We start from the raw sequence: 114,046 nt of genomic DNA, 5'->3' as shown, positions 1-114,046 counted from the left end.
GACCATGTGCGCCGTTCCGTTCGCCTCTACCTTGTTCTCCGCCCGCGCCATCGCGGTCACCCCCGAACTCAACCGAACTCAACCGAACTCAACTGGTCACCACGACGATTCAACCGTGTTCAACCAGCCACTCAGAGTTATGGACGACGGTAGACCCGACTCCGGAAACTGTCTCCATGAATACGCAATGTGACTGGATTCCTGCCGTCGGAATCCAACTCCGCAAAGCCGGCGTCCAGTTCGACGCGGTCCGTGTGGACGGCGACCGGGGCCGCGCCCTCGCCGACCGCCTGGCCGGCCTGACCGGTGGGGACCCCGGCCCGGTCGTGGAGGAGGCCAACGGGCTGCGGGGCGTCTACTTCCTGGTCCCCGTCGGCAGTACGTCCCACCGGTCGTGGCCAGACGGCGTCACTCGTCTCACCGCAGGTCGGCAGCACATCTCGTACATCCCGGTGCCCGCGCTCCATGGCCCGACCTGGCCGCTCAGCTGGCGCTATCGCCCGACGGCGTACGACCGGCTCGTCCACCCGTTGCTGCTGCGCGCCGCGCTTCACTCCGCCGAGTGAAATGCACGAACTTCCGCCCGGGAAAACCCAGTTCCAGCTTGCGTTCGTCGCTCTGCGTGGCCTTAGAGTCACGCCAACAAGCCAAGCAGGCGGCAAAGGAATGCCCCCGCGGTGCTACCAACACCCGGGGGCTCGGCACCAGGAGCGTCAGCTCCACCAGGAAGGCTGGCGCACCCAATGCGCGTTCATCGTACGGCTCCCATGCGCGCCTTTTCAGCTCTCTCGCACTCTCTTCTCCAGGACCGGAGCATCTCCTGGTGCGCGGTGGGCGTACTGGCGTACCTATTGACCCTCCCGCACGGAACCCACGTCACCGTCCGCGCGCTCGCCAAGCGCGGCAAGGAAGACCGGGGGCGGATCGCTCGCGCCCTGCGTGAGCTGGAGGAATCGCGGTATCTGCGGCGGGTGGTGCGCGGGGGCCGGTGGTGGGGACAACTCCGCGCCGACTACGAGGTGTTCGACACTCCGTACGAAGACGAGCCACCGACGGGTGAACCTGAAAAAGTTCGGAACCCGACCTCCGGTGAGTCCGCTGAGTCCGCTGAGTCCGGCTCGTCGAGTCAGCGCACGCTGATCGCCGCCCGCATGCTCGGCTCGCTCGCCCTCACGCACCCCTGTCTCACCCTTGGCGCCTCCCAGGTGTGGCGGCTCGCGCCGCTGGTCGTGGAGTGGTGGGACGCGGGGGTGAGCAGTGCGCAGCTGCGGGCGGTGCTGACCGACGAGCTGCCGCGGCGCGTGCACTCGCCCGGCGCACTGGTCGAGAGCCGACTGCGCGACCACCACCCGGCCGGGCCGACACCCGCGTAGCCGCCCAGACTCCCGGCCCGCGTCCGCGCGCCGGGCCCTACGAAAGAAACGGAGTGCCGATGACCGTCGCACTCGTACGCCCTGAGGTGGTATACCGCCGGTATACTGTGCTCATGGCTGACACCACGATCAAGGTCGACCCCGCTGTCCGAGACCGCCTCCAGGAGCTGGCCCGGGACCGCGGCATCAGCATGCGGGACCTCGTGGCGGAGCTGGCCGGAGCCACGCCCACCAAGGAAGAGCTGCGCAAGCGGTACGAGGAGACCAAGGCGTACGTGGAGGAGCACTTCCTGGGCAGGCCATACACCGAGGAGGACGAGAAGGCCGGCGAAAAGCTCTGGGCCGACCTTGAGGCCGGGCGCATCGGGGAGGTCCAGTGACCGAGAAGGGCCAGTACCCGTTGCCGCGTGCCGTCATCTTCGACGACTCTGCCGCCCTCGCGCTCGGCGAGGGGAACAGCATGGCCTCCCGGCTCGTCGTCGAGGCCGAGAAGGACCCCGCGCTGCGCGTGTTCATCCCGGCGCTCAGTCTCGCCGCCGCCGAGCGGGAACGGGCGGGCGTGGCCGAGCACCTCGGCGCGCTGCCGTCCGTCAACGTCGAGGGGCTCGACTTCGCCGGTGCGACCGCCGTGGGCAAGCGCCTGCGGACGGCGGCTGCCGGGGACGGCGCCGCGTACGGCAAGGACGAGTCGGACTGGAGCGGCGCCCACGTGCTGCACCTCGCCCTGCCCACCGTCGAGTGGCCGCACGGTCGTCCCGTGCTGACCAGGACGCCGACCCGCTACCGCGGTACAGGCATCCGTACGATCCGCATCGTCGAGCAGAACTGACGGCTGCCCCGGCGGGGAGGGGGCCGGAGCCCCCGGCGCCCTCCTCGCCGGCCGGCCTCAGCTGAAGACGATCATCGACCCCTGCGCCAGACTCCGCGTCGCCGCCGCGTGCAGGCCCAGCCACACGTGGCGTTCGCGGGCGAAGGGGCTCGGGTCGTACGGGGCGGGTACGGCCGGCTCCTCCAACTCCGTGGGCGCCAAGGGAGGTTGAGGGGCCGCCGGAGGGTTGGCCGGGTCGATGCCGATCGACGGGGCCACCAGCTCCAGCTCGCGCAGCAGCGCCTGTGAGGAGCCCAACGGGCCGCCGCCCGCGAGGAGTTCGTCGTCCGACAACGGGTGCGGGAAGTCGACGGGGACGTACGCACCCGCGTGGTCGTAGTGCCAGACCAGGTGCGACTGCTGGGCCGTCGTCTCGAACATCTCCAGGAGCTGCTCGTAGTCGCCGCCCAGTTCGTCGACCGGGGTCACGGGAAGGCCGCACACCTGGAGCAGATACGCGCGGCGCAGGAAGTGCAGCGCGTCGTAGTCGAAGCCCGCGACCGGGGCGACGTCGCCGGACAGGCCCGGCATGTACTGGTACACCGGCACCGGCGGCAGCCCGGCCTCGGCGAGCACCTTGTTGTATTGCGCGAGTTCTTCGGCGAACGGGTTGTCGGGGGTGTGGCACAACACGTCGACGAGCGGTACCAGCCACAGGTCACAGGCCAAAAGAGGGCTCCTCAACAACGCAGGCAGCGCACAGCACAGTGGTCAGAGAAGGGTAATCCGTGTGGTGCGGGGCGGGCCCCCGCGTGCAGATCCCATACCCACTCAGCCGGTGGCCAGCCGCTCGATCAGAGCCAGCGCGTGCGCGTTGTGCGCGGCGACGATGGAGCGCGCGGCATCGGTGTCGCGCTGGGACAGCGCGTCGATCAGTTCGGTGTGGCCGGCCCACAGCTGACCGCGCAGATCGGTGATCCGGCGCAGATGCTGTACCGCGCACACCCAGGACTGCACGCGCAGCCGGTGCAGGAAGTCCACCAGGTAGGGGTTGCCGAACAGGCTGCTCAGCTCACGCCAGAAGCGCAGGTCGTAGCCGATCAGCACGGTGAGGTCACCGGCGCAGGCGGCGCGCTGCGCCTCCTCGCCGCGCCGGCGCACGCCCGCGAGCGCGGCGGCCGTGTACGGGTCGTCGGGGTCCTGGAACCGCGGGGGCCCGCCCCGGCCGCGGTCCAGGGCGTGGAACATGCCGTCGATGACCAGGCTGCGCGCCTCGACCAGCCCGCGGAAGTCGGCGACGGAGTACTCACGCACCCGGAAGCCCCGGTGCTGGAGCGCCTCCAGCAGGCCCTGCGCGGACAGGTCGACCAGCGCCTCACGCACCGGCGTCGCGGAGACCCCGTACTGGTCGGCGATCTCCTTGACCGTGAACTCCTGCCCCGGCTGCAGCCGCCCGGCCAGCACCTCGTCGCGTAGCGCGTCCGCGATCTGCTGCCGCAGGGTGCTGCGGGTCACGGCGCCGTTGCCGCTGGTGCCGGGCATGGTCGGGGGTCTCCTCGTCGCGTCCGGTGGCGTGCTCGTGATCGTGGTTCCCGTCGTGGAGGGCCACGAGCACGCCACCTTACGCGCTCGGATGCCGGGCCGTGATTACTCGGTGTGCTCGTCGGCCACCGACAGGGCCGCGTCCAGCGCCGCCAGCCCCTCCTTCAGCTCGGCCTCGGTCACATTGCACGGCGGCACGATGTGCGTCCGGTTCATGTTCACGAACGGCCACACCCCGCCCGCCTTGGCCGCCGCCGCGAACGCGGCCATCGGGGCGTTGGCCTCGCCCGCCGCGTTGTACGGCACCAGCGGCTCGCGCGTCTCCTTGTTCTTCACCAGGTCCAGCGCCCAGAACATGCCGACGCCGCGCACCTCGCCCACCGACGGGTGCCGCTCGGCCAGCTCCCGCAGCGCCGGCTCGACGACCTCGGCGCCCAGCCGGGCCGCGTTCTCGACGACGCCCTCCTCGGCCATCACGTTGATCGTCGCGACGGCGGCGGCACAGGCGAGGGGATGGCCGGAGTACGTCAGTCCGCCCGGGTACGGCCGCTTGCCGAAGGTCGACGCGATCTCACCGGAGATGGCGACGCCGCCGAGCGGCACATACCCGGAGTTCACGCCCTTGGCGAAGGTCATCAGGTCCGGTACGACGTCGAACAGGTCCGCCGCGAACCACTCACCGGTCCGCCCGAACCCCGCCATCACCTCGTCGAGAATGAAGACGATCCCGTACTTGTCGCAGATCTCACGGACGCCCGCCAGGTATCCCGGCGGCGGCACCATGATCCCGGCCGTTCCGGGGATCGTCTCCAGGATGATCGCGGCTATGGTCGCCGGGCCCTCGAAGGCGATCGTCGTCTCCAGGTGCTCCAGCGCCCGGGCGCACTCCTGCTCCTCGGTCTCGGCGTAGAAGCGCGAGCGGTACAGGAAGGGCGCCCAGAAGCGCACGACCCCGGACGTGCCGCTGTCGTTGGCCCAGCGGCGCGGGTCGCCGGTGATGTTCACGGCCTGCTGGGTGCCGCCGTGGTACGAGCGGTACGCCGAGAGCACCTTCGGGCGGCCCGTGTGCAGCCGGGCCATGCGCACCGCGTGCTCCACGGCGTCGGCGCCGCCGTTGGTGAAGAAGATCTTGTCCAGGTCGCCGGGCGTGCGCTCGGCGATCAGCCGCGCCGCCTCGGAGCGGGCCTCGACGGCGAAGGCGGGCGCGAACGTGGACAGGGTTGCGGCCTGTTCCTGGATCGCGGCGACGATCTTCGGGTGCTGGTAGCCGATGTTGGTGTAGACGAGGCCGCTGGTGAAGTCGAGGTAGCGGTTGCCGTCGTAGTCCCAGAAGTACGACCCCTCCGCACCGGCGACGGCGAGCGGGTCGATGAGTTCCTGCGCGGACCAGGAGTGGAACACGTGCGCACGGTCCGCGGCCTTCACGGCTGCACCGGCGGCGGGATTGGGCTGAGGGGTCATGCGGCCGAGGGTAAATGTCCGGGATGCGGACGCGACATCGGCGTCCTGTATGGGGTCTCGCACATTCCGCGACAGATTGTCGACGAGGGATTGTCGACGAGGCGTGCGAGGAGCGGCATTGACAGGATGCTGTCGATGATGACAGTATCCTGTCATAAGGTCATCGCGGCATGACCCGAGGAGGAGTCATGAACAGCAGCCGTAAGCCCGTCCACCTGGCCGTCTACGACACCCTCGCCGACTGGGAGACCGGCCATGCGACGGCGCACCTCGCCCGCGCCGGCCACCGGATCCGCACCGTCGGCCCCACCACCGACCCGGTCACCAGCATCGGCGGCCTGCGCGTCCAGCCCGACCTGGCCCTGGACGACGTACGACCCCAGGACAGCTCGCTGCTGATCCTCCCGGGCGCCGACCTCTGGGACGCGGGTGACGACCTCGCACCCTTCGCCCGCAAGGCGCGCGAGTTCCTGGCCGCCGGGGTGCCCGTCGCCGCGATCTGCGGGGCCACCGCCGGGCTCGCCCGAGAGGGACTGCTCGACGACCGGGACCACACCAGCGCGGTCTCCTTCTACCTCGCCGCCACCGGCTACCAGGGCGGCGCGCGGTACGTCGACGCCGACGCCGTCACCGACGGCAACCTGATCACCGCCGGGCCCACCGAGCCGGTCGCCTTCGCACGGGAGATCCTCCGGCTGCTCGGGGTGTACGAGGGGGCGGTGCTGGACGCCTGGTACCGGCTCTTCCACGACTCCGACGCCGAGGCGTACGCCGTCCTGGAACAGGCGGGTGCGCGGTGAGCCGACGGCGGCAGGATCTGCTGAGCCGCGGCGCGCTCGGCGTCTTCCGGTTGAACGGCCAGTTCCTCGCGGTGGCGGAGGAACTCGCCCGCCCGGCCGGGCTCACGGCTGCCTGGTGGCAGGTCCTCGGCGCGGTGCTGCCGGAGCCGCTGCCCGTCGCCGGGATCGCCCGGGCGATGGGCATCACCCGGCAGAGCGTCCAGCGCGTCGCCGACCTGCTCGTCGAACGGGGCCTGGCCGAATACCGCCCCAACCCCGCCCACCGTCGCGCCAAGCTCCTCGCCCCCACCGAGGCGGGCCTGGCGGCGGTACGCCGCATCGACCCCGGGCACGCCCGGTTCGCCGACCGGCTGGCGGAGGCGCTGGGGGAGGAGGACTTCGAGGAGACGGTACGGGTGCTGGAGCGGCTGTCGCGGGTGCTCGACGAGGTCGGGATGCCGACGGGTGCGGGGGGAACCGTGGAAGCGTCCGTTGCGGAGCCGTCCGTTGCGGAGCCGTCCGTTACGGAACCGTCCGTTACGGAACCGTAGAAAGCGGCCCGGCCGTCTCCCTGTGTCGCCGCATTATTCTTCGGTCAACGCACAGGGGCGGATGGGGGAGGCGGGTTCGCCGTGGACAGACTGGGGCCTGGGGATCCACCGCGGATCGGCGCCTACCGGCTGCTGGCGCGGCTCGGCGCCGGTGGGATGGGGCGTGTGTATCTGGCGCGGTCGGACCGGGGGCGGACCGTCGCGGTCAAGCTGGTGCGCAGGGAACTGGCCGCGCAGGAGGAGTTCCGCGCGCGGTTCCGGCAGGAGGTGCGGGCCGCCCGGCAGGTCGGCGGTCACTGGACCGCGCCCGTGCTCGACGCCGACACCGAGGCCGCCGTGCCGTGGGTGGCCACCGGGTATGTCGCCGGACCGAGCCTCCAGCAGGTCGTCGGGCGGGACCACGGGGCGCTGCCCGAGCGTTCGGTACGGATCCTGGCGGCCGGGCTCGCGCACGCGCTGAAGGACATCCACGCCGCCGGGATCGTGCACCGCGACCTCAAGCCGTCCAACGTGCTCGTCACCATCGACGGGCCCCGCGTCATCGACTTCGGGATCGCGCGAGCGATGGAGACGGTGACCGACGGGGGCCTGACCCGGACCGGCGCGCTCGTCGGCTCGCCCGGTTTCATGGCGCCCGAGCAGGTGCGCGGCGACCGCGTCACGCCCGCCTGCGACGTCTTCTGCCTCGGCTCCGTCCTCGCCTACGCCGCCACCGGCAACCTCCCCTTCGGCGGCGCCGACAGCGGGGTGCACGCCCTGATGTTCCGTATCGCCCAGGAGGAACCCGACCTGGACGGCGTACCCGAGGGCATCGCCGACGTGGTACGCCACTGCCTGCGCAAGGACCCGGCCGCCCGGCCGACGCTGGACGACATCCTTCAGCGCACGGGCGCGGAGGACACCGTCACCGGCGGACGGTCCCGGGACCCCTGGCTGCCGGGCGGCCTGGTGGCCCAACTCGGGCGGCACGCCGTGCAGTTGCTGGAGACGGAGGACCCGGAGGGCGCGGACGCCGACCGGGGGGTCTCGCCCGAGCACGCGTCCGCCGCCGACGAGTCGGCACCGGCCGCCACGGGGCAGCGGCAGCCGGGATCGCAGCCGCCGGACCGGATGCCCACGGTGGCCGCGTCCCAGAGCCCCGCACCACCGGCCCCGCCGCACCCGGCGTACGGCGATCCGCAACCGGGGCAGGGTCATCGCCAGCAGTCCCAGGCCCAGGGCGCCGCGCAGGCTTCGGCGCTGCCACTGGCGTACGGCGATCCGCGACCGGGGCAGGGTCATCCCCAGCAGTCCCAGGGTCAGGGCGCCGCGCAGGCTTCGGCGCTGCCACTGGCGTACGGCGATCCGCGACCGGGGCAGGGTCATCCCCAGCAGTCCCAGGGTCAGGGTGCCGCGCAGGCTTCGGCGCCGGCACCGGCGTACGGCGATCCGCAGCAGGGGCAGGGTCATCGCCAGCAGGCCCAGGCCCAGGGCGCCGCGCAGGGTTCGGCGCTGCCACTGGCGTACGGCGATCCGCGACCGGGGCAGGGTCATCCCCAGCAGTCCCAGGGGCAAGGCGCCGCGCAGGCCCCGGCGCCGGCACCGGCGTACGGCGATCCGCGACCGGGGCAGGGTCATCCCCAGCAGTCCCAGGGGCAAGGCGCCGCGCAGGCCCCGGCGCCGCCGCCGCCGTACGTCCCGGCGTACGGGCCCCCCAATGGTGGCGCGCCGGCCGGTGGCGCGTACCCCAACGGGCCGTATGCCGCCGCCCCGCAGGCCCCCGGCCCCTACGCCAACGGCCCCTACGGCGGTCTCGGCCCCACCCCGCCCTACGGCCCGCCCGCCGTCGTCGCCTCCGAGGAGCCGCCCCGCCGGAGCGGCCGCGCCACCGCCGCGCTCGTCGCCATGGCGGTGGTCGTCGCGCTCGCCGCCGGTGGGACGGTGTACGCGCTGATGGACGGCAACGAGAGCCCGCAGGCCGGCCCGACCGCCTCCGCGCCCGGCGGCTCGACCGCCCCGGCGACCACTCCCGAGGCGTCCACCACGGCGCCGGAACCCTCCCCGTCGGCCTCGTCGACGCCCGCCGAAGGGGTGATACCCGACGGCTACCTCGGCACCTGGACGACCACGATCGACAACGCGAGCGGGCAGCACACCCGGCGGCTGACCCTCCAGCAGGGCGAGGTCGGCGACACCGTCCTGTCCCTCGTCGCGGACGGTCCGGCGGAGGGCGGCGGCAGCTATCACTGCGTGTTCCAGGCGCAGTTGGCCGAGGAGCCGGGTGCGGACGGCCCGGTGCGGGTCGGCCCGTCCACGGTGACGGTCGGCGAACCGGCCACCGCCTGCACACCGGGCGCGGCCACCGAGGTCACCCTGCTGCCGGACGGCGGCCTGCAGCGCGTGAACGGGACGACTGGGGAGAAACTGACGTACCGGCGCCCGTGACGTGTACCGGGCTACGGTTGAAGTCCCGTTCGCTGTGAGCAAGTTGAACGCGCAGCGAACATTCGTGGCAGGCTCCTGACGGGCTGTTCGGACAGACGTACGGTGACCCCACCATCTGAGCTCTGGAGTGGCGGGGGACCACCAGTGTTGGAGTGGCTGAACAACGAGAATTTCATCGCCGTCGGCACGTCCGTCCTCGGCGTCATCGCGGCCCTCGTGATGTTCCTGTACGACCGCTGGGTGCCGCGTCGCAAACTGATCGGCTACCGCGTACAGCTGGACACCCCCATCGGCGACGGGGCGTCGTCCAACCCACGCCTCGGGGACTTCGACGTACCGAACATGGCCCGCGCCTCGCTCGTCCTGCTGCGCATCGAGAACGACGGGGCGCGGAGCGTCTACCAGGGCGACTACACCGCCTCCGAACTCCCCGGCCTGACCGCCGAGTTCACGGGACGCACGGTCCAGGCCGTCGCGGTCACCCAGCCGTCCGGCATCGATCACCTCAACAGCCACTTCACGCGCGAGAACGGGTTCGACCACCGCGACAACAAGGTGACCATCCCCCGTGTCCCGCTCGAACCCGGCGACCACTTCAAGCTGCTCGTGCTGCTCTCCGGCGGTCAGGTGGAGGGCGAGGTCAAGCTGATCGGCGGCCTCCACGAGGGCAGGGTCCACCAGAACAGCTCCCCCACGCCGGACGAGAAGCAGCGCCGGTTCAGCCTCGCGGCCCGGCTGGTCAGCGGCGGGCTCATCCTCGCCATACTGGGCCTCGCCGGCATCATCCTGCTGCGCGACGGCAACCCGATCGAGTGCGAGCGTGGCGAGCTGACCGTGACCGGCTCGACCGCCTTCGAGCCCGTCGTCCGCACGCTCGCCAAGCAGTACGAGAACAAGTGCGAGGGCGCCGACATCTCGGTCGAGGCGCGGGGCAGCGAGGAGGGCGTCGCCGAACTCGCCGAACTCGCCAGGGAGTCGAAGGACGAGGCCAAGTCGGTGATCGCCTTCTCGGACGGGCCGATGGGCGAGCGCTGGAACCTGACGGAGAAGAAGGTCGCGCTCTCCGTCTTCACCCTCGTCGTCCACAAGGACATCGACCTCGGCACGCACGGACTGTCCCTGCGGGAGGTACAGGACATCTACGCGGGCAAGTACCAGCGCTGGGGTCAGGTCGTGCCCGGCGTGGCCAAGATCGCCAATCTGCCGATCGTGCTGGTCAGCCGGGGTGACGAGTCGGGCACGCGGCAGATCTTCCAGGACCGGGTGCTGAAGGGGTGGGAGCAGGCGCCGAGCACGTCACTGGACTGCAAGCCGCCCGCGCGGGCCGGTGACACCGTCACCCGCTGCGAACTCGGCTCGACCAGAGCCGTGCTGAACAAGATCGAGGAACAGCCCGGCGCCATCGGCTACAGCGAACTCACCCTCGCCAAGGAGCGGGGTGACAAGGTGAACAGGGTGCCCCTGGCCGGCGACCAGCCCGACGAGCGGCAGATCGAGCTGGGCGGCACCCGCTACCCGTACAAGGACATCGAGTACGCCTACACCTACGAGCCGCCCCGCCCCGGCTCCCTCGCCGCCGGCTTCCTCGCCTACCTCGACGAGTCCACCAGCCAGAACGTGATCCGCAACAGGGGGCATCTGCCGTGCCTGCGTGATGCGGACCTGTGCGCGTGAGGTGCGCGGGTCCCCTTGTGGGGTGCTTGATGTGTCCACGACGATAGTGGTCGCCATGGACCCAGATGCGGCGTGTCGGCCCAGGAGGACACATGCGTCCCAGCCCCAGCAGGCGAACGGTACTCACCGCGACCGGCGCGACGGCGCTGGGAGCCGCCGCAGCGGGTGAGGCCGCGGCCGCGACGCCGTCGGGCACCCGCCCACCGGCGACCGCCCAGCCCCCCACCCGCGAACTGCGCGCGCTGCTCCGGGAGATCGACCCCGACCGCATCGAGGCGACGGTCCGCAGGCTCGTCTCCTTCGGCACCCGGCACACCCTCTCCAGCCAGGACGACCCCCGGCGCGGCATCGGCGCCGCCCGCGACTGGCTGCTCGCCGAGCTGAGCTCCTGTGCCGCCGCGTCCGGAGGCCGGATGACGGCGGAACTCCAGTCGTACGTCCAGGAACCGGCCCCGCGCATCCCGACCCCGACACGGATCACCAACGTGGTGGCGACGCTGCGGGGCGCGGTGACACCGGAGCGCGTGTACGTCGTCTCCGGCCACTACGACTCCCGCGTCACCGACGTCATGGACGCCACCTCGGACTCGCCGGGCGCGGACGACGACGCGTCCGGGGTGGCGGTGGTGCTGGAACTGGCGCGGGTGATGGCGACGCGGCGCCCGGCGTCGACGATCGTGTTCGCGGCGGTGGCGGGGGAGGAGCAGGGCCTGTACGGCGCCGCGCACATGGCGCAGCAGTTGAAGGCGGCGGGCGCGGACGTGCAGGGCATGTTCACCAACGACATCGTCGGCAGCCCGACGGCGGACGACGGCACGCGTGACCCTTACACGGTCCGCCTCTTCGCCGAGGGCGTGCCCTCCTCGGAGACCCCGGAACAGGCCGCGGTCCGCCGCTCGGTCGGCGGCGAGAACGACTCGACGACACGCCAACTGGCCCGTTTCGTAAGGGACGTGGCGGACAACGACGTGACCGGCATGCACGTGCGCGTGATCTACCGCCGCGACCGCTATCGCCGGGGCGGCGACCACATCCCGTTCCTGGAGCGCGGCTACCCGGCCGCCCGCTTCACCGAGCCTGCCGAGGACTTCGCCCACCAGCACCAGGACGTACGCGTCGACGAGCACGGCACGCAGTACGGCGATCTGCCGGAGTTCTGCGACTTCCGGTACATCGCCCGGGTGGCCCGCGTGAACGCCGCGACCCTGTGGACCCTCGCGCAGGCCCCCGGCACCCCGCGCGAGGCCCGCCTCCTCACCGCCACCCTCACCAACTCCACGCAGCTGGTGTGGAGCCGGGGCACGGAACCCGACCTGGCGGGCTACGAGGTGGTCTGGCGCGAGACGACGTCCCCGGAGTGGACCCACGTCATCCCGGTGGGCGATGTGACGACCCACGAGGTGGACCTGTCCAAGGACAACGTGTTCTTCGGGGTCCGGGCCGTGAACAAGGCGGGGCAGAAGAGCCCGGTGGCGTTCCCGCAACCTGCGTGACGGTCACCGCGGCTCCGGCGGCCGCTGCCGAGGCATGTTCGGCCGGGCGGAGCCCCCCGGCGGCAACGGAAACCTCCCCTGCCCACCCGCACCCTCCGGCCGCCCCCCGGAGACCAGCGCCGACTGGATCCCGAGCGGCGCGGACCCGGTCCGGAACTCCACCATCCAGTCCGCCGTCTCCGTCCGCACCAGCTCCGTCACATCCTCCGAGAACCTCCGCAGCACCCCCAGGCACCGCTCGGCCGCCTCCCCGGCGGTCCCCTCGGTGGGCCCCAGAACCTCCCGCACACTCTCCGACGCCCAGTCGAACTGCAACGCCTGCAACCTGCGCTGCACGGCCTGCGCGGTCGCCACGTCCCTCATCCACCCGGACGTCACCCCGAAATACCGGTCCACGGCCACGCACGACACCCCGAGCAGCAGGGCCAGATACCCCCAGGGCGCCACCCCGCCCACCACACCGGTCAGGTCGAGGAACGGCAGCGCGGCCCCGGTCACCGCCCCCACCGCCGCCCCGCACCGCAGCACCCGGGCCCCGCGCCGCTTCCACACCCGGTCGGCGAGATACCAGGCCGCCGTGTCCAGCGCGCCCCGCTCCACCCACCGGTACAGCTCGTCCAGCCGTACCGCGGGCTCCGCCCAGTCCCCGAGCGGAAACGCCCGCCCGGCCAGATCGCCCGGCCGCAGCTCGGCCGCGCCCTCGCCCCGCCCGTCCTGAGGCGGCCCCTCGGGCTGCATCTCCGGCTGACCCACCCGGCACTCCCTATCGACCACAACTGATCACGGTGCGTGACACGTCGTACCGCGCACGCGTCGTCACGACGTCCCGCCTGATGGTGACGCCGATGCGCCGGACCCTTCCTACCGCCCAATGGGTGGCGAAGGCCCTGCTTTCCCCTGTTTTCCGCCCGGAAGAGGGCCTTGGTCAGGTATAGGACACGGAGTCCTCTCACTCGAAAGAGTGCTGGGGCGACGGCCGCGTGGACCACGTAGGCTCGTGCTGAGCGGGAAAACCCCGTGCCTCATGAGCCCCGGAAGAGGAGCTGATCGTGATCCCCGGTGGTGGCCAGCCCAACATGCAGCAGCTGCTGCAGCAGGCCCAGAAGATGCAGCAGGACCTGGCGAAGGCACAGGAGGAACTGGCGCAGACCGAGGTCGACGGCCAGGCGGGCGGCGGCCTGGTGCAGGCCACGGTCACCGGCGCCGGTGAGCTCCGCGCGCTGCGGATCGACCCGGAGGCGGTGGACCCGGAGGACACCGAGACGCTCGCGGACCTGATCGTGGCGGCCGTGCACGCCGCCAACGAGAACGCCCAGGCCCTCCAGCAGCAGAAGCTGGGCCCTCTCGCCCAGGGCCTCGGCGGCGGCGGTATCCCCGGACTGCCCTTCTAAGTCGGGCCGCGGGAAACTACCGTACGTACTGAACGACACCCAGGAAGGGCGGCAGTCCGTTGTACGAAGGCGTGGTCCAGGACCTCATCGACGAGCTGGGGCGGCTGCCCGGCGTCGGTCCCAAGAGCGCCCAGCGGATCGCCTTCCACGTGCTGCAGGCGGAGCCGACGGACGTCCGCCGGCTCGCGCACGCCCTGATGGAGGTCAAGGCGAAGGTCCGCTTCTGCGCCACCTGCGGCAATGTCGCCCAGGAGGAGCTGTGCGGGATCTGCCGCGACAGCCGCCGCGACCCGGCGGTGATCTGTGTGGTCGAGGAACCCAAGGACGTCGTCGCCATCGAGCGCACGCGTGAGTTCCGCGGCCGCTACCACGTGCTGGGCGGCGCGATCAGCCCGATCGAGGGTGTGGGCCCGGACGACCTGCGTATACGAGAGCTTCTCGCCAGGTTGGCCGACGGGACGGTCACGGAGCTCATCCTGGCCACGGACCCGAATCTGGAGGGCGAGGCCACCGCGACGTACCTCGCCCGCATGATCAAGCCCATGGGCCTGAAGGTCACCCGCCTGGCCAGCGGCCTCCCGGTGGGTGGCGACCTGGAATACGCGGACGAGGTGACCCTCGGCCGCGCCTTCGAGGGGAGACGACTCCTAGATGTCTGACGCCACGCTGCACTCCACGACCCAGGACCCGGACGACTTCGCGGTCCAGATCGCGGACCAGGTAGAGAGCTTCCTGGTGGCCGTCACCGAGGTGGCCAGGGGCGACGAGCCGGAGTCAACGGTGCCCTTCCTCCTGCTGGAGGTCTCCCAACTCCTCCTGGCCGGCGGCCGCCTGGGCGCCCACGAGGACATCGTCCCCGACGAGCGCTACGAACCCGACTCGGGCCCCGAGCCCGACGTCGACGAACTCCGGGAGAACTTCGCCCGGCTGCTGGAGCCGGTCGACGTCTACTCCGAGGTCTTCGACCCCTACGAGCCCCGCAAGGCCCCCGTCCCGGCCCGTATCTCCGACGACCTCGCCGACATCATCACCGACCTCCGCCACGGCATGGCCCACTACCGGGCCGGCCGCACCACGGAGGCGCTGTGGTGGTGGCAGTTCTCCTACTTCTCCAACTGGGGCTCCACGGCGTCCGCCGTCCTGCGCGCCCTGCAGTCGGTGCTCATCCACGTCCGCCTGAACCAGCCCCTGGAGGAACTGGACGGCCTGGACACCGACCAGGGCATGGGCGACGACACCCTCGAAATCGAGGCCGGCAAGGTCATGCAGCAGGAGATCGGGGGGCCGTTGGGGATGCGGGTGAAGTAGCCGCGCCGGCCTCCGGCCCGGGGCTTGAGCCTCGGGCTTCAAGCTCTTCCATTGGTTTCTGGAATTGGGTGAAACCTTCCCAACCAACCAATCCCGTACGTGAGTTGAGACGTCGTACCCCGAAAGGGTGACGTTGCGTGATCGGCTTGCGTCGGAACGTAAAGCCACTCTAGGTTCGCGGCAATAGAACGGCCCCGGTCGGTGCGCCAACACCGGCTCCGGGGCCTCGACCTACGCATCGAATGGACCCTTCGATGGTGGCTTGCGCCTACCCTAGTCCCGCCCTGCCGTCCCCGTCCCACCCGATGGCCAAAACGGGTTACGGCAAACGCCTCGCCGGTGACGAAGACCCGCACGCGGACGCGGACTTCGCACATCTGAGCCCCCGTGACCGCGAGATCGCCGTCTTCGTCGACCACCTCGAAGAGGGCCACGCGATGGGCTACAAGGCGATCGCGGCGGAGCATCCCCGCTACGGCCAGCAGGCCGTGCGCACCTCGTTGGGCCGGATCACGCTCGCCGGCCACCTGCGCTGGATCAAGGAGCACATCACCGTCGAGGACAACTCGATGCGGTGGGTTACGCGGACGTACTGGTCGCGTACCCGCAGGTCGGTGCAGTGGTGGGAGGACTTCGCGCGGGAGCGCCACGGCAGGGACGTGACCGAGCACTACATGCCGGGTCTGGCCCGTACCGAGGAGGCGGAGCAGGCCGAGGTCGAGGAGCCCGAGCAGACGGATGAGCAGCCCAGCGCCGCGTACCAGACCCTCGCCGAAGTCCGCTCGGCCGACGCCCGTATGCCGCTGTCGGACGGCGACTGCCGCTCTCTCGAACCCCTCGCCGCCGAGTGGCTGTCGCGTGGCGCGACGCCCGGTGACATCACCAGGGCCCTGACGGACGGACTGCCGTCGGCCGTCACGAACCCGGGCGGACTCGCCCGCAACCGATTGGAGAACAAAATGCCCCCGAAGAAGGCGAAGGTGCGCCAGAAGGCCGCCCGCCGTGCCCAGGTGACCCGCGTGATCATGGCCTGCGGCCTGTGCGACGCGGACGAGCGGACGACGGAGATCGTGAGCGGGCTGTGCCGTGAGTGCCTGGCGGAGATCGAGGCGGAAGGCCCGGTGTACGGCTACGTACCGGAGACGTTCCTGCCCGGCCCGCGCGACGGCGGTGGCCCGCCCGGCGCGGACGAGGTCATCGACGTCACCGACCGCGTCAACGCCCTGCGCCGCGCTGCGCGGCTGCTGTGAGCGTGCGGGAGGTGCCGGTCGGGGCACCATGGTGTCGAGGAGGCAACGCCATGACCCCCAGGACCGAGTACCGGCCGCAGATGACCGTCGAGGAGTTCGAAGCGCTGGAGCGCCATGCCCCGGAAACCGTGCGGCTGGAGTTCATCAATGGAAAGGTCCAGGTCAAGGCCGTGACCGACGGCAACCACGACCACATCATCGCTTGGTTGCAGAGGCTGTGCATGCAGCATCGTCCCGAGCTCTGGCTCTACGCGGACCGTGGGATGAAGGTCGAGAGCTACCGCAAGGGGCGGGCGCGTCCGGACGGTGTTCTCGCTCCGTTCGGATTCCCCAAGGGCCATGGCGACTGGTCCGACGCGGAAGGCGTGCTCATGGCAGTGGAAGTCACGTCGTACGACTCCGACACCCACCAGCGCGACCGAGTCGAGAAGCCCGATGCCTACGCGGCCGCCGGTATCCCCGTCTACCTCCTCATCGACCGGGACGACTGCTCAGTCACAGTGTTCAATCAGCCGGAGGACGGCCGCTACCGGCATGAGGAGAAGCTCCCCTTCGGGGCCGCCGTCAAGCTTCCGGCCCCCGTGAACGTCACCCTCGACACCGAGCCCCTCAAGGAGTTCGTGGACTGAGACCCTGCGCCACTCGCCTCCCGGGCGCCATCATGGCCGTATGACAGGGCGGTCAAAGGCGTTGCTGTGGACGGGGATCGGGCTGTGCGTCGCTGGGGCAGCGGGGCTGGTTGTGGTGGGCGTGCTGGACGTCGACGCGGCTGATCGGTGGGGGAGCGTGGCCGGGGGAGCAGCGGCGCTGGTCGGACTGGCGCTCACCCTCTACGCCTACCGCGGTCCGTCGTCGGGCGTTACCCGGCCGACCGTGCAGGCCGGTGGTGAGCGCTCGATCGCCGCCGGCGGCAACATCGGCTTCGCTGCCACGGGCGATGGTGCCGCCGCAGAGCCTCCGGCCCAGATGCCCGCATCGTCCTCGCCACTTCCCGGCAGGAGCGTCGCCGCTTCCGGCGACCGTTCCGTGGCGGCCGGGGGTGACATCGGGAGCGTGTCCACGGGGGACCAATGAGCGACGGAGCGTCGGTGGAGGCATCACCATCCTTGCGGCGGAGGCGCTTGCGTTGCGGTCGGCGGACGGGCCCGTGAGGTAGCTGCCCCGGCGTACTTCGCATTTGCTCGGGGCACCGCACCTCGCCCCGCTGACCTTGGACAAACCCTTTCCCCGCCCTACACGCACGCTGGACGCGCCCTAACCAGCGCAAAGCGAGGCTGGAGTCACTTCCACCGCGGCGGACGCGGAGGGAGCAACTCCCCTCACCTGCACTGGAGATGCGATGACTCGTAAGACCCGGATACGCGCAGCCGTCGTCACCGTCACCGCCCTCGCCGCGGCAGCCACGGTCACCGCCGGGGTCGGCAACGCCGGGGCCGAGCGGGCGGCCCAGCCCTCAAAGGCGCGGGTCGCCGGGCTCTTCGACCAGTGGAACGCCGCTCTGCGGACCGGCGACCCGGAGAAGGTCGCCGACCTGTACGCGAAGGACGCGGTGCTGCTGCCCACCGTCTCCAACAAGGTCCGTACCGACCGGGCCGGCATCGTCGACTACTTCGAGCACTTTCTGAAGAACAAGCCGGTCGGGAAGAAGGTCAAGACGATCGTCAACGTGCTCGACCGGAACTCCGCGATCGACACGGGGGTGTACGAGTTCACCCTCACCGACCCGGCCACCGGCACGAAGAGCGTCGTCGAGGCCCGCTACACCTACGCGTACGAGAAGCGCGGCGGCGAGTGGAAGATCGTCAACCACCACTCCTCTGCGATGCCCGAAGGCTGATCACCACCTTCAGACCGCCGCCCGGTGCGTCCGCAAGCGTCACCGTCCCGCCGTCGTCCGTCACCAACTGCTTGACGACTGCGAGGCCGAGGCCGGTGCCGGACTTTCCGGTCAGGCCCTTGCCCCGCCAGAAACGGTCGAAGGCGCGGGACTTGTCGGCGTCCGGCATGCCGGGCCCCTCGTCCAGGACGCAGACCGTCACTTCGTCGCTGCGGTGCTCCACCCGGACGGTGATCGTCCCGCCGTCCGGTGACACCTCCAGGGCGTTCGAGAGCACGTTGTCCAGCACCTGGTCCAGATGACCCGGGCTGGCCAGCACCCGCACCAGCGGCCGGCCGCCGGCATTCCCCTTGAGCGCGATGGTGACTCCGCGCTCGTCGGCGGCCGGTCTCCACACCGCGAGCCGCTCCTGAACGATGTCCATCAGGGGCAGCGACTCGGCGTCCGTCACCTTCGCCTCGGCCCGCGCCAGCACCAGCAGGCCGTTGACCAGGCGGCTCATCCGGACCACCTCGGCCGTCGCCTGCTCCACATCCTCCCGGACGAAGTCGTCGTCCACGCCGTCCGCGATGTTGTCCAGGGACAGCCGCAACGCCGTCAACGGGGTGCGCAGTTGATGCGAGGCGTCGGCCACGAAGATGCGCTGTGACGCGATCAGCGTGTCGAGGCGTTCCGCGCCCTGGTTGAGGGTGCGGGCGAGGGTCTGGGTCTCGGGCGGGCCCGTCACCGGGGAACGGGCGGTCAGGTCGCCGTCGCTGAACCTGCTCGCCATGTCGTTGAGCTGGCGCAGCGGGCGGGTGATACGGCGGGCGACCGCGACGCCGATCAGTGCGGCGACGCCCAGCACCAGCAGCGCGAGGATCGCCCGGAAACCCCAGATCGACCACAGCCGGGAGGTCAGCTCGCCGGTCGCGTACTGGATGCGCACGGCCCCGACGACCGGACCCTCGGGCTGCGGGCGTGCGGGGACCGTGACCACCAGGTGGTCGCCCCAGATGAAGTCCGAGCCCCAGTCGACCGTCGGCTCCCCCTGCCGCAGGGCCTTCTCCAGCGCCGCGTCCCGCTCCGGTCGCGGCAGTCGCGTGGCGCAGTTGTCGGTGGCGGTCACCTGGATCTCGTCGTCGTACGCCCGTGCCATCTCCTCCAGGGCCTCGCAGGAGGCGGCGCTGTCGCCGCCCAGCAGCAGCGCCATCGCGTCGGCCTCGCGCAGCACGGAGTGCCGGGTGTCGTCGCGCAGCTGGTCGGTGAGGGTGAAGGCCACCGGCACGGTGAACAGCGCGATGGCGACGGCGACGAGCAGGACGTAACTGCGGACGAGCTGGCGGATCATGCCGGGGAGTCCACGATCTCCAGCCGGAACCCGACCCCACGCACCGCCTCGATGGTGATCGCCCCCGCCAGCTTCCGCCGCAGCGCCGCCACATGGACGTCCAGGGTCTTCGTTGGCCCGAACCAGTTCGCGTCCCAGACCGCCTCCATGATCTGCTCGCGCGACATCAGCGCCCCCGGCTCCTCGGTGAGGAAGGCCAGCAGGTCGTACTCCTTGGGCGCGAGCGCCACCTCCGCGCCGTCGAGGCGGACGCGGGCCGCCTTGCGGTCGATCGCCAGGTGGGGGCCGTACCGGTCGGGGGCGGCCTCGGCGGGCGTACGGGGCTGCATGCGCCGCAGCACCGCTCGTATCCGTGCGATGACCTCCCGTACCCCGAACGGCTTGGACACATAGTCGTCGGCGCCCAGTTCGAGACCGACCACCCGGTCCGTCTCGTCGCTGCGGGCGCTGATCACGATGATCGGGACGTCACCGCGCTCGCGCAGCGCCTTGCAGACGTCGAGGCCGTCGGTGTCGGGCAGGCCGAGATCGAGGAGTACGACGTCGTAGGGCCCCTGGTGAGCGAGGGCGGCGCCGCCCGTCGTCACCCACGCCACCTCGAAGCCGTACCGGGCCAGCCCCCGCCGCAGTGACTCCGCGACCGGCTCGTCGTCCTCCACCAGAAGTACGCGCACAGGCCGAACCCTAGTGCTTGAAAGTTGAGTTACAGCACCCGGGTGAGTGCTCTTTGTGATGCAGGGCACTTTTCCGAGTGGTCTCGGGCTTGTGCGGGCATGTGCCTTTCCGGAACGGGCGGCGGGACATCTCACCATGCGATATCGCGAAGGTGATTTTCGACCGCTCGTTAGACTGAGCCGACCGCGGTGCATATGCGTATCTGCGGAAAGAGACGGATTGAGCGAGGAGCGCACGTGGGCCTTGTCGTGCAGAAGTACGGAGGCTCCTCCGTAGCCGATGCCGAGGGCATCAAGCGCGTCGCCAAGCGGATCGTGGAAGCCAAGAAGAACGGCCACCAGGTGGTCGCCGTGGTTTCCGCGATGGGCGACACGACGGACGAGCTGATCGATCTCGCCGAGCAGGTTTCCCCGATTCCTGCCGGGCGCGAGCTCGACATGCTGCTGACCGCCGGAGAGCGGATCTCCATGGCCCTGCTGGCGATGGCGATCAAAAACCTGGGCCACTCGGCCCAGTCCTTCACCGGCAGCCAGGCAGGTGTCATCACCGACTCGGTCCACAACAAAGCCCGGATCATCGATGTCACGCCGGGCCGGATCCGGGACTCGCTGAACGAGGGCAACATCGCCATCGTGGCCGGTTTCCAGGGCGTCAGCCAGGACACCAAGGACATCACCACGCTGGGGCGCGGCGGCTCCGACACCACCGCGGTCGCGCTGGCCGCGGCGCTGGACGCCGAGGTCTGCGAGATCTACACCGACGTCGACGGTGTGTTCACCGCCGACCCGCGCGTGGTGAAGAAGGCCCGGAAGATCGACTGGATCTCGTTCGAGGACATGCTCGAGCTGGCCGCGTCCGGGTCGAAGGTGCTGCTCCACCGCTGTGTGGAGTACGCCCGCCGCTACAACATCCCGATCCACGTCCGGTCGTCCTTCAGCGGACTGCAGGGCACCTGGGTCAGCAGCGAGCCGATCGAGCAAGGGGAAAAGCAGGTGGAGCAGGCCATCATCTCCGGTGTCGCGCACGACACCTCCGAGGCCAAGATCACGGTCGTCGGCGTGCCGGACAAGCCGGGCGAGGCCGCCGCGATCTTCCGCACGATCGCCGATGCCGAGATCAACATCGACATGGTCGTGCAGAACGTGTCCGCCGCCTCCACGGGCCTGACGGACATCTCCTTCACACTCCCGAAGACCGAGGGCCGCAAGGCCATCGACGCGCTGGAGAAGAACAAGCCGGGCATCGGCTTCGACTCGCTGCGCTACGACGACCAGATCGGCAAGATCTCGCTCGTGGGCGCCGGGATGAAGACCAACCCGGGCGTCACGGCGGCCTTCTTCGAGGCGCTCAGCGACGCGGGGGTGAACATCGAGCTGATCTCGACCTCCGAGATCCGTATCTCGGTCGTCACCCGCGCCGACGACGTCAACGAGGCCGTGCGCGCCGTGCACACCGCCTTCGGCCTCGACTCCGACAGCGACGAGGCCGTCGTCTATGGAGGCACCGGCCGCTGATGGCCGGTACCGCGATGACCGCACGCCCGACGCTCGCGGTCGTGGGCGCGACCGGAGCCGTCGGCACGGTCATGCTCCAGATCCTGTCCCAGCACGCGGACATCTGGGGCGAGATCCGTCTCGTCGCCTCGCCGCGCTCGGCCGGCCGCAAGCTGGCCGTGCGCGGCGAGGAGGTCGAGGTGGTGGCCCTGTCCGAGGAGGTCTTCGACGGGGTCGACATCGCCATGTTCGACGTGCCCGACGAGGTCGCCGCGCACTGGGCGCCGATCGCCGCGGCCAGGGGCACAGTGGTCGTGGACAACTCCGCCGCCTTCCGGATGGACCCGGACGTGCCGCTGGTCGTGCCGGAGGTCAATCCGCACGCGGCGCGGGTCCGGCCGCGCGGCATCGTCGCCAACCCGAACTGCACCACGCTGTCGATGATCGTGGCCCTGGGCGCGCTGCACGCCGAGTTCGGGCTGCGCGAGCTGGTGGTCTCGTCGTACCAGGCGGTGAGCGGCGCCGGCCGGGCGGGCGTGGAGACGCTGCGGCAGCAGCTGTCCCTGGTGGCAGGTACGGAGCTGGGGACGAATCCCGGTGACGTGCGGCGGGCCGTGGGGGACAACACCGGGCCGTTCCCGGAGCCGGTCGCCCTGAACGTCGTGCCGTGGGCCGGGTCGCTGCGGGAGGACGGCTGGTCGTCGGAGGAGATGAAGGTGCGGGACGAGTCCCGCAAGATCCTCGGCCTGCCGAAGCTGCCGGTCGCCGTGACCTGTGTCCGGGTGCCGGTGGTGACCGCGCACGCGTTGACCGTGCACGCCCGCTTCGAGGACGAGGTCACGGTGGACCGGGCGCGGGAGATTCTCGCCACGGCGCCGGGTGTCGTGCTGTGCGACGATCCGGCGGCCGGGGAGTTCCCGACGCCGGCCGACGTGGTGGGCACCGATCCGACATGGGTCGGGCGGCTGCGGCGGGCGCTGGACGACCCGACGGCGCTCGAACTCTTCGTGTGCGGGGACAATCTGCGTAAAGGTGCCGCGCTGAACACCGCTCAGATCGCGGAGCTGGTGGCGGCCGAGATGACGTGAGGGAAAATTGCCCCTGGCGATGTCCTGATCTATTTGTAGGATCAACGTAAGGATTTTCCTCCCCGTCGTCCGCAACCGTGCGGAGGGCGGGGAGCGTCTATGCGGTCGCCCTTCCGGGGTGTGGGACGCGTTGATCCAAGGCGTGGGGACGCCGATGAACGAGCGTGGGGACGCCCGTTCATGTGGGACATAGGGGAAGAGCGGGACGCATGAGGGCATATGTGGCACCGTCAGTCGTGCTGCCTGACGCGAGAACAAGAGTGATGTCCGGCACGTACAACCCTGACGGGCTCAGACGTGTCCAACTGGCGTGGCAGAGGTACTCGACTTCCCCGCGGTGGCCCGCGGCACGGCCCTACGGCCGCCCCGGCGGCCCGTCCGCACCCGCATGCCCGGCGCGCCCGGCGGCATGCCGGTGATCGCGCCCATGCCCGCAGCGCGGCCCGCCCGCATCCCGAACCAGCGTGACGGTGCCGAGGACGTCGCGGCGGCCGGGACCACCGTCGACCACCTCACCGAGACCTACCGCACGCACTACCGCTCGCTGCTCGGTCTCGCCGCGCTCCTCCTCGACGACACGGCCTCCTGCGAGGACGTCGTCCAGGAGGCCTTCATCCGCGTCCACTCGGCCCGCAAACGCGTCCGCGACCCGGAGAAGACCCTCGCCTATCTGCGCCAGACGGTCGTCAACCTCTCGCGCTCCGCGCTGCGCCGCCGCATACTCGGCCTGAAGCTGCTGTCCAAGCCGATGCCGGACATGGCGAGCGCCGAGGAGGGCGCGTACGACCAGCTGGAGCGTGACTCCCTGATCAAGGCGATGAAGGGCCTGCAGCGCCGGCAGCGCGAGGTCCTGGTACTGCGCTACTTCGCGGACATGACCGAGGCCCAGGTCGCCGAGACGCTCGGCATCTCGCTGGGTTCGGTGAAGGCGTACGGCTCCCGCGGTATCGCCGCACTGCGGATCGCCATGGAGGCGCCGTCATGACGGGGGAGCCTCGGGCGCACGAGCAAGAGCCGAAGCAACCGCACGCTGGGAACGGAACTGTGAACCACGGCCTCGACGACCAGAGCTCCGAGGGGCTCGACTCGGACGAGCTGGCACTGCGCAGGATGCTGCACCAGGCGGTGCAGGACATCGAACCGCGCGACGGCACGTTGGACCACCTGCGGCGGGCGGTGCCCGCGCGCCGGGCGCGCAAGCGGCAGGCCGCCGTCGGCATGGCGGCCGCGGCGCTGTTCGTCTGCACCGCCGTACCCGCCCTGGTGCACGTCTCCAGCTCCACCGGCCCCGACGCCAACCCCTCCATCGCCGGTCATGGCGCGCAGGCGCAGGGCGGCGCGAGCGAGGGCCTGAGCACCGACGGCACGGGCGCCACCTCGGGTGGGTCCGGCGGTCAGGCGGAGGACAAGGGCAAGGGCAGCCCCGCGGAGGCCGAGCAGGGCACCGGCGCCACCCCGAGCAGCGGTGTCGTCGACGACACCACCGACGACGTCTACCCCTCGGCGACCAGTGCGGTCGCCGAGCCGGTGTGCACGGCGGCCCAGCTCGGCTCGGCCACCGCTACCGCCGCCGTCCCCGACGCCGCCGGTGCGGTGTACGGCACGTTCCGGATCACCAACGTCTCCACCGCCAGCTGTACCGTCGGCGGCGCCGGCACGGTGACCCCGCTCGCGCAGGGCGCGGCGGACGCCACCAAGATCAGCGTCGCCGCGCACACCACGGGCGACGCGGCGGCCGGCCTGCCCGACCCGGCCCTGGAAGTCCCGCAGCTGGTGCTGCAGCCGGGCGCGGCGTACGAGGTGCGGTTCGCCTGGGTGCCCTCGGAGACCTGCCCGACGGACGCCGGCGGCGACAGCGGCGGCGAGACCGGCGGCCCGTCGCCCGACCCGTCGCCCACGGAGAACACCGGCACCACGACGGAGGGCAGTTCCACGGGTGGCGACACGGGTACGTCGACGCAGCTGATGACCGAGGAGGGCACGAAGGACGGAAGCGTCGTCGTCTCCTACACGGCGGAGGCGGGCGCGCCCACAGTCTCGGCGACGGTGTCGAACGCGTGCGCGGGGACGGTCTACCGGACGGGCGTGCTGTCGACCTCGTAGGTGGTGGCCTCGGCGGCGTCCGCGGTCAGGAGTCCTATCTCCGCGTCCCGCGCGAACTCCGTCTCACGGCGGAACAACCGGAACCACATGAACACCACGAACCCGGCGAAGACGAACCACTCGCCGGTGTACCCCAGGTTCTGGAAGGCCTTGAGGTCGAGCCCGGTGTCCGGCGCCGCGCTCACCGGCACGGCCTTCATCCCCGAGTCGCCCTTGTTGAGCGTGATCCACGCGTCGTAGACGTCGTACGGCACGAGGTTCACCAGTGAGGCCGCGCTGATCGCCGCCGTCTGGCCCGCGGGCAGTCCGCCGCGCGCGGTGACGCCGTTCTCACCGGGGTTCTCGGAGGCCTGGAGCGCGCCGGTGACGGTCACCTCACCGCGCGGCGGGGCGGGCGCCTTCGCGGCGTCCGGCGCACCGGGCAGCCAGCCCCGTACGACGGGCAGTGCCCTGCCGCCGTCGGTGTGCAGCAGGGTCAGCACGTAATAGCCCCGCCTGCCGTCCAGTTCCCGGTCCGGCACGAGCAACTGCTCCCCGTACCGCCCGCTGACGGTCGTCTGGTCGCCGGAGGTCTCCTTGTCCACGGGCAGCAGTTCAGCCAGTGGCCGGGCGGCCCCCTTGCCGTCCGAGGCCGCCTGCTCCTTGGCGCTCTGGTGATCCTCGATCCGCGCCTCGAACCGGCTCAGCTGCCAGGACCCCATGAAGACGCAGAAGGGGATGGCGAGCAGCACGAAGAGGTTGATCCCCCACCATCGGGGCGTCAGCAGAAACCGGTACACGCCTTCAAAGGTACGGGGGGTGGCAGAAGGTGCGGGGCGCGGGGTCCCGAAGTTATCCACAAGCGGGGGAACCCGACTTGTCCACAGGCTGGGGACCTCGGCAGCACGATGTCGGTGTGGGCGGGCAGTATGGGGTCATGACTGAGAGCAACGGGTCCCCCTCGCCCGAGCGGCGCGAGGACATGCCGGACTGGGAGAAGCGCTTCAGGGCGCCGCGGGTGTCACTGCCCGACTGGGCGGAGGACGCCCCCGACCGCTCCTTGTTCGTGTCGAACGCGACGGGGACGTACGAGCTGTACGCCTGGGATCGCGCGACCGGCGAGCAGCGCCAGGTGACGAACCGGCCGAACGGCACGACGGACGGTGTGCTCTCCCCGGACGGCGAGTGGATCTGGTGGTTCGACGACAAGGACGGCGACGAGTTCGGCGTCTGGCGCCGCCAGCCCTTCGCGGGCGGCGAGGACGAGCTGGCCGTGCCAGGACTGGATCCGTCGTATCCGGCGGGACTCGCGCTCGGGCGGGACGGGCGTGCGGCGGTGGTGGGCCGGTCCACCGACGAGGACGGTACGACGATCCATCTCGCGCGTGTGGGCGAGGCACCGGTGGAGATCTACCGGCACCGCGAGTCGGCGGGCGTCGGCGATCTGTCCCACGACGGCTCGCTGATCGCCGTCGAGCACACCGAGCACGGCGACGCCATGCACTCGGCGCTGCGGGTGCTGCGGCCCGACGGCACGCCGGTCGCCGAGCTCGACGACACCAAGGGCGGCACGGTCGAGCTGGGCCTGGAGGCGCTCGGCTTCGCACCGGTCCTCGGCGATACCCGGCTGCTCATCGGGCACCAGCGTCGCGGCCGCTGGGAGCCGCTGGTGTGGGACGTCGCCACGGGCGTGGAGACGGACCTGGCGCTGGAGCTGCCGGGCGATGTGAGCGCCGAGTGGTATCCGGACGGCTCGGGGCTGCTGATCGGGCACAGCTACGAGGCGCGCGGGGAGCTGTTCCGCTACGACCTGCGCACGCGCGAGCTGGTGAAGGTCCCGACCCCGACCGGCTCGGTGTCGGGGGCGACGGCCCGGCCGGACGGCAGCGTGGAGTACCTGTGGTCGTCGGCGGCGGAGCCGTCGTCCGTGCGCTCGACGGCGGGCCGCGTGGTGCTCGACCCGCCGGGCATGAAGTCGCCGGGTTCGGTGCCGGTCGAGGACGTGTGGGTGGAGGGGCCCGGGGGCCGTATCCACGCGCTGGTGCAGAAGCCGGTAGGGGCCAGTGGTCCGCTGCCGACCGTCTTCGACATCCACGGCGGCCCGACGTGGCACGACAGCGACTCGTTCGCGGCGGGTCCGGCGGCCTGGGTCGACCACGGGTACGCGGTCGTCCGGGTCAACTACCGGGGCTCGACGGGCTACGGACGGGCCTGGACGGACGCCCTGAAGCACCGGGTCGGCCTGATCGAGCTGGAGGACATCGCGGCGGTCCGGGAGTGGGCGATCAGCTCGGGGCTGGCGGACCCGGACCGGCTGATCCTGACCGGCGGTTCCTGGGGCGGCTACCTCACGCTCCTCGGCCTCGGCGTCCAGCCCGACGCGTGGACGCTGGGCATCGCCGCGGTCCCGGTGGCCGACTACGTCACCGCGTACCACGACGAGATGGAAGCCCTGAAGGCCATGGACCGCACGCTGCTCGGCGGCACCCCGGAGGAGGTCCCGGAGCGCTTCGAGGCGTCGTCGCCACTGACGTACGTCGACCAGGTCAAGGCCCCGGTCTACATCTCCGCCGGTGTCAACGACCCGCGCTGCCCCATCCGCCAGATCGAGAACTACGTCAACCGGCTCCAGGCACGCGGCGCGGTCCACGAGGTCTACCGCTACGACGCGGGGCACGGCTCCCTGGTCGTCGACGAGCGGATCAAGCAGGTGCGGCTGGAACTGGACTTCGCGGAGAGACACCTCAAGGGCGCCGATAACTGACGGCTCCTGCCCCGCGTCTCGTCTCTCGGGCCCAACGACCCCTTGGCTCCGCCTTGTTGGGCCCGGAGAGGAGAACGGCACATCGCCGTTGCGCGTGCTCGATCGTCCGGCTGACCGCCGGTCGTGGCTGATCGCGCAGTTCCCCGCGCCCCTGGAGGGGCGACCGCTCAGGGGCGTCCGTTCACCGCCCTCACGCCCCCGCCCGCTCCCGTCGGCGTCGGCCCAGCAGCTCCGCGAGGCCGCGTCGGGTTGCCGCCAGCACCACCCGGTCCTCGGCGCGCAGTACGTATGTGGGCGGCAGGTCCCACACGAGGTCCGACGCCGACGCGGTCGTGCCCCGGCCGTCCGTGTCGGTCGGGCTCGCCGCCAGGTCCGGTCGGCGTTCCCCGGGGGCCGCCGTGTCCAGGGCCAGCACCCGCCAGGAGCCGGCCCGGAAGGCGTCGGCCACCGTCTTCCCCTCCAGCTGCCGGATCCCCCGCACCTCCACGGCCGCGAACAGCAGCACCCGCCGCTCGACCGGGATCGCCCCCAGCACCTGACGCCCCATCATCGCCCCGGCGAACGAGGGCGCCGCGAGATGCGTGACGCTGCGGCTGCGGGTGAGCGCCCGGGGGTGCGCGGCGCGCAGGGTGCGGTAGACGGCGGCGGCGAAGTCGTCGTCGTAGAGGCGGAGCACCACGCGCAGGTCGGGCCGGACCGAGCGGGCGTAGAGGACGGCCTCCAGGTTGGTCGTGTCGACGCTGGTCAGCGCGAGCAGCGTGTGCGCCCGGTGGATCTTGGCGGCCTCCAGGACGCCCTCCTGGGTGACGTCCCCGAGGACCACCGGCACCCGCAGCCGACGGGCCGTCGCCATGCCCCGGGCGTCGGGATCGGCCTCGACGCAGACCACCGGGATGTGCAGTTCGCGCAGCCGGGTCAGCACACGCGTGCCGATCTTGCCGAGGCCGAGCAGGACGACGTGCCCGCTGAGCCCGCGCGGCGGCCTGCGCAGCGCGGACGCGCTCCGGAACGTGCCGAGGGCCTCAAGGACGGCGGCCAGCAGCACCGGCAGCAGCAGTAAACCGACGACGGCGGAGAGGAGTTGGAGGACCTGTCGGCCGACGGACTGGCCGGTGGCCGGGTCGTCGATGCCGAGGATGTCGAGCAGGGTGAGATAGGTCGCCCGCAGCGGGTGGTCGCCGGTGACGACGGTCAGCGCGATCGCCAGCGCCACCACGGCACCCACCAGACCGGCGAGCGACCAGCGCAGCCGCCGGGAGAACAGGGAGGCGATCGGCGGTACGACCCCGACCGCGCGTCCGGCGGACCTGGGCGCACCGGCGTAGGACACCTGTTCCAGTACGACCGTGCCGCGCCCGGTGGCCGCCGCGACCTCGTCCTCGTCCGGCAGCAGCCGAGGCCCGCGCTCCCCGCTGCCCTCCGACCCGTCGGCACCGGCGGGATCGCTGCTCGTCGTCGACAGCAGCGCCAGCGTGCACAGCCCCGGATCGGCGACCTGGCCCGGCGCCGGCGGCGTCCGCTCCACGGCGCGCAGCAGCAGCCCGTCGGTCTGCACGACCTTGCTGGTGCCGACGAGGGCGGTCGCGGCCAGCGCGGGCGCGGCCGTGTCGGCGTCGGACAGCACGGTCGTGGAGGCGTCGAAGCCGGTGCTCGTTCCGTGCGGGTCGCCGGTCGCCAACGCGGCGGCCTGGTCGAGGAGTTCCTCGATGTGCTGGCCGAGCCGCCGGTTGTACAGGCGCAGGACGATGCGCACTCTGGGGTTGAGGCGGCGGGCGGTGAGGGCGGCGCGGATGTTGGTCTCGTCGTCGTCGTACACGAGCGCCAGCGCGGTCGCCCGCTCCACGCCCGCGTCGGCGAGCACGGCCTCGGTCGGCTCGTGGGCCTCCACGAGCCGCACGTTGCCGCCGATCTCGCCGCTCACCACGGAACCGCTGCCGTTGCCCGCCGCCCGGTTGGCCGCGTTCACCATCCGGTCCAGCAGCGCCACCGACGCGGCCCGGGCCCGGCCGACGACCGGCTGGTGCACCCGGCGCTCGGAGGGCGGCACCACCAGGGTCACCTGCTCCTCGTAGACGCCTCTGAGTTCGGCCGCGAGCCGGTGCGCGAGCCCGTCGTCGCCGCACACCACCATGTGCGCGGGCGCGTCGCCCGGCCGGCCCTGATTCGGAACGCTCACCACGAGGGAAAAGACTGCCTCAACGAGAAGGATGGTTCCAGCAACTGATTGAACGTCTGTTCCGCGTCGGCCGTATCGAAGGGGAGCCACCTCGCCCACTGGAGGACCCGTCCGTGGCCGTCACCGTCCCCAAAACACCGCCCCCGACCCCGGAGAAGGACGACGGCTGGCATCTCAGCTCCCCCCTCGTCCTCACCGTCACCCTGCTCCTGCTGCTGCTCGCCCAGGCGCCGATCCGCCGCGCGCTGTCCGCGCCGGTGATGCAGAGCTGGACGACGGTGTTCGTCGCGGTGGTCGTGCAGGCGCTGCCGTTCCTGGTGCTCGGGGTGCTGCTGTCGGCGGCCGTCGCCGTGTTCGTACCGGCGTCCGTCTTCGCCCGCGCGCTCCCGGCCCGGCCGGCCGCGGCGGTACCGGTGGCGGGGCTGGCGGGCGCGGTGGTGCCGGGCTGCGAGTGTGCGTCGGTGCCGGTGGCGGGGGCGCTGATGCGGCGCGGCGTCACACCGGCGGCGGCGCTGGCGTTCCTGCTCGCCGCGCCCGCGATCAACCCGATCGTGCTGACGGCGACGGCGGTCGCCTTCCCCGGCCAACCGGAGATGGTCCTGGCCCGTTTCGTCGCGAGCCTGGCCGTGGCGTGCGCGATGGGCTGGCTGTGGCAGCGGCTCGGACGGGCCGACTGGCTGCGCCCGCCGGCCCGTCCGTCGCACGAGGGGCAGGGCAGGGGAGCGGCGTTCTGGGGGTCGGTGCGGCACGACGTGATGCACGCGGGCGGGTTCCTGGTGATCGGCGCGATGGCGGCGGCGACGCTGAAGGCGGTCGTGCCCGAGCAGTGGCTGCGGGCGGCGGCGGACAACCCGGTCGTGGCGGTGCTCGCCCTCGCCGTACTGGCTGTCCTGCTGTCGATCTGTTCGGAGGCGGACGCGTTCGTGGCGGCCTCGCTGACGCAGTTCTCGCCGACGGCCCGGCTGGCGTTCCTGGTGGTGGGGCCGATGGTCGATCTGAAGCTGTTCGCGATGCAGGCCGGCACGTTCGGCCGCCGCTTCGCCCTGCGTTTCGCCCCGGCGACCTTCGCCGTCGCCGTCGGGGTGTCCGCACTGACCGGGGCGGTGCTGCTGTGAACCGGCAGGCGCAGGCGGCGGTGCTGTTTCTGCTCGGCGCGTCCCTGCTGCACGCGGGGGCCACGGATCTGTCGCTGCGCTACGTCAAGGCCGGGCTGCGGCCGTTGCTGCTGGTGGCGGGGGTGGTGCTGGTCGCGGCGGCGGTGGCGACGGTGTGGTACGCGCGCAAGGGCGCCGACGACGGGTCGGATCACCACGAACCCCGCGTCTCCTGGCTGCTGTTGCTGCCCGTGCTCGCGCTCGTGCTGATCGCCCCGCCGGCCCTCGGCTCGTACAGCGCGATGCGCGCCGGTACGGCCCTTCAGGAGCCCCCGGCCTACCCGCCGCTGCCCGCCGGTGACCCCGTCCGGCTCGGCCTGGCCGACTACGCGGCCCGAGCGGCGTACGACCACGGGCGCACGCTGCGCGGCCGCGAGGTCAGGATCACGGGCTTCGTCGCGCTGGACCGCTCCGGCACCCCGTACCTGGTCCGGATCGCCCTCAACTGCTGCGCCGCCGACGGCCGGCCGGTGAAGATCGGCCTGACCGGCCGGGTCCCGCCGGTGCTGCAACCGGACACCTGGCTGGAGATCACCGGCACCTACACCCCGAAGCGGTCCCGCGATCCGGTCAACGGCGGCCCGATCCCGTTCATCAAGGTGACGGCGGCCAAGCCGGTGCGGACGCCCAGCGACCCGTACGACGAGAGCTGGAACAGCTGAGAAGGGGGTTTCGCCGCCCCGAGCGGTCGTTGTGTCGGCGCACCCGGCGCATATCACGCTGCGCGAGGGAGCAGATACAGCACGATGACCGACGTGCAAGACGATCAGCTCCGACCGGACGGCGCTTCGCGTCCCGGCCGCCGGGCGCTGGCGGAACGAGCCCGTACCGTCACGGAGGCCCGGTGGTTCGCCTTCACCGTCCTCGGCGTGATCCTCGTCAACGCCGCCCTGCTCGGCGCGGAGACCTACCGCGGCCTGGTCGAGCACGGGCACCGGTGGCTCCACCTCGCCGAACACCTCTGCCTGGCCGCGTTCACCGTCGAGATACTCCTGCGCGCCTGCGCCCACGCCGACCGGCCCCGCGACTTCTTCCGCGACCCGTGGAACCTCTTCGACGTGGCGGTGGTGGCCTGCGCGTTCCTGCCGCTGGTCCGCGAGAACACCACGGTCCTACGGCTGCTGCGGCTGGCCCGCGTCCTGCGCAGCGCCCGCTTCCTGCCGCAACTGCGCATCGCCATGGTCGCGGTCGCCCGCAGCGTGCCCGGCACGGTGAGCTTTCTGATGGTGGGCGGCCTGATGCTGTACGTGTACGCCATGGTGGGCTGGATGTTCTTCGGCCGCGAGAACCCCGGACAGTACGGCACGATCGGCCGCGCCGTCCTCACCCTCTTCCTCCTGATGACCCTGGACGGCCTCGGCGACGCCGTCCACGCGGGCCTGGAGATATCCCCGTGGAGCGTCCTCTACTACGCCTCGTACGTCCTGCTGGCCTCCTTCGTCCTGGTCAACGTCCTGATCGGCCTGGTCCTCAGATCCCTCGACGAGGCCCGCGAACTGGAGGAGGAACGCCGCGACCCACACCACCGCACCACGCCCCTGCCCCCCGCTCCGGAACAGCCCGACCTCCACACCAGTCTGGCCCTCGCCAGAAGGGCCCTGGACGAGCTGGAGGCGAGCCTGCACCGCAGGCCGGTTCCGGAGACCCGCGACCGGGGAGAGGAGATGCCGCGCCCCGCGCCGAGACCGTGACCCCGTCAGTCCCGCGGGGTCCGCCGGCGCGGCGGCAGCAACAGGTCGCGCTCGGGATGCCGTTCGCCGGTGACGCTTACGCTGACGCCGAGATCCACCCTGGCCGCCTCGTGGCGGCCCCGACAGGCCTCTGTTCATCTGACGGCACGTCAGTTATCGTCCGACCCGCCGCTTCCGAAAGGGTGATGTCCCGTGCCGTCACATCCGCAGAGCCCGCAGCCGCCCGGCACTCCACGCTGGGTCGCGATGTTCTACCAGCCGTCCTCCGCGTCCTGGCGGGTCGGCGCGCAGTCGCCGTATCGGGCTCCTGTCCTGTACGCCCTCGGTGAGATGACCCAGACCCTGCGGGCCCGGGGCGAGGATCCGGCCGTGGTGCTGTGGGGACCGAAGGACGGCGCGTGGCAGAGGGTCGACGCCCCGGCCGCCGTGGCGGCCTCGTCCGCGCCACTCACCGGCACCCCCACCCAACCCGCCAAGCTCGCCGAACGCATGACCGACCGACGGCATCAGGTGCTCGTCGCCGCCCTGAACCGTGCCGGGCTCTACGACCTCGCCCCGGACGACCGGACGGCCGCCGAGGCGGTAGTGGACCGGCTCGACGAGACCACCGTCCGCCGCGTCGCCCACTGGCTCACTCTCGCCGCCGGGGACGCGCCACCGGTTCGCTGAATCGCCCGCCGGGCAGGGAAGGGACGTAGGTCTCGGTTTCGATCGGCCCGTCGTCCCACGGGCTCAAGGCGACTGGAGTGGACATGTGGCTCTCCGTTGACCCCGAGCGCTGCTACGGCTCCGGCGACTGCGCATACCGGGTTCCGTCCGTCTTCAGGGTGGTGGACGGATTCGGCGCGGTCGTCCCGGGACGCGAGGACGGCGGAGGCGATCCCAAGGTCCGGGAGGCGGTCGAGGGCTGCCCGTCCCAGGCCATCACGGTCACCGAATAGCGCCGGGCGCGCCGACCCGATGAGTGCCCCCATGACAGCGGCCACCGAAGCGCTGGTCACCCTCGGCAGCCGATATGTGCGGTACGCCCCCGGCAACCTCGGCAAGGCGGCCCTCGCCGCGCGCCTGCTCAACGCCCACCTGCGGGATCACCCCCGCCGACGGGTCGTCGAGACCCGGTCGGGAGCCCGTTTCGCGGTCGACACCCAGGACCTGATCCAGCGCTACCTCTACCTCTTCGGCGTCTGGGAACCGCATATGACCAGCTGGCTCGCCGGCCGCCTCAGGCCGGGCGACGGCTTCGTCGACGTCGGCGCCAACATCGGCGTCTTCAGCGTCCTGGCCTCGCGGCTCGTCGGGAACGCGGGCCGGGTCGTGGCCGTCGAGGCGTCCCCCGCCCTCCACCGGCGTCTGGAACAGCACACCCGGCTCAACGGCTGCCGCAACGTCCGAGCCGTCAACGCCGCCGTGTCGGACAGCCGCGGAAAGCTCACGTTCACGCTCGCCAGCTCCCGCAACATGGGCGCCAACAGCATCGTCCCGTACGACGGTCCCGCCGAGGCCGTCTTCGAGGCCGAGGCCGCTCCGCTGCCCGACCTGCTCCAGCCGGGCGAGCTGGAGAACACCCGGGTGATCAAGGTCGACGTCGAGGGGCGGAGGGGAGCGTCGTACGCGGGCTCGCGCCCGTGCTGGACAAGCTGCGGCCCGATGCCGAGATCACGGTGGAGGTGACCCCCGAGCGCATGGCCGGGCTCGGTGACCGCGTCGAGGAGTTGCTGACGACCATGGCCGGTGCCGGGTTTCACGTCTACCGGCTGGCCAACGACTACGCCCCCGCGAGCTATCCACCGGCGCTCAGCGGTCCCCGCCGGGTGCCCCTGCGCTGGCGGGGGCCGGTCACCGAGGAGAGCGACCTGGTCTTTTCGCGCACCGACGCCGAGGCGCTCCCCTGACCTCCGCTGACATCCGACGGGCACTCAGTAAGGTGCGAAAGCGGATGAAAGGGTACCCACCGTGGCCATCAACACCGTCTACGCCGTCATGCCCGTCGCCGACTTCGAAGCGGCGCGCACCTGGTACGAACGCCTCTGGGGCCGGCCGGCCGACCGCGACCCCATGGAGGGCCTGGCGGAATGGGAGGTCATCGCGGGCGGCGCGATCCAGCTGCTGCGCGAACCCGACCGTGCGGGCTCCGCCATGCTGACGCTGGCCGTCGACGACGTCGCCGCCGAGGTCCGGCTGGCCGCCGAACGAGGGCTGGACCTGGGGACCGTCCAGGACACCCCGGGCGGCTTCCGGGTCGCCGCCGTCACCGACCCGGCCGGGAACGTCATCACCTTCGCCCAGGACCTCGGTCAGCCGGCGTGAACGACCCCTACGGCGCCCCGTCCGCCGGATACCGCCAGCCGAACCCCGCCAGCGCCCGCGCCCGCGCCTCCACCACCGCCATGCGTGCCTCCCGCTCGCCCGGATCGACGTGCGAGGCCTGGCCCGTCACCTGGCCCTCCCACTTCCGGTAGAGAAGCCCCACCCGAGCCGAGAACCACCCCCGGCTCACCGAGTTCAGCGCCAGCAGCAGCCCGGTGTCCTCGGACGCGGGCAGCGCCATCCAGCCGCCGAGCGCCACCAGCAGGTCCCGTCGTACGCACAGCGAGGCCGGGTGGACCTGGGCGCGGAAGTCGTTCGCCGTCCAGAAGTCGAGCACCGCGTCCCGCTCGATCGGCCCGTCCTCGGGATCGCCCGGGAAACCGACGGTCGAGCCGTCCGGCAACAGGTCCAGCACCCTCGACGTCACCCATCCGACGCCCGGCTCGGCCTCCAGCACCGCCAGATCGCGGGCCAGCACACCCGGCGCCAACTGGTCGTCGGCGTCCAGGACCTTCACGTACTCGCCCTCCGCGTGCGCCAGCGCGATCGTGCGCGCCACACCGGGCCCCCCGCGCCGCCCCTGACGGAACGTCACCCGCACGTCGTCGGGCACATACGGACGGACGTCCTGCGACTCCCCGTCCTCCTGGATCACCCACCGCCACTCCCAGCCCTCCGGAAGCCGCTGCTCGCACAGCGACTTGTGGGCCTCGGGCAGAAAGCGGGCCGACGGGGGGTGCACAGCGGTGACGATGACGATGTGCCGGGTCACGGCGGCACTCACCACCTTTCCAGGCGAGTGGTGAAGAACAGTTCGGTGCGGTCACCCGGCAGCGTGACGTCGGAGATGTCCACCACGCGGTCGTCGATGTCGTACGACGTCTTGTGCAGCAGGATCACCGACGTCCCCGGTGGCAGCTCCAGGTCCGCGGCCTCCTCCGGGGTCGGGGGGCGGGCGGTGAAGCGTTCCTCGACGCGGTCCACCTCGATGCCGACGGTGTGGAGCTGGTGCTGGGTGCCGCCGGGCCAGGGCTCGTTGGCCTCGTCCAGGAGGGCGGGGTTCGCGGCGATCATGTCGCGGACCAGGTAGGAGGTCACCAGGTTGAAGGGGCCGTCTCGGACGCGCATCGGGTTCGGTACTTGCGCTCCAGCAGCACCGTGCCCTCGGGGACGCCGAACGCCTCCGCCAGCTCCTTGGGCGCCTTGATCTCGCGGTACCTCGCGTGGAAGACCAGGTCCTGGAGTCCGAGGCCGGTGTCGTGTTCCGTCGCCCCGGTCGCGGCCCGCTGGAGCAACGGCTGGCGGGCGCGGTCCTTCTCCCACTGGTGCCGCCTGTTGTCGCGGACCGCGAGCGTGCGGGGGCGGCGGACGAAGTTGCCGAGGCCGTGACGTTTGTCGATGAGGCCTTCCTCGCTGAGCAGCCGCAGCGCGTTCTGGATCGTCGGCACACTGCGCCGGTAGTGCTCGGCCAGCTCCGTCTCGGTCGGCAGCCGGTCACCGGGCCCGCGTTCGCCCTCGCGGATGGACCGGCGGATGTCGTCCGCGATCACTTCGTACGCCTTCGGCATATGAGTCAGCCTACGACTCCTAAAGAGGTCTTGCTGACCGGGTTCGGTTGTACGGGGAAATAAGGCGGGCGACATTGCCTTATTGGGGCGCGACCGCACCCCAATACGCCCATCCGCATCTCCGTAACGAAGAATGTCGTGCAATTTCAAGCAGGGCGCCCGACGAACGAAAACGCCCGATCGCTGGCGACGGGGGATGCACCAGCGATCGGGCTGTGGCCAAGACTAACAAGGCGGATGGCGGCGCGGGACCCGACTGATGAGGTGCGTCGAGGCGCTGTGACGGGGATCACTGCCGACAGGGCGGCTCGTAGGACAACCGTGGCAGATACTCGTGCCATTTCTCCGGCGTCAGCACGCCCCGAGTGGTGGAACAGATGTGCCGGACGGCCTCGTCCACGTTCAGGTCCCACAGCCGTACCGTCCCGGCGCCGCTCGACACCCCGAGCAGGCGGCTGTTGGGGCTGAAGGAGAGGAAGTTGCCGGTCTTGGCGTTGGGGCTGAGCGACTGCCCGATGGACGTGGCGGTGGACGGGCGGCTGACGTTCCACAGGCGCACGGTGTCGTCGTTGCCGCCGCTGGCCAGTGTGTGCCCGTCCCGGCTGAACGTCAGGGACACGACCGCCTCGGTGTGCCCGGTGAGGCTGGAGCCGAGCCGGGTGGCCCGGAGGGGGTCCTCGACGTCCCAGAGCGCGACCGTGTTGTCGTCGCTGCCGCCGGCCAGCGTATGGCCGTCGGGGCTGTAGGCCAGGGCGTTGACGGGGCCGAGGTGGCCCCGGAGCGGGGCGCCGAGCTGGGTGGCGCGGCGGGGGGCGGAGACGTTCCAGAGCCGGATGGTGGTGTCGGCGCTGCCGCTGGCGAGGGTGCGGCCGTCGGGGCTGAAGACGAGGGTGTTGACGTAGCCGGTGTGGCCGGTGAGCGGTGCGCCCAGCCGCCGGGGCTTCGACGGGTCGGAGACGTTCCACAGCTGGATGGTGCGATCGTCGTAGGCGGTGGCGAGGGTGCGGCCGTCCGGGCTGTAGGCCAGCGCGTCGGGGCCCGCGTAGCGGGTGCGCAGCTCCACGGGTGGGCCGTGGGCGACCGGCCCGGCCGGGTTCGTGACGTTCCACAGCTGCACGGCGCGGCTGCCGGTCAGCACGGCGAGGGTGCGCCCGTCGGGGGAGAACACCACCGAGCGGACGTCCCCCTCGGCGGGCAGGAACGGCTCGCTCAGCAGCACCGGCCGCCTGGGCGCCCGTACGTCCCACAGGCGGATCCGCTGGTCGCGGGCGGCCGTGGCGAGCACCCGCCCGTCCGGGCGGAACGCCCCTATCCGGCCCACCATGTCCGACCTCGGTATCGACCACAGGCGGACCTTGTTGTCGCCGGCGCCGGTGGCGAGGCTGCGGCCGTCGGGGCTGAAGCCGAGGGCGTACATCTCGCCGCTGCTGCCCGCGAGCGGCTCGCCGACCTGGGAGGGGAACGCCGGGTTGCTGACGTTCCACAGGCTCGCCGTGCTGTCCGCGCTGGCGACGGCGAGCAGGGAGCCGTCCGGGCTGAAGGCCACCGACCAGACGGGGCCGGTGTGCCCGGTGAGCGGCGCGCCGAGCGGGGCCGCGTCCTGTACGTCCGTCACGTCCCACAGCTGGACGGTGTCGTCGGCGCTGCCGCTGGCGAGGGTCCGGCCGTCGGGGCTGAAGGCGACCGAGTGGACCAGGGCCCGGTGGCCGGTCAGCGGGGCGCCGATGGTCTTGGGGTGCTCCCGGTCGGTCATGTCCCACAGCCGGACCGTGGTGTCGTCGCCGCCCGACGCCAGGATCCGCCCGTCGGGGCTGAAGGCGATCGAGCGGACGGCGGCGGTGTGGCCGGTGAGCGCGCCGAGCCGGCCGGGCCGGGCCGGGTCGGCCACGTTCCACAGCCGTACGACATGGTCCTCGGTCGCGGCGGCGAGCGTACGGCCGTCCGGGCTGAAGTCGAGCAGATAGACCGTGCCGTCGTGGCCGGTCAGCGGCGCGCCGAGCGGGCGCGGGTGACGGGGGTCGCGGACGTCCCACAGCCGGACCGTGCCGTCGTCGGAGGCGCTGGCGAGGAGGTGGCCGTCGGGGCTGAAGACGGAGGTGCTCACCCAGCTGGTGTGCGCGGTCAGGGGCTTGCCGAGGGGCTTGGGGCGCTGCGGGTCCGCCACGTCCCACAGGCGGACCGTGCGGTCGTAGCTGGCGGTGGCCAGGAGCTTGCCGTCCGGACTGAACGTCGTGAGGTAGACGGCGCCGGTGTGGCCGAGCAGTGGGGTGGCCAGCGGCGCGTTCACGATCGACACCAGCCGGTTGTTGGTGCCCTCGTCGTCCGGGCGCAGGCGGTGGGCGACCAGGTCGAGCTGCGCGGACAGCGACGGGTCCGTGTACTGGACGCGGTCGGCCTCGGCGAGGACCTGCTCGAACACCGCGTCGTCCCGCTGCTGCCACGCGACCACCGCCGCCCCGACCGCCAGCACCGCCAGCGCGACCAGTGCCGCCACCGCGCTCCGGCTGATCCACACCGTGCGCCGGCGCAACCGGACGGAGGCGGCCAGGAAGTCGACCGCGCTGCGGGTCAGGAAGGTGTCCCCGGCGGACCCCGCCCAGCTGTGCGCCTGCTCCAGCCGGGAACCCCGGTACAGCAAAGACGTGTCGCGGTTGGTGGCTTCCCAGGCCCGGCTGTCCTCCTCCAGCCGCTGGCGCAGCAGGTTGCCGCCCCGGTCCTCGTCGATCCAGTCGCGCAGCCGGGGCCAGGCGTGCAGCAGCGCCTCGTGGGTGATCTCCACGGTGTCCGCGTCGAGGGTCACCAGCCGGGCGCGCACCAGCTCTTCGAGCGACTCCTCCGTCTTGTTCGGGTCCGTCGACTCCTGCGCCAACTGCCGCCGGGTGCCCCGCCGCCGGGTCGCCTGGGTGTCCTCGCCCAGCCGGACCAGCCTCAGCAGCAGCAGCCGCGCGGCGGTCCGCGCCGCCGGGTCCAGCCGGGACCAGGCCCGCTCGGCGGTCGCCGCCACCGCCCCCTGGATGCCGCCCGCCGCGCGATACCCGGCCAGCGTCAGCCGGCCCGCCTTGCGCCGCTGCCAGGTGGCGAGCAGGGCGTGCGACAGCAGCGGCAGCGCGCCCGCGTCGTGGGCCCCGCGCGGTCCGTCGGAGCTCACCTCCCGCACGATCAGCTCCGCCAACCCCGGCTCCAGCTCAAGACCCACGGCCTTGGCGGGTCCGGTCACCGCCTCGCGCAACTCGGCGGTGGTGAGCGGCCCGAGCACCATGTGCCGGTGCTGGAGGGCGTCGGCCAGCTCCGGATAGCCCAGGCACTGCTCGTAGAAGTCGGCGCGGATGCCCAGGACGACGAGCACGGGGGCCGGTGCGTCGGGGCCGGCGGGGGAGGCCGCGGCGTGCAGAAGCCGGACGAAGGTCCGCCGGTCGGCCTCGTCGGAGCAGAGGGTGAAGGCCTCCTCGAACTGGTCGACGATGACGACCGGCCGGCGCTCGCCCGACGCCCACGCCGTGACGGCCTCCCGTACGGCGTCCGCGAACTCGGGTGTGCCGGGCTCCTGTTCCGTGACGACCGGCGCGAGCCCGGGGATACGGCGGGTCAGCTCCGCGAGCGGATCGGCCCCCGGCACCAGCTGCACCACCTCCCGGCCCTGATCGCCGCGCAGGGCGGGCACCAGACCGGCGTTCAGCAGCGACGACTTCCCCGCCCCGGAGGCCCCGACGAGCATGACCAGCCCGCCCGTCCGCTCGGCCGCGCGCAACTGGGCGACCAGGGCGTCCGTACTGCGCTCCCGCCCGAAGAACCACCGCGCGTCCTCCTGGCGGTAGGAGGCCAGCCCCCGATACGGGCACACCCCGCCCGGAACGGCCGGGTCCTGCTCTGCCGGAGGTCCTTCCTCCTCTTCCGGGTCCGCCGTCCGCTCGCCGATGGGATCCGCGACCGCGCGTTCCCAGAGGCGCTGCCACTGGCCCATGTCGTACAGACCGGCCGACACCGGCACGGGCCGCGCCCGCCGGGCCTGTGGAATCAGTACGTGCAACACGGCCGCGAGCGCCGTGAAATGAGCCGGTACGTTCTTCGCGCGGCGCCAGTCGCTGATCCGCTGCGCGGAGACCCGTACGGGCCGCCCCCGTTCGTCCACCCGCTTCAGTCGTACGACGGCCTCGGACACGGTCTTCAGGGGAGGGTTGCCGGCCTCCTTGTACAGCAGCGCGAGACGTTCCGCGAAGGCTGTGCGTGCCCCTGAGTCCGAACCCAAGGTCTCCACCCCTTACTTCCGCCGCACTTGAACATCCGGACCGGAAAACTCACTTTATACGTCTGACCTGCGGCTTAGCGGTCGTCCGGACACTGGAACCTCCTCGCCCGAAGCCCCGGATGACAGGATCGCGGCACAGCGCGCGCGTCGTTCGGCACCGGTCTCCACGTGGGGAGGGACCGGTGCCGAACGACGTTGCCCAAAGTTGCGCAAGATCATGACCGGGTCATACCCAGGCCGCTCCGGGCGAACGCCTCCGGGGCGGCCTGCGTTGCTGGAATGACACCCTTCATTCACCTGGCGATAACCAGTTTCACCGGAATTTCTTCTGAAACCGGAATGCCTTCCTACGTATTCGGTTTCTTCCCTCCTACTTCCGTCCGGTGCACAACCATTCGGATCCGGGATTCATCTAAGACGGCGGACGAGGACGCGCGCAGGAGCCGCACTCCGGACGAATTGCGGCGCGTTTCCCATTCCTCAGGAGGACTGCCCAGAATGGTCTGCTCGCACAGACGTGGCACGGGTCACGGAAACCGGTGGTGCCGTCCGGACAGGGACAGGGTGTGAAACCGACGCCCCACCGCGAACCGAGGATCGTCGCCGCGCTGCTCGCCGCGGTCCTCACCGTCACCGCGTTCTGCGCCGCCGACGCCATCGCCCGCACCTACCCCTTCGGCCCCGACACCCGGAACGTCAACGACCTGGGCAACCAGTACGTCCCGTTCCACGCCCACCTCTGGGACCTCCTGCACGGCAGGGCCGACGGCGGCTTCCTCTTCAACTGGCAGTCCGGCTACGGCTCCAGCTTCCTGCCCGACCTCGGTACGTACCTCAGCAGCCCGTTCGCCCTGCTGGTCGCGGTGTTCCCACGGGACGAGATCGACCTCGCGGTGTACGTCGTCACGGTGCTCAAGGTGGCGTCGGCCGCCGCCGCGATGGCCTGGCTGCTGCTCACCATGCGCCCCGGCCGCTGGTGGGCGGCGGGTCTGCTCGGCGCGTCGTACGCCCTGTGCGGCTGGACGCTGGCGAGTTCCTCGTACAACACGATGTGGCTGGACGGCCTCGTCGCGCTGCCGCTGCTGTGCCTGGTCGGTGAGTGGACGCTGCGGGACCGGGACCAGGACGGGGTCCGGGGCCGCCGGCTGCGCCAGGTGCTCGGTGTGCTGATCGTGGCGGTCGCCTGGATCGCCAACTTCTACACGGCGTACATGGCCACCCTCGCCGCCGGCCTGGTGCTGCTGCTCCGGCTTGCGCTCGCCTCGGCCCCGCTGCGGCAGAAGCTCGGCGCGGCTGGCCGGGCGGTGCTCACCGTCGGCCTCGGCGTGGGCCTGGCCGCGCCGCTGGTGACGGTCGTGTACTTCGGCACCAAGCACGCCTACCCCGGCCGGGTCCGGGAGTTCGTGCCGGTGCCCACGGAGGACGTGCTGGCCCGGCTGCTGCCCGCGACATACGGCTTCGGCTCGCCGGCCGTGTACGTCGGGACCACCGCGCTGCTGCTGGCCCTCGCCCTGCCCTTCCACCGGGCGGTGCCCCGGCGCGTGCGGTACGGCTGGACGCTGCTGGTGGTCGCCGTCGCGCTGTCGTTGCAGTGGGGCCCGACGCATCTGCTCTGGCACGCCTTCGCGACACCGCAGGGCAGCCCGTACCGGCAGACGTTCGTGCTGTGCGCGCTGCTGGTGATCGCGGCGTGGCACGCGCTGGCGTACGGGATGCCCAGGTGGCGGGAGTTGGGCGCCGCGGGTGGGCTACTGGCGTTGATCGCGGTCGTGGCGAGCGGAAGCTATCTGATACGGCCGTTCGCCTGGCCGGTGTTCTTCGTGGCCGTGCTGGGGGCGGTGGGCGGGCTGGCGCTGCTCGCCGTCCGCCAGGCCCGGGGCGCGCGCCTGGGTGCCAAAAGCCGTGTCGTGCTGCCGGCGCTGGCCGTGACGCTGCTCGTCGGTACGCAACTCGGCGAGGCCACCGCGACCTCCGCCGTGGCCGGCCGGCTGCGCCTGGGGCACATGGACGACTACGCGACCTGGGGAGCCCGGCAGGACCGGCAGGCGGAGGCGATCGCGCAGGCCGACGGATGGCCCCGGTACCGCACCGACCCGGGCCGGGAACAGACCGTGGGCAACGACCCGCTGATGGTCGGCGGGCAGGGCGCCCAGTACTACAGCAGCCTCACCTCCGACGTCCTCAGCCGCACCCTCACCGCCCTCGGGGACGGCTGGACCTCGCGCGGCCGCAATGTGCAGAGCCTCGACAACGCCGTGACGGACGTGATCTTCTCCGTCGGCGCACGGGTGCACTCCCCGCCGGACCCGCACCAGAGGTGGTTCCGGAACGAGGGCGGCACGGTGAGCGTGTCCCGCCAGGAGGTGCCGTCGCTGGTCACGGTGCGGCCGACCGACGCGCGCCGGACGGTCGCCGACTTCGGCCCCTCGCCGTACCGCAACCAGGAACTGCTGCTGGGCGCCCGCGTCTACACCGTCCCCCGCATCACCGTACGCACGGCGGACGGCACCCCGCCGCCGCGCAGCACGGACGACCGCCCGGGCGTACGCATGGAGGGCGGAGGAGCGAACGGGCGCAGGCCGACGATCACGGCCAACTGCCCCACCGGCGACGAGGTCTACCTGTGGGCGCCGCACTTCTCCGGCACCGCGCGCCTCTCCGGCGCCACGGCCGACGGCCTGACGGGCCGCTTCCGGGCGGACCACCCCGTGACCAAGATCGCCGCCATGCAGCGACTCGGCGCGGTCCCCGCGTCCGGCCGCCTGCGCATCGAACTGTCCCCCGACCGCGAGAGCGTCGTCCCCGAAGACGCGGTCGGCTGCCTGGACACCGCGCGCCTGCGCACGGCGGCCGAACGGCTCACGGCCACCGGCGCCACGAGGACGACGGTCTCCGACAGCGGCGAGATCCGCGCCGAACTCCCGCCCGGCAGCAGGGGAACGGCCGTGATCGCGGCGCCCCGGATCGCGGGCTGGCGCTGCGCGACGGGGGACGATCCGGCCGTACCCGCAGGCCAGTACTACGGCCTGATCGCCGTACCCCTGAACGGCTCCGCCACGATCGTCACCTGCACGTTCCACCCACCAGGCCTGCGGCTGGGCGGCGCGGTCGGCGGGGCGTCACTGCTGACCCTGCTCGCGCTGGCCGCCCTCGCCGCCGTACGCGACCGCCGCCTTCGACGACGTACCACGCCCCACCCCGCCCCGCCCCGACCGACGACTCCACTACCCGAGCGGGCGAGCGCATGACCGGCCACGGCGCCCGCCGAAAACCGAAGACCGAGCACCTGGGGGAACCATGCTGATATCGATCGTCGCGCCCTGTTTCAACGAGGAAGACGTCATCGAACGCTTCCACGAGGCGGTCCAGAAGGTCGCGGAGGAACTCCTGCCACTGGGCCACGACATGGAGTTCGTGTACGTCGACGACGGCAGCCGCGACCGCACGCTGCTGCTGCTGAAGCAGCTGGCCGAGATGGACGCGCGCGTGCGCTACGTCTCCTTCAGCCGCAACTTCGGCAAGGAGGCGGCCCTCCTCGCCGGTCTGCGGCATGCCTCCGGAGACGCCGTGATCATCATGGACGCGGACCTCCAGCACCCGCCCGAACTGATCCACCGCATGGTGGAGCTGCACAGAGAGGGCCACGACCAGGTCATCGCGAAGCGCACCAGGACCGGCGACGGAATGCTCCGCACGGTGACGGCACGCCTCTACTACCGCCTCGTCAACCGGCTGGTGGACGTGGAACTCATGGACGGCGTGGGCGACTTCCGGCTGCTGTCCCGCCGGGTGGTGGACTCGGTCCTGGACCTCACGGAGTACAACCGCTTCTCCAAGGGCCTGTTCGCGTGGGTGGGCTTCCCCAGCACGACCTTCGAGTACGAGAACGCCGTACGCGAGCACGGCCGCAGCTCGTGGACGCTGCGGGGCCTGCTCAACTACGGCATGGACGGCCTGATCTCCTTCAACAACAGACCACTGAGGGCGGCCCTCTACCTCGGCATGGGCCTGCTGCTGTGCACCGGCCTGTACACGGCGTGGATCGTGATCGCCGCACTGGTCAACGGCGTGGACACGCCCGGTTACGTCACGATCATCACCGCCGTCACGGCGGCGGCCGGCATGCAGATGATCATGCTGGGGATCATCGGCGAGTACACGGGCCGGATCTACTACGAGGTGAAGGGCCGCCCGCACTTCCTGGTGAAGGCGACGAATGTGGAAGGAACGCCCGAACGCAGGGCGGGCGGCAGGACGAGGGATCTCATTCCCTGATGAGTGAGCTGAATTCTCTGGCCGGCACCCCAACGGCCACGCACCCTGCCCGGCCGCGCCCGATCACGGGGCAGGTATTGACCTTCGCCGTGATCGGTGTCATCAACACCGGGACGTACTACGGCCTTTATCTCCTGTTCCTGCCCCACATGCCGTACCTGGCCGCACACGTCGTCGCGACGGCCCTGAGCATGACGGGATCGTTCTTCCTCAACACCTATTTCACGTACCGAACCCGCCCCACGTGGCGGAAGTTCCTCCTCTTCCCCTTGACGAACGCCACGAGCTTCGTGGTCACCACGGCGGGCGTGTACGTGATAGTCGACGTCCTGCACGCCGGCAACCGCCTCGCCCCGCTGATCGCCTCGATGGCGGCGATCCCGGTGACGTTCGTGGTCGCCCGCATGATCATGCTGCCGAAGCAGCCGAAGGTGAAGGACGGCGAGTGATCAGCCGGTGGGGCTCGGCGGGCTCTGTCGTGTCCTGATCCGGCGCCGGGGCGCCAGCCACCGCCCCGCGGCGACCCCGGCCACGGGCAACACCACGACGGCGGCGCCGCCGACGATCCACGGCACCCAGTTCGGGGGCGTGTGCCCCGAGACGGCGACGACCTCCCCCTCACCCGGGACGGCGTCGATGCCCTCGGGCGTGAGGATGGTGTCGTCCGAGCGGAAGATCTCGTTGTTCCGCCGGAAGTCGTCGAGACCACCGGTGTAGACGGCGCCGTCGGAGTCGATGAGCGCGGTCTCCTTGCCGCCGGACTGAGCCACGTACAGGGTCACCAACTCCAGGGATCCGTCCTCGTGCTTCACGACCACGGACCGCTGGTACAGCTTGCCGGAGGCCCCGGCGAAGTCCTCCGCCGCGTCGCGGACGTCCGCGTCGGGCGCGCACGGGGGCTCGGTCGCGGCGTCGTCGCAGGGGGTGGCCGCGAGGAGGGCGTACTGCAACTGCTCGGGCGTGTAGCGGGCGGCGAAGTTGGCGAGCCGGTCCTCGCTCGAGTACTCGTCGTCGGTGGGGAACTTGTCGTTCTCGACGTCGGTGGACCTCGTGTACTCCCGGAACAACTCCGGCCCGGAGATCCCGGGTTCGGACTCCCCACAGGCCGACAGGAGGGCGACGCCGCTCAGCGCGGCGAGGGCTGCGCGTACGACGGACTGGGCGCGCGTCATGCGGGCCTCCGGGGTGGGGGTTGGGTGGTGCGGTGGGTCCTCACATCGGTGCCCACTGTTTACCGGGGTGGAGCCGGGAGGGGTCCCGCGAAGGTCCTCACCGACACTCTGCGGCGTCGCTGTACTCAGGCAGAGGTGAGTACTCGCGCTCTGTTCGGGTGCGGGGGTGAGCCGGAACGCTTGGCCCATGCGCCAAGGACTCCCGAAACCCGTTCCCCAGCTGTCGCCGATCCTCGTCCCGGCCGCGGTAGCACTGGCGGCGTGGGCCGCCTGGCTGGGCTGGGACCAGCACCGTGACGTGCAACCCGACGGCACGACGAGCGGCCCGTACGAGGCGTGGCAGGTGATCGGCCTGGTACTGACTCTGCTGGCCCCGGTGTACTGGGCGGCATCCCGGCGCTACGTCGCAGGCGCCGTACTCGGCACCACGGGCGCCCTGACCGCAGCGGCGTACTACGACTGGTCGGACGACTCCAGCGGCCTGTTCGTGATCGGGGTGGGGATGGTGATGCTGGGGAGCCTCGTGGCGACCGCGGCCGTTTCGGCCGTGATCGCCTTTTGGCGGGATCCGGAGCGGCGGTCACGTCGATAGGCCGCCAGAACCTCGCCGCACGTTGTTGTCCGTTGGAAGCGGTCCGGAGGTGGTGCTGCGGCGGCAGCTGTGCTGTGTCGAGCGCACGGCCGAGGACTACCGCGACGAGATCACCCGAGCCGTAGCACCGTCGGCCGGTGCGTCACCGGCCGGGGCAGCGGCTGCCGAGCGGGAGACGGGCGATCCGGGGACGACCGACGAGGGCACCGCCGTACGGGAGGCCGTCCCGCACAGCTCCGGAGCACCGGACGAGGCGGACAACCGGGCCGTTGCGGAGCAGCCCGTGCCGCCCCGGCCTGTTCCCTCGCCGAGCGATGTCGTTCGCAGGCAGCGCAGGAAGCCCCAACCGGTCGACGACTTCCTGCTCCGCCGGAAGGATCAGTGAGATCCGCGGCACCGGACCATGAACACGAAGTCCGCCAGTGCCGGGCTGTACGCGGCGCCGCCCGCGCACGGAAGATGCCGCCGTAACCGGCCGGCGCCGAGACACCCTCAGCGCGCCGCCGAAGATGCGAAGCCCATTGCCCGGTGCCTGCGCAGCTGACTGGTGAGTCATGCCGACCGGTCTCAATCTTCCAGCCGGAGCACGGACTTGTCGAACCTGGCCATGGTTCCGCTGTATCCGCCGGTCAGCGCGGAGAACCAGACGGCGTCACGGGCGCCGATCCGCTCGCGCTCCAGAACGAGCGGTCCCTCGGCGGTGGTGACGCACACGTAGTCGCCGACGGTCTCGGTCGTTGCGGTATCGCTGGTGACCGCGTCCAACAGGGCCCGGAATTCGGGGACGTCGAGGATGTACAGGGTGGCCATCAGTTGGTGTCCCTCTCGTGTCGTGCGGCGATCAGTTCGGCCTTGCGCTGCCAGGTGGCCTTGAGCGACGGATCGCCTTTGCGGACCACGTCGGTCAGCGCGGCCACGGTCAGCTCGGCGTCGCGCGCGTCGATGCCCCCGAACTCCCGCAGCGGACGGGTGATTTCGAGCTGGATGCCGTTCGGGTCGTCGAAGTAGATGGATTCGATCATCTCGTGGGCCAGCGGTGGCGTGACCCGGATTCCGGCGGCCTTGAGCCTGCCGCGCCAGGCAAGGAGCTCTTCCTCGGTGTCGACGTGCAGGGCGATGTGCCGTGACACGTGCATGAGGTCGTCGGGGGCCTGGTCCTGGGGGAGGTCGAAGTAGTAGAAGAAGGCCAGGTGGTTGCCGTTGCCGAGGGCGAAGAAGAAGTGGACGAAGTCCGGGAAGTTCTCCGACAGCCAGCCGGTTCCCGTGACGGCGTGGACGAGCGGCAGGCCGAGAGCGTCGCGGTAGAAGCTCACGGTGGCCTCGGGGTCCCAGGTGACGTGGGCCAGGTGGTCGACTCCCCGGAGCGTGAGCCGGTCGTGCGGAGTGGGGCTGCCGGTGGATTCCATCCTCGTTTCCTTTCCTGGCGTACGGGTGGGCTGCCGTTACGGGCGCGGGAGCGCGGTCACCCGCGCGGGCCGGGCCCGGCCGGGTGTCGGCCGGGTGGGGACGGCTGGTTCGGCCAGCTTCCGCAGGGCTTTCTTGTCGATCTTTCCGACCGGCGTCTGGGGCAGCGCGGGGAGGAACATGAGCAGTTCCGGGGTCTTGAAGGCGGCCACACCGCGCTCGTGGAACAGGCGCTGGATGTCCGCGAGGTCGAGGGTCTGCCCGCCCTTGAGGACGACACAGGCGCACACCGACTCGCCCAGCTCCCGGTGCGGTGCGGGCACCACGGCGACGTCCGCGACCTGAGGCAGGCTGCGCACCAGATCCTCGACCTCGTCGGCGGAGATCTTTTCGCCGCCGCGGTTGATCAGGTCCTTCGTGCGGCCTTCCACGGTGACATTGCCTGCCGCGTCCCGGTGCACGACGTCGCCCGTTCGGTACCAGCCGTCCGCGGTGAAGGCACGCGCGTTGTGCTCGGGCGCGGCGAAGTAGCCCCTGGGCGTGTAGGGGCCGCGGGTCAGGAGGCGGCCCGGCCGCCCCGGGGGTACGGGCACGTCGTCCTCGTCGACGAGGAGGATCTCGTCGTCGGGGCAGATGGGCCGCCCCTGGGTGGTGAGGACCAGGTGGTCGGGGTCGTCGAGCCGCGTGTAGTTGAGAAGACCCTCGGCCATCCCGAAGACCTGCTGGAGCCGCCCGCCGAGACCGCCCAGGAGGCTCTGCGCCTCGGCGGAGGACAGCACGGACCCACCGACCTGGACCACCCTCAGGCTGGACAGGTCGTGGTGGTCCTTCGCCGCGGCCTCCAGCCACCGTCGGGCCACGGCGGGGACGAGCGAGGTGACTGTCGCCCGTTCCCTTTCCACGGCGGCGAAGGCGGCCTCGGGGTTCGGCGACGGCATCAGTACGGCCCGGCCGCCGCTCATCAGCGCCGCGAGCACGCCGGGGCTGGCCAGGGCGAAGTTGTGCGCGACGGGCAGGACGGCGAGATAGACCGTGTCCCGGCCGTAGCCGCAGACCTCGCCGCTGCGGCGGGCGTTGTACTCGTAGTCGTTGTGCGTCCTGGCGATGATCTTCGGCAGGCCCGTGGTTCCGCCCGACAGCAAGAACAGCAGCACCTCGCTCGCGTCGGGGGCCAAGGTGTCCAACCTGTGCCGCCGGGCGGCGGGGTCACCGGTGGCGGCGGTCATCAGCGCCCGCAGGTCGACGTTGCCGGGACGCACGGTGTCCCCGACGATCAGGACCCGGCATCCGTGGCCGCGTGTCCGTGCGACGTGTTCGGCGAGCGACTGGTGGTCGAAGCCGCGCCAGCTGCCGGGCGCCACCACGGCCGAGACCTCGGCGAGTTCGGCCATGTACGTCAGCTCGTGCTCGCGGTGCGGGGGCAGGGCGAGAACCGGCGCCACACCCAGCCGGGCGCAGGCGAGGACGAGGGCGATGAACTCCCAGCAGTTGGGAAGCTGGACGAGGATGTTGTCGCCGCGCTTCAGGCCGGTGCCGGCCATGCCCTCCGCCAGGTTGTCGGCGGTCTCGGCCAGTTCCCGGTAGGTGACGCGCCGGTCGCCGTCGACCAGGGCCACGCGCGGCCCGTACGCGTCCGCCCACTCCCACATCAGCGCACCCAGCGGTCGCTGCCGCCAGTAGCCCTTCGCGACGTACTGCCGGACGAACTCCTCAGGCCAGGGGACGACACCCGCTCGTGTCATGGGTTTCTCCTGTTTCTGCGGTCCTGTACGCACGGATCGGGGGCCGGCGCCGGTGGTGGCGCCGGCCGGTCGCCTGATCAGCCGACGAGGAGTTCGGCGTCGGTCCGTTCGCCGGCGGGCGCGATGTCGGAGGGCGGGTCCGTGTCCGCATCACCCGGCGAGAGTTCGCCGCGCAGGAATCCGGCCACGGCCTCCACCGAGGGCCGCTCCCACAGCAGCGTGGCCGGCAGAGCGAGCCGGAACCGCTTCTCCAGACGCCGGCGCACGACCACGGTCATCACCGAGTCGAGGCCCAACTCCGTCAGTGGGGCCCGCACGTCGAGATCCGCGGGGCTGGTCTTCATGACGTCGGCGACGCTCTGGCGGACGGCGTCGACCAGGTAGCCGTGCAGCTCGTCGGGGGACAGGGACTGCCACTCGGCGTCGCCGGCGTCACCGGACGCGGTGCCCTCGCCGTCGTCGACCGTCATCTCGGAGAGCAGCCGCGGCCGTACGGCACCCGGCGTCGGCGGCAGCATGCGCAGGACGGCGTAGTAGCCGCTGTCGTGCCGGTCGGCCAGTTCCCAGCAGCGGAACGCCTCCGCCACGGTGATGTCGGCGGTGCCGCGTGCCTCCAGTTCGGCGTCGATCACCTCGGAGGAGGTCGACATGCCGAGCCCTCGCCACGAGGTCCAGCCGAAGCTGACCGTGGCATGGTCACCGGCGGCCCGCCGGTGACCGGCCAGGGCGTCGAGGAAGGCGTTGGCGGAGGCGTAGCTGGCCTGTCCGGGCAGCCCGAGGAGCAGACCGCAGGACGAGAACAGGGCGAAGAAGTCGACGCTGCCGGGCGGGAAGATCTCGTGCAGGACCAGGGCGCCGTCCACCTTGGGCCGCATCACCGTGCGCAGCGAGTCCTCGGTCAGGTCCGCGAGCATGCGGTTGTCGAGGACACCCGCGGCGTGCACCACGCCCTTGACCGGCGGCAGTTGCAGTTCGGACGGGGACAGCAGCTTGGCCGCCTGGTCGCGGTCGGTGATGTCCAGGGCGAGGGCCCGTACGGTCACGCCGAGCGCTTCGAGGGAGCGTACGGCCTCGATCTGCCGCTGGACACGCGGGTCCTCGACCGAGTCCCAGGTCTCGCGGGGCGGCAGCCCGGAGCGTCCGGCGAGCACCAGACGCCGGGCGCCCCGGCCGGCCATCCAGTGGGCGATCTCCAGGCCGAGTGCGCCGAGACCACCCGTGATCAGATAGGTGCCGTCGGCCCGGAACTCCGTCGCGGCCCGGGTCGCGTCCTTCTCGAGCCGTGCGAGTCGGCTGATGGTCCACCGCCCGTCGCGTACGACGATGACGTCCTCGCCTCTGACCGAGCCGAGCACGGACAGCATCTCGTCGGCGCGCGGCGCCGCACCGTCCGCCGCGAGGTCGACAAGTCCGCCCCACAGGTCGGGGTGCTCACCGCCGATCACCCGGCCGAGCCCCCAGAGGCCGCCGTGACCGAGGCCGGTGGCGTCGGCGCTCTCGTGCACCCCTTGAGTGAGGCACCACAGCTTCGGCCGGTCCGCGAGCCGCGCGGCGGCGAGCCACTGCGCGGCGCCGGCCAGCAGCCAGGTCGCGCGGAAGGCGGCGTCGGTCACGGTCTCCGAGGTGGCCGTGACCGCGGGCACCACCAGCACGGCCGTGGACGCCCCGAGCCGCTCCCGCACGGTGTCCAGTTCCCGGGGCGTCGTCAGGCTCACGCAGGGGGTGCCCGCGGTGGTCAGTCGCTCGGCGAGGGCGGCCTTCAGCGCGCTGTCGTCGCCGACCAGCACGACGAGGCCAGGACGTTCGGTCGAGGAGGCGTCGAGTTCGAGGGGCCGCCACACCATCTCGTGGACGAGACGACGGGGGCTGGCCGCCGCGCCTGGGTCGCCGTCCAGCACGCCGTAGCGCAGTGCGCGCAGGGTGGCGACGACGCGGCCCGTCTCGTCCGCGATCTCGACGTGCACGGTGTCCGCGGCCGCCGTACCCTCGGCCACCCGCACGCTGATCAGCACACGGGCGGGCGAGTCGCCGCGCAGGGCGATCTCCCGGATGTGGGCGGGCATGCGCAGCGTGGGCGGGCCGTCGAAGGCGACGGAGGCGACGGAGAGGGCGGCGTCGAGGACGGAGGCCCAGGAGGTGGGCAGCTCCTCGCTTTCGCCGTCGGCACGGACCCGGGCCAGCAACTCGCCCGGGCCGCTCAGGAGTTCCTCGACGGCCCACGGGAACCCCATCGCGGCGACGCCGATCGAGGCGAGCCGGTCGACGGGGAAGTCGGGGGAAAGGGACTCCGTGCAGCGGCTCAGGATGTCCGTGAGCGGGAGCACGCGGTCGTCCGCGACGGTCACGCCGTGCGACACCGACGCCGTGGTGTGGGTCAGCCACGCCGGGCCGTCCCCGTCGTCCGCGCCCTGGCCGAGCAGCCGCGACGCCAGGCGCACGGTGCCGTCCTGGAGGGTGACCTGGAGCTCTCGCGCGGCGGTGACGGAGACGGGCACGCGCAGTGACACGTCGCTGAGTGCGGGCCGCTCGCCGGTGCCGGTGGCCGCGGTGAAGAAGGTGTTCAGCAGGACGGTGGCGGGGATGATCTCGACGCCCTGGACGGGATGGTCGCCCGGGTAGGGGCGGCAAGTCTCGTCGAGGTAGGTCTGCCAGACCTGGAGCGGCGTCGTTGCGGTCACCACAGCGCGGGTGCCGAGCAGGGTGTGGCTGTCCACGTCGTGCCCGCCGCCTCCGGCCGTCCTGGGCCCGGACTCGGCCCAGTAGGGGCGGTGCTGCCAGACCGGCGGGGGCAGTTCGGCGAGGACGGACGCGGGCCACATCGCGGCCCAGTCGATCTCGCCGCCGTGGCAGTGCAGGGCCCCCAGGTTGGTCAGCAGCGTCTCGCGCTCCGGCTTGCCACGCCGCAGGGTGTGGGCGACCAGGGCGTCGGTGACGCCGAGGCTGTCGAGGGTCTCGTCGATCGAGTGCGCCACTACGGGGTGCGCGGATACCTCGACGAACCGGCGGTAGCCGTCCTCGACCGCGGCCGTGACGGCTTCGGCGAAGCGGACGGGGTTGCGCAGGTTGGCAGCCCAGTAGCCGCCGTACCGGAGGGGGTTCGCGCGAGGATCGTCCAGAGCCGTCGTGTAGACGTGGAGCGTGGCAGGGCGGATGTCCAGGTCGTGGTCGGCGGCGGCGAGTTCGTCGAGGAGCGGGTCCATGTGGCTGCTGTGGAAGGCCACATCGGAGTCCACCCGCCGTACGACGAGCCCGTCGTCCTTCCACCGGGCGCTCACGGACTCCACCGCGGCCGCGTCCCCGGCCACCACGGTGGAGGACGGCGAAGCGGAGATGGCCGCGACGACGTCGGTCCGCTCGGCCAGCCGCCGGGCCGCCTCCTCGAAGGGCAGGTTCACCATCGCCATGCCGCCCAGGCCGGCGACCCGGCGCAGCAGGATCGACCGCCGGCAGATCAGCCGCGCACCGTCCTGGAGGCTGAGCACGCCGGCCGTCACGGCCGCCGCGATCTCGCCCACCGAGTGTCCGATCACCGCGTCCGGCACAACACCCAGAGCACGCCATACGGCGGCCAGGCCGACCTGCATGGCGAAGATCATCGGCTGGATCCGGGAGACGTCTCCCAGCTCGCCGTCGCTGATGACCTGGCGCGGACAGAAGCCGATCTCCGCCATGAAGACAGGGGTGATCTCGTCGATGACGGCCGCGAACTCCGGGTGCGTCGCGAGGAGTTCGCGGCCCATGCCGAGCCACTGGGCACCGTGGCCGGAGAACACCCACACGAGCCCCGCACCGGCGGCGGCCCCGGACGCGCTGCGCCCGCGCGCCACGCCCGGTACGGACGCCTCGGCGGCCAGCGCCCGCAGCCGTGAGACCAGCTCGGCGCGGTCGCCCGCGACGACCGTCGCGCGATGGGCGAGGTGGGACCTGCGCAGGGCGAGGGTGTGGCCGAGCGCGGCGGCCGACGGCGCGGTGGGCTCGGTCTCCAGCACGTCGGCGAGCCTGCCCGCGTACTCCCGGACCGCTGCCTCGGATGCGCCGGAGAGCGGGTACACCCGGGCGACCGGCTTCCTGTCGGGGTCGTCCTTTGCCGGTTCGGGGGTCTCGGGCGCCTGCTCCAGGATGACGTGGCTGATGGTCCCGCCGTACCCGTAGCCGGACACACCGGCCCGGCGCGGCCCGTCGGTCCGCGGCCAGGGAGTCGGTTCGGCGACGACTTCGAGCCCGGACTCGGCCCAGGGGATGGCCGGGTTGGGCCGCTCGAAGTTGGCGGTCGGCGGTATCTGCGCGTGCCGCAGGGCGAGTACGGCCTTGATGACACCGGCCACGCCCGCACCGGCTTCGAGGTGGCCGATGCTGGGCTTGACCGACCCGATGAGACACGGCCGGTTGGCCGGACGGTCCACGCCGAACACGGCGGCCATGGCGCCCGCCTCGATCGGGTCGCCCATCCGGGTGCCGGTGCCGTGCGCCTCGACGTAGTCGACGGAGGCGGGGGAGATCTGCGCGTGCTCGTAGGTGCGCCGCAGCAGGTGTGTCTGTGCCTCCTGGCTGGGCGCCATGATGCCCTTCGTCTTGCCGTCCTGGTGGATGCCGCTGCCTCGGATCACCGCAAGGACACGGTCGCCGTCGCGCCGGGCGTCGCTGAGCCGCTTGAGGACGATCACGCCGGCGCCCTCGCCGCGGCCGTACCCGTTGGCGGCGGCGTCGAAGGATTTCGAGCGGCCGTCCGGTGAGGTCGCGCCGGCGGCGTCCAGGACCATCGTCAGCCCCGGGCCCGCCATGATCATCACGCCGCCGGCCAGGGCGAGTGGCACCTCGCCCAGGCGCAGGGTCTGGCAGGCCTGGTGGATGGCGACCAGGGACGAGGAGCACGCGGTGTCCACCGCGACGCTGGAGCCGCGCAGGTCGAGCGTGTACGAGATCCTGTTCGCGACCGCGCAGAAGGCGCCGCCGATGCCCGTCCACGCCTCGATGCGCGGCAGGTCCTCCAGGAGACGCCGTCCGTAGTCGTCCGAGCCGACACCGATGAAGACACCGGTGTCGCCGCCGGCGAGAGAGCGCGGCGGAACACCGGCGTGCTCCAGGGCCTCCCAGGCAACCTCCAGCACGATCCGCTGCTGCGGATCCATCAGCTCGGCCTCGCGCGGGGTGATGCCGAAGAACTCCGCGTCGAATCCCTGGATGTCCGTCAGGAACCCGCCGAAGCGTGTGGTGCGCCTGAGCAGCGCCGCGTTCTCCGCGCTGGAGGAGGCGTACGGCTCCCAGCGCTCGGACGGGATTTCACTGATGGCGTCCCTGCCCGCCATCAGAAAGTTCCAGAACCGCTCGGGAGAGTCGATGTCGCCGGCGAACCGGCAGCCCATTCCGATCACCGCGATCGGTTCGTTCGCCGTCGCTTCGTGCTCTGTGTCCGGATTCTGGCTGACCACTGGAGCCCCCTCGTCACTGCCTGCGTCGGGCGTACGAGAAGATCCTGGGCAACGCGACATGCCGCCCGCTTGCGGCGCACATGGGGGTGGGCGCGTCCGGCAGCAGAAACTTGGCTCGGCTAAACGTTAGCCGACCAATCGTTGGGCGGCAAGGGATCGCCACGTCCAAGCAGGTTGCCGGGCAGGGTACTTGTAGCCTCTGCGCAGAAGTAGGCCGAGGTCCACCGCAGGAGGACGCGCCAGGTGAATTCCGCATTTGACGACGGATCGGTGAACCAGCTGCTGGCGAGCATCGCGCGCACCCACCGCAACCTCGCGGGCGCCCTGCTGCGCCGGGTGGGCCTCTTCCCCGGGCAGGAGCTGCTGCTGATGCGCTTGTGGAACCGCGACCACCAGCCGCAGGGGGACCTGGTGACGGCGCTCCGGCTGGAGGCGTCGACGGTGACGAAGATGCTCCAGCGCCTGGAGGCCCAGGGCTTCGTCACACGGCACCGCCCGCCCGACAACCAGCGGATCGTGATGGTCTCCCTCAGCGACAAGGGCCGCGCGCTACGACACGAAGTGGAGGAGCTCTGGCGGGAGTTGGAGCAGGCTGCGGTTGGCGGGATGAGCTCCGCCGAGCTCGGCCGGACCCTTGAGGTGCTGCGCCGCCTGGAGGCCGGCCTCTCCGAGGCCCAGGCGTCCCGCGGGCCCCGGCCCTCCCCGCCCGAGGCGGAGTAGAGCCGGGGCCGGCATCAGGTCCGGCCCAGCGGGTGTGCCACGACGGCGTCGAGTCGGCCGGACAGCAGGGCCGTGTGGATCCGCGTCCCCCAGCCCTCACCGCGATGCGAGTCGGGAGCGCCGAGCGCCCAACCGTCGGGCGCGTCCAGGAGGACCACCTTGCGGGAACGCTCGCGCACCAGGTCCGCGTAGCCGAGGGCCCGCATCCACCCCGCCACGGTCAACTCGTCCTCCCGCAGCCGGAGATGTACGCCGATGGCACCGGCCCGCGTCTGCTCCGCGCACCACTGGACGAAGTCCTCGCCCTCGGCGCTCCACGCGGGTACGGGCGGACAGTCCACGCCGACCATCACCGACGCACCGTCCCGCAGCGCCGCGGTTGTGGGCAGCACCCGCTCGATCAGCCGTATCCCCACCGCTCGCGCGAACTCCTCGCCGACCGCGTCCTGCGCCCGCACCAGGGCCATGGGCTGCGCACCCTGCCCCCGGACCCGCTCGATCGTCGCCAGCCAGGCGTCCTTGCCGCCGTCGGGGCCGTCCGCGGACCAGTCCACGATGACGAGTCCGCCGCCGGCCCGGGCGCTCGACTCGACGGCGTCCGGTGGCGTCACGGTGGCGATGCGGTTCGCCAGCACGGTGCCGTCCACGGTGAGCGGCAGGGAGACGGCCGAGCGAGCAGCTCCGGACTCCCGTGGGGCGTCGGGAGACGACCGGCGTGCGAACCAGGACTCGACCTCGTCGATACGCGACGCGTGACGACGCTTCAGACCCGCGTACGAGATGGCTCCGGTCCTGGTGAGGAAGTGGAAGCCGAACTGCTCCGGCTCCATGTGCAGCCGCCGGGCGAACGTGCCCCACCACCGCATGCTGGGCGCGGCCCAGTCCTGGGTGCGCCGCACCTCCGGGCGCCGCCGGGTCTCGTACGCGCGGAACGCGTCGGCCGTCGTGCCCTCGGAGCCCAGGGCCTCGGCGAGGGCGATCGCGTCCTCCATGGCCATCTTGGTGCCCGAGCCGACCGAGAAGTGGGCGGTGTGGGCAGCGTCCCCCAGCAGGACCATGTTCCGGTGCGACCAGTTGTTGTTGCGCACCACCTGGAACGAGGCCCACTTGCTGTTGTTGACCAGCAGGGGATGGCCGTCCAGATGCTCCTTGAAGATCTCTTCGAGCAGTTCCCTGGAGTGGATGTCGCTCACGCCCGGGGCCTGCGCCCCCCGCGTGGAAACGTCCATTCCCGCCGCCCGCCAGGTGGCCGTGTCCGTCTCGACGATGAAGGTGCTGGTCCCCGGCTCGTAAGGGTAGGCGTGCGCGGCGAGCGGGCCGAAGCGCGTCTGTACGAAGGGGAAGGTCACCCGGTCGAAGCGCGCCGGGGTCCCGAACCAGATGTACTGGGGCCCCGACGCGTCGACGGTCGTGCCGAAGGCCTGCGCGTACGCCTTTCTGGTCGCGGAGTTGGCGCCGTCCGCGACCGCTACGACATCCGCGTCGCCGACCGCGTCCGCGAGCGGAATCTCGTGGTGGAAGCGCAGCCGGGCGCCGACCTCCGCGGCCTGCTCCTGGAGGATGCGCAGGAGTGTCCTGCGGGAGATCGCGGTGAACCCGTAGCCGCCGTACCGCAGGGCGCGGCCCTGGTGTCGCAGTTCCATGTCGGTCCACTGCACGCTCGCCTCGCGCAGGCGCCGGCAGGTTTCCGGGTCGGCTCGCTCGAAGGCGGCCATCGTGCGGTCGGAGAAGACGACTCCGAAGCCGAAGGTCGCGTCGGCGGCGTTGCGTTCGTAGACGGTGACCGAGGCCTGCGGGGTAGACATCTTGACAAGTCGGGCGAGGAAGAGACCGGCGGGTCCGCCGCCGATCACGGCGAAGGTCTGAGGTCGCATGGGGTGGCTCTCCTGGGAGCGGGAAGAGGGCGGACGACGGGGAGCCCCGGCGAGCAGCGCAACCGCTCCGCTCGTCGGGGCTCTGCCTGGAGGGCCGGGCGTCACGCCACGGAGGCGGGTTCCCTGGCGGTTTCCTCGTCCTCCGCCACGTTCAGCTCCTCGTAGAAGGGGCAGCCCCAGTGGGGCTCGAACGGGGCGAAGGTGTCCCACTTGGACTGGGCGCGCAGGTGCCGGAGCAGGACGTTGCGCGGGTTCCAGAAGTCACCGCTGACCAGCCGCGCGACCCACTTGTTGGTGCCGAGCTGGTCACCGGAGATCTCGAAGCCCGCGTCCGTCAGAAAGCCGCGCAGGCTGTAACCGGCCTCGTAGTAGGCGTGGATGAGGCGTCCGTAGACGTCGTAGCCGGTCTTGTAGAAGTTGGAGTAGGCGAGCTGAAGCTCGTCGGTGCGCTCCGGCTCGGACAGGGTGGCGTCCACCGTTTCGGCGGCCTTCAGGCCGGTGCACATGGCGAGGAAGACACCGCCGGAGAAGATCGGGTCGAAGAAGGTCGCGGAGTCGCCGACCATGAACCACCCGTCGCCGGTGATCGTGTCGGAGTAGTAGCAGTAGTCGGTCTCCACCTTCAGCTCGCCGATGGGCCGCGTGCCCGTGAGGCGCTGGGTGATCCGGGCGATACGGGACACGTGGTCCCGGAAGACGGCCTCGCGGTCGGCCACGCCGTGCAGGAGGTCGCGCGGCATGACCGCGCCGACACTGATGGTGTCCGACCAGATCGGGATCGCCCACACCCAGCCGTCGGCGTGGCCGCCGATCTGCAGGTCGCCCTCGACGCCGGGGTTGTACTTCTCGTCCAGGCCCTGGAAGTGCTGGTACGCCGCCACCATGCGCAGGCTGTCGAGGCTGCGGCGCAGCCCGAAGGTGTGTGCCACCTTGCTGGCTCGGCCGCCGGCGTCGATGACGTACGGCGCGTGGGCGGTGTGGCTGCGTCCGCCGTACTCGTAGCGCACGCCCACGACCCGGTCGCCGTCCCGCAGCAGTTCGTGGACCGTCGCCTCCTGCAGCACCGTGGCACCGCTGTCCTGCGCCACGTCGGCCATCGTCTTGTCGAAGTGAGCCCGCTCGACCTGGAACGTGACGTGGTGGCGGCCGGGCCCCTGCCCGGCGAACGGGATGCGCCCGAACCGCCCCTTGCGGCCGCCGCTGAACTCCGCCCCGTGCTTGAGCACGTACCCCTGCTCCAGGACGCGCTCGTACGCGCCGAGTTCTTCGAGAATGGCCGTGATCGGCGGCAGCAGCGACTCGCCGATGTGGAATCGAGGGAGGGAACGCCGTTCGAGAACGAGCACGGAGCGCCCCGACTGGGCGAGCTTGGTCGCCGCCGTGGTGCCCGCCGGGCCGGCACCGATGACGATGGCATCCACCTGCTCGGGCGGGTTCTGGGCAGAATTCACTTACGGTCTCCTTCGAAAGGTGTGAACCGGGAAGGCGTGAAACAGGACGTGTTCACCGGGGAAGCGTTGACCGGGAAGATACGGACCGGGAGGATGCGGACCGGGAAGTTACGGACCGGGAAGTTACGGACCGGGAAGATACGGACCGGGAGGATGCGAACCGGGAGGAGTTCACCGGGAAAGTGCGAGCGGTTCGTCAGGCTGCGAAGCGGTCGAGCAGGATTCCGCCAGACTGCGGGAGGTCTTCAAGGGTTTGATCGCCGTTGAGGATCGCCCGGTGCAGACGGTTCAGCCGGTACGACGGATCGATACCCAGGTGGGTGACAAGAGCGCTCCGGAGCCCGGCGAACACCTCAAGAGCCTGGGAACGGCGGCCGGCTCGATACAGGGCGACCATCAATTGCGCGTGCAGGTTTTCGTGAAAAGGGTGCTCGGCAGTGAGATCCGTGAGATCGCCCAGGATGTCCAGATGCCGGCCCTGGCGCAGCTCGGCCTCCATGAGCTGTTCGACAGCGGTCACCCGGGCGTTGTTCAGCCTGGTCACATGGGCGTGCAGCAGTGGGCCGGTGCTGATGTCGACCAGGGCGGAGCCGCGCCACATGTCCAGGGCCGACCGCAGGAGCAGCGCGGCGCGAGCATAGTCGCCCGTGGCGATTTCACGGCGCCCCCGGGCCGCGAGTTCCTCGAACCGGCGGTATTCCAGGACAGCCGGGTCGACGGTGAGCTGATATCCGCCGTGGAAGGTCTGGAGGAGATCCTTCGGATCGAGTGCGGTGCCGCTCTCCTCAAGGTTTTTGGCGAGCTGTTGGCGCAGCCGGACGATATAGGTCTGCAGCGTTATCTTCGCACTGCGCGGCGGGTATTCGGACCAGAGTTCCTGCACCAGGTGCTGCATCAGGACGACCTGATTGCTGCGCACGGAGAACAGCGCGAGCATCTGCCGGATCTTGGGTGCTCTGGGGCCCGCTTCGTTTCCGTTGATCTGAAATCTGAACGGACCAAGGGTGCCTATTTCCATCTGCCCTCCGCACACAGTTATGCGCCGCTTGGCATTGCGTGACTTCAGGTCTGGAACTTAGGCAGCTATTTGAGCCGTACACAAGGTGTGCGGGACCAAGGTATGAGCCCACGGTATCGGAGGGCGTACGTCGAGTGATCCTGGAGGATGCCCTGACCGTCACTGTCCGGTGCGAAGGCCGGTGTCGTTCAGGCCCGTCGCGGCGTCAGGCGGCTCGTTCGAGCTCCTGGAAGGCCTCGCGGGCCGTGCCCAGGAACGCCGGGACGCTGGCCCGCAGCTCCGCCCGGCGCAGCCAGGTCATCGTGACCTGGGTGTGCGAGGCGCTGCCCTTCAGAGGTACCGCGGCCACTTCGCCGCGGGCGGCGGCTCCAACCACCGCGATCTCGGGCAGCAGCGCGCAGCCCATGCCCGCGGACGCGCACTGGCACAGCGCGGCCATGCTTGCGACCTGGGTGTCGATGACGGGTGCGTCCGGTCCCAGCGTGTGGATCAGCGTGTCGAGCATCTCCCGGAAGCCGCAGCCCTGCGGGGTGGCCAGGAACGACTCGCCGCGCAGGTCCGGGCCGCCGACCTGGGCGTACGACGCGAGTCGGTGCCCCGTGGGCGTGACCACCATGAGTCGGTCAGTGGCGAGTGACTCGCTCGCGAGGAGCTTGTCCTGGGGGGCCTGGCCGAAGGTGAGCGCGACGTCGATCTCGCCTCGCCGGACCCACTCGTAGAGCTGGCCGCGGCCGCCCTCGCGCAGCGTCACCTGGACGCGCGGGTAGAGCCGGCGGTAGCGGGCGAGGATGGGCGGCAGCCGGTGCGCGCACAGGGTTTCCAGCCCGCCGACGGTCAACTGGCCGCCGGGTTCCTGGCCTTCGTCCTCGACGGCAGTGCGCGCCTCTTGGGCGAGCAGGAGCATCTGGTCGGCGTACTCGACCAGGCGCTCACCGGCGGGGGTCAGCGACAGCTTGCGATGGCTGCGGTCGAAGAGCTTGGCGGCGAGCTCGGTCTCCAGGGCCTGGATCTGTTCGGTGACGCTGGACTGGGCGTAGTTGAGCTCCGCGGCGGCCCGGGTGAAGTTGAGTGTGCGCGCCACGGTCCGGAACGTCCGCAGGTGACGCAGTTCCACAGCTCCCGCCCTTCTGATCGGCCCTGCCGATGGTCGTCATCGGAAGTGCCCGCTTCTGCAACCGGGTTCGCGCTGCAAGGATTTCAGCTGTCGCCCCTGCCCACAACTGGTCCCGGCGATGTCCCATGCCGCCGCTCTGCGGCTTTTGCTCAGAAACACCCCCGTACCTCCTTGGGAGGACAGTCATGTCCAGCCAGTCAGCCAGCCCGATGAACGTCTCCCAATCGTCTCCCGGGGCCCCACCGGGCACATCTGCCACCGCATCGAAGGGGCTCCTCCTTCTGGGGCTGTCGCTCGGTTACTTCATGGTGATGCTGGACACCACGGTCGTCACGGTGGCGCTGCCCGCCATTGGTGCGGACCTGTCCGGCTCGCTCAGCGGACTGCAGTGGGTATCCAACGGGTACACGCTCACCTTCGCCGCCCTGCTGCTCACCGCCGGCGCGCTTTCCGACCGCTACGGCGGCCGGAAGGTCTTCCTGACCGGCCTGTGGCTGTTCGCCGTCTTCTCCGGCCTCTCTGCGGTGGCCACGTCCATGGGTGCGCTGATCGCCCTGCGAGCCCTGCTCGGTGTCGCGGGCGCCCTGCTTCTGCCCACGTCACTGGCGATCATCGCGCACGCCTACACCGACCCGCCGGCCCGTGCGCGGGCCATGGGCGGCTGGGCCGCGATCAGCGGCACCGCGCTGGCCGCGGGCCCCCTGGTCGGCGGTGTCCTCACCGACACGCTCGGGTGGCAGTCCATCTTCCTGCTCAACATCCCGGTCGGGCTCGTCAGCATCGCCCTGACGATGAAGTACGCGCCGGTCAGCGCCCCCAAACCTGCCAAGGGAGTCGACCTGCCGGGGCAGATCAGCGCGGTCCTCGCCCTCGCCGGCCTGACGTACGCGCTCATCGAGAGCCAGCCCAAGGGTTGGGGGTCGACCGAAGTGCTCGGCGGATTCGCGGTGTTCGCGGTGGCTGGGGTGGCGTTCGTATGCGCCGAGCGCCGCAGGGGGAGCGCGACGCACGCCCCGATGCTGCCACTGGAGATGTTCCGCAACCGGACGCTGTCCGCAGGTCTGTTCGCCGGACTCCTGGTCAACTTCGGGCTCTCGGGGGTCCTGTTCGTCCTGTCGCTCTTCTTCCAGGAGGCGCACCACTACTCGGCCTTCACCGCGGGCCTGGCCTTCCTGCCGCTCACCCTGCCGACGGCCTTCAACCCGATCTTCACCGGCCGACTCGTAGCCAGGATCGGCGCCCGCAAGCCCGCCATCGCCGGGTTCCTGATGATGGGCGTCGGGGTCCTGATCCAGTCCGCCTCCACAGCGGACTCCACCGTCTCGCTCGTCGCGATGTGCATCGGCCTGCTGGTCCTGGGCTTCGGTGTCTCCTTCTCCATTCCGCCGCTGATGACCGCGATCGTGGGGTCGGTGGCCAAGGAGCAGGCAGGTATCGCCTCGGGTGCGCTGAACTCCGCCCGCCAGACCGGCGCCGTCCTGGGCGTGGCCGTCCTGGGCGCGGTGATCGGCGGTGCGTCGTCGGTCACCGATGGCACCCGGGTCGCGCTGGCGGTGGCCGGTCTCGTCCTGCTCGCCGGGGCCGGTGTGGTGGCCGCGTACATCGGCCGCCCTGCGAAGGCCGCCTAGAAGAAGTCGGCCGGCCGCCGCCCCGAGATCAGTGACGCTGCCCGTGCCTTGTTGACCGCGTCGATCCGCGAGACGGCACCGAGCTTGCTGAAGATGTTGCGCAGATGCCGCTTCACGGTCGGTTCCGACAGGCCGAGCGAAGCGGCGATCTGTGCGTTGCTCATAGCGCAGGCCGTCAGGTCGAGCACCTCCCGCTCCCGCTCGGTGAGCCGGACACCGTGGCTTTGCATCCCGGACAGCAGTAGCGCCTCGGGGGGTACGGCGAGGAACACTCGCCGGTTGCTCTCGTGGCAGGCGCGCACGGTGGCGATCAGCTCCTGACCGGAGGCGGTGCGCGAGAGGAACCCACGCACTCCCGCACTGAGGAGTTCCTGCATGAGACCGAAGCTGGCATGGGCACCCAGGATCACGACGGCTGCCTGGGGGGCAGCCTGCCGCAGGCGCCGCACCGCTGTTGTCGCACCGTCGGCGTCACGGATGCCGAGGAGGATGACATGGGGGCCGCGTTCGGCGGCCAGGGCGATCGCCTCGCTCACGTCCTCGGTGTCGCCGACGACCGTGATCTCCTCGGCATCGGCCAGGAGACTGCACAGTCCCTCACGGAACAGGGCTTCCTCGTCGATCAGGAGAACTTGGGCGACCTGCGACCCCAAGACCGGTGACGCCACGACTGAAGCAGGCTCCACGCTCGTTCGACTCTGGCCTACGTGAACGTTGTCCATACTCTCCTCGGATTCTCCAGGCAGAACCAAGAGGCGGGCCTGTATGGCCCAGCCTTGAGTTGGGGCCGGATACGGCCATCGACGTGCGCAGCGGACAACAGCACTGTTCGTCCCGCTGCGGGAGTCATGGCATGGGTGTGGACGCTGCCTCAGCGCGTGGAGACGTCGGGCGCACGGTGACTCGTCCGAACGCTCGGACTCACATGACCAACTTGCCGGCCTGCATAATCCCCCCGATTCGCACGGTCAAGCCTTTCGGGAGTCAACCTCTCCCGACTATTGCGAGATTATCAGCCGCATGTGCGAAGCAGGTAATCCGAAAGCAAAGAAAAGGCAGTGAGCGGTGGTGGCGCAGTCAGCCCTCTGTCGCCTTGCTCGATGGCTTGATTTCTACTTGCAACGCACACCCCGAACGTGCCAGAGGAGGATGATCCGACGGCGCAAGCGACTTCCATGCGATCCGCAGTGACGACCGGCCATCCTCGGGTGTCGCACCTGCTATCGCATCTGCATCTGTCGAGGTGAGGGGGATTCGTGCAGCATGCCATCCACGCGGCGGCGGCCGCCGATAAAAATCTCGAACTGGTATTGAAAGTCCTGCCCGCCGTCGTCGTCATCATCGCCGCGTCAGCCATCTGCGGCCGGCTCGCGGTCCTCGCGAAACAGCCTCGCGTGCTGGGAGAGATGATCGCGGGTGTACTGCTCGGGCCGACATTCTTCGGCGCACTGTTTCCCGCTGCGCAGAAATCCGTTTTCCCGGTGGAAACCAAGCCGATTCTGTATGTGCTGAGCACCATCGGGCTCACCTTCTTCATGTTCCTCGTCGGGGCGGGACTGGACCACACGTCGGCCGACGGGGCGAAGCAGGGCAGACAGGCGGCGGTCCTGGCGATTTCGGGTGTGGTGCCGTCATTGCTGCTCGGGGCCGGGGTGGGATACGTCCTCCACGGCCGCCTGTCCCGCGACGACGTGGGCCCGGTCGAATTCGCCTGCTTTCTCGGCGGTGCCCTGTCGATTACCGCGTTCCCCATGCTGGCCCGAATTCTCTACGAGCGCGGGCTGCAGAATACGACGCTGGGGCGCATGACGCTGCTCGGTGCCTCGGTCGACGATGCGGCGGCGTGGTGCTTCCTCGCCGCACTGTCCGCGATGCACGCCGACCAAGGCCCACTGCACGCGGTCCGCACCATCGGGCTCGCGGTCATATTCGCTCTTGTCATGTTGCTGGTCGTGGCCAAGTTGCTGCGCCCGCTGGGTGCTTTGGTGGAACGCTCCGGGAGCCTCGGTTTCGACCAGATGTACCTGGTGGTCGGTATCGTCGTGCTATGCGGTTACTTCACCGACTACATCGGCATCTACTCGGTGTTCGGCGGATTCATCGCCGGCCTCGCCATGCCGCGAAACGCCGCTTTCCGCGAGGCGCTGCACAGCCGCATGATGGATTTCGTGTGCGTGCTGCTCCTGCCCGTCTTCTTCGCCTTCTCCGGCCTGAACACCCAGTTGAACGGACTCGCGGGATGGGGCATGGTGCTTCCCTTCCTGCTGATCCTGGCAGCCGGTTTCGCCGGAAAGTACTTCGGCTGCGCCCTGGGGATGAAGGCTTCGGGATTCTCCTGGCGTGAGTCCTACGCCGTGGGCGGGCTGATGAACGCCCGTGGCCTGATGATCCTCATCTTCATCAACATCGGCCTGGCGCAGGGGATGATCACGCAGGACGTCTTCTCCCTCCTGGTGCTGGTGGCGGTGGTCACCACCGCCGGCGCGCTGCCGCTGTACAAGCTGGCGCTGCCCGAGTCCATGGAGAAGCAGTTGAGGACGGCGGACCATACGGAAACCCAGCTCCCCGAACTGGCCCGAATCACCTGACCGAGCCCTCCTCCCTTCCCTTCCCCTCCCCCTCTTGAGGAGCCACCACCATGAGCGAAACAGTCATCCGTGCCGACGACGGCAGTGTCTCGATGATCAACGTCTTCGAGGTCGAGCCCGAGCGCCAACAGGAGCTTGCCGAACTGCTCAGCGAGGGCGCCGAGAAACACATCCGCCACCGCCCGGGATGCCTCTCGGTGAACATCCTCACCAGCAATGACGGCAAGCGGCTCATCTACTTCGCCCAGTGGCGCAGCAAGGCCGACATCAAGGCGACCATGGCGGACCCCGACTGCCAGATCTACCGAGACAAGGCCGCCGAACTGGCCAAGCCGGACGCCCACGCGTACTCGGTGTTCGCGGTTCATCATCCGGAGAGCTGACAGCCGCTGAACGCACTACGCCCCGCCCGGCCACCCTTCCCGGGGTGTCCGGGCCGGCCCGCTGCCATGCCCACGTCCGGCTCGACCCAGCCGAACGGCCAGGGAAGGCCCGACAGTCAGCAACCCCCCGGGGCCCACTGTGGGTGCCGGCCATCCCACGCGGCGTCCGGCATCTCTGGAAGATTGCCGCCGCCCGTGATCCGGAGCCGCCGGGGAGCACTGCATCGCGAAGCCAGCCCTCCAACAACTCCCGCAGCGGGACCACACACCACATCAGGCCCGGCGCTGATCGCTCAGCACCGGGCCTGACCTGGTGTTTCACTGTCGGGGTGGCGGGATTTGAACCCACGACCTCTTCGTCCCGAAGCAACTTGGGCGAACTGCCGACCTGCGGCTGTTGCGCCTCCTACCTGCTGGGATGGTCCGCAAGTGTGTGCAGTTGTCCGCTGCTGTATGCCTTCGTTGTCACGCAGTTAGACACGCAGGCTCCTTGCTCTGCCCGGCCTCGTGGGTAGAGGTGCCTCACACTTCTCTGGGCCCTTGCTGTAGTGCTTCTACGATCTGTTCGACGAGTGCACTGGCCTCTGACTCATTCTCAGGATTCGAGTACCAGATCTCAAAAGCTGCTCTCAAGCAATGACGCCAATCGTGCCCGGTGCGCTTAGCTAGAAGTGTCAGCCACCTATGGTGATCAGTTCCTAGCATTTCGGCGATGTACACGCTGATGGATTGAATTGAGCAATTGAGCCGACGTGCCAGCTGTTCTGGATGGCGCGCTGCATGCTGAATGAATACCTTTTCGGGTGGCTCGATACCGGGCAGGAAAAGTATCCTACTGGACCGCTTGGAGGTCGGCACCCTGGTTCTTTGATCGCCATCGATTACAGCGACTGATCGCACGCGACTCGATGACGAAATGGAGACATGTGTAACGATTACATCCGTCCACGAGCCCGCCTTGATTATTTCAGTTTCACTGAGGAGTGGGAATTGGCGTGCTGTGAGAAGCAGCGACAAGGCTGCTTCAGCCGTCTCATCCTCGACCACCAAGAAAAAACGAAGCGGGTGATCTACTCCGATGGAATCACGGAGATCTGCGGGCCGCGAGGGAGTGAGGATCGCCCTAGAGCTACCAACTCGAACACACATGCGAATTGCTGATAGTGGAACGCGCCCAAGGAATTCGGCTGAGTGTGTGGCGATGATAACTTGACGGTTTGATCCGCGAGCTAGCCGAGCAATCTCGTCGACGAGTGCTCCTCGTCCTCGTGGGGCAATGTTGGCTTCGGGCTCGTCCAGGAGCAGCACAGAATTCGCAGGGGCGTTGGCAACTTCCCATCGGAGTTTATGTACAGTCAGCTCCCCGTAGCTCATCTGGAACGAGTCGATCCACTCCTCCCCTCGCCTCCCTCTGACGTACGGGAATACGACCCCCGAGTTGTCTACGTCAAGCGGGTAATAGGTTGCCTCATCGTACGAAAAACCCAGGATGGCGCGAAGGGCATCCAAATCCTTCTTCTTTTGCTCCCACGGCTCTCCGGCCAGGTCTTTCTCAAGGAATTTCAGGCGAACGTCTTGAAAGAATATCTGAATATCAGATGAGACGTCATAGGAGCCTTGGAGGATCGGGAGGAACTCTACCTCTGTGGAATCGCTTTCCTGCGAGGTTCGTCTACCAACATCCAAGTCTGCGTGAATTTCAACTTCGCCGCTACTGCGCTGCACCTTAAGGAGGCATTGGCCTCCCAGGAATGGCTCCCCGTGTCCTTGGGGTCGGATAATCGGCGGTACTTCGTAATATCGGGCCCCAGCTCGCAAGCATTCCGCAATCAGCGATAGGAAGGTGGTCTTTCCTGAGCCGTGAGCCCCGGCCACCAGCGTGATAGGGGCAAGGGTTACACTCTGTCCTTCGTAAGGTGACCCCTCTTTGAAGTCGACGTGTTTCACATAAACTTCGGGCTGGAAGTGATCCATGGACTTCCAGAGCCTCGCTGAGGCGTGCGGTGCTTCAGACATGGACTGCCTCCTAGCTTCTGGCGAGTAAGCATCTCAGATGTAGTAATTGGCGGCAGGCATTTTTGCTATGAGGTCGGCGGAGCGGCTTTGGGCTGGAGCTGCTTTGGGGCGAGTGATCTTGGCCCCGTAAGCTGATGGCGAGTCGGGCAGTCTGTGGACCTGCCCGTTAAAGCACGACGTTGGGGCCAAGATCTTAGAGGCTCGCCCCAAAGTGGCTGCCTAAAGCCGTGGAGCCGACCGCCCCAGCCACAGAGGGTGTCTCCCCCTTCATGCCCGCTGCCGCCAGCGCGCCGCCGGGCGGGGCCGCCGCTGGCGAAGACAGGGCGGCGGCCCCGCCGTACAGGCGGCGCGCTCCCGCGCCGTGCGCGGGCCTTGATGAAGTAGGGAAAGTCTTATCCCACTGGGATGAGGTGCTTGCCGTCGTGGCTTCGCACATGGGGACCAGCACCGTCTAGGGCGTCCAAGAGCCTGATCGCGTAGACCTCGGCCATGCGCTGGCTGACCTCGTCGGGCGTGAGCCACGAGACAGCCGTCGACTCGCTGGACGTGCGCTCGACCCCGCCGGACGGCTTGCACCGGAAGACCAGGGCCACGATGCCTCGGGTGGTGTTCTTGTAGACGCCGGTGAGCTCGTCGACCTCGACGCGGATGCCTGTCTCTTCCCAGACTTCGCGGGCTACGCCGGCCTCCGGGGTCTCGTCCAGTTCGAGTACACCGCCGGGGAGCTCCCAGGTGCCGTTGTCGGCTCGGCGGATCGCCAGGAGACGCCCGTCTTCGCGCACCACCACTCCAGCAACGGATACGGAGTGCAGCGGCGGCGACGTGGCTTCCTGTGGTTGACTCATGTACAGGAGCATAGGAGGCAGAGAAGGACTATGGGAACTGCGGTAGAAGGGGGCAGGTCGGGGCCTCGATACGTGCAGATCGCGGACGAGATCGTCCAACAGATCCGGGCCGGTGTCCTCAAGCCCGGCGACATGGTGCCGAGTGAATCGGAGCTGGTCGACCGCTACGGCGTGTCCGGCGGCACGATCCGCAAGGCCATGGTCGAGGTACGAGCGAGCGGACTCGTCGAGACCCGGCACGGCAAGGGCTCGATCGTGAAGGACCGGCCGCCGGTGCGGCACCGCTCCTCCGACCGCTTCCGGCGCTCGCTCCGCCAGGGCGGTAAGGCCGCGTACCTCGCGGAGTCCGCGCAGTCCGGCGCCACGGCCAAGGTGAGCGTCCTCTACATCGGCCCGATGGAGGCCCCCGCGGATGCCGCTCAGCGACTGGGCGTCCCCGCCGGCACTCAGGTGCTGGCCCGGCGGCGCCTCTACTTCCGTAACGGCACCCCGGTCGAGACCGCCTCCTCCTACCTCCCGTGGGACGTCGTCAAGGACATCCCCGAGCTGTTCGCCGAGAACCCCGGCGGCGGTGGCATCTACGCCCGACTCGAAGACCACGGGCACGAGTTCGCCGAGTTCGTCGAGACGCTGCAAGCACGGCCGGCCACTAAGGCGGAGGCCACCGAACTGGCTCTCAGCCCAGGCGCCCCGGTCGTTCACCTGATCCGGGAAGCCCGCACCACGGCCGGGCTCGTCGTCGAGGTCTGCGACACCCTCATGGCCGCTGACCAGTTCGTTTTCGAGTACCGGATCCCAGCAGTCGACTGACGACCGCTCAACTCCTCATAGCCCGTCGCGAGTTCTCTGTCGCGGCGGGTTGACTCATGTATAGGAGTGATGCACTCTTCTTCATGTCACTCATATACATGAGTGACGAAGTCCAGCCTCTATAGAGGAGTGATCCGCTGTGCGTCAGATTCCCGTCGACACCTCCGCCGCGACCGTGATGGTCGCCAAGACTCCGGAGCCGAAGGTGAAGGACCGCCGGACCGGTGAGCTGGCCGTCGACGCCGAGACCGGTGCCAAGCTCATGACCGTGAACGTGATGTTCGCGGCCAACGACGAAGTCGAGATTCTGTCCGTGACCGTCCCGGAGACCGGTATCTCCGGTGAGCTGGCCATGGGGACCCCGGTCGCGCTGACGGGTCTGATCGCCCGGCCGTGGGAGAACGAGTTCAACGGCCAGAAGCGGCACGGCATCGCGTTCCGGGCGGTCGCTGTCACGTCGCTGGCCGCTGCGGGCTCGAAGGCTGCCTGATCATGACGTGGTTAATGGTCGCTGTGGTTGTGGTCGTCGCTGCTGCGGGTCTCCTGCGGTGGCGGCGCCCCGCCTGGTACTGGCTCACCTTCGGGGCCCTGGTCGCGACGGTGCGGGTCCTGGTCCGCTACGCCTCGGTCATGGAAGCGTGCGGGCTGACGGTCCCGCCCTCACGCTGGCGGCTGGCTCTGGCCCGGATGACGAATCGGCCGGCGCCTGAGTCCCGGCCGCCACGCATCCTGCGGTTACGGCCCACCCGTACCGGCCTGGTCCTGCGCCTCAAGCTTCAACCGGGACAAGACGCCTTCGACGTGGCCGCCGCCACCGACCGGCTCCGCCACTCCTTCGGCGTCTACGGCGTCACCTCCCGTGAACTGCGCTCGGGTGTGGTCGAGGTACGGATGACCGGCTACGACGTTCTCCAGCGGGTGCAGATGCCCGCCACTGCCGAGACCCGGCCGATGCGCGTCCCGGTGGCGCTGCGGGAGGACGGTGCGGTGCACTACCGCGACTACCGGGCCGTCCCTCACGCACTGACCCTCGGGGCCACGGAGTCCGGCAAGTCCGTCTACCAGCGCAACCTGGTCGCCGGGCTCGCCCCACACCATGTCGCCCTGGTCGGCATCGACTGCAAGCAAGGCGTGGAACTGTTCCCGCTGGCCCGCCGGTTCTCCGCACTCGCCGACAACCCCGACACCGCCCTCGATCTCCTCGAAGCCCTCGTCGGACACATGGAGGACGTCTACCAGCTCATCCGGGCCGAGCAGCGCATCAGCGTCGCCGTGCCGGATGCGGAGATCGCCGCTGATATCTGGGACCTGCGCGAGGACCTGCGGCCGGTGCCGGTCGTGGTCCTGGTCGACGAGGTCGCCGAACTCGCCCTCTTCGCGAGCAAGGAGGAGGAGAAGCGCCGCGACCGGATCATCACCGCGCTGGTCCGCCTCGCCCAGCTCGGCCGCGCCGCCGGCATCTACCTCGAAATCTGCGGGCAGCGCTTCGGCTCCGAACTCGGCAAGGGCATAACCATGCTCCGTGCCCAGCTCACTGGCCGTACCGCCCACCGCGTCAACGACGAAACGTCCGCGAACATGGCCTTCGGCGACGTGTCACCCGACGCCGTCCTGGCCGCCATCCAGATCCCCACCGACACCCCCGGCGTCGCTGTCACCGGTGACTCGACCGGCGGCTGGGCCCGCATCCGCGCCCCGCACACCACGCTGCGCGAGGCCGTGAACATCTGCAACAAGCACGTCGACCGCACTCCCGACGTGCCCGCCCTGGCCGCCTTCCGGCCTGCCCTCGCCCCGCTGCCCAAGGCCCGGGTGCCGCTGTCCAAGACAGCGCCCGCCACTGCCTGACCCTCCCCGCTCCTCGGTCGGCGCGACCGCCCTTCGTGCCAGCTCCCTACCCCCCCCCCATGCCTGAAGACAGGAAGGAGACGTGATGGCCCGCCCCGCTCTCCGCATCGACGCCGTGCTCGTCCAGGCCGTCATCGCCGGGGCACTGTCCTTCGCCCACCTCCATGACCTGGCCGCCGCTGCCGGACAGGACGGCTGGAAAGCCTGGGCCTACCCGGTCAGCGTCGACCTGCTCCTGGTCGCCGCCTGGCGCCGACTGCGCACCGACGGACCGTCCCGGCTGGCCTGGTCCTGGTTCGTCATCGCCCTGGTCGCCTCGCTCGGCGCCAACGTCGCCACCGCCGGACTCCTCGACCTGAACGACGTCCCGGCCTGGCTCCGCATCCTCGTCGCCGCCTGGCCCGCCCTGGCCTTCATGGGCGGCACCCTCCTCGCCCACACCGCCACCCACCACGAGCCGGAAGCGCCGGCACCCACCCAACCGGCGCCCGAACCGCCGACCTTCACGGACGAACACGACCTCGTGAGCGTGGACGACACCGAAGAACCCCCGGAACTCCCCGCACCCGAACCCCAGCACGCCCCGGCTCCGCCCGCGGTCCCCGCTCCGCCGGTCCCGGCCGCGCTGGTCGACCACGCCCGCAAGGTCGCCGCCGACCACGAACACCGCACCGGCCACCCCATCGACACCGACACACTCCGCACCCGCCTCGGCGTCCCGCCCCAGCTCGCCGACGCCATCGCCGCCCAGCTCGCCTGACCAGGAAGGGACCACCGCTATGACGCGTGACCCGGCTGACCTGACCAGCGCCGACTACCTCGACAGCGCCCGCGACATGGTCGCTGCGGACCGGCCCTACCTCGCCCACCTGCTCGCCGAGGAAGCCGCCCGCCGCACCGCCGACCCGGCCACCGCCGCCGGCATCCGCGCCGCCTTCCCCGACCCAACCCTGACCCGAGAGGAGACCGACTGACATGCCCGCCCGCGACCACTTCCACTCCGTGATGCGGATCGGTCCCGTGCAGATCGGCACCCACCGCGACCGCCACGGCCGCACCAAGCACGCCGCCGTGTGCACCAACGACCGCTGCGGCTGGTCCGCCGACTACACCTCCCAGTCCGCCGCACAGCTCGCCGCCCGCACCCACCGCTGCAAGGTCAGCTAGGAGGCCACCCGATGGACGTCCCGCTCTGGTTCGCCCTGCTCTGCGTCGGAGTCCTCGGCGTCAAGCTCATCCGCCCGCCCTGGTGGCTCATCGCCGTACTCCTCCTCGGCGGCTACCTCCTCGCCGACAGCCTCCTGGCCCCCGTCATCGACACCGCCGTTAAGTAAGGAGACCCGCCCATGTTCCGGCCCAAGCACCCAACCATGCCCCAGCCCACCGGCACGGTCACCCCGCCCGCCGTCGTCGAGCCGACGACCATCACGCCCGGCACCCCGACCCCGCCGCCGGCCTCCACCTCCCCGGCTCCTCCGTCTCGCCCGGTCGTCCAGCTCACCCCGGGCACCGCGCTCGCCCTCGTCGGCGGCGGCACCGCCGTCGTCCTGGTCGTCGGCGCCGTCCTGGTCTCCATGCTCCTCGCGGTCGCCGTCACCGCCGCCTCGCTGGCCATCTGCGCCCTGGTCATCCGCTCACTCGTCAACGCCCAGCACCGCCGCTGAACGGATCACCGGGGCGACGCACAAGCCGCCAAGCACGCCGCCGCCCCCGGGCTGACCGTCCCGCCAAACCAACCGCCATCGCCAAAGGGAGAACACCGTGGACCCGCAGACAGCCGCGACCCTCCTGCCGTTACTCGGCTGGGCCCTGCACGGAAGCGTCCTCACCCGCCGCCTCGCCTCCGCCCGCCGCGACCCCCTCACCGGCCTGCACACCCGCGCCGGATGGACCGCCCGCGCCGAACACTGCATCCGCCGCCACCCCCGCGCGGCCGTGCTCCTGGTCGACCTCGACCACTTCAAGACCCTCAACGACACCCACGGCCACGCCGCCGGAGACGCCGCCCTCATCGCCACCGCCCAACGGCTGAGCAGCTGGTGCGGACGCCACGGAACCGCCGGCCGACTCGGCGGAGACGAATTCGTCGCCGTCATCCGCGACCTGGACGCCGTCGACCTCGACGCCCTCACCACCGCACTCCACCAGCCCACGAACCACGAGGGCGCGATCCTGCCGCTGGCCGCCTCAGTGGGGGTCTGCCCGGTCGCTGAGCTGCCGGTGCCCGCGCTCACCGATGCCCTCGCCGCCGCTGATGCGGCCATGTACGCCGCCAAGGGCCGCAGCCGCCGGGGCTCGCGCACTGCTCGCTGACCGGCCACCGGGTGGCGCACAAGCCGCCAAGCACGCCGCCACCCGGGGCCGTCCCTTCCAACCGCAATCGAAAGGAACCACCATCATGGCCCACCACACCCCGCCCCGACCGAGGATCTGCCCGGCCTGCGACGGCTTCGCCTCCGTCCACATCACCACCGACGGCCGCAACGCCCGCGGCCACCTGCGCACCACCACCGCCCACTGCCCGACCTGCCACGGCACCGGCACCACCACCCGCCCCACGCGGGAGGGCGCCCGTGCCTGACACCCTGCTCGACCCGACCACCCTCGGCGACCTGCTGAGGGTGGCTTCGGCTCCTGACTACCACCGCTGGGAAGACCAGATCCGCCGCACCGGCGGCTGCTCCAACCCCATCCACCTCACCGGCTGGACCCTCCACAAGGACAAAACCACCGGCGAAACCCTGCACCACTACACCACCGCCAACGAACCCGGCGGACGCCTCCGCCTCGCCTGCGGCAACCGCCGCGCCTCCCGCTGCCCCTCCTGCGCCTGGACCTACGCCGGAGACACCTACCACCTCATCCGCGCAGGACTCGCCGGAGACGACCGCCGCGACATCCCCACCACCGTCCGAGACCACCCCCGCGTCTTCGCCACCCTCACCGCCCCCTCCTTCGGCCCGGTCCACAACCGCCCCGACCACGGCACCTGCCGCTGCGGCACCCGACACACCCCAGACGCCCCGGAGTTGGGCACCGCCCTCGACCCGACCACGTACGACTACGCGGGCGCCGTCCTGTTCAACAACCATGCCGGACAGCTCTGGCAGCGCTTCACCACACGACTGCGCCGCGAGATCGCCGTCCGCGCCGGCCTTTCCCGCCGGGAGCTCCCCGACCACCTTCGAGTGTCTTACGGCAAGGTGGCCGAGTTCCAGAAGCGTGGTGCCCTGCACTTCCATGCTGTGATCAGGCTCGACGGTCCGGATGGGCCCGACACCGCGCCACCGGCCTGGGCGACCGTCGACCTCCTCACCGACGCGATCCGCGCCGCCGCCGCGCACTCTTACACCTCCGTCTCCGTCCCGGCCGCCGAGGACCAACCGGCCCGTACCTTCCGCTGGGGCACCCAACTCGACGTCCGGCCAGTGAAGGCGTTCGGGGACGGCTCCGACATCACCGAACAGGCCGTCGCCTCCTACGTCGCCAAGTACGCCACCAAGGCCGCCGAGAACACCGGAACCCTCGACCGCCGCATCGGCGAACTTTCCGAACTCGACCGGCACGACGTCCCCCACCACACCCGCCGCCTGGTCGAAGCCTGCAAGATGCTAGATCCCCTGTACCCCGACCGCCGCCTGTGGGCCTGGGCGCACATGCTCGGCTTCCGAGGTCACTTCTCCTCTAAATCCCGCCGCTACTCGACCACCCTCGGCGCCCTCCGCCAGGCCCGCGCCGACTACCGCGCCGCACAGGAACACGCCGCCCTCGCCCTGGACGACCGCGAGCCGGACACCGTCCTCGTTTTCGCCGACTGGCAGTACGCCGGCCACGGCCACACCCCCGGTGAATCCGTGCTCGCCGCCACCATCGCCCGCGGCCTCCAGCTCAACCGCGAGACAGCTCGTGAAGCCGTACGCGACCAACTCGACCAGGAAGGAGTCGCAGCATGACCACCGTCACTCCAGAGCTGCTGACCGTGCCGGAAGTCATGGCGCGGCTGAAGGTTGGACGCAGCAAGGTCTACGACCTCATCCGCACCCGCCGCCTTGCCTCCATCAAGATCGACGGAGCGCGTCGAGTACCCACCGACGCCGTACGCGACTTCATTCAGGACCAGTTGGGAGAGGCCATCTGATGGCCAAGCGACGTAGCCGGGGTGACGGCGGCCTCCACTGGGACGAGAAGAGACAGCGCTGGATCGCCACGGCGAACCTCGGCTTCGATCCGAGCGGTAAGCGGATCGTCAAGCGGGGGAGTGGCAAGACCAAGACGGAGGCCAAGAACAAGCTCAAAGAGGTTCTGCGTGACCACGAAGACGGTCTCGCGATCGCACCCACGGGGTACACCGTCGCCGACGCGGTGAACGACTGGCTTGCCTACGGTCTCGCGGGCCGTGACCAGCGCACCGTTGAGAACTGCACCCACCTGAGCCAGAAGCACGTCATACCGGGTTTGGGTGCCCGGAAGCTGCGTGACCTCAGTGCAGAGGACGTCGACCGCTGGCTGGCCGCCAAGGCTCAGACTCTGAGCACGCGCAGCCTTCAGGCGGTCCACTCCTGCCTGAACCGGGCGGTCAAGCGGGCCATGGCGCGGGACAAGGTGAAGCGCAACGTGGTGGAGCTGTGCTCTGTGCCCCAGGGCCAGCCTGGCCGGCCGTCCAAGGCGCTCACCTTCGCCCAGGCCGAGGCGGTGCTGAATGCTGCCGAGGGCACGTCGATGCACGCCTACATCGTCGTTGCCCTGCTGACCGGTGCGCGCACGGAGGAGCTGCGGGCGCTGACCTGGGACCACGTCTTCCTCAAGGGAAGTCCGGACGTTGAGCCGCCGCAGCCTCCGCACATCGCGGTCTGGCGCTCGGTCCGGCGCGGTGGGGACACGAAGACCCGGAAGTCTCGGCGAACGCTCGCCCTGCCGGCGCGTTGCGTGGAGGTCCTCTGGCAGCACTTTGAGGACCAGGGCTGGGAACGGCTCGCCGCCGGTGACAAGTGGGAGGAACACGGCCTGGTCTTCTCGTCGGCCGTTGGCAAGCCGCTCGACGCGACTAACGTCCGGCGCGCCTTCCGCCAGGCGCTCAAGGATGCCAACGGGGTCAACGCCGACGAGTGGACACCGAGGGAGCTGCGGCACAGCTTCGTGTCCCTGCTGTCCGATCGCGGCGTCCCGCTGGAGGAGATCTCCCGGCTCGTCGGACACTCCGGTACGGCCGTGACTGAGGAGGTCTACCGGAAGCAGATCCGGCCCGTCATCCAGACCGGCGCTGTGATCATGGACGGCATCTTCAAGCAGGGTCCGGCGCGATAGTCACGCAGATAGACACGCACAGAAAACAGGTGAGGCAGACCGTAACGTTACGGTCTGCCTCACCTGGTGTTTCTCTGTCGGGGTGGCGGGATTTGAACCCACGACCTCTTCGTCCCGAACGAAGCGCGCTGCCAAGCTGCGCTACACCCCGATGTCGCTGCTGTCGCGGCGACGTCGTTTACTTTAGCCCACTGGTGGCTGGAGACGAAATCCGGTTTTGGCGCGGTGGCGGACGGGGTTCGGGCGGGCGTGGTCGAGGGCGACCAGGAGGACGGCCAGGGCGTAGATGGAGAGGCCGAGGAGGAGGGCGTTGCCGAGGACGCTCTTGTAGCCGTGCTGGTCGACGTCGAGGAAGGGGTAGAGGTAGCTGCCCGGCGTGCCGGGGGGCAGGTACTCGCCCCGGGCGAAGGAGAAGGCCAGGTAGGCCAGCGGGTACAGGAGCCACGTGCTGGCCTGGCGGAGGTGGAGGCGTCCGCGGGGTGTGAGGAGCAGCCAGTCCAGTACGGCCGCGATCGGGACCGCCGTGTGCAGGACGTGGTTGGCGATCGACTGCAGCAGTGTGGGCTGCGTATCACCGGTCATCGTCGTCGTCATCGCGAACGGGCTCGACGCGTTCGCCAGGAGCAGGTGGTGGACGAGGGCCGCGATCACTACGTAGAGCAGTGCCGCACCCGTCACGGCCGACGGCAGGGGGCGGCGGGCCGTCCAGGCTCGGCGGGCCGCGGCCAGGAGGACGAGAGTCAGCAGGATGCTGCTCTGGATCGTGAAGTGGCTCAGGATGCGGAGCGGGCTGCCGAGGAGCAGGAAGATTGTGACGCCGGTCGCCGCCGTCAGTGCGGTGAGGATGCGGAAGACGGCGGTCAGGGGGCGGCGGACGGGGGGTAGCACCGCCGTGGCGGGAACCGGGGAGGGCTGCAGCGCGGGAACACCCGGGATCGCGGGGAGGTCCGGAATGTCCCTGGGTATCGGGGCGGTCATGCCCTCACGCTAAGCAGATCGGGCAAACGGGGCATTGTGGGTGGACTGTGTGGGTTACTCCAGTGTCCTTAGCCGTGCCCGCGATGCCGTGCCCGCGACGTAGTCCCCGCGACTCCGCCCCTACGGCTCGTCCGCCTTGGGAGGTGGCCCCCAGCGGACCAGCCAGCCCCGTCCGCCCCTCAGCCCCTCAGGCCCTACTTCCTACTCCCGCCCCACCAACGTCATCAACGTAGCCTCCGGCGGACAAGCGAACCGCACCGGCGTGTACCGGTTCGTCCCGCACCCCGCCGACACGTGCATGTACGCCGTACGGCCCTCGGAGGTGTGCGTCGACAGGCCCTTCACCCGCTCCGTGTCCAGGTCGCAGTTGGTGACGAGGGCGCCGTAGAAGGGGACGCAGAGCTGGCCGCCGTGGGTGTGGCCGGCCAGGATCAGGGGGTAGCCGTCGGCCGTGAAGGCGTCCAGGCTGCGCAGGTACGGGGCGTGCACCACGCCCATCGAGAAGTCCGCCGACGCCGACGGACCGCCGGCCACCTGCGCGTACCGGTCCCGCTTGATGTGCGGGTCGTCCACGCCGGTCATCTCGACCGCCACGCCGTCGATCTTCAGCATCCCGCGCGTGTTCGTGAGGTTCAGCCAGCCCGCCGCGTCGAAACCGTCCCGCAGGTCCTCCCACGGGTTGTGGACGACGCCGACCGCGGGCGCGTTGCCGTTCAGGCCGTGGCGGCCCTGGGCCTTCTCGAGCAGGTAGCGGGCGGGGTTGCGCAGCTTGGGGCCGTAGTAGTCGTTGGAGCCGAAGACGTACGCGCCCGGGAACTCCATCAGGGGGCCCAGCGCGTCCAGCACCTCCGGCACGCCCTCCGGGTCGGAGAGGTTGTCGCCGGTGTTGATGACGAAGTCGGGGCGCAGGCCGGCCAGCGAGCGCAGCCAGCGCTGCTTCTTGCGTTGGCCGCCGACCATGTGGATGTCGGAGACGTGCAGCACGCGCAGCGGGCGCATGCCCGCGGGCAGGACGGGGACGGTCACCCGTCGCAGGCGGAAGGAACGGGCCTCGAACCCGGCCGAGTAGAGGAGACCGGCGGCCGCGACCGCCGTGATGCCGAGGGGTACTCCGTATCGCGCGCGCATACGCCCATCGTGTCAGACAGTGTCACGCACCCGCGTCCGGCCGCCCCTTAAATCAACGGGCGTCCGGCCGTGCACACCTGCGACAATCGACCCCATGACCACGCTCAAGTCGAAGCTGCAGGAAGACCTCAACGCCGCGATCAAGGAGCGCGACGAGCTCCGCTCCTCGACGCTCCGGCTGACGCTCGCCGCGATCACCAAGGAGGAGGTCGCGGGCAAGGAGAAGCGCGAGCTCTCCGACGAGGAGGTCACGAAGGTGATCACCCGTGAGGCGAAGAAGCGCCGCGAGGCCGCGGACGCCTTCGCGCAGGGTGGTCGCGCCGAGTCGGCCGAGCGGGAGAAGGCGGAGGGCGAGGTGCTCGCCGCGTACCTGCCCAAGCAGCTGTCCGACGAGGAGCTGAACGCGATCGTCGCCCAGGCCGTCGAGGAGGCGAAGGCGGCCGGCGCGGAGGGGCCGCGGGCCATGGGTGCGGTCATGAAGATCGTGAACCCGAAGGTCGCGGGCCAGGCGGAGGGCGGCCGTGTCGCAGCGGCGGTGAAGAAGCTCCTCGCGAGCTGAGACCGCAGCCGGCGGTCACCGCGACAGCGGCTGTACGACGACGGGGGCGCCCCTCCTCAAGAAAGGGCGCCCCCATTGGCGTACCGAAAGAAGGGCGCCCCCGTCGGCGTTCCGACTAGTACTGGCCGCTCACGGCCAGTTCCCCCCATTCCCGTTCCCGTTGTTCCCTCCGTTGTCGCCGCCCCGGATCCATCCCTCGGGGATGGAGAACGACGGCTCCGGGAACGTCCCCCCGTCCGTGCCCCCGTTGGTCAGCCCCTCGATCAGGCCGCCGTCGTTGTCGCCGTTGCCGTTGTCGTTGTCGCCGCCGTCGCCACGGTCACCGTCCCGGCGGTCGCGGTCGTCGGCGTCCGGGATGTCGACGATGTTGAAGGACCCCGCCTCCTTGCCCGCGAGGGCGCCGGTCATGGCGTCGCGCCAGATCGGGCCGGGGACGCGGCCGCCGTAGACCTTGTCGTGCGGGACGCCACCGATGGTGATGTTCTCCATCTGGACCTGCTGGGTGGCGCTGCCGACCCAGACCGCGCCGGCCAGGTTGGGCGTGTAGCCCACGAACCAGGCGTTCTTGCGCTCGTCCGTCGTACCCGTCTTGCCGGCGCTGTCGCGGTCGGAGAGGCCCGCCTCCTGGCCCGTACCGGAGTCGACCACACCGCGCAGCAGGGTGTTGATGGTGTCGGCCGTCCGCTCGGACATGGCCCGCGAGCAGGTCGACTTCGGCACCTGCAGCGACTTCTCCTCGTTGCCGATCTTCTGCTTGATCGACTCGATGGCGATCGGCGTGCAGTACATACCGCGCGAGGCGAAGGCGGCGTACGCGGTCGCCATGGTCAGCGGGGAGATGCCCTTGGAACCGAGCGAGATGGCGGGCACCTCGGGGAGCTTGTCGCCGTTGCCCTGCACGACGTGCAGCTTGTCGGTCATCTTCATGACCGGGCAGAGGCCGATGTCCGAGATCATCTGGACGAAGTAGGTGTTGACCGACTTCGCCATCGCCTCCTCCAGCCGGTACGGCCCGACCTCCGACTCGTCCTCGTTCTCGACGGTCGCCTTCTTCGGGCCGCCGTTCACCCACGGCTTGCCGGAGCACGTCTGGACCGGGCTCGGGTAGTCCATCTCGTACGGCGACGAGTACTCCTGCGTGGCCGGCCGCCCCTCCTCCAGCGCGGCCGCCGCGACGAACGGCTTGAACGTCGAACCCGTCGGGAAGCCGTAGTTGGAGCCGCCCCAGGCGGAGTCGACCGAGTAGTTGTACTCGGTCTCGTTCTTGCCGTAGCCGTACGGTTTCGACTGGCCCATGCCGAGGATCTTGCCGGTGCCGGGCTCGACCAGGGTGGTCGCCGCGGCGACCTGGTCGTCCTTGTAGACGTGATCCTTGAGCGAGTCCTGGACCGACTCCTGGGCCTGCGGGTCGAGGGTGGTCTGGATGGTCAGGCCGCCCTGGTTCCAGATCTTCGCCCGCTCCTCCTTGGTCTCGCCGAAGACCGGGTCGTTGAGGAAGACCTTCTCGACGTACTTGCAGAAGAAACTGGCGCCCTTGACGGCGGTGATGCATCCGTTCTGCGGCCGGCTGACCTTCAGCTCCAGCGGCTCCCGCATGGCCTTGTCGGCGTCCGCCTGGGAGATGTCACCGACGTCGGCCATGCGCTGCAGGACGGTGTTGCGCCGCTTGGTGGCCTCCGCCTCGTCGTTGACCGGGTCGTAGCGGCTGGGCGACTGGACGATGCCCGCGAGGAGCGCCGCCTCCGGGAGGCTGAGGTCCTTGGCCGACTTGGAGAAGTAGCGCTGGGAGGCGGCCTCGACGCCGTACGCCTGCTGGCCGAAGAAGGTGATGTTCAGGTAGTTCTCGAGGATCTTCTTCTTGCCGAGCTCCTCCTCGACCTGGATCGCGTACTTCAGTTCGCGGATCTTGCGGCCGAGGGTCTGCTGGGTGGCCTGCGCGACCTTCGTCGGGTCGTCGCCGGCTTCCTCCACGAAGACGTTCTTCACGTACTGCTGGGTGAGCGTGGACGCGCCCTCGGCGACGCCGCCGCTCTGCGCGTTGCGGTTCAGGGCGCGCAGGACACCCTTGAGGTCGACCGCGCCGTGCTGGTAGAAGCGCGAGTCCTCGATCGCGACGATCGCCTTCTGCATGTACGGCGAGATGTCCTTGAGGTCGACCACCGTGCGGTCGCGGGAGTAGACCGTCGCGATGTGGTCGCCGCGGGAGTCGAGGATGGTGGTCCGCTGACTGAGTGGCGGGGTCTTCATGTTGGCGGGGAGCTCGTCGAAGCTCTCCACCGAGCCCTTCGCCGCGAGGCCCAGCGCGCCGGCGGCGGGCAGCGCGATGCCGGCCATGACGGCTCCCGCGAGCACACTGACACCGAGGAACTTGGCGGCCTGCTGCGTTGGCGACAGACCACCGCCCGAGCGCTTCTTTGGCATGAGGGCAGCCTACGTTCTCATTCGCCGGACACGCGTATATGCCTTGGCCTAAGCTGCTCTCAACTGTCACAGCAGTAGGGCCACGTATCAATACGTCCGGCGACCCCGAATCGTTCCGGATCCCCTCGGCCTTTTTTGCCGAGGCGTGTTGGGTACGTGTCCGAATCCGCCTTGTGTGTCACCGGGCGTCCGTTGTGGCGCAACTGAAACGTCCCGCATCGCCGGGAATGTCGCGCATGTCGCGGGCTCACTCCCCCGGGTGATCTGCCGCTTACGCATAGTCCGTTCGGGCCATTCAAGATTGGGCCCGCTGGGGGTGTTGCACTGTGCCCACCTTCCGTAACGTCCTCAACTGGCGGCGGTGAATATGCCGCTGCCGCCGTGGGGGAGCCTCGATTCGGGAGAGGACGGCGCCGGTATGGGCTGGGTAACCGACTGGAGTGCGCAGGCGGCCTGCCGCACTACCGATCCGGATGAACTGTTCGTTCAGGGAGCAGCGCAGAACAGGGCCAAGGCGGTGTGCACCGGATGTCCGGTACGCACGGAATGCCTGGCCGATGCGCTGGACAACCGCGTCGAGTTCGGCGTGTGGGGAGGAATGACCGAGCGGGAGCGCCGCGCACTGCTGCGCAGGCGCCCGACCGTCACCTCCTGGCGCCGGCTGCTGGAGACCGCGCGGACGGAGTACGAGCGGGGCGCCGGCCTGGTGCCCCTCGACGACGACGAGGTGTACGAGAACTTCGCGGCGGTGAGCTGAAGGCTGCGGGCGTCCCCTCAGGGGGCCCGCCCTCAGGTGCCCTTCAGCCCTCCTTCACGCGTCGTCGACGGACAGCTCCGGCCGGTGGGCCGCGAGCCGGTCCCCGATGTCCCGCAGCCCCGCGAGGTCGTGCACATCGCCGGGCAGCGCGCCCACTTCCACCACTGCCACCTCGGGGTGCAGTGCGGTGAAGCGGTCTCGCGTGCGCTGCTCGCGGAAGAGCAGTCGCATACGTTCCGCGTGCAGCCTCAGCAGGCCCGCGGTGAGCTGGTCGGTGGTGCGCTGCGAGGTGTCCTCCGGGTCCTGCTCCGGTGCCGTGGGGGTCGGCGTGCCGTTGACGTCCGTGGCGGTGGGGGAGCCCTCGTCAGGAGTCGGCGTTTCGTCGGGAGCCGGTGCCTCGGAAGCGGGTGAATCTGAATCGCCGTACGTGTCGGGAGAGTTACGAAGTCCAGCTTTCCCGCCCCCCTGATCCACAATGCGGGGCTCCTCAAGATTTTCCGCGGCGGCGAGCGCCCGCTCGGCCGACAGCCGGTCGGCGCCGCTGCCGTGGACACGGTTGAGCACCAGCCCGGCCAGCGGCATGTCCTCGGCGGCCAGCCGCTCCACGAAGTACGCGGCCTCGCGCAGCGCGTCCCGCTCCGGGGCCGCCACCACCAGGAACGCCGTCCCGGGCGCCTGGAGCAGCTTGTACGTGGCGTCCGCGCGCGTGCGGAACCCGCCGAACGTGGTGTCCATCGCGGCCACGAACGTCTGGACGTCCTTCAGCAGCTGACCGCCGAGCAGCTTGCCGAGCGTGCCCGTCATCATCGACATCCCGACGTTCAGGAACTTCATCCCCGCCCGGCCGCCCAGCTTCGCCGGGGCCGTCAGCAGCCGGATCAGCCGCCCGTCCAGGAACGACCCGAGCCGCTTGGGCGCGTCCAGGAAGTCCAGCGCGGAGCGTGAGGGCGGCGTGTCGACGACGATCAGGTCCCACTCGTCCCGGGCCCGCAGCTGGCCCAGCTTCTCCATCGCCATGTACTCCTGCGTACCCGCGAAGCCCGCCGAGAGCGACTGGTAGAAGGGGTTCGACAGGATCGCGGCCGCCCGCTGCGGATCCGCGTGCGCCTCGACGATCTCGTCGAAGGTGCGCTTCATGTCGAGCATCATGGCGTGCAGTTCGCCGTCGCCCTCGACGCCCTTCACCCGGCGCGGGGTGTTGTCCAGCGAGTCGATGCCCATGGACTGCGCCAGACGGCGCGCCGGGTCGATGGTGAGCACGACGACCTTGCGGCCGCGCTCGGCGGCCCTGAGCCCCAGCGCCGCGGCCGTGGTGGTCTTGCCGACCCCGCCCGAGCCGCAGCACACCACGATGCGGGTCTTCGGGTCGTCCAGCAGCGGGTCGACGTCGAGCACGCGCGCGGGAGAGAGGCGGTGGTGTGCCTGCGTGGGGTCCGGACTCATGAGATGCCCTGCTTCCGCAGCTCGGTGGCCAGTTCGTACAGGCCCGCCAGGTCCATGCCCTCGGCGAGCAGCGGCAGTTCGTGCAGCGGCAGGCCCAGCTCGGCGAGGACGGCCCGCTGTTCGTGCTCCAGCAGATACCGCTCGGCGTACTCCTCGGCCTGCGCCAGCAGCGGGTCCACCAGCTTCTCGGCGTTCTGCCCGCGCCGCGCCCCGCCGAGCCCGGCGGCCGACAGCGACCGGGCGAGGTCGGTGCGCGGCACGGTCCGTACGAGTTCCAGATCGGCCGCGTCCAGCACCTCGGGCCGCACCATGTTCACGATCACCCGACCGACCGGCAGCTTCGCCGACCGCAGCTCGGCGATGCCGTCCGCGGTCTCCTGGACGGGCATCTCCTCCAGGAGGGCCACCAGGTGGACGGCCGTCTCCCGGGACTTCAGCACCCGCATCACGGCCTGCGCCTGATTGTGTATCGGGCCGATCTTCGCGAGCCCGGCGACCTCGTCGTTGACGTTCAGAAAGCGCGTGATCCGGCCCGTGGGCGGGGCGTCCATGATGACGTAGTCGTACACGAACCGCCCGGACCTGTCCTTGCGCCGGACCGCCTCGCACGCCTTGCCGGTCAGCAGTACGTCCCGCAGGCCGGGCGCGATGGTGGTGGCGAAGTCGATCGCGCCGAGCTTCTTCAGGGCCCGTCCGGCGCTCCCCAGCTTGTAGAACATCTGGAGGTAGTCCAAGAGGGCCAGTTCGGGATCGATGGCGAGGGCGAACACCTCTCCGCCGCCGGGGGCGACGGCGATCTTCCGTTCCTCATAGGGCAGCGCCTCCGTTTCGAAGAGCTGTGCGATGCCCTGGCGGCCCTCGACCTCGACGAGAAGCGTCCGCTTCCCTTCCGTGGCGAGAGCCAACGCGAGGGCCGCGGCGACCGTCGTCTTACCGGTCCCGCCCTTGCCGCTGACGACCTGGAGCCTGCTCACGTCTTCGAGCGTAACCAGTTCGCGCGGGAACCAATCGGCCCCCTGTGGATAACCCGACCCCCGGTCGGCTCGGCGCCCTGTGGACAACTGTCACTCCGGTCGGCCGCGATGACCGCCCCCGCCAGCGGATACAGTCGGCCCATGACCAAGTGGGAATACGCAACCGTGCCGCTGCTCGTCCACGCCACGAAGCAGATTCTGGACACCTGGGGCGAGGACGGCTGGGAGCTCGTCCAGGTCGTGCCCGGGCCGAACAACCCCGAGCAGCTGGTGGCCTACCTGAAGCGCGAGAAGCAGGCGTGAGCGCGGTCGAGGCGAAGCTCGCCGAGCTGGGCCTGACGCTGCCCGAGGTCGTCCCGCCGCTGGCCGCCTACCAACCGGCCGTGCAGAGCGGGCCCTACGTCTACACCGCCGGCCAGCTCCCGATGGTGGAGGGCAAGCTTCCGGTCACCGGCAAGGTCGGCGGGGAGGTCACCGCGGAGGAGGCCAAGGACCTCGCCCGCATCTGCGCCCTGAACGCGCTGGCGGCCGTCAAGTCCGTCGTCGGCGACCTGGACCGCATCGCGCGCGTGGTGAAGGTCGTCGGCTTCGTCGCCTCGGCCGCGGACTTCACCGGCCAGCCCGGCGTCGTCAACGGCGCGAGCGAGCTGCTCGGCGAGGTCCTCGGCGACAAGGGCGTGCACGCGCGCAGCGCGGTGGGCGTGGCGGTGCTGCCGCTGGACGCGCCGGTGGAGGTCGAGATCCAGGTGGAGCTCACCCAGCCGTAGGGCACGTCGGCGGCCGAGGTGATCACTGCCTCTCGAACATCCGCTCACCACGGGATAGCCTCGCGCCCATGGCGAACGGTCAGTGGTACCCACCGGAGTGGCCGGACCGGATCCGCGCGCTGGCGGCGGGCTCGCTCACGCCGGTGACCCCCAAGCGCGCGGCCACGGTCATGCTGCTCAAGGACACCGGCACCGGCCCCGCCGTCCACATGCTGCGCCGCCGCGCCTCCATGGCCTTCGCGGCGGGCGCCTACGCGTACCCGGGCGGCGGCGTCGACCCGCGCGACGACGACCGTCACGTCGGCTGGGCGGGCCCCACGCGCGCGTGGTGGGCGGACCGGCTCGGCGTCGACGTCACGGCCGCCCAGGCGATCGTCTGCGCGGCCGTACGGGAGACGTACGAGGAGGCGGGCGTCCTCCTGGCAGGCCCGGCCCCCGACTCGGTCGTCGGCGACACGACCGGGCCGGACTGGGAGGCCGACCGCGCCGCCCTGGTCGCGCGCGACCTGTCCTTCGCGGAGTTCCTGGACCGCCGCGGTCTGCTGCTGCGCTCCGACCTGCTGGGCGCCTGGACGCGCTGGATCACCCCCGAGTTCGAGGCCCGCCGCTACGACACCTGGTTCTTCGTCGCCGCGCTCCCCGAGGGCCAGCGCACCCGCAACGCCTCCACGGAGGCGGACCGCACGGTGTGGATCCGGCCGGCGGAGGCGGCGGCCTCGTACGACAAGGGCGAGCTGCTGATGATGCCGCCCACGATCGCGACGCTGCGGCAGCTGACGGCGTACGAGACGGCCGCGGCGGCGCTCGCGGCGGCCCCGGGCCGCGACCTGACGCCCGTCCTGGCACAGGCCCGTCTGGAGGGCGAGGAGATCGTGCTCTCCTGGCCGGGCCACGACGAGTTCACCAAGCACATCCCGACCGGTGGAGCCCCCGCATGACGGACGCAAGCGCCCTGCCCGGCCAGCCCCGGGGCGGGGTCCTCACCGGACCCGCCACCCCGCGCGCGGTCAACGTCCTCGCGCCCAACCCCTCCGCGATGACGCTGGACGGCACGAACACCTGGATCCTGTCCGAGCCCGACTCCCCGGTGGCCGTCGTGGTCGACCCGGGCCCGCTGGACGAGGGGCATCTCGGCAACGTCGTCGACACCGCCGAGCAGGCCGGCAAGCGCGTCGCCCTGACGCTGCTCACCCACGGCCACCCGGACCACGCCGCCGGCGCCGCCCGCTTCGCGGAGCTGACCGGCACCAAGGTGCGGGCGCTGGACCCGGCGCTGCGGCTGGGCGACGAAGGGCTGGCCGCCGGGGACGTGGTCCGGGTCGGCGGCCTGGAGCTGAGGGTCGTACCGACGCCCGGCCACACCGCGGACTCGCTCAGCTTCCATCTCCCGGCCGACCGGGCGGTGCTGACGGGCGACACCGTGCTGGGACGCGGTACGACGGTCGTGGCGCACCCCGACGGCCGTCTGGGCGACTATCTGGACTCCTTGCGGCGCCTGAGGTCCCTCACGGTCGACGACGGCGTCCACACCGTCCTCCCGGGCCACGGGCCCGTTCTGGAGGACGCCCAGGGCGCCGTGGAGTACTACCTCGCCCACCGCGCCCACCGCCTCGCCCAGGTCGAGACAGCGGTCGAGGACGGCTACCGGACGCCGTCCCAGATCGTCGCCCATGTGTACGCCGACGTGGACCGCTCCCTGTGGCCGGCGGCGGAGCTGTCGGTACGGGCCCAGCTGGACTACCTGGAGGAGCACGGGCTCATCTAGTACCCCTCGGTGGTCGGGCCGAGGTGCGTCCCTGCCGCGACACGCTCACCCTTGAGGACATGTCCCGCGTCCTCCGGAAGGAGCGTGGTCGGCGTGGCCCGGAACCGCCGTCTGATCCTCACCTCGCCCCCCGAGGTCTGGAGCCTGCTCTCCGACGGCCGTCGCTACGGGGAGTGGGTGACAGGAACCCAGCGGGTCCTCGCCGCGGACCCGCACTGGCCGGAAGTGGGTGCCCGCCTCAAGGTCCGGGTCGGCGCCGGCCCGCTCACCCTCGACGACACCTGCGTCGTCCGCATCTGCGAACCCGAACACCGCCTCGAACTGGAGGCGCAGGCAGCCCCCTTCGGCGCGGCCCGCATCGCCATGACTCTGCTTCCCTGGGGCGAGAACACCCTCTTCACCCTCGACTGGCACGCCTTGAGGGGCCCCGGCATCCGGATGCACGGACTGCCCGTGGACTACGTCGTCAAGGTCCGCAACGGCATGATGCTGACGAAGCTGGCCCGCATCGCGGTACGCGAACGAGGAAATGCCCCTGGGCGGCGTCCGTTCAGCCGGGCGTCGGCGCCTTGAGACCGTGCACGCGCGCGTACTCCCCGGGCGTCTCGGCGCCGGTCCCTGTCCCTCGGCCCGTCCGGCGTTCGAGGGCGAGGCCGTTCGGGCACCCCGGACCCGGCGTCAGCGCGACCGCTTCGCGAGGCGCTCCACGTCCAGGAGGATCACCGCGCGTGCCTCCAGCCGCAGCCAGCCGCGCTGGGCGAAGTCGGCCAGCGCCTTGTTGACCGTCTCGCGGGACGCGCCGACCAGCTGGGCCAGCTCCTCCTGGGTGAGGTCGTGGACGACGTGGATGCCTTCCTCGGACTGCACGCCGAACCGGCGGGACAGGTCCAGCAGGGCGCGCGCGACACGGCCGGGGACGTCCGAGAAGACGAGGTCGGACATCGCGTCGTTGGTCTTGCGCAGTCGGCGCGCGACGGCGCGCAGGAGCGCCGTGGCCACCTCGGGGCGGGCGTTCAGCCAGGGCTGGAGGTCGCCGTGGCCGAGGCCGAGCAGCTTCACCTCGGTCAGTGCCGTGGCGGTCGCCGTGCGCGGGCCCGGGTCGAACAGCGACAGCTCGCCGATGAGCTCGCTGGGGCCGACCACGGCCAGCATGTTCTCGCGGCCGTCGGGGGACGTGCGGTGGAGCTTGACCTTGCCCTCGGTGACCACGTAGAGCCGGTCGCCGGGGTCGCCCTCGTGGAAGAGGGAGTCACCGCGCGCGAGGGTCACCTCACTCATGGAGGCGCGCAGCTCCGCGGCCTGCTCGTCGTCGAGCGCCGCGAAGAGCGGATTGCGCCGCAGAACGTCGTCCACGAGTTCTCTCCTTGTCGACCTGCTCAGGGGATCTTGTTCCCCCGGTGTACCAAGGCACCCTGGTGCCCATTTTGCCGGACGGTCCAAACAGTGTGATCTGTCACAAGGATGCCGCACCGCCGTGCCGTGGTAAGCGGCAGGGGTCCAATTGGGCGCTGATCTTCGGGGTCCGGGGCGGATGTCGGTGCCGGGGCTTAGGCTGGCCGGGTGTCCAAAATGCCAGTGAGAGCACAGGCCTAGGGGGGCTGCGCGGGTGGTTGTACGTCGAGATTCCGCTGTGGGCGAACAGGATTCCGACGGCGGAGAGAAAGCGACAAAAGCGACTGAACGGGCGCCAGTGAAGAAGGCTGCCGCCAAGACCGCCACCGCGAAAGAGGCCGTTCCGGCCAAGAGTGCCGCCACCAAGAAAGCCGCTCCTGCGAAGTCGGCGGCGGCCAAGAAGACCGCTGGGAAGAAGGCGCCCACCGGCAAGGCCCCCGCCAAGAAGAGTGCCGGGAAGACGGCTCCCGCCGGCAACGCCCCGGCCAGAAAGGCCGCTGGGGCGAAAGCGCCCACCGGTAAGGCCCCCGCCAAGAAGAGTGCCGGGAAGACGGCTCCCGCCGGCAACGCCCCGGCCAAGAAGACCGCTGGCGCGAAAGCTCCCGCCAACAAGACCCCCGCCAAGAAGGCCACCGCCAGGAGTGCCGGCCCCGTCAAGAAGGCCACCGTCGCCCGTAAGAAGCCCACGGTCGCGCCCAAGAAGGCCTCCGCCCCCGTGAAGAAGGCCGCGCCCGCGAAGACGGTCACCCCGCAGCCGCCGAGCGACGAGTCCCGCACCGCCCTGGTCCGCCGGGCCCGCCGGATCAACCGCGAACTCGCCGAGGTCTATCCGTACGCCCACCCGGAGCTCGACTTCGACAACCCCTTCCAGCTCCTGGTCGCCACGGTCCTGTCCGCCCAGACCACCGACCTGCGCGTCAACCAGACGACCCCGGCCCTGTTCGCCAAGTACCCGACCCCTGAGGACCTGGCCGCCGCCAACCCCGAGGAGGTCGAGGAGATCCTGCGGCCGTGCGGCTTCTTCCGGGCCAAGACCAAGTCGGTGATAGGGCTGTCCAAAGCCCTCACGGAGGACTTCGGCGGCGAGGTCCCTGGCCGGCTGGAGGACCTCGTCAAGCTGCCCGGCGTAGGCCGCAAGACCGCCTTCGTCGTGCTCGGCAACGCCTTCGGGCGGCCCGGCATCACCGTCGACACGCACTTCCAGCGACTCGTCCGGCGCTGGCGGTGGACCGACGAGACCGACCCCGACAAGATCGAGGCCGCCGTCGGCGCGCTCTTCCCCAAGAGTGACTGGACGGACCTCTCGCACCACGTGATCTGGCACGGCCGCCGCATCTGCCACGCCCGCAAGCCCGCCTGCGGCGCCTGCCCCATCGCCCCGCTCTGCCCGGCGTACGGCGAGGGCGAGACGGACGCGGAGAAGGCGAGGAAGCTGCTCAAGTACGAGAAGGGCGGCTTCCCCGGCCAACGTCTGAAGCCCCCGCAGGCGTACTTGGACGCGGGCGGCAGGCCGGCCCCGCCCCTGGGGGCCGGATGACGGGAGCAACGACGCGTTCGCCCCGCTCGGAACGATCTCGGTGCCGTCCCGCGTTGGACGCTTCAAAACGACGGGGGTGGCGATGACACGAGCGAGTGAGACGCAGGGCGGCCCGGTGGTGCTCAGCAAGGAGGGGCTGCCCGACTGGCTGGACCCGGTCGTGCGCGCCGTGGAGACGGTCCAGCCGCGCCAGCTGAGCCGCTTCCTGCCGCCGAAGGACGGCGCCGGCCGCCAGTCCGCCGTACTCATCCTGTTCGGCGAGGGCGAGCGCGGCCCCGAGCTGCTGCTGATGGAGCGGGCGAGCTCGCTGCGCTCGCACGCCGGACAGCCCTCGTTCCCCGGCGGTGCCCTCGACCCCGAGGACGGCGACCCGCACGCCGACGGACCCCTGCGGGCCGCTCTGCGCGAGGCCGAGGAGGAGACCGGCCTGGACCCGTCCGGGGTGCAGCTGTTCGGCGTGCTGCCCAAGCTCTACATCCCGGTCAGCGGCTTCGTCGTGACGTCGGTGCTGGGCTGGTGGCGGGAGCCCAGCCCCGTGGGGGTGGTTGACCCGAACGAGACGGCCAGGGTCTTCACGGTCCCCGTGGCGGATCTCACGAACCCCGCCAACCGCGCCACCACCGTCCACCCAAGCGGTCACCGAGGTCCGGCATTTCTGGTCGAATCGGCACTTGTCTGGGGCTTCACAGCCGGAATCATCGACCGCCTGCTGCACTACGCGGGCTGGGAGAGACCGTGGGACCGCGACAAGCAGGTCCCGCTCGACTGGCGGTCATGACAGGGTGGCCCTCGTGCTGTGGCCGGGCCTACGGCCGACCAGGAGTGATCGCGAAGTGATGAGGCGAGGCTTGAAGCGGTGAACGTGCTGGACATCCTGTTGCTGGTCGCCGCCGTGTGGTTCGCGATCGTGGGCTACCGCCAGGGCTTCGTCGTCGGCATCCTGTCGGTGATCGGCTTCCTCGGCGGCGGCCTCGTCGCCGTCTACTCACTGCCCGTCATCTGGGACGCGCTGACCGCCAACGCGGAGGTGAGCACCACCGCCGCCGTCGTCGCGGTGGTCGTCGTGATCGTCTGCGCCTCGGTCGGCCAGGCCCTGACGACCCATCTCGGCAACAAGCTGCGCCGGTACATCACCTGGTCCCCGGCCCGCGCCCTGGACGCCACCGGCGGAGCCCTCGTCAACGTCGTCGCCATGCTGCTGGTGGCGTGGCTGATCGGCTCGGCGCTGGCCGGCACCACCCTGCCGACGCTCGGCAAGGAGGTGCGCAGCTCGAAGGTGCTGCTCGGCGTCTCCCGCGCGCTGCCCGCGCAGGCCGACACCTGGTTCGCGGACTTCTCCTCGGTGCTCGCGCAGAACGGTTTCCCGCAGGTCTTCAGCCCGTTCGCCAACGAGCCCATCACCGACGTACAGCCGCCCGACCCGGCCCTGGCCAACAGCCCCGTCGCCACCCGCGCCCAGCGCTCCATCGTCAAGGTGATGGGCACCGCCCAGAGCTGCGGCAAGGTCTTGGAGGGCACCGGGTTCGTCTTCGGTGAGCGCCGCGTCATGACCAACGCGCACGTGGTGGGCGGCGTCGACGAACCCACCGTCCAGATAGGCGGGGAGGGCCGACGGTACGACGCGACGGTCGTCCTGTACGACTGGCAGCGCGACATCGCCGTACTCGACGTACCCGATCTGGACGCGCCCGCCCTGAGGTTCGCCGACGACGACGCGGCGAGCGGGGACAGCGCGATCGTCGCGGGCTTCCCGGAGAACGGGGCCTACGACGTGCGCGCCGCGCGCGTGCGCGGGCGCATCACCGCCAACGGCCCGGACATCTACCACCGGGACACCGTCCGCCGCGATGTCTACTCGCTGTACGCGACCGTCCGCCAGGGCAACTCCGGCGGCCCGCTGCTCACGCCCGAGGGCGAGGTCTACGGGGTCGTCTTCGCGAAGTCCCTCGACGACGCCGAGACGGGGTACGCGCTGACCGTGGACGAGATCCGCGAGGACATCACCAAGGGGCGTACGGCGAACCAGCAGGTGGGCAGCGACAGCTGCGCGCTGTAGTGGAGGGCGTCACCCGCGCGGGTGACGCAGCCGTACCGAGACCCAGCGGGCCCGGCGGCGCAGAATGCGCGGGATGCCCACCCTCGGGTCCGTGCCCGCCAGTTGCTGGGTGCCCCGGCGGTGGGGGCCCGGGCTGTTGCCCGAGCGGCGAGTGCGTGCTGCGTCACTGTAGTCGTGCGTCCAGCCCATACCCCGACGTGTGCCCCCGCCCCAAGGTCGATAACCGCTTCCGAGGCCGCCAATTGGCCTATGCGCCAGGCATTTGGCAGTTCGTAGTACAGGCGTACTGCTCCGCATAGCGGGCGCTTCGGCTCGCCGACCGGCCGAGGGCCATGGTCTTTCGGCCGGACGGCCCAGTTCAGCGGTCCGGTTCGGGGTCCTTCAGCCAGCCGATCAGCTCGTTGGAGAACGCCGCCGGGTCCTCCTCGTGCGGGAAGTGGCCGAGGCCGTCGAACAGCCGCCAGCGGTACGGGGCTTCGACGTACTCGCCGGAGCCGGCCGCGCTGCGGGTGCGCGTCACGGGATCGAGGGAGCCGTGCAGATGCAGGGTCGGCACGCGGACGGGGCGCTTCATCCGGCGGTTGAACTGGATGCCGTCGGGGCGGGCCAGGGAGCGGACCAGCCAGCGGTACGGCTCGATGGAGCAGTGCGCCGTCGACGGGATGCACATCGCGCGCCGGTACGCCGCCACCGCCTCGTCCTCCGGCAGTCGCGGCCCGGACCAGTCCCGGATCAGCCGGCCCACCAGCGCCCCGTCGTCCGCGACGAGCTGCCGCTCCGGGATCCACGGCCGCTGGAACCCCCAGATGTACGAACTCGCCGCCGTCTGCCGCACGTCGGAGAGCATCGCCGAGCGCCAGCGCCGGGGATGCGGCATCGACGCGACCACCAGACGGCGTACCAGCTTCGGCCGCATCACGGCCGCCGTCCACGCCAGATAGCCGCCGAGGTCATGCCCGACCAGCGCGGCGTCCGGCTCACCGAGTGAGCGGACCACGCCGGTGATGTCGAGGGCGAGGTTGGCCGGGTCGTACCCCCGAGGCGTGCGGTCGCTGCCGCCGACACCCCTGAGGTCCATGGCGACGGCCCGGAACCCGGCGTCGGCGAGCGCGACCAGCTGGTGCCGCCAGGCCCACCAGAACTGCGGGAAGCCGTGCACCAGCATCACCAGCGGTCCGTCGCCCAGCTCCGCGATGTGAAAGCGCGCGCCGTTCGCCGCCACGTCCCGGTGCGTCCAGGGGCCGTCGGGCCGGATGACCGAGGCGGGCTGCGCCGAAGGGGTGTCGGGTTCCGTCATGACGACGAGCGTGCCACAGCCTCGATGGCCTCGGGCGCGCGGTCCCGGGGAAGCTCGGGCAGCTCCGGCCGCGCGGGACGCGGGTGCGGCTTGGCCTTCTGCAGCACGCCCGCCGACTCCTTCATCGACGCGGCCACCTTCTGCGGGCCCTTGCTCTTCTTGGCCTTCTTCGCGAACACCAGGCCGATCAGCGCCAGGACGAGGGCGATCAGGACGTTCGCCGCGAAGGACAGCAGAAAGCAGATCGCGAGGTTCCACCCGCTCCAGGTCCGGATGCCGTACGCCAGAGCGAAGTTGAGCATCGGCAGGGAGAACAGCAGCAGCCCGCCGGCCGCCATGAACGCGCCGCCGCTCGTCGCACCGCGCTTGACGTCCTGCCTCAGCTGGGCCTTGGCCAGCGCGATCTCGTCGTGCACCAGCGCCGACATCTCGGCCGTCGCGGAGGCGAACAGCTGGCCGATGCTGCGTTCGGCGCCGACCGGGCTGCCGTCGGGTGCGCTCATCGCGGTCTCCCTCTTCTGCTTACTTCTGCGTACGGGGTCCGTCTGTGCCTGACTGCGCACGGTCCCGTCTTTTGTACCGTCTCGTCAGATCATGCCGGACCGTCGCCCTCATCGCCTGCCCCGCCGCCCACTTCGGCAAGCTCGGCGGCCCTGACTTCGGCGATCCGGCGGTGCTCGGCGGCCTTCCGGTCGTAGATCTCCGCCATCCGCAGGTGGTACGCCGGGTCGTGCTCCTCGTAGATGTCCGGGATGCCGTCGAGGTCCTCGTCGCGCTCCTCGGCCTCGCAGAGACTGCGGTACTTGGCGTTCCGGATCTTCAGCAGCACCGTCGCGATCAGCGCCGCTATCAGCGAGCCGGTCAGTACGGCGGCCTTGATCTCGTCGGTCAGGACCGCGTCGCCCTCGAAGGCCAGTTCGCCGATGAGCAGCGAGACGGTGAAGCCGATGCCGGCGAGCGAGGCGACGGCGAAGACGTCCGGCCAGGCGAGGTCGTCGCTGAGCGAGGCCCGGGTGAAGCGGGCGGTCAGCCAGGTGCCGCCGAAGATGCCGATCGTCTTGCCGACGACGAGACCGAGGACCACGCCCAGCGTCTCCGGCCTGCTGAACACGTCCCCCAGCATGCCGCCGGAGACCGCGACGCCCGCGCTGAACAGGGCGAACAGCGGTACGGCGAGGCCCGCGGACAGGGGGCGCACGAGGTGCTCGATGTGCTCGCCGGGGGAGTGCTCCTCGTCCTTGTGGGTGGTGCAACGCAGCATCAGGCCCATGGCGACGCCGGCGATGGTCGCGTGCACGCCGCTGTTGTACATCAGCGCCCAGATCACCAGGGCCAGCGGGACGTAGATGTACCAGCCGCGTACGCCCTTGCGCAGCAGCAGCCAGAAGACGCCGAGGCCGACGAGAGCGCCGCCCAGCGCCGCGAAGTTGATCGAGCTGGTGAAGAAGATCGCGATGATCAGGATCGCGAACAGGTCGTCCACGACGGCGAGCGTCAGCAGGAAGGCGCGCAGGGCGCTCGGCAGCGACGTACCGATGACCGCGAGCACGGCGAGCGCGAAGGCGATGTCCGTGGCGGTGGGCACGGCCCAGCCCGCGAGGGAGCCGCCGCCGATGCCGTTGGTGAGGGTGTAGACCAGTGCCGGGACGGCCATGCCGCACAGCGCGGCGACCACCGGCAGGACGGCCGCCTTGGGGTCGCGCAGATCGCCGGCGACCAGCTCACGCTTGAGCTCGATACCGGCGACGAAGAAGAAGATCGCGAGCAGCCCGTCCGCGGCCCAGTGCGCGATGGACAGGTCGAGGCCGAGGGCGGCGGGGCCGATGTGGAAGTGCGAGACGCTCTCGTAGCTGTCGCGCAACGCGGGTATGTTCGCCCAGATCAGCGCGACGACCGCGGCGACGAGCAGCAGCACACCGCCGACCGTCTCGGTGCGCAGCGCGTCCGCGACGAAGGTCCGCTCGGGCAGGGACAGGCGGGCGAAGGCCTTGCGGGCGGGGCGGGGCATGGTCACGGGAAGACCTCCGGGCTGTGGGCAGCACAAATGACATGCCGACCAGACTTCCCGGCGCACCCTCGGATCATTGTCGCGTTGTTGACGCGTTCCTTAGCTTACCTAAGATGCGCTGGGCCGTCTCGGTGATCTTCACGTTACGGATGAAAGGGGCACCCGGCGCGCCGTTGAAGCGTCTCCCGCCGGGTGCCCGGTATCCGCCGGGGTCAGTCCTCGCTGGGCGCCGCCGGGAGCTTGGCCTGGATGAGGTCCATGACCGTGGAGTCGGTCAGCGTGGTCACGTCACCGAGCTGGCGGTTCTCGGCGATGTCCCGCAGCAGGCGGCGCATGATCTTGCCGGAGCGGGTCTTGGGCAGCTCCGCCACCGGCAGGATCCGCTTGGGCTTGGCGATCGGGCCGAGGGTGGCGCCGACGTGGTTACGCAGCTCGGCGACCAGATCCTCGGTCTCCGCGGCCGTACCGCGCAGGATCACGAAGGCGACGATCGCCTGCCCGGTCGTCTCGTCCGCCGCGCCCACCACGGCCGCCTCGGCGACGGAGGGGTGGGAGACGAGGGCGGACTCGACCTCGGTGGTGGAGATGTTGTGGCCGGACACGAGCATGACGTCGTCGACGCGGCCGAGCAGCCAGATGTCGCCGTCGTCGTCCTTCTTGGCGCCGTCGCCGGCGAAGTACTTGCCCTCGAAGCGCGACCAGTACGTGTCGATGAACCGCTGGTCGTCGCCCCAGATCGTGCGCAGCATCGACGGCCACGGCTCGGTGAGGACCAGGTAGCCACCGCCGCCGTTGGGCACCTCGTGCGCCTCGTCGTCGACGACCGTCGCGGCGATGCCGGGCAGTGGTGTCTGCGCCGAGCCGGGCTTGGCCTCGGTGACGCCGGGCAGCGGCGAGATCATCATCGCGCCGGTCTCGGTCTGCCACCAGGTGTCCACGACGGGCGTGGCGTCGGCGCCGATGTGCTTGCGGTACCAGATCCAGGCCTCGGGGTTGATCGGCTCACCGACCGAGCCCAGGATCCGCAGGCTGGAGAGGTCGAACTTCGCGGGGATGTCGTCGCCCCACTTCATGAACGTACGGATCGCGGTGGGCGCGGTGTAGAGGATCGTGACCTTGTACTTCTGCACGATCTCCCAGAAGCGGCCCTGGTGCGGGGTGTCGGGTGTGCCCTCGTACATCACCTGGGTGGCGCCGTTGGCGAGCGGCCCGTAGACGATGTACGAGTGCCCGGTCACCCAGCCGACGTCGGCCGTGCACCAGTACACGTCGGTCTCCGGCTTGAGGTCGAAGACCGCGTGGTGGGTGTATGCCGTCTGGGTGAGGTAGCCGCCGGAGGTGTGCAGGATGCCCTTCGGCTTACCCGTCGTACCGGAGGTGTAGAGGATGAACAGCGGGTGCTCCGCCTCGAACGCCTCCGGCGTGTGCTCGGCGGACTGCCGCTCGACGAGGTCGTGCCACCACACGTCCCGGCCCTCGGCCCAGGCGACCTCCTGGCCGGTCCGGCGGACCACGAGCACATGCTCGACGTTGCCCGCCTTCTCCACCGCCTCGTCCACGGCCGGCTTCAGCGCGGAGGGCTTGCCGCGCCGGTAGCCGCCGTCGGAGGTGATGACGACCTTGGCGGTCGCGTCCTGGATACGGGTGGCGAGGGCGTCCGCCGAGAAGCCGCCGAAGACCACGGAATGCGCGGCGCCGATACGGGCGCAGGCCAGCATCGCGATCGCCGTCTCCGGGATCATCGGCATGTAGACGGCGACCCGGTCGCCCTTCTGAACGCCCAGCTCCAGCAGGGCGTTGGCGGCCTTGGAGACCTCGTCCTTGAGCTCGGCGTAGGTGATGGCGCGGCTGTCGCCGGGCTCGCCCTCGAAGTGGATGGCCACGCGGTCGCCGAGCCCGGCCTCGACATGCCGGTCCACGCAGTTGTACGCGACGTTGAGTTCGCCGTCCTTGAACCACTTGGCGAACGGCGGGTTCGACCAGTCCAGCGTCTCGGTCGGCTCCTTGGCCCAGGTCAGCCGGCGGGCCTGCTCGGCCCAGAAGCCGAGCCTGTCAGCCTTGGCCTGTTCATACGCCTCCGCCGTGACATTGGCGTGGGCGGCCAGGTCGGCGGGGGGCGCGAACCTGCGCTCTTCTTTGAGCAGGTTGGAGAGGGAAGAACGCTCGTCGGTCACTGTCCCGTCTCCTTCCCCAGCAGGTTGGCCAGGCTCTCGTTGCTCACGACATCTCCCTCTCGAAGGGTGTCCGTTGTGTCCCAGGCCACAGCTCATCAGACCTGGTGGCCTGATGACAAGGGTCGACGGGATATTGGTTTAGACCTGTCGGGGGCGTGGTCCCGGTATGCCGCCGGCACGCCAGTCCGGCTCCGGACCGCTTCCGACGCCTGGTCATTCCTTCCCACGGACGCCGCCCGAAGCCGGTTCAGCGTTGTTACGCCCCTCACATCCCGGACCGCTGTCCCGGGGCCCGCCTCAGGGGTGGGCATCCCGGGTTGGCGGTCCCGGGGCGGCGTCCCGGGGGCTGCCTCGGGACCCGCCTCGGGGGTGGGCGTCCCGTGGCGGCGGTTCCGGGGCGGCGTCCCGGGGCCCGCCTCGCGGTTGGGCGTCCCAGTGCGGCGGCTCCGGGGCGGCGTCCCGGGAGCCGCTCACGCGGACAGGCCCGCCGCGCGGACGGTGTCGAACACCTGCCCCTGATTCGTCTCGGTGAGCAGATACGACTGTGCCTCGCCGACGTGGAAGTACATCCCGTGCAGCTCCAACGCGCCCTCGTGCAGCGCCCGGGACACCGACTCGTGAGCGCGCAGGTGCTCCAGTTGCTGTACGACGTTGGTCAGGCACAGCTGCTCGGCCACGTCGGCTGGCGGCCGCCCGGCCAGCCGGGGCCAGGGCCGGTCGTCGGCGACCATGCGCTCCAGGCTGGGCAGCCCGTGCCGCAGCCACCGTCTGAGCGGCGTGCGGGCGCTGCCCGGCTCGGAGTTGAGCAGTGCCTGCATGGCTCCGCAACCGGAGTGGCCGCAGACCGTGATGGACCGCACCTTCAGTACGTCCACCGCGTACTCGATGGCCGCCGCCACCGAGTCGTCGCCGCTCTCCTCGCCGGGCTGTGGCACCAGGTTGCCGACGTTGCGCACCACGAACAGGTCGCCCGGACCACTGGAGGTGATCATCGAGGTGACCAGACGGGAGTCGGCGCACGTGAGGAACAGCTGGACGGGGCGCTGACCTTCGCGGGCCAGCCGTGCGAGTTCGCCCCGGACGAGGGGGGCCGTGTTGCTCTGAAAGGCGCTGATGCCTCGGGCCAGTTGGTGGCTGGCGGGGGTGTCGTGGGGGTGGGGGTAGGGATGGGGGTGGGGGCTGGGGGAGTTGGTGAGGGTGGTGGGGGTGGTGGGGCCGGTGGAGTGGGCGGGGCTGCCGGGGTGGTGAGAAACGTGGGGAGCGTTGGGTCCGCCGGGGCCGGGGCCGGGGCCGGTTCCTCCGGGTCCGCCGGGGCGGTGGGGGTCGCCGGGGGCTTTGGAGCCGAGGTGGCTTTGGGGGCTGTTGGGAGCGATGGAGCCGCGGTGGCTTTGGGAGCCGCCGGGATCGTGGGAGCCGGCGTGGGAGTCGTCGGCGTTGAGCGAGTCGTCGGAGCGTGGGAAGCCGTTAGCGCTGTGAACGGTGCCCCAGTCGCCGGAGCTGTGAGGACGGCCGGGGGCGCCGGAGTAGCTGGGGGTGCTGGGGGTGCCGGAGCCGTCGGACCTGCCGAAGACGGTGGATCCATTGGAGTCGACAGAGCAGTCGGACCCGGCAGGCCCGGCAAACCCGTACGCGCCCTGCGAGCTCGCGAAACCCTCCGAGCGCGGGGAGCTCTGCAAGCTTGCCGAGCCCTCCGAGCGCAACCAGCCCTCCGAGCCTGCCCACCCCTTTGCGCCCGCCGAACCTTCCGAGCCCGCCGTGCTCTTCGCGCCCGTCGAGCTCGCCGTGCTCTTCGCGCCCGCCGAACCTTCCGAGCCCGCCGTGCCCGTAACGCCCGCCGAGCCCTCCCAGCCCGCCGTGCCCGCAACGCCCCCCGTGCCCGCAACACCCGCCGAACCCCTCGAACCTGTCGAGCCTTCCGAGTTCGCCGCGCTGGCCGAACCCGCCGAACCCGCCGACCCCGCCGAACCCACCGAACCCTCCAGGCCGCCGAACCCGTCCGAGCCCCCACCCCACACCGCACCCCCCGGCATCGCGAGCAGCGGCTGCTGCACCTCGCACTGGTGGTTGCGCCACGGCGTCCACGGACTGCAACGGCAACCGGCGGAAGCGTCCGGCTCGCTGACCCCGGTCTCCCCCTGACGGTCGGGGAAGCTCATGGGCTCGGCGATTCGGACCCCGGCGCGGCGGCGGCCGGTCAGCTCGACGGTGCCGCCCGTCGCGGTGTGGGTGTTCTGCCAGTCCTGCAGGGTCTCGTACGCCGCGTGGTCCATGAACGAGCCGTCCAACTCGACGACGACGTCGGCCCCTTGGGGTACGAGGTGCAGGGCACGGCTGAGCCGTGGCACCGCGAGGAACGTCAACTGTCCCCTTACCTGTACGTGATGGACTCCTTCCGTCACTTCGTGGGTGATGCGGGTGCGGGTGAGGCGGTGCAGGGCGACGCCGACGGCCACGGCGATCCCCAGCGCCACGCCCTCCAGGACGCCGAGGAGCACCACGCCGAGGGTGGTGACCACGTACACCAGCACCTCACGGTGGCGGGTCACCGTACGGATGTGGTTCAGGGACACCATCTGGATGCCGACGGCCATCACCAGGGCGGCGAGCGAGGCGAGCGGGATGAACTCCAGGATCGGGACCATCAGCAGCGTGGCGATCACTACGAAAACGCCGTGCAGCATCGTGGAGTTCCGGCTCACCGCACCGGCATGCACATTCGCGGTACTGCGCACGGCCACGCCCGCCACCGGCAGCCCGCCGAGTCCGCCGGAGACGATGTTGGCGGCGCCCTGACCGAGCAGTTCGCGGTCGAGGTCGGAACGGGGGACGCGGCCGGCGAGGCCGGTCCGGGCGGCGGCCATTTTGTCGACGGCCACCGCGCCGAGCAGCGACTGCACGCTGCACACCAGCGTCGTGGTGAGCACGGCGGCGACGAGGCCGAGCGCCGGACCCTCGGGCAGTCCGGCCAGGGCGTGGCTGCTCCAGTTGGGCAGTTCGACCTTGGGCAGGGTGAGCCCGGCCAGCGAGGCGGCTGCGGTGGCCCCGGCGACGGCGACGAGCGCGGCGGGTGCCTTGCGCAGCAGGCGGCCCGCCCGGCCGGGCAGCCGGGGCCAGGCCAGTAGCAGGGCGAGCGTGAGCGCGCTTGTCGTGACGGAGGCCGGATGCAGGTCGGCGAGCTGGGCGGGCAGCGCGCGCAGGTTGTCCAGGACGACGCTCTGCGGGGTGCCGCCGAGCACGATGTGCAGTTGGGCCACGGCGATGGTGACGCCGATGCCGGCCAGCATGCCGTGCACGATCGCGGGGCTGACGGCGAGCGCGGAGCGGGCCACGCGCAGACAGCCCAGGCCGAGCTGGGCGAGCCCGGCGAGCACGGTGATGGCGCACGTCGTACGCCATCCGTAGCGGTGGATCAGGTCGGCGGTGACGACCGTGAGGCCGGCCGCCGGGCCGCTCACCTGGAGCGGGGAGCCGCCGAGTCGCCCGGCGACCAGACCGCCCACCGCCGCGGCGACGAGCCCGGCCTGGAGCGGCGCGCCGGTGGCGAGGGCGATGCCCAGGGAGAGTGGCAGCGCGATCAGGAAGACGGAGATGGAGGCCGACACGTCGGCGCCGGCGATATGGAACCGGCGCCGCCGGGTCGGCGGCGGGCTGTGGGATGGGTGGACCCGCTGAGGTCGATGCGGGTCGGGGGCTCGAGTGGGGACGCAGGCTGACATGTTTCCCGTCTCCTCCGGGGCAGCGCGGTCGCGGAACAGGTGGTTCCCCCGCCGGGGCGGGGTCGGGTCGCGGCCGTGGGTCACGGCGTGCAGTGGCGGGATCAGCAACTTTCAGTAAACGAATCGTAATGCAGAGTAAAGGACGAGCATGGATTTTCCCGGCAAATGGGTTAACCAATCACTCCAGTGAGTGAAGTGGACATTTCATCGGCTTGTCGTACTAATTCCTTCCTCGCTCCGTGCGACCTTGGCGGCGCTGCCGACTCGTCGACTGGGGAAGGAAGGTGGGCGGAATGGCCGCCACCCGGAGGATCGCCGCGGGCGCCGTGGGCGCCGCGGTCTGTGCCGTATCACTCGCGGGCTGTGGGACCGGTTCCGACAGTTCGGAGGGAGGGGTCTCCGGCCCCCAGGGTGCGCCGGCGCCGCCCAGGAGCGCGGTCCGGCTGATCGGGGACGGCTCCACCGCGTTCACCGGTGCGCAGCCCCACCTGTCCCGCGCCGAGCGGCTGAAGCCCGGTCAGAAGCCCCCGCAGTTCGTGGTGTTCTCCTGGGACGGCGCGGGTGAGGACAGCCAGCGGTTGTTCTCCCACTTCCGCGAGGTGGCAAAGGCCAACAACGCCACCATGACGTACTTCCTCAGCGGCGTGTACCTGCTCCCCGAGGACAAACGCGACCTGTACAGACCGCCGCAGCACTCGCCGGGCCGCTCGGACATTGGCTTCAACGACCGGCAGGGCATCGCCGAAACCGTGAAGCAACTGCGGCTGGCGTGGCTGGAGGGCAACGAGATCGGCACCCATTTCAACGGCCACTTCTGCGGCAGCGGCGGTGGCGTCGGCGAGTGGTCGGTGGAGGAGTGGAAGGACGAGATCGCCCAGGCCAAGCAGTTCGTGAAGTCCTGGAAGACCAACAGCGGCCTGAAGAACGCCGCTCCGCTGCCCTTCGACTACGACCGGGAACTCATCGGCGCCCGCACCCCCTGCCTGGAGGGCCAGGCCAACTTCCGCAAGGCCGCCCGGGATCTGGGCTTCCGCTATGACACCAGCGGCGTCAACAACCAGGTCTGGCCCGGCAAGAAGGACGGCCTGTGGGATGTGTCCATGCAGCTGGTGCCGTTCCCCGGGCACAAGTACGAGCAGCTGACCATGGACTACAACTTCATGGTCAACCAGTCGGGCACCACCACCCAGGGCGACCCCGGCATGCACGAGTTCTGGGGCAACCAGATGCGCGACGGGCTGCTCCAGGGCTTCCAGCGGGCGTACGACGGCAACCGCGCGCCCCTGATCATCGGCAACCACTTCGAGTCCTGGAACGGCGGCACCTACATGCGCGCCGTCGAGGACGTCGTCAAGCAGGTGTGCACCAAGCCCGAGGTGCGCTGCGTGTCCTTCCGCCAGCTCGTCGACTGGCTGGACGCCCAGGACCCGAAGATCCTCGCCAAGCTGCGCACGCTCAAGGTCGGCCAGGCCCCGAAGCAGGGCTGGGAGTCCTTCCTGTCGGCCCGCCCCGCCCCGGCCCCGAAGGGTGCGCCCGGGGTCCCGGCGGACCGGCCGTAGGCGTCGTCAGACGGGTTCGACGACGCCCTCGCTGAGCACGAAGTCGGGGTCGACCTGGGCGGCCAGGTCGACCCCGTGCCGTTCGTTGGCCCAGGACTGGGCGTTCTTCAGGTGGAAGTGCGCCATCTGGCGGGTGTAGCGCTCCCAGTCGCGTCGTTCGTACGTCGCGTCGGCGGTCGTCCGCAGCGTGTCCAGGGCGCGGCGGTTGACGTCCTCCAGCTGGTCGAACCGGGGCGGCCGGCCCTTCTCCATGGCACGCACCCAGTCGGAGTGCCCGACCGTCACGAGCAGGTCGTCCCCGACTTCGGCACGGAGGAAGTCGAGGTCGTCCTGGCCCTGGACCTTGTTGCCGACGACCTTCAGCTCGACGCCGAAGTCGCGGGCGTACTCCTTGTACTGGCGATAGACGGAGACCCCCTTCCGGGTCGGCTCGGCGACGAGGAACGTGATGTCGAAGCGGGTGAACATGCCGGAGGCGAAGGAGTCCGAGCCCGCCGTCATGTCGACCACGACGTACTCCTCGGGCCCGTCCACCAGGTGGTTCAGGCACAGCTCCACCGCTCCGGTCTTGGAGTGGTAGCAGGCGACCCCGAGGTCCGCGTCCGTGAAGGGGCCGGTGACCATCAAACGGACGGCCCCGCCGTCGAGTTCCACCGGACGGGCGCAGGCGTCGTAGACCGGGTTGTCCTCGCGCACCCGCAGCAGCCGCGAGCCCTCGCCGGGCGGCGTCGTCTTGATCATCGACTCGGCCGAGCCGATGCGCGGGTTGGTGCCGCGCAGGTGGTCCTTGATCAGCGCCAGCCGGTCGCCCATCGCGGGCAGACGGGCGGCCTCCGCCTCGTCGAGGCCGAGCGCGGCCCCGAGGTGCTGGTTGATGTCGGCGTCGATCGCGACGACCGGGGATCCGGCGGCCGCCAGATGGCGAATGAACAGGGAGGACAGGGTGGTCTTTCCGCTGCCGCCCTTGCCAACGAAAGCAATTTTCATGTTCATCAAGCGTAGTGGCGCGTCGGGCACGGTGGTCGGCGAGGCGTGAAGAAGACCACTCCTTCGTGGGGTTTCCGCGGCGGGTGCGTAGTGTCGTACTCATGAGTACGACAGGCGCGACCGCCGATCCGCTCGCTGCACTGGGCTCACTGCCCGGTGTGGCCGAGTCCGTGGAGTCCGTGCGCAAGGCCGTGGACCGGGTCTACGGCCACCGGGTCATGCGCAGGCGCAGCAACGAGATCACCTCCGAGGCGGCGCTGCGCGGGGCCCGCGGTTCCGCCGCGCTGTCCGGCGCGGACTGGGCCCTCGAAGAGGTGCGCCGGCGTACCGACTTCAGTGGCGACGAGGCCCGTGTGATGGGGGCGGCGCTGCGGCTGACCGCCGAGGCGGGGCAATTGCTGTCCATCTGGCGGCAGTCGCCGCTGCGGGTGCTGGCCCGGCTGCACCTGGTGGCGGCCGCGGACAAGGCCGACCAGGTGGGGCGGCCCCGGCAGCAGGGTGAGCCGGTCGACGAGCCGCTGATCGGTCAGCCGCTGCCGAACGCGGCCGAGGTGTCGGGGCGGCTGGAGGGGCTGTCCGAGCTGATCATCGGGGGCAGTTCGGCGCCCGCGTTGGTCATGGCCGCCGTCGTGCACGGCGAGCTGCTCGCGCTGCGCCCCTTCGTTTCGCACAACGGTTTGGTCGCACGCACGGCCGAGCGGATTGTCCTGGTCGGTAGCGGCCTCGACCCGAAGTCGGTCTGCCCGGCGGAGGTGGGACACGCCGAGCTGGGCCGGGCGGCCTATCTGGCGGCGTTCGAGGGCTACCTCTCCGGCACTCCCGAGGGCATGGCCGCATGGATCGCGCACTGCGGCCGGGCGGTCGAGCTGGGCGCGCGCGAGTCGACGGCGGTGTGCGAGGCGCTGCAGCGCGGGGCGGCGTAAAAGGTTCCGGACAGGGTTGCGGCGGTACGAGTTCTCGTACCGCCGCTGGCATGCGCATCGGGTTACCAAGCGTCCTCGATATGTTGCCCATCAGGTCGGGATCTTTGCCCGTGACCTGGTGCGGCTGGCCCGTAATCGACGGGTCGACGTCGCGTGGGTGCCCGGTGTTCATGCGCGGTCCGTGGGGCCAAATGCGTTTAAAAGGTGATCCTCTCGGATGTCCTTGGTCTCGCGGGCCGTTGTCTCCTTTGTACTCCAGGTGAGAGGCAAGCGGAAGCGGGCGCCTCACTTCTTTACTTTTGAATTCAAAGGCATACCAAACGGGCGCCGGGCTTCCGGGAGTTGCCCGACTGTGGCGAAGTGGCAGGTCAGGCGGTGGCCGGCCGACGTCGGCTGGCGTACCAGACCAGGCCGGCGGTGGCTGCCGCGGCCCCTATGGCGGCCGCCGCGACCAGAGCGGGACGCGGCGGTACGGAGAACGCGGGTAGTCGCTGCTTGAGTCTGACCGGGCGGTGGAAATCGAGAATCGGCCACCCGCGCGCGAGTGCCTCTCGGCGCAGTGCGCGGTCCGGATTCACCGCGTGCGGATTTCCAACCGCCTCCAGCATCGGAAGGTCCGTCGCCGAGTCGCTGTAGGCGTAGCAGCGTGAAAGGTCGTATCCCTCGGACTCGGCCAGCTCCCGGACCGCCTCCGCCTTTGTGGGGCCGTAGGCGTAGTACTCCACCTCGCCCGTGTAGCAGCCGTCGTCGCCCACGACCATCCGGGTGGCGACCACGCGGTCGGCGCCGAGCAACTCGCCGATCGGCTCGACCACCTCGGCCCCCGATGTGGAGACGATCACCACGTCCCGTCCGGCGGTGTGGTGCTTCTCGATGAGGGAGGCGGCCTCGTCGTAGATGATCGGGTCGATGATGTCGTGCAGCGTCTCGGCGACGATCTCCTTGACCTGCTCGACGTTCCAGCCGCGCACGAGCCTGGACAGGTACGCGCGCGTGCGTTCCATCTGGTCGTGGTCCATGCCGCCCAGGAGGAAGACGAACTGGGCATATGCGGTACGCAAGGCGGCCCGGCGGTTGATCAGGCCGCCCTGATAGAACGACTTGCTGAAGGTGAGCGTGCTCGACTTCGCAATGACCGTCTTGTCCAGGTCAAAGAAGGCCGCTGTGCGGGGCAACGAGTGGTTTTCCACGACCCTGAGCATAGGGGCAGCCCATTCGGCGTAAGGTGGGGCGTGTGGGTTTGCCTGAGAGGGCTCTCGGGTACACCATGGAAGTCACGGATCGTTCGCGACCGTGCTAACCCGGTCCGACTCCTCCCCCCCCGAGTCGGCCGTGGGGACGACCCCCGCTCTCCCCCCCGGCGGGGGTCGTCGCATGTCCGGGCGGGTTTTTCCCTTGTCTGCGCGGCCACGAGGCCGCATCGAGGCGGCTGCGGCCGCCTCTTTCGCATGCCCACGATCCGTCACTGTACGTAGCCGTCGGACTGCTCTGCGGAAGTCGCACAGGAGATGGTGCAGGGGTCACCGGTATGGGTGACGGCGATATTCACAACCACCGAGTTGTCCACAGTTATTGACCAAGATCCACACGATTTTCGGGATCGCTGCACCGTGATTCCTGCGCGGCCCGCTCGCGGCGAGTTCCTGGCCGGTTCCGATTGTCGGGCGCGCATGGCCGGATTGCGTCGGCCGTTCATATGGAGGCCCGTTGCCGGTTCTTCACATGGATGCGAATCACGGGGCCGCAGGGGCTCCGCGAGCGAAGCGGACAAGCAGCGAAGGGGGAAGGAAACCGTGGCCGGAACCGTCACACACGATCCGCCGTCCGCAGCCGGAGGGCGGCAGAGCCGACCGCTGATCGTCACCGAGGACGCCGAACTGCTCGACGACCTGCTGCGCCTGTGCGCAGCGGCCGGAGCCACACCGGAGGTCCATCACACCGTGCCCGACCGCAGCGGGGGCTGGGAGGCCGCGCCGCTGGTCCTGGTCGGGGACGACGCCGCACGACGCGTCCGCGGGGCCGCGCGCAGACGAGGAGTGGTGCTGGTCGGCCGCGACCAGGACGACCCCGGCGTGTGGAAACGAGCCGTGCAGATCGGCGCCGACCACGTCCTGATGCTGCCCGACGGCGAGCAGTGGCTGGTCGACCGGATCGCCGACGTCGCCGAGGGGGTCGGCCGGCCCGCGCTCACTGTCGGCGTGATCGGCGGCCGGGGCGGCGCAGGAGCGTCCACGCTCGCCTGCGCGCTCGCCGTCACCTCCGCACGCGAGGGCCTTCGCACCCTGCTCGTGGACGCCGATCCGCTGGGCGGCGGACTCGACGTGCTCCTCGGCGCCGAGAGTGCCGAGGGCCTGCGCTGGCCCGCCTTCGCCGCCTCGCGCGGCCGGGTCGGCAGCGGCGCCCTGGAGGAGTCCCTGCCCCAGCTGCACTCCTTGCGGGTGCTCAGCTGGGACCGCGGTGACTGCGTCGCCATCCCACCGCAGGCCGTACGGGCGGTGCTGGCCGCGGCCCGGCGCCGGGGCGGCACGGTCGTGGTCGACCTGCCGCGCCGCATCGACGACGGGACCGCGGAGGCCCTCGCCCAGCTCGACGTCGGGCTTCTGGTGGTCCCCGCCGAACTGCGCGCGGTCGCGGCGGCCGGACGGGTGGCGTCCGCGGTCGGCATGGTCCTGCGCGATCTGCGCGTGGCGGTACGCGGGCCGTACGCCCCCGGCCTCGACGACCGCGAGGTGGCCCGGCTGCTCGGTCTGCCGCTGGCCGGCGAGGTGCCCGTCGAGGCCGGGCTGCTGCGCCTGGCCGAGGGAAGGACACCGCCCGGCGCGGGCGGGCGCGGTCCACTGGCCAGGTTCTGCAAGGAGTTCTTGGAGCGGGCGCTGGTCGAGGCAGGTGCGGCATGACGACTTTCGCGGGGCCCCTGCTGGAGGGGGTGCGGCAGTGGCTGGCCGAGAGCGGCGCCGAACCCACACCCGCGCGCGTGGCCCAGGCGCTGCGGGAGCAGGGTCGGGTGCTGGGTGACGCCGAAGTCCTGGGCGCTGCCGAGCAGTTGCGGTCCGAACTGGTCGGCAGCGGCCCACTGGAGCCGCTGCTCGCCGATCCGTCGGTGACCGACGTGCTGGTGTCGGCGCCGGACCGGGTGTGGGTGGACCGGGGCGGCGGACTGGAGCTGACGTCGGTGTCCTTCCCGGACGCGGCAGCCGTACGACGTCTTGCGCAGCGACTGGCCGCGGTGGCCGGGCGGCGCCTGGACGATGCCCGGCCGTGGGCCGACGCCAGGCTGCCGGACGGGACGCGACTGCACGCGGTGCTGCCGCCGGTCGCCGTGGGCTGTACGTGCCTGTCGCTTCGAGTGGTCCGCCCGCGCGCGTTCACCCTCGACGAACTGGTGGCAGCCGGGACGGTGCCGCCGGGCGGGGACCGGGTGCTGCGGGCACTGCTGCGGGCGCGGTTGTCCTTCCTGATCAGCGGAGGCACGGGCACCGGCAAGACCACCTTGCTCAGCGCGCTGCTCGGGCTGGTCGGACCGGAGGAGCGGATCGTGCTCGCGGAGGACTCGGCGGAGTTGCGACCCGATCATCCGCACGTCGTGCGCCTGGAGACCCGGCCCGCCAACCAGGAGGGTGCCGGGCTCGTGACCCTGGAGGACCTGGTCCGGCAGGCGCTGCGGATGCGGCCCGACCGGCTGGTGGTCGGCGAGGTGCGCGGGGCCGAAGTGGTGCATCTGCTGGCCGCGTTGAACACCGGCCACGAGGGCGGCTGCGGGACCGTCCACGCCAACGCCGCCGCGGACGTCCCCGCCCGCCTGGAGGCCCTCGGCACGGCGGCCGGGCTCGACCGGGCCGCCCTGCACAGCCAGTTGGCGGCGGCGCTTTCGGTCGTTCTGCACCTCGTGCGGGACCGGAACGGGCGGCGGCGGATCGCGGAGCTGCATGTGCTGGAGCGGGACGCCTCGGGGCTGGTGCGGACGGTGCCGGCCCTGCGGTGGGGCACGGAGGCGTTTGCGCGGGAGCGGGGGTGGGGGCGGCTGCGGGAGCTGCTCTGTGGTGGGGGCGGGCCCGGGATGGGGCGCGGCGAGGGGGAGCGGGGACTCGCTGAGGACGAGCGAGGACTGCCGCACGACAGGACCGAGGGTGAGTGGTGAGCGGCATGGGTGAGACGGCGATGAGCGCGGCCCTGGTGTGTGCCGGGGCGGCCGCGTGGCTGATGGGTGATTGGCACTCGGGGGCCCGGCGGGCGCACCTGCTGCTGGTCGGGGGCGGGGTGGTGGGCAGTGGGCCTCCCGCGTGGCGGCGGTGGGCCGGTGGGCTGCGGCGGGTCCGTGGGCGGCTGCGGGTCGAGTGGTGGGCCGCGGTCGTCGGGCTGGTGCTCGGGGTGCTGGGTTCGTCGGTGCTGCCGGTCGTCGCGGGGGCGGCCGGAGTGCCGGTGCTGCGGCGGGTGCGGCTGGCCGGGGAGGTGCGGCGGGCGCGAGAGCGGCGAGGCGACGCGGTGATCGCGCTGTGCTCGGCGCTGGCCGGGGAGGTGCGGGCCGGACGGCAGCCCGGTGAGGCCCTGTTGCGGGCCGCGCGGGACTCCGGAGGGCTCGGTGACACGGAGGCGCCCGTGCTGGCGGCGGCGCGGTTCGGCGGGGACGTGCCGGGGGCGCTCGCGGTGGCGGCACGACAGCCCGGGGCCGACGGGTTGTTGGGGCTCGCCGCGTGCTGGCGGGTCGCGGTCGACCAGGGCGCGGGTCTCGCGGCCGGGCTCGACCGGCTGGAGGCCGCCCTGCGGGCGGAGCGCGACCAGCGTGCCGAGTTCCGGGCGCAGTTGGCCGGCTCCCGCTCCACGGCCGTGATGCTCGCCGCGTTGCCGGCCCTCGGCATCCTCCTCGGCACCGCCCTCGGCGCCGACCCGCTGCACGTGCTGCTGCACACCGGCGCGGGACTGGTCTGTCTGCTGGTGGGCGGGGTGCTGGAGGGCGTGGGGCTGTGGTGGGCGCTGCGGATCGTGAGGGGAGCTGAAGCGGCGTGAGCGCGGAAGTTGTCCACAGGCTGGGGGTGGCGCTGGGGGTCGCGCTCGCCCTGGCGTGGGTCGCGCGCTGGGCGGCGGGCGTACGACGGGAGCGTCAGGTGCGCAGGCGGCTGGCCGAGCTGCTGGACCGTGAAGCCGACGTCAGGAGGCCGCGTTGGGAGGTCGGGGGTGTCGTGCGGCGGTGGTGGCCGACGGTGGCCGTGGTCGGCGCCGGATGGGTGCTGGTCGGCGGGGGCATGGGCGTCGTCGTGGGGCTGGTCGCCGCGGTCGGGGTGTGGCGGTGGCGTCGGCGGCAGACGGCGGCCGCGGCCGAGGGTGAGGCCTTCGACCCGCGTGAGGCGGCTCGGCAACTTCCGCTCGCCGCCGATCTGGTGGCCGCCTGCATCGCGGCCGGCGCCGGTCCGGTGATCGCCGCGCAGGCGGTGGGCGAGGCATTGGGTGGCCCGGTCGGGGAGGCGCTGGCGCGTGGGGCGGCGGAAGTACGGCTCGGCGGTGAACCGGCGGAAGCGTGGCGCGGTCTGCTCGCGACACCGGGCGCCGACGCCCTGGCCCGGCTGCTGGAACGGGCCGACGTGTCCGGGCTCCCCGCGGCCGCACCGGTCGCGCGGATCGCCGCGGACGCCCGCGCCGACTGGGCCCGCAGCGCGACGGCACGGGCCCGGCGAGCGGCGGTGATGGTCACCGCGCCGGTGGGACTGTGCTTCCTGCCCGCCTTCACCGCGGTCGGCGTGCTGCCTGTGGTGATCGGGCTGGCGGGTGGGGTGTTGGGAGGGGGCGGCGGATGAGAGGCGGGTGAGGGGGCGCGAGAGCAAGCGGCGTACGCCGAACAACTCAGATCAGATTCAGGCAGCTTCGATCAGCTTTGATCAATGAGACGGAACCTCACGGGGGTTGAGATGTACAAGGCGGTACGGGCACGCGCGCGTGCTCTGATGCGGCGGACGCGCGGCATGCGGAAGGAGGCCGGGATGGTCACCTCCGAGTACGCGGTGGGGATCGTAGCGGCGGCGGCCTTCGCGGTGCTGCTCTACAAGGTCGTGACGAGCGGGCAGGTCAGCGCGGAGCTGCAGAGCATCGTCAAGGAGGCCCTCAATGCGCGGATGTGAGTGGCGAGGGCGGGGCGCGGACCGGGGTTTCGTGACGGCGGAGGCGGCGTTGGTGCTGCCGGTCCTGGTGATGTTCGCGATGGGGCTGGTCTGGGGGCTGCTCGTGGTGGCCGCGCAGATCCAGTGCGTGGACGCGGCCCGGACGGGCGCCCGCGCGGCGGCCCGGCAGGACCCGCACGACGCGGTCGTCGAGGTGACGCGTGAGGTGGCGCCACGCGGGGCGAAGGTCACCATCAGCCGGGAGGGCGACCGGGTCCGGGTCGTGGTCACGGCCAAGGCGCCGGCGCTGGGTCGGCTGTCCTACGAGCTGCGGGAGGAGGCCGTCGCGGTCGCCGAGGAGACGGTGTCCGAGGCAGCGGTGGCGGAGGGGACGGTGTCCGAGGCAGCGGTGGCGGAGGGGACGGTGTCCGAGGCAGCGGTGCCGCAGGGGACGGCCGGTGAGAAGACGGTGGAGGCGGGCAGATGAGAGGCGGTGACGGTGACCGGGGGTCCGCCACCGTCTGGAGCGTCGGTGTGATCGCCGTCCTGTGTGTCGTGTTCGGCGTCCTGCTCGCCCTGGGGCAGGTCGCCGTGACCCGGCACCGCGCGGCCGGCGGCGCGGATCTGGCGGCGCTCGCGGCGGCGGACCACTGGGCGGAGGGCAGCGAGGCGGCCTGCGCCCGGGCGGAACGGGTGGCGCGGGCTCAGGACACGCGACTGGTGCGGTGCGCGGTGGTGGGCCAGGTCTCGGACGTGACAGCGGCGTCGAGAACGGGGCCGTTCACGGCGGAGGTCAGGGCGCGGGCGGGCCCTGCGGAGGCGGCGACGCCGGTTCGTCCTGCGGCCTTCCGGGACCCTTGGGCTCCGGTTCGTCCTGCGGCCCTTCGGGACCCTTGGGCACCCGTTCGTCCTCCGGCCATTCGGGACCATCGGGCGCCGGTTCGTCCTGCTGCCCTCCGGGACCCTTGGGCGCCGGTTCGTCCTGTCGGCCCGCCGGGTTCGTCGGCGCCGGTTCTTCCCGCTGCCCCTCAAGATCCGTCGCCTTCTCCTGCGGCGCCCCCCGCAGCAGCACCGTAAGGAGCCGTACGGCCCCCCGCTTGTGCAGCGGATCGTTGCCGTTGCCGCACTTGGGGGACTGGATGCAGGACGGGCAGCCGCTGTCGCACTCGCAGGACGCGATGGCCTCGCGGGTGGCGGTGAGCCAGGCCCGGGCGGTGTGGAAGGCGCGTTCCGCGAAGCCCGCGCCGCCGGGGTGGCCGTCGTAGACGAACACCGTCGGGAGCAGGGTGTCGGGGTGCAGCGGGATCGACACGCCGCCGATGTCCCAGCGGTCGCAGGTCGCGAAGAGGGGCAGCATGCCGATCGACGCGTGCTCGGCGGCGTGCAGGGCGCCGCCGAGGATCTCCGGGCTGATGCGGGCCTCGTCGAGCTGGTCCTCGGTGACCGTCCACCACACCGCGCGCGTGCGCAGCGTTCGAGGAGGGAGGTCGAGTTTGGTCTCGCCCAGCACCTCGCCGGTGATGAGGCGGCGGCGCAGGAAGGAGACGACCTGGTTGGTGACCTCGACGGAGCCGTAGCAGAGGCGGCCCTGGCCCCAGGGGATCTCGATGTCCGTCTCCAGGACGGAGATCGTCGTCGTGTCGCGGGCGACCGTGGAGTACGGCGGGTTCGCCTCCTCGACCAGGGCGACCGAGTCGTCCAGGTCGAGGGCGCGGACCAGATACGTACGGCCCTGGTGAAGGTGGACGGCTCCCTCGTGGACGCTCGTGTGCGCCGCGCCCGCGTCGACCGTGCCCAACAGGCGGCCGGTGCCGGCCTCGACGATCTGGACCGGTCGGCCGCCCGCGCCCCGGATGTCGGCCAGGTCGGCGGCCCGCTCCCGGCGTGTCCAGTGCCAGGCCTTGGTGCGGCGGCGCAGTAGCTTCGCGGCCTCCAGCTGCGGGAGCAGCTCCGCGCAGGCGGGGCCGAACAGCTCCAGGTCGTCCTCGACCAGGGGAAGCTCCTCGGCCGCCGCGCACAGGTGGGGCGCGAGGACGTACGGGTTGTCGGGGTCGAGGACCGTCGATTCCACCGGTTGGTCGAAAAGGGCCTCCGGATGGTGGACCAGGAAGGTGTCCAGCGGGTCGTCGCGGGCCACCAGGACGGCCAGCGCGCCCTGCCCCGAGCGGCCGGCCCGGCCCGCCTGCTGCCACAGGGACGCGCGCGTGCCCGGGTATCCGGAGATCACGACCGCGTCCAGGCCGGAGACGTCGACGCCCAGCTCCAGGGCGGTCGTGGCGGCCAGCCCGAGGAGCTCGCCGGAGTGCAGGGCGCGTTCCAGGGCGCGGCGCTCCTCGGGGAGGTAGCCGCCCCGGTAGGCCGCGACACGCCCGGACAGGGAGCGGTCGATCTCCCCGAGCCGCTCCTGGGCGATCACGGAGATCAGCTCGGCGCCCCGCCGGGAGCGCACGAAGGCGACCGTACGGACGCCCTGGAGGGTGAGGTCGGTGAGCAGGTCGGCGGTCTCGGCGGTGGCGGTACGGCGGACGGGTGCGCCCTTCTCGCCCTGCAGTTCGGTGAGTGGGGGCTCCCAGAGGGCGAAGACCAGCTCGCCGCGCGGGGAGGCGTCGTCGGCGACCTCCACGACCGGGAGGCCGGTGAGGCGGCGGGCGGCCACGGCCGGCTCGGCGGCGGTCGCGGAGGCCAGCAGGAAGACCGGGGAGGAGCCGTAGCGGGCGCACAGGCGGCGCAGACGCCGCAGCACCTGGGCAACGTGCGAGCCGAAGACGCCGCGGTAGGTGTGGCACTCGTCGATGACGACGTACTTCAGCGCCTTCAGGAAGGAGGCCCAGCGGGGGT

General features: G+C 70.8%; 104 protein-coding genes, 1 tRNA gene and 4 pseudogenes (2 of these 109 only partly in view). 69 read left to right on the top strand and 40 right to left on the bottom strand.

Translation table 11 applies throughout. The features are described 5' to 3' along the window. Nucleotides 1–60: the 5' end (the start) of a helix-turn-helix domain-containing protein gene (locus I2W78_RS17545; protein ID WP_374222677.1), read on the bottom strand. It extends 786 nt beyond the left edge of the window; the window shows 60 of its 846 coding nt (coding positions 1–60); the start codon lies at nt 58–60; its stop codon lies off the left edge, out of view. 116 nt (nt 61–176) lie between these two features. Between I2W78_RS17545 and I2W78_RS17540 the strand changes: the two genes are divergently transcribed. From I2W78_RS17540 to I2W78_RS17525, 4 genes are all read left to right on the top strand, one after another. Further along, nucleotides 177–566 carry a hypothetical protein gene (locus I2W78_RS17540; protein WP_196461051.1) on the top strand — a complete coding sequence of 130 codons (390 nt, stop codon included), beginning with the start codon at nt 177–179 and terminating at the stop codon, nt 564–566. A gap of 201 nt (nt 567–767) precedes the next feature. Next, on the top strand, nt 768–1,373 hold the full coding sequence (locus tag I2W78_RS17535; protein ID WP_196461049.1) for a hypothetical protein: 606 nt from the start codon (nt 768–770) through the stop codon (nt 1,371–1,373). A 113-nt stretch (nt 1,374–1,486) separates the two neighbouring features. After that, nucleotides 1,487–1,753 (top strand): hypothetical protein, encoded by a 267-nt coding sequence (locus I2W78_RS17530; protein WP_230885490.1) that lies wholly within the window; start codon nt 1,487–1,489, stop codon nt 1,751–1,753. Then, on the top strand, nt 1,750–2,202 hold the full coding sequence (locus I2W78_RS17525) for a hypothetical protein (RefSeq protein WP_196461044.1): 453 nt from the start codon (nt 1,750–1,752) through the stop codon (nt 2,200–2,202). The genes I2W78_RS17530 and I2W78_RS17525 overlap by 4 nt, the downstream gene beginning before the upstream one ends. Nucleotides 2,203–2,259: 57 nt before the next feature. Here I2W78_RS17525 and I2W78_RS17520 read toward each other — a convergent pair whose 3' ends face one another. The 3 genes from I2W78_RS17520 to I2W78_RS17510 all read right to left on the bottom strand — a co-directional run bounded on the left by I2W78_RS17520 (nt 2,260) and on the right by I2W78_RS17510 (nt 5,184). Beyond that, on the bottom strand, nt 2,260–2,910 hold the full coding sequence (locus tag I2W78_RS17520) for a hypothetical protein (protein WP_196461042.1): 651 nt from the start codon (nt 2,908–2,910) through the stop codon (nt 2,260–2,262). A gap of 102 nt (nt 2,911–3,012) precedes the next feature. Then, a complete protein-coding gene (locus tag I2W78_RS17515; RefSeq protein ID WP_196461040.1) occupies nt 3,013–3,723 on the bottom strand; it encodes a GntR family transcriptional regulator in 711 nt (236 codons plus the stop codon). A 105-nt stretch (nt 3,724–3,828) separates the two neighbouring features. Further along, on the bottom strand, nt 3,829–5,184 hold the full coding sequence (locus I2W78_RS17510) for an aspartate aminotransferase family protein (RefSeq protein ID WP_196461038.1): 1,356 nt from the start codon (nt 5,182–5,184) through the stop codon (nt 3,829–3,831). 188 nt (nt 5,185–5,372) lie between these two features. On the opposite strand from I2W78_RS17510, the gene I2W78_RS17505 reads away from it, so the two are divergent. From I2W78_RS17505 to I2W78_RS17485, 5 genes are all read left to right on the top strand, one after another. Then, nucleotides 5,373–5,984 carry a type 1 glutamine amidotransferase family protein gene (locus I2W78_RS17505; protein WP_196461036.1) on the top strand — a complete coding sequence of 204 codons (612 nt, stop codon included), beginning with the start codon at nt 5,373–5,375 and terminating at the stop codon, nt 5,982–5,984. After that, entirely contained in the window at nt 5,981–6,514 is a 534-nt protein-coding gene (locus tag I2W78_RS17500; protein WP_196461034.1) for a MarR family winged helix-turn-helix transcriptional regulator, read from the top strand. Before I2W78_RS17505 ends, I2W78_RS17500 begins: the two co-directional genes overlap by 4 nt. 81 nt (nt 6,515–6,595) lie before the next feature. Beyond that, nucleotides 6,596–8,938, top strand: coding sequence for a serine/threonine-protein kinase (locus tag I2W78_RS17495; protein ID WP_196461032.1), 2,343 nt, complete (start codon nt 6,596–6,598; stop codon nt 8,936–8,938). A 144-nt stretch (nt 8,939–9,082) separates the two neighbouring features. Further along, on the top strand, nt 9,083–10,612 hold the full coding sequence (locus tag I2W78_RS17490) for a PstS family phosphate ABC transporter substrate-binding protein (RefSeq protein WP_307783709.1): 1,530 nt from the start codon (nt 9,083–9,085) through the stop codon (nt 10,610–10,612). A gap of 92 nt (nt 10,613–10,704) precedes the next feature. Then, the gene (locus tag I2W78_RS17485) at nt 10,705–12,105 is read left to right on the top strand and encodes a M20/M25/M40 family metallo-hydrolase (protein ID WP_196461028.1); all 1,401 of its coding nucleotides are present in this window, start codon (nt 10,705–10,707) and stop codon (nt 12,103–12,105) included. A 3-nt stretch (nt 12,106–12,108) separates the two neighbouring features. On the opposite strand, the gene I2W78_RS17480 is transcribed toward I2W78_RS17485, so the two are convergent. After that, nucleotides 12,109–12,858 carry an SLATT domain-containing protein gene (locus tag I2W78_RS17480; protein ID WP_196461026.1) on the bottom strand — a complete coding sequence of 250 codons (750 nt, stop codon included), beginning with the start codon at nt 12,856–12,858 and terminating at the stop codon, nt 12,109–12,111. Nucleotides 12,859–13,154: 296 nt separating this feature from the next. Between I2W78_RS17480 and I2W78_RS17475 the strand changes: the two genes are divergently transcribed. From I2W78_RS17475 to I2W78_RS17445, 7 genes are all read left to right on the top strand, one after another. Beyond that, the gene (locus I2W78_RS17475; RefSeq protein WP_196461024.1) at nt 13,155–13,496 is read left to right on the top strand and encodes a YbaB/EbfC family nucleoid-associated protein; all 342 of its coding nucleotides are present in this window, start codon (nt 13,155–13,157) and stop codon (nt 13,494–13,496) included. A gap of 59 nt (nt 13,497–13,555) precedes the next feature. After that, the gene (recR, locus tag I2W78_RS17470) at nt 13,556–14,155 is read left to right on the top strand and encodes a recombination mediator RecR (RefSeq protein ID WP_196461022.1); all 600 of its coding nucleotides are present in this window, start codon (nt 13,556–13,558) and stop codon (nt 14,153–14,155) included. Next, entirely contained in the window at nt 14,148–14,804 is a 657-nt protein-coding gene (locus tag I2W78_RS17465) for a DUF5063 domain-containing protein (RefSeq protein WP_196461020.1), read from the top strand. Before recR ends, I2W78_RS17465 begins: the two co-directional genes overlap by 8 nt. A 305-nt stretch (nt 14,805–15,109) precedes the next feature. Then, nucleotides 15,110–16,054 carry a hypothetical protein gene (locus I2W78_RS17460; protein ID WP_196461019.1) on the top strand — a complete coding sequence of 315 codons (945 nt, stop codon included), beginning with the start codon at nt 15,110–15,112 and terminating at the stop codon, nt 16,052–16,054. Nucleotides 16,055–16,104: 50 nt separating this feature from the next. Beyond that, nucleotides 16,105–16,683, top strand: a complete 579-nt coding sequence (locus tag I2W78_RS17455; protein ID WP_196461017.1) for a Uma2 family endonuclease — start codon at nt 16,105–16,107, stop codon at nt 16,681–16,683. Between the two features lie 40 nt (nt 16,684–16,723). Next, complete coding sequence (locus I2W78_RS17450; protein WP_230885489.1) at nt 16,724–17,128, top strand: hypothetical protein; 405 nt, start codon at nt 16,724–16,726, stop codon at nt 17,126–17,128. A 265-nt stretch (nt 17,129–17,393) separates the two neighbouring features. Continuing rightward, complete coding sequence (locus I2W78_RS17445; protein ID WP_196461015.1) at nt 17,394–17,891, top strand: SgcJ/EcaC family oxidoreductase; 498 nt, start codon at nt 17,394–17,396, stop codon at nt 17,889–17,891. Here the strand turns inward: I2W78_RS17445 and I2W78_RS17440 are convergent. Continuing rightward, nucleotides 17,857–19,221, bottom strand: a complete 1,365-nt coding sequence (locus tag I2W78_RS17440) for a sensor histidine kinase (RefSeq protein WP_196461013.1) — start codon at nt 19,219–19,221, stop codon at nt 17,857–17,859. The two genes, I2W78_RS17445 and I2W78_RS17440, sit on opposite strands and share 35 nt — an antisense overlap. Continuing rightward, nucleotides 19,218–19,895 carry a response regulator transcription factor gene (locus I2W78_RS17435; protein WP_196461011.1) on the bottom strand — a complete coding sequence of 226 codons (678 nt, stop codon included), beginning with the start codon at nt 19,893–19,895 and terminating at the stop codon, nt 19,218–19,220. Before I2W78_RS17435 ends, I2W78_RS17440 begins: the two co-directional genes overlap by 4 nt. 237 nt (nt 19,896–20,132) lie before the next feature. Between I2W78_RS17435 and I2W78_RS17430 the strand changes: the two genes are divergently transcribed. The 4 genes from I2W78_RS17430 (at nt 20,133) to I2W78_RS17415 (ending at nt 24,580) form a co-directional block, all read left to right on the top strand. Next, nucleotides 20,133–21,410 carry an aspartate kinase gene (locus I2W78_RS17430; RefSeq protein WP_196461009.1) on the top strand — a complete coding sequence of 426 codons (1,278 nt, stop codon included), beginning with the start codon at nt 20,133–20,135 and terminating at the stop codon, nt 21,408–21,410. 14 nt (nt 21,411–21,424) lie between these two features. Next, nucleotides 21,425–22,477: an aspartate-semialdehyde dehydrogenase gene (locus I2W78_RS17425; protein WP_196464601.1), complete on the top strand. Its 1,053-nt coding sequence runs from the start codon at nt 21,425–21,427 to the stop codon at nt 22,475–22,477. A 409-nt stretch (nt 22,478–22,886) separates the two neighbouring features. Beyond that, the gene (locus I2W78_RS17420) at nt 22,887–23,462 is read left to right on the top strand and encodes a SigE family RNA polymerase sigma factor (protein WP_196464600.1); all 576 of its coding nucleotides are present in this window, start codon (nt 22,887–22,889) and stop codon (nt 23,460–23,462) included. 59 nt (nt 23,463–23,521) lie between these two features. After that, a complete protein-coding gene (locus tag I2W78_RS17415; protein ID WP_196461007.1) occupies nt 23,522–24,580 on the top strand; it encodes a hypothetical protein in 1,059 nt (352 codons plus the stop codon). On the opposite strand, the gene I2W78_RS17410 is transcribed toward I2W78_RS17415, so the two are convergent. Next, the gene (locus I2W78_RS17410; protein WP_196461005.1) at nt 24,550–25,359 is read right to left on the bottom strand and encodes an SURF1 family protein; all 810 of its coding nucleotides are present in this window, start codon (nt 25,357–25,359) and stop codon (nt 24,550–24,552) included. The genes I2W78_RS17415 and I2W78_RS17410 overlap by 31 nt on opposite strands. Nucleotides 25,360–25,496: 137 nt before the next feature. On the opposite strand from I2W78_RS17410, the gene I2W78_RS17405 reads away from it, so the two are divergent. Then, nucleotides 25,497–27,323, top strand: coding sequence for a S9 family peptidase (locus I2W78_RS17405; protein ID WP_196461003.1), 1,827 nt, complete (start codon nt 25,497–25,499; stop codon nt 27,321–27,323). A 190-nt stretch (nt 27,324–27,513) separates the two neighbouring features. Here the strand turns inward: I2W78_RS17405 and I2W78_RS17400 are convergent, their stop codons facing one another. Continuing rightward, nucleotides 27,514–29,454 (bottom strand): NAD-binding protein, encoded by a 1,941-nt coding sequence (locus tag I2W78_RS17400; RefSeq protein WP_196464599.1) that lies wholly within the window; start codon nt 29,452–29,454, stop codon nt 27,514–27,516. Nucleotides 29,455–29,612: 158 nt separating this feature from the next. Here I2W78_RS17400 and I2W78_RS17395 point away from each other — a divergent pair, with 158 nt between their 5' ends. The 7 genes and pseudogenes from I2W78_RS17395 to I2W78_RS17365 all read left to right on the top strand — a co-directional run bounded on the left by I2W78_RS17395 (nt 29,613) and on the right by I2W78_RS17365 (nt 34,651). Next, entirely contained in the window at nt 29,613–30,614 is a 1,002-nt protein-coding gene (locus tag I2W78_RS17395; RefSeq protein WP_307783708.1) for a permease, read from the top strand. Continuing rightward, the gene (locus tag I2W78_RS17390; RefSeq protein ID WP_196461001.1) at nt 30,611–31,315 is read left to right on the top strand and encodes a TIGR03943 family putative permease subunit; all 705 of its coding nucleotides are present in this window, start codon (nt 30,611–30,613) and stop codon (nt 31,313–31,315) included. Before I2W78_RS17395 ends, I2W78_RS17390 begins: the two co-directional genes overlap by 4 nt. Nucleotides 31,316–31,399: 84 nt before the next feature. Further along, entirely contained in the window at nt 31,400–32,344 is a 945-nt protein-coding gene (locus tag I2W78_RS17385; RefSeq protein ID WP_196460999.1) for an ion transporter, read from the top strand. A gap of 192 nt (nt 32,345–32,536) precedes the next feature. Then, nucleotides 32,537–33,013: a hypothetical protein gene (locus I2W78_RS17380; protein ID WP_196460997.1), complete on the top strand. Its 477-nt coding sequence runs from the start codon at nt 32,537–32,539 to the stop codon at nt 33,011–33,013. 83 nt (nt 33,014–33,096) lie between these two features. Then, nucleotides 33,097–33,285, top strand: a complete 189-nt coding sequence (locus I2W78_RS17375; RefSeq protein WP_196460994.1) for a ferredoxin — start codon at nt 33,097–33,099, stop codon at nt 33,283–33,285. A gap of 31 nt (nt 33,286–33,316) precedes the next feature. Further along, nucleotides 33,317–34,236, top strand: a pseudogene (locus I2W78_RS17370) (FkbM family methyltransferase). A 61-nt stretch (nt 34,237–34,297) separates the two neighbouring features. After that, nucleotides 34,298–34,651 carry a VOC family protein gene (locus I2W78_RS17365; protein WP_196460992.1) on the top strand — a complete coding sequence of 118 codons (354 nt, stop codon included), beginning with the start codon at nt 34,298–34,300 and terminating at the stop codon, nt 34,649–34,651. 7 nt (nt 34,652–34,658) lie between these two features. On the opposite strand, the gene I2W78_RS17360 is transcribed toward I2W78_RS17365, so the two are convergent. The 3 genes and pseudogenes from I2W78_RS17360 to I2W78_RS17350 all read right to left on the bottom strand — a co-directional run bounded on the left by I2W78_RS17360 (nt 34,659) and on the right by I2W78_RS17350 (nt 40,474). Beyond that, entirely contained in the window at nt 34,659–35,435 is a 777-nt protein-coding gene (locus I2W78_RS17360) for a glycosyltransferase family 2 protein (protein ID WP_374222676.1), read from the bottom strand. Next, a pseudogene (locus tag I2W78_RS17355) lies at nt 35,432–36,219 on the bottom strand (GntR family transcriptional regulator). Before I2W78_RS17355 ends, I2W78_RS17360 begins: the two are co-directional and overlap by 4 nt. 289 nt (nt 36,220–36,508) lie before the next feature. Next, complete coding sequence (locus I2W78_RS17350; protein ID WP_196460991.1) at nt 36,509–40,474, bottom strand: nSTAND1 domain-containing NTPase; 3,966 nt, start codon at nt 40,472–40,474, stop codon at nt 36,509–36,511. A gap of 557 nt (nt 40,475–41,031) precedes the next feature. Here I2W78_RS17350 and I2W78_RS17345 point away from each other — a divergent pair. From I2W78_RS17345 to I2W78_RS17335, 3 genes are read left to right on the top strand one after another with little or no spacing between them, the layout of a single operon-like run. Beyond that, nucleotides 41,032–43,713 (top strand): YfhO family protein, encoded by a 2,682-nt coding sequence (locus I2W78_RS17345; protein ID WP_196460989.1) that lies wholly within the window; start codon nt 41,032–41,034, stop codon nt 43,711–43,713. A gap of 49 nt (nt 43,714–43,762) precedes the next feature. Further along, nucleotides 43,763–44,740: a glycosyltransferase family 2 protein gene (locus I2W78_RS17340; RefSeq protein WP_196460987.1), complete on the top strand. Its 978-nt coding sequence runs from the start codon at nt 43,763–43,765 to the stop codon at nt 44,738–44,740. Beyond that, nucleotides 44,740–45,189: a GtrA family protein gene (locus I2W78_RS17335; RefSeq protein WP_196460985.1), complete on the top strand. Its 450-nt coding sequence runs from the start codon at nt 44,740–44,742 to the stop codon at nt 45,187–45,189. Before I2W78_RS17340 ends, I2W78_RS17335 begins: the two co-directional genes overlap by 1 nt. Here I2W78_RS17335 and I2W78_RS17330 read toward each other — a convergent pair whose 3' ends face one another. Continuing rightward, nucleotides 45,190–45,912: a hypothetical protein gene (locus I2W78_RS17330; protein ID WP_196460983.1), complete on the bottom strand. Its 723-nt coding sequence runs from the start codon at nt 45,910–45,912 to the stop codon at nt 45,190–45,192. Nucleotides 45,913–46,099: 187 nt separating this feature from the next. On the opposite strand from I2W78_RS17330, the gene I2W78_RS17325 reads away from it, so the two are divergent. After that, nucleotides 46,100–46,504: a hypothetical protein gene (locus tag I2W78_RS17325; RefSeq protein WP_196460981.1), complete on the top strand. Its 405-nt coding sequence runs from the start codon at nt 46,100–46,102 to the stop codon at nt 46,502–46,504. 25 nt (nt 46,505–46,529) lie between these two features. Continuing rightward, entirely contained in the window at nt 46,530–46,889 is a 360-nt protein-coding gene (locus I2W78_RS17320; RefSeq protein WP_196460979.1) for a hypothetical protein, read from the top strand. Between the two features lie 182 nt (nt 46,890–47,071). Here I2W78_RS17320 and I2W78_RS17315 read toward each other — a convergent pair whose 3' ends face one another. From I2W78_RS17315 to I2W78_RS17300, 4 genes are all read right to left on the bottom strand, one after another. Next, complete coding sequence (locus I2W78_RS17315) at nt 47,072–47,314, bottom strand: hypothetical protein (protein WP_196460977.1); 243 nt, start codon at nt 47,312–47,314, stop codon at nt 47,072–47,074. After that, on the bottom strand, nt 47,314–47,910 hold the full coding sequence (locus I2W78_RS17310) for a VOC family protein (RefSeq protein ID WP_196460975.1): 597 nt from the start codon (nt 47,908–47,910) through the stop codon (nt 47,314–47,316). The genes I2W78_RS17315 and I2W78_RS17310 overlap by 1 nt, the downstream gene beginning before the upstream one ends. 36 nt (nt 47,911–47,946) lie before the next feature. After that, nucleotides 47,947–49,650, bottom strand: a complete 1,704-nt coding sequence (locus tag I2W78_RS17305) for a (2,3-dihydroxybenzoyl)adenylate synthase (RefSeq protein WP_196460973.1) — start codon at nt 49,648–49,650, stop codon at nt 47,947–47,949. 77 nt (nt 49,651–49,727) lie between these two features. Further along, nucleotides 49,728–55,079 carry a type I polyketide synthase gene (locus I2W78_RS17300; RefSeq protein WP_307783707.1) on the bottom strand — a complete coding sequence of 1,784 codons (5,352 nt, stop codon included), beginning with the start codon at nt 55,077–55,079 and terminating at the stop codon, nt 49,728–49,730. 243 nt (nt 55,080–55,322) lie between these two features. On the opposite strand from I2W78_RS17300, the gene I2W78_RS17295 reads away from it, so the two are divergent. Continuing rightward, a complete protein-coding gene (locus I2W78_RS17295; protein WP_196460969.1) occupies nt 55,323–55,799 on the top strand; it encodes a MarR family winged helix-turn-helix transcriptional regulator in 477 nt (158 codons plus the stop codon). A 14-nt stretch (nt 55,800–55,813) separates the two neighbouring features. Here I2W78_RS17295 and I2W78_RS17290 read toward each other — a convergent pair whose 3' ends face one another. The 4 genes from I2W78_RS17290 to I2W78_RS17275 form a co-directional block, all read right to left on the bottom strand. Next, the gene (locus I2W78_RS17290) at nt 55,814–57,673 is read right to left on the bottom strand and encodes an FAD-dependent monooxygenase (protein ID WP_196460967.1); all 1,860 of its coding nucleotides are present in this window, start codon (nt 57,671–57,673) and stop codon (nt 55,814–55,816) included. A gap of 101 nt (nt 57,674–57,774) precedes the next feature. Then, nucleotides 57,775–59,124 (bottom strand): NAD(P)/FAD-dependent oxidoreductase, encoded by a 1,350-nt coding sequence (locus I2W78_RS17285; RefSeq protein WP_196460965.1) that lies wholly within the window; start codon nt 59,122–59,124, stop codon nt 57,775–57,777. A 196-nt stretch (nt 59,125–59,320) separates the two neighbouring features. Further along, on the bottom strand, nt 59,321–60,142 hold the full coding sequence (locus tag I2W78_RS17280) for an AfsR/SARP family transcriptional regulator (RefSeq protein ID WP_196460963.1): 822 nt from the start codon (nt 60,140–60,142) through the stop codon (nt 59,321–59,323). Nucleotides 60,143–60,347: 205 nt separating this feature from the next. Next, the gene (locus tag I2W78_RS17275; protein WP_307783706.1) at nt 60,348–61,256 is read right to left on the bottom strand and encodes a LysR family transcriptional regulator; all 909 of its coding nucleotides are present in this window, start codon (nt 61,254–61,256) and stop codon (nt 60,348–60,350) included. A gap of 185 nt (nt 61,257–61,441) precedes the next feature. Between I2W78_RS17275 and I2W78_RS17270 the strand changes: the two genes are divergently transcribed. After that, on the top strand, nt 61,442–62,884 hold the full coding sequence (locus I2W78_RS17270) for an MFS transporter (RefSeq protein ID WP_374222675.1): 1,443 nt from the start codon (nt 61,442–61,444) through the stop codon (nt 62,882–62,884). Here the strand turns inward: I2W78_RS17270 and I2W78_RS17265 are convergent. Further along, entirely contained in the window at nt 62,881–63,552 is a 672-nt protein-coding gene (locus tag I2W78_RS17265) for a response regulator transcription factor (RefSeq protein WP_196460959.1), read from the bottom strand. The two genes, I2W78_RS17270 and I2W78_RS17265, sit on opposite strands and share 4 nt — an antisense overlap. A 588-nt stretch (nt 63,553–64,140) precedes the next feature. Here I2W78_RS17265 and I2W78_RS17260 point away from each other — a divergent pair. Together I2W78_RS17260 and I2W78_RS17255 are read left to right on the top strand one after the other, a co-directional pair. Further along, nucleotides 64,141–65,472, top strand: coding sequence for a cation:proton antiporter (locus I2W78_RS17260; RefSeq protein WP_196460957.1), 1,332 nt, complete (start codon nt 64,141–64,143; stop codon nt 65,470–65,472). A gap of 50 nt (nt 65,473–65,522) precedes the next feature. Further along, a complete protein-coding gene (locus I2W78_RS17255; RefSeq protein WP_196460955.1) occupies nt 65,523–65,855 on the top strand; it encodes an antibiotic biosynthesis monooxygenase family protein in 333 nt (110 codons plus the stop codon). Between the two features lie 522 nt (nt 65,856–66,377). On the opposite strand, the gene I2W78_RS17250 is transcribed toward I2W78_RS17255, so the two are convergent. Both I2W78_RS17250 and I2W78_RS17245 read right to left on the bottom strand, forming a co-directional pair. Continuing rightward, nucleotides 66,378–67,829 carry an AAA family ATPase gene (locus I2W78_RS17250; protein WP_196460953.1) on the bottom strand — a complete coding sequence of 484 codons (1,452 nt, stop codon included), beginning with the start codon at nt 67,827–67,829 and terminating at the stop codon, nt 66,378–66,380. A 434-nt stretch (nt 67,830–68,263) separates the two neighbouring features. Continuing rightward, complete coding sequence (locus tag I2W78_RS17245; RefSeq protein WP_196460951.1) at nt 68,264–68,728, bottom strand: NUDIX hydrolase; 465 nt, start codon at nt 68,726–68,728, stop codon at nt 68,264–68,266. Nucleotides 68,729–68,746: 18 nt separating this feature from the next. Between I2W78_RS17245 and I2W78_RS17240 the strand changes: the two genes are divergently transcribed. The 13 genes from I2W78_RS17240 to I2W78_RS17180 all read left to right on the top strand — a co-directional run bounded on the left by I2W78_RS17240 (nt 68,747) and on the right by I2W78_RS17180 (nt 76,678). After that, a complete protein-coding gene (locus tag I2W78_RS17240) occupies nt 68,747–69,526 on the top strand; it encodes a GntR family transcriptional regulator (protein ID WP_196460949.1) in 780 nt (259 codons plus the stop codon). 139 nt (nt 69,527–69,665) lie between these two features. Continuing rightward, on the top strand, nt 69,666–70,016 hold the full coding sequence (locus I2W78_RS17235; RefSeq protein WP_107476561.1) for an SCO3933 family regulatory protein: 351 nt from the start codon (nt 69,666–69,668) through the stop codon (nt 70,014–70,016). A gap of 2 nt (nt 70,017–70,018) precedes the next feature. Further along, nucleotides 70,019–71,374 carry an FtsK/SpoIIIE domain-containing protein gene (locus I2W78_RS17230; protein WP_196460947.1) on the top strand — a complete coding sequence of 452 codons (1,356 nt, stop codon included), beginning with the start codon at nt 70,019–70,021 and terminating at the stop codon, nt 71,372–71,374. Nucleotides 71,375–71,459: 85 nt separating this feature from the next. Continuing rightward, nucleotides 71,460–72,134, top strand: a complete 675-nt coding sequence (locus I2W78_RS17225; RefSeq protein WP_196460945.1) for a DUF2637 domain-containing protein — start codon at nt 71,460–71,462, stop codon at nt 72,132–72,134. Nucleotides 72,135–72,153: 19 nt separating this feature from the next. Continuing rightward, nucleotides 72,154–72,348 carry a hypothetical protein gene (locus I2W78_RS17220; protein WP_196460943.1) on the top strand — a complete coding sequence of 65 codons (195 nt, stop codon included), beginning with the start codon at nt 72,154–72,156 and terminating at the stop codon, nt 72,346–72,348. A gap of 1 nt (nt 72,349) precedes the next feature. After that, a complete protein-coding gene (locus I2W78_RS17215) occupies nt 72,350–72,541 on the top strand; it encodes a mobile element transfer protein (RefSeq protein WP_196460941.1) in 192 nt (63 codons plus the stop codon). Nucleotides 72,542–72,552: 11 nt separating this feature from the next. Then, nucleotides 72,553–72,708 carry a hypothetical protein gene (locus tag I2W78_RS17210; RefSeq protein ID WP_011030192.1) on the top strand — a complete coding sequence of 52 codons (156 nt, stop codon included), beginning with the start codon at nt 72,553–72,555 and terminating at the stop codon, nt 72,706–72,708. A 12-nt stretch (nt 72,709–72,720) separates the two neighbouring features. After that, entirely contained in the window at nt 72,721–73,038 is a 318-nt protein-coding gene (locus I2W78_RS17205) for a SpdD-like protein (protein ID WP_196460939.1), read from the top strand. Between the two features lie 97 nt (nt 73,039–73,135). Next, nucleotides 73,136–73,687 (top strand): GGDEF domain-containing protein, encoded by a 552-nt coding sequence (locus I2W78_RS17200; RefSeq protein WP_196460937.1) that lies wholly within the window; start codon nt 73,136–73,138, stop codon nt 73,685–73,687. Between the two features lie 85 nt (nt 73,688–73,772). Then, nucleotides 73,773–73,955: a hypothetical protein gene (locus I2W78_RS17195; RefSeq protein ID WP_196460935.1), complete on the top strand. Its 183-nt coding sequence runs from the start codon at nt 73,773–73,775 to the stop codon at nt 73,953–73,955. Beyond that, the gene (gene repSA / locus I2W78_RS17190) at nt 73,948–75,327 is read left to right on the top strand and encodes a replication initiator protein RepSA (RefSeq protein WP_196460933.1); all 1,380 of its coding nucleotides are present in this window, start codon (nt 73,948–73,950) and stop codon (nt 75,325–75,327) included. The genes I2W78_RS17195 and repSA overlap by 8 nt, the downstream gene beginning before the upstream one ends. After that, entirely contained in the window at nt 75,324–75,512 is a 189-nt protein-coding gene (locus I2W78_RS17185; RefSeq protein ID WP_032488464.1) for a helix-turn-helix domain-containing protein, read from the top strand. Before repSA ends, I2W78_RS17185 begins: the two co-directional genes overlap by 4 nt. Then, nucleotides 75,512–76,678 carry a site-specific integrase gene (locus tag I2W78_RS17180; RefSeq protein ID WP_196460932.1) on the top strand — a complete coding sequence of 389 codons (1,167 nt, stop codon included), beginning with the start codon at nt 75,512–75,514 and terminating at the stop codon, nt 76,676–76,678. Before I2W78_RS17185 ends, I2W78_RS17180 begins: the two co-directional genes overlap by 1 nt. 77 nt (nt 76,679–76,755) lie before the next feature. Here I2W78_RS17180 and I2W78_RS17175 read toward each other — a convergent pair. From I2W78_RS17175 to I2W78_RS17165, 3 genes are all read right to left on the bottom strand, one after another. Then, nucleotides 76,756–76,829: transfer RNA gene (locus tag I2W78_RS17175), tRNA-Pro, on the bottom strand. 32 nt (nt 76,830–76,861) lie between these two features. Beyond that, nucleotides 76,862–77,656 (bottom strand): Pr6Pr family membrane protein, encoded by a 795-nt coding sequence (locus tag I2W78_RS17170; protein WP_196460930.1) that lies wholly within the window; start codon nt 77,654–77,656, stop codon nt 76,862–76,864. A gap of 201 nt (nt 77,657–77,857) precedes the next feature. After that, nucleotides 77,858–78,784 (bottom strand): metallophosphoesterase, encoded by a 927-nt coding sequence (locus I2W78_RS17165; RefSeq protein ID WP_196460928.1) that lies wholly within the window; start codon nt 78,782–78,784, stop codon nt 77,858–77,860. 94 nt (nt 78,785–78,878) lie between these two features. Here I2W78_RS17165 and I2W78_RS17160 point away from each other — a divergent pair, with 94 nt between their 5' ends. Beyond that, nucleotides 78,879–79,343, top strand: coding sequence for a GatB/YqeY domain-containing protein (locus I2W78_RS17160; protein WP_196460926.1), 465 nt, complete (start codon nt 78,879–78,881; stop codon nt 79,341–79,343). Between the two features lie 129 nt (nt 79,344–79,472). On the opposite strand, the gene I2W78_RS17155 is transcribed toward I2W78_RS17160, so the two are convergent. Further along, nucleotides 79,473–81,764, bottom strand: coding sequence for a transglycosylase domain-containing protein (locus I2W78_RS17155; protein WP_196460924.1), 2,292 nt, complete (start codon nt 81,762–81,764; stop codon nt 79,473–79,475). Between the two features lie 418 nt (nt 81,765–82,182). On the opposite strand from I2W78_RS17155, the gene wblA reads away from it, so the two are divergent. After that, nucleotides 82,183–82,521, top strand: coding sequence for a transcriptional regulator WblA (gene wblA, locus I2W78_RS17150; RefSeq protein ID WP_196460922.1), 339 nt, complete (start codon nt 82,183–82,185; stop codon nt 82,519–82,521). A 54-nt stretch (nt 82,522–82,575) separates the two neighbouring features. On the opposite strand, the gene I2W78_RS17145 is transcribed toward wblA, so the two are convergent. Together I2W78_RS17145 and I2W78_RS17140 are read right to left on the bottom strand one after the other, a co-directional pair. Continuing rightward, on the bottom strand, nt 82,576–83,964 hold the full coding sequence (locus tag I2W78_RS17145; RefSeq protein ID WP_196460920.1) for an ArsA family ATPase: 1,389 nt from the start codon (nt 83,962–83,964) through the stop codon (nt 82,576–82,578). After that, entirely contained in the window at nt 83,961–84,938 is a 978-nt protein-coding gene (locus I2W78_RS17140) for an ArsA family ATPase (RefSeq protein WP_196460918.1), read from the bottom strand. The genes I2W78_RS17145 and I2W78_RS17140 overlap by 4 nt, the downstream gene beginning before the upstream one ends. A gap of 141 nt (nt 84,939–85,079) precedes the next feature. Between I2W78_RS17140 and I2W78_RS17135 the strand changes: the two genes are divergently transcribed. From I2W78_RS17135 to I2W78_RS17115, 5 genes are all read left to right on the top strand, one after another. After that, nucleotides 85,080–85,241: a DUF4177 domain-containing protein gene (locus tag I2W78_RS17135; RefSeq protein WP_003975360.1), complete on the top strand. Its 162-nt coding sequence runs from the start codon at nt 85,080–85,082 to the stop codon at nt 85,239–85,241. Continuing rightward, nucleotides 85,238–85,705 (top strand): RidA family protein, encoded by a 468-nt coding sequence (locus tag I2W78_RS17130; RefSeq protein WP_196460916.1) that lies wholly within the window; start codon nt 85,238–85,240, stop codon nt 85,703–85,705. Before I2W78_RS17135 ends, I2W78_RS17130 begins: the two co-directional genes overlap by 4 nt. A 68-nt stretch (nt 85,706–85,773) precedes the next feature. Beyond that, on the top strand, nt 85,774–86,643 hold the full coding sequence (locus I2W78_RS17125) for an NUDIX hydrolase (protein WP_196460914.1): 870 nt from the start codon (nt 85,774–85,776) through the stop codon (nt 86,641–86,643). Beyond that, entirely contained in the window at nt 86,640–87,470 is an 831-nt protein-coding gene (locus I2W78_RS17120) for an MBL fold metallo-hydrolase (RefSeq protein ID WP_196460912.1), read from the top strand. The genes I2W78_RS17125 and I2W78_RS17120 overlap by 4 nt, the downstream gene beginning before the upstream one ends. Nucleotides 87,471–87,563: 93 nt before the next feature. Continuing rightward, nucleotides 87,564–88,043 (top strand): SRPBCC family protein, encoded by a 480-nt coding sequence (locus I2W78_RS17115; RefSeq protein WP_196460911.1) that lies wholly within the window; start codon nt 87,564–87,566, stop codon nt 88,041–88,043. A gap of 105 nt (nt 88,044–88,148) precedes the next feature. On the opposite strand, the gene I2W78_RS17110 is transcribed toward I2W78_RS17115, so the two are convergent. Then, nucleotides 88,149–88,823, bottom strand: a complete 675-nt coding sequence (locus tag I2W78_RS17110; protein ID WP_020129286.1) for a Crp/Fnr family transcriptional regulator — start codon at nt 88,821–88,823, stop codon at nt 88,149–88,151. A gap of 337 nt (nt 88,824–89,160) precedes the next feature. Between I2W78_RS17110 and nth the strand changes: the two genes are divergently transcribed. The 3 genes from nth (at nt 89,161) to I2W78_RS17095 (ending at nt 92,455) form a co-directional block, all read left to right on the top strand. After that, complete coding sequence (gene nth, locus I2W78_RS40490) at nt 89,161–90,399, top strand: endonuclease III (RefSeq protein WP_196460909.1); 1,239 nt, start codon at nt 89,161–89,163, stop codon at nt 90,397–90,399. An 82-nt stretch (nt 90,400–90,481) separates the two neighbouring features. Next, complete coding sequence (locus tag I2W78_RS17100; RefSeq protein ID WP_196460907.1) at nt 90,482–91,177, top strand: NUDIX hydrolase; 696 nt, start codon at nt 90,482–90,484, stop codon at nt 91,175–91,177. Nucleotides 91,178–91,255: 78 nt separating this feature from the next. Continuing rightward, on the top strand, nt 91,256–92,455 hold the full coding sequence (locus I2W78_RS17095) for a MarP family serine protease (RefSeq protein ID WP_196460905.1): 1,200 nt from the start codon (nt 91,256–91,258) through the stop codon (nt 92,453–92,455). Between the two features lie 9 nt (nt 92,456–92,464). On the opposite strand, the gene I2W78_RS40485 is transcribed toward I2W78_RS17095, so the two are convergent. The 6 genes from I2W78_RS40485 to I2W78_RS40480 form a co-directional block, all read right to left on the bottom strand. Next, on the bottom strand, nt 92,465–92,644 hold the full coding sequence (locus I2W78_RS40485) for a hypothetical protein (protein WP_230885484.1): 180 nt from the start codon (nt 92,642–92,644) through the stop codon (nt 92,465–92,467). A gap of 169 nt (nt 92,645–92,813) precedes the next feature. After that, entirely contained in the window at nt 92,814–93,752 is a 939-nt protein-coding gene (locus I2W78_RS17090) for an alpha/beta fold hydrolase (protein ID WP_196460904.1), read from the bottom strand. Continuing rightward, nucleotides 93,749–94,255, bottom strand: a complete 507-nt coding sequence (locus tag I2W78_RS17085) for a phage holin family protein (RefSeq protein ID WP_196460902.1) — start codon at nt 94,253–94,255, stop codon at nt 93,749–93,751. The genes I2W78_RS17090 and I2W78_RS17085 overlap by 4 nt, the downstream gene beginning before the upstream one ends. An 89-nt stretch (nt 94,256–94,344) precedes the next feature. Next, nucleotides 94,345–95,766 carry a Na+/H+ antiporter NhaA gene (nhaA, locus tag I2W78_RS17080; protein WP_196460900.1) on the bottom strand — a complete coding sequence of 474 codons (1,422 nt, stop codon included), beginning with the start codon at nt 95,764–95,766 and terminating at the stop codon, nt 94,345–94,347. 206 nt (nt 95,767–95,972) lie between these two features. Beyond that, complete coding sequence (gene acs, locus I2W78_RS17075) at nt 95,973–98,030, bottom strand: acetate--CoA ligase (RefSeq protein WP_374222674.1); 2,058 nt, start codon at nt 98,028–98,030, stop codon at nt 95,973–95,975. Between the two features lie 374 nt (nt 98,031–98,404). Beyond that, the gene (locus I2W78_RS40480; RefSeq protein WP_230885483.1) at nt 98,405–101,650 is read right to left on the bottom strand and encodes a SulP family inorganic anion transporter; all 3,246 of its coding nucleotides are present in this window, start codon (nt 101,648–101,650) and stop codon (nt 98,405–98,407) included. 293 nt (nt 101,651–101,943) lie between these two features. Here I2W78_RS40480 and I2W78_RS17060 point away from each other — a divergent pair, with 293 nt between their 5' ends. Beyond that, entirely contained in the window at nt 101,944–103,209 is a 1,266-nt protein-coding gene (locus tag I2W78_RS17060; RefSeq protein ID WP_196460896.1) for a polysaccharide deacetylase family protein, read from the top strand. A 6-nt stretch (nt 103,210–103,215) separates the two neighbouring features. Here the strand turns inward: I2W78_RS17060 and I2W78_RS17055 are convergent, their stop codons facing one another. Further along, entirely contained in the window at nt 103,216–104,196 is a 981-nt protein-coding gene (locus tag I2W78_RS17055; RefSeq protein WP_196460894.1) for an ATP-binding protein, read from the bottom strand. A gap of 101 nt (nt 104,197–104,297) precedes the next feature. On the opposite strand from I2W78_RS17055, the gene I2W78_RS17050 reads away from it, so the two are divergent. After that, nucleotides 104,298–105,119 carry a Fic family protein gene (locus tag I2W78_RS17050; protein WP_196460892.1) on the top strand — a complete coding sequence of 274 codons (822 nt, stop codon included), beginning with the start codon at nt 104,298–104,300 and terminating at the stop codon, nt 105,117–105,119. A 368-nt stretch (nt 105,120–105,487) separates the two neighbouring features. On the opposite strand, the gene I2W78_RS17045 is transcribed toward I2W78_RS17050, so the two are convergent. Continuing rightward, entirely contained in the window at nt 105,488–106,321 is an 834-nt protein-coding gene (locus tag I2W78_RS17045; RefSeq protein ID WP_196460890.1) for an HAD family hydrolase, read from the bottom strand. 591 nt (nt 106,322–106,912) lie between these two features. Between I2W78_RS17045 and ssd the strand changes: the two genes are divergently transcribed. From ssd to I2W78_RS17010, 7 genes and pseudogenes are all read left to right on the top strand, one after another. Beyond that, nucleotides 106,913–108,016: a septum site-determining protein Ssd gene (ssd, locus tag I2W78_RS17040; RefSeq protein WP_196460888.1), complete on the top strand. Its 1,104-nt coding sequence runs from the start codon at nt 106,913–106,915 to the stop codon at nt 108,014–108,016. Continuing rightward, nucleotides 108,013–109,257 (top strand): TadA family conjugal transfer-associated ATPase, encoded by a 1,245-nt coding sequence (locus tag I2W78_RS17035; protein ID WP_196460886.1) that lies wholly within the window; start codon nt 108,013–108,015, stop codon nt 109,255–109,257. Before ssd ends, I2W78_RS17035 begins: the two co-directional genes overlap by 4 nt. Before the next feature lie 5 nt (nt 109,258–109,262). Further along, entirely contained in the window at nt 109,263–110,123 is an 861-nt protein-coding gene (locus tag I2W78_RS17030; protein WP_230885482.1) for a type II secretion system F family protein, read from the top strand. Next, nucleotides 110,120–110,908 carry a type II secretion system F family protein gene (locus tag I2W78_RS17025; protein ID WP_196460884.1) on the top strand — a complete coding sequence of 263 codons (789 nt, stop codon included), beginning with the start codon at nt 110,120–110,122 and terminating at the stop codon, nt 110,906–110,908. The genes I2W78_RS17030 and I2W78_RS17025 overlap by 4 nt, the downstream gene beginning before the upstream one ends. Nucleotides 110,909–111,019: 111 nt before the next feature. After that, nucleotides 111,020–111,229: a DUF4244 domain-containing protein gene (locus tag I2W78_RS17020; protein ID WP_196464594.1), complete on the top strand. Its 210-nt coding sequence runs from the start codon at nt 111,020–111,022 to the stop codon at nt 111,227–111,229. After that, a pseudogene (locus tag I2W78_RS17015) lies at nt 111,216–111,581 on the top strand (TadE family type IV pilus minor pilin); the annotation flags it as partial. The gene I2W78_RS17020 and the pseudogene I2W78_RS17015, both read left to right, overlap by 14 nt. A 110-nt stretch (nt 111,582–111,691) precedes the next feature. Then, nucleotides 111,692–112,033, top strand: a pseudogene (locus tag I2W78_RS17010) (Rv3654c family TadE-like protein); the annotation flags it as partial. Here the strand turns inward: I2W78_RS17010 and I2W78_RS17005 are convergent. Then, nucleotides 112,002–114,046 carry the 3' portion of a DEAD/DEAH box helicase gene (locus I2W78_RS17005; RefSeq protein ID WP_230885481.1) on the bottom strand. 658 nt of this gene lie beyond the right edge of the window, so 2,045 of the gene's 2,703 nt are visible here — the last part of the coding sequence; the start codon falls outside the window, past its right edge; it ends in the stop codon at nt 112,002–112,004. The pseudogene I2W78_RS17010 and the gene I2W78_RS17005 sit on opposite strands and share 32 nt — an antisense overlap.

The sequence above is a fragment of the Streptomyces spinoverrucosus genome (assembly GCF_015712165.1).
Lineage (GTDB): Bacteria > Actinomycetota > Actinomycetes > Streptomycetales > Streptomycetaceae > Streptomyces > Streptomyces spinoverrucosus_A.
This window is presented reverse-complemented; position numbering and strand designations above follow the sequence as displayed.

Bases quoted from the DNA above. Each gene is read 5' to 3' on its own strand.
- I2W78_RS17120 (WP_196460912.1), top strand. From the start codon at position 86,640: ATGACGGACGCAAGCGCCCTGCCCGGCCAGCCCCGGGGCGGGGTCCTC.
- I2W78_RS17195 (WP_196460935.1), top strand. From the start codon at position 73,773: ATGGCCCACCACACCCCGCCCCGACCGAGGATCTGCCCGGCCTGCGAC.
- I2W78_RS17375 (WP_196460994.1), top strand. From the start codon at position 33,097: ATGTGGCTCTCCGTTGACCCCGAGCGCTGCTACGGCTCCGGCGACTGC.
- I2W78_RS17400 (WP_196464599.1), bottom strand. From the start codon at position 29,454: ATGGTGGTGTGCGGCGACGACGGGCTCGCGCACCGGCTCGCGGCCGAA.
- I2W78_RS17330 (WP_196460983.1), bottom strand. From the start codon at position 45,912: ATGACGCGCGCCCAGTCCGTCGTACGCGCAGCCCTCGCCGCGCTGAGC.
- I2W78_RS17530 (WP_230885490.1), top strand. From the start codon at position 1,487: ATGGCTGACACCACGATCAAGGTCGACCCCGCTGTCCGAGACCGCCTC.
- I2W78_RS17165 (WP_196460928.1), bottom strand. From the start codon at position 78,784: ATGCGCGCGCGATACGGAGTACCCCTCGGCATCACGGCGGTCGCGGCC.
- I2W78_RS17090 (WP_196460904.1), bottom strand. From the start codon at position 93,752: ATGACGGAACCCGACACCCCTTCGGCGCAGCCCGCCTCGGTCATCCGG.
- I2W78_RS17060 (WP_196460896.1), top strand. From the start codon at position 101,944: ATGGCCGCCACCCGGAGGATCGCCGCGGGCGCCGTGGGCGCCGCGGTC.
- I2W78_RS17135 (WP_003975360.1), top strand. From the start codon at position 85,080: ATGACCAAGTGGGAATACGCAACCGTGCCGCTGCTCGTCCACGCCACG.
- I2W78_RS17230 (WP_196460947.1), top strand. From the start codon at position 70,019: ATGACGTGGTTAATGGTCGCTGTGGTTGTGGTCGTCGCTGCTGCGGGT.
- I2W78_RS17170 (WP_196460930.1), bottom strand. From the start codon at position 77,656: ATGACCGCCCCGATACCCAGGGACATTCCGGACCTCCCCGCGATCCCG.
- I2W78_RS17185 (WP_032488464.1), top strand. From the start codon at position 75,324: ATGACCACCGTCACTCCAGAGCTGCTGACCGTGCCGGAAGTCATGGCG.
- I2W78_RS17055 (WP_196460894.1), bottom strand. From the start codon at position 104,196: ATGAAAATTGCTTTCGTTGGCAAGGGCGGCAGCGGAAAGACCACCCTG.
- I2W78_RS17340 (WP_196460987.1), top strand. From the start codon at position 43,763: ATGCTGATATCGATCGTCGCGCCCTGTTTCAACGAGGAAGACGTCATC.
- I2W78_RS17315 (WP_196460977.1), bottom strand. From the start codon at position 47,314: ATGGCCACCCTGTACATCCTCGACGTCCCCGAATTCCGGGCCCTGTTG.
- I2W78_RS17250 (WP_196460953.1), bottom strand. From the start codon at position 67,829: ATGGATCACTTCCAGCCCGAAGTTTATGTGAAACACGTCGACTTCAAA.
- I2W78_RS17485 (WP_196461028.1), top strand. From the start codon at position 10,705: ATGCGTCCCAGCCCCAGCAGGCGAACGGTACTCACCGCGACCGGCGCG.
- I2W78_RS17425 (WP_196464601.1), top strand. From the start codon at position 21,425: ATGACCGCACGCCCGACGCTCGCGGTCGTGGGCGCGACCGGAGCCGTC.
- I2W78_RS17450 (WP_230885489.1), top strand. From the start codon at position 16,724: ATGACAGGGCGGTCAAAGGCGTTGCTGTGGACGGGGATCGGGCTGTGC.
- I2W78_RS17255 (WP_196460955.1), top strand. From the start codon at position 65,523: ATGAGCGAAACAGTCATCCGTGCCGACGACGGCAGTGTCTCGATGATC.
- I2W78_RS17225 (WP_196460945.1), top strand. From the start codon at position 71,460: ATGGCCCGCCCCGCTCTCCGCATCGACGCCGTGCTCGTCCAGGCCGTC.
- I2W78_RS17100 (WP_196460907.1), top strand. From the start codon at position 90,482: ATGACACGAGCGAGTGAGACGCAGGGCGGCCCGGTGGTGCTCAGCAAG.
- I2W78_RS17445 (WP_196461015.1), top strand. From the start codon at position 17,394: ATGACTCGTAAGACCCGGATACGCGCAGCCGTCGTCACCGTCACCGCC.
- I2W78_RS40485 (WP_230885484.1), bottom strand. From the start codon at position 92,644: ATGGGCTGGACGCACGACTACAGTGACGCAGCACGCACTCGCCGCTCG.
- I2W78_RS17050 (WP_196460892.1), top strand. From the start codon at position 104,298: ATGAGTACGACAGGCGCGACCGCCGATCCGCTCGCTGCACTGGGCTCA.
- I2W78_RS17540 (WP_196461051.1), top strand. From the start codon at position 177: ATGAATACGCAATGTGACTGGATTCCTGCCGTCGGAATCCAACTCCGC.
- I2W78_RS17270 (WP_374222675.1), top strand. From the start codon at position 61,442: ATGTCCAGCCAGTCAGCCAGCCCGATGAACGTCTCCCAATCGTCTCCC.
- I2W78_RS17125 (WP_196460914.1), top strand. From the start codon at position 85,774: ATGGCGAACGGTCAGTGGTACCCACCGGAGTGGCCGGACCGGATCCGC.
- I2W78_RS17505 (WP_196461036.1), top strand. From the start codon at position 5,373: ATGAACAGCAGCCGTAAGCCCGTCCACCTGGCCGTCTACGACACCCTC.
- I2W78_RS40480 (WP_230885483.1), bottom strand. From the start codon at position 101,650: ATGTCAGCCTGCGTCCCCACTCGAGCCCCCGACCCGCATCGACCTCAG.
- I2W78_RS17460 (WP_196461019.1), top strand. From the start codon at position 15,110: ATGGCCAAAACGGGTTACGGCAAACGCCTCGCCGGTGACGAAGACCCG.
- wblA (WP_196460922.1), top strand. From the start codon at position 82,183: ATGGGCTGGGTAACCGACTGGAGTGCGCAGGCGGCCTGCCGCACTACC.
- acs (WP_374222674.1), bottom strand. From the start codon at position 98,030: ATGAGCTGTGGCCTGGGACACAACGGACACCCTTCGAGAGGGAGATGT.
- I2W78_RS17290 (WP_196460967.1), bottom strand. From the start codon at position 57,673: ATGCGACCTCAGACCTTCGCCGTGATCGGCGGCGGACCCGCCGGTCTC.
- I2W78_RS17245 (WP_196460951.1), bottom strand. From the start codon at position 68,728: ATGCTCCTGTACATGAGTCAACCACAGGAAGCCACGTCGCCGCCGCTG.
- I2W78_RS17220 (WP_196460943.1), top strand. From the start codon at position 72,154: ATGACGCGTGACCCGGCTGACCTGACCAGCGCCGACTACCTCGACAGC.
- I2W78_RS17405 (WP_196461003.1), top strand. From the start codon at position 25,497: ATGACTGAGAGCAACGGGTCCCCCTCGCCCGAGCGGCGCGAGGACATG.
- I2W78_RS17020 (WP_196464594.1), top strand. From the start codon at position 111,020: ATGTACAAGGCGGTACGGGCACGCGCGCGTGCTCTGATGCGGCGGACG.
- I2W78_RS17280 (WP_196460963.1), bottom strand. From the start codon at position 60,142: ATGGAAATAGGCACCCTTGGTCCGTTCAGATTTCAGATCAACGGAAAC.
- I2W78_RS17440 (WP_196461013.1), bottom strand. From the start codon at position 19,221: ATGATCCGCCAGCTCGTCCGCAGTTACGTCCTGCTCGTCGCCGTCGCC.
- I2W78_RS17180 (WP_196460932.1), top strand. From the start codon at position 75,512: ATGGCCAAGCGACGTAGCCGGGGTGACGGCGGCCTCCACTGGGACGAG.
- I2W78_RS17515 (WP_196461040.1), bottom strand. From the start codon at position 3,723: ATGCCCGGCACCAGCGGCAACGGCGCCGTGACCCGCAGCACCCTGCGG.
- I2W78_RS17535 (WP_196461049.1), top strand. From the start codon at position 768: ATGCGCGCCTTTTCAGCTCTCTCGCACTCTCTTCTCCAGGACCGGAGC.
- I2W78_RS17045 (WP_196460890.1), bottom strand. From the start codon at position 106,321: ATGCTCAGGGTCGTGGAAAACCACTCGTTGCCCCGCACAGCGGCCTTC.
- I2W78_RS17035 (WP_196460886.1), top strand. From the start codon at position 108,013: ATGACGACTTTCGCGGGGCCCCTGCTGGAGGGGGTGCGGCAGTGGCTG.
- I2W78_RS17205 (WP_196460939.1), top strand. From the start codon at position 72,721: ATGTTCCGGCCCAAGCACCCAACCATGCCCCAGCCCACCGGCACGGTC.
- I2W78_RS17155 (WP_196460924.1), bottom strand. From the start codon at position 81,764: ATGCCAAAGAAGCGCTCGGGCGGTGGTCTGTCGCCAACGCAGCAGGCC.
- I2W78_RS17420 (WP_196464600.1), top strand. From the start codon at position 22,887: ATGCCGGTGATCGCGCCCATGCCCGCAGCGCGGCCCGCCCGCATCCCG.
- I2W78_RS17305 (WP_196460973.1), bottom strand. From the start codon at position 49,650: ATGACACGAGCGGGTGTCGTCCCCTGGCCTGAGGAGTTCGTCCGGCAG.
- I2W78_RS17325 (WP_196460981.1), top strand. From the start codon at position 46,100: ATGCGCCAAGGACTCCCGAAACCCGTTCCCCAGCTGTCGCCGATCCTC.
- I2W78_RS17210 (WP_011030192.1), top strand. From the start codon at position 72,553: ATGGACGTCCCGCTCTGGTTCGCCCTGCTCTGCGTCGGAGTCCTCGGC.
- I2W78_RS17510 (WP_196461038.1), bottom strand. From the start codon at position 5,184: ATGACCCCTCAGCCCAATCCCGCCGCCGGTGCAGCCGTGAAGGCCGCG.
- I2W78_RS17160 (WP_196460926.1), top strand. From the start codon at position 78,879: ATGACCACGCTCAAGTCGAAGCTGCAGGAAGACCTCAACGCCGCGATC.
- I2W78_RS17030 (WP_230885482.1), top strand. From the start codon at position 109,263: ATGGGTGAGACGGCGATGAGCGCGGCCCTGGTGTGTGCCGGGGCGGCC.
- I2W78_RS17465 (WP_196461020.1), top strand. From the start codon at position 14,148: ATGTCTGACGCCACGCTGCACTCCACGACCCAGGACCCGGACGACTTC.
- I2W78_RS17085 (WP_196460902.1), bottom strand. From the start codon at position 94,255: ATGAGCGCACCCGACGGCAGCCCGGTCGGCGCCGAACGCAGCATCGGC.
- I2W78_RS17215 (WP_196460941.1), top strand. From the start codon at position 72,350: ATGCCCGCCCGCGACCACTTCCACTCCGTGATGCGGATCGGTCCCGTG.
- I2W78_RS17145 (WP_196460920.1), bottom strand. From the start codon at position 83,964: ATGAGTCCGGACCCCACGCAGGCACACCACCGCCTCTCTCCCGCGCGC.
- I2W78_RS17310 (WP_196460975.1), bottom strand. From the start codon at position 47,910: ATGGAATCCACCGGCAGCCCCACTCCGCACGACCGGCTCACGCTCCGG.
- I2W78_RS17385 (WP_196460999.1), top strand. From the start codon at position 31,400: ATGACCGACGTGCAAGACGATCAGCTCCGACCGGACGGCGCTTCGCGT.
- I2W78_RS17335 (WP_196460985.1), top strand. From the start codon at position 44,740: ATGAGTGAGCTGAATTCTCTGGCCGGCACCCCAACGGCCACGCACCCT.
- I2W78_RS17455 (WP_196461017.1), top strand. From the start codon at position 16,105: ATGACCCCCAGGACCGAGTACCGGCCGCAGATGACCGTCGAGGAGTTC.
- I2W78_RS17240 (WP_196460949.1), top strand. From the start codon at position 68,747: ATGGGAACTGCGGTAGAAGGGGGCAGGTCGGGGCCTCGATACGTGCAG.